The 112760-nt window shown below is 68.5% G+C and carries 108 protein-coding genes, 1 tRNA gene and 1 other RNA gene (2 of these 110 only partly in view); 49 read left to right on the top strand and 61 right to left on the bottom strand.

Annotated features, from left to right (window positions below; genetic code table 11):
• Positions 1 to 712, bottom strand: the 5' portion of a protein-coding gene (serS, locus tag ACW5DW_RS07045; RefSeq protein ID WP_457018046.1) for a serine--tRNA ligase. It extends 569 nt beyond the left edge of the window; only the first 712 of its 1281 coding nucleotides appear in the window; the start codon lies at positions 710 to 712; its stop codon lies off the left edge, out of view.
• A gap of 122 nt (positions 713 to 834) precedes the next feature.
• On the opposite strand from serS, the gene ACW5DW_RS07040 reads away from it, so the two are divergent.
• Positions 835 to 1476 (top strand): TonB family protein, encoded by a 642-nt coding sequence (locus tag ACW5DW_RS07040; RefSeq protein ID WP_457018045.1) that lies wholly within the window; start codon positions 835 to 837, stop codon positions 1474 to 1476.
• Between the two features lie 135 nt (positions 1477 to 1611).
• Complete coding sequence (locus ACW5DW_RS07035) at positions 1612 to 2163, top strand: energy transducer TonB (protein WP_457018044.1); 552 nt, start codon at positions 1612 to 1614, stop codon at positions 2161 to 2163.
• Between the two features lie 135 nt (positions 2164 to 2298).
• Here ACW5DW_RS07035 and aroA read toward each other — a convergent pair whose 3' ends face one another.
• From aroA to serC, 3 genes are all read right to left on the bottom strand, one after another.
• Positions 2299 to 3618 (bottom strand): 3-phosphoshikimate 1-carboxyvinyltransferase, encoded by a 1320-nt coding sequence (aroA, locus tag ACW5DW_RS07030; protein WP_457018043.1) that lies wholly within the window; start codon positions 3616 to 3618, stop codon positions 2299 to 2301.
• Between the two features lie 107 nt (positions 3619 to 3725).
• Positions 3726 to 4997, bottom strand: coding sequence for a prephenate dehydratase (gene pheA / locus ACW5DW_RS07025; protein WP_457018042.1), 1272 nt, complete (start codon positions 4995 to 4997; stop codon positions 3726 to 3728).
• Positions 4990 to 6087, bottom strand: a complete 1098-nt coding sequence (gene serC, locus ACW5DW_RS07020) for a phosphoserine transaminase (RefSeq protein ID WP_457018041.1) — start codon at positions 6085 to 6087, stop codon at positions 4990 to 4992. Before serC ends, pheA begins: the two co-directional genes overlap by 8 nt.
• Before the next feature lie 124 nt (positions 6088 to 6211).
• Here serC and msrP point away from each other — a divergent pair, with 124 nt between their 5' ends.
• A complete protein-coding gene (gene msrP, locus ACW5DW_RS07015; RefSeq protein ID WP_457018040.1) occupies positions 6212 to 7177 on the top strand; it encodes a protein-methionine-sulfoxide reductase catalytic subunit MsrP in 966 nt (321 codons plus the stop codon).
• Between the two features lie 194 nt (positions 7178 to 7371).
• Positions 7372 to 8019 carry a protein-methionine-sulfoxide reductase heme-binding subunit MsrQ gene (gene msrQ / locus ACW5DW_RS07010; protein ID WP_457018039.1) on the top strand — a complete coding sequence of 216 codons (648 nt, stop codon included), beginning with the start codon at positions 7372 to 7374 and terminating at the stop codon, positions 8017 to 8019.
• Between the two features lie 53 nt (positions 8020 to 8072).
• On the opposite strand, the gene ACW5DW_RS07005 is transcribed toward msrQ, so the two are convergent.
• Positions 8073 to 8870, bottom strand: coding sequence for an FHA domain-containing protein (locus ACW5DW_RS07005; protein ID WP_457018038.1), 798 nt, complete (start codon positions 8868 to 8870; stop codon positions 8073 to 8075).
• Positions 8871 to 8963: 93 nt separating this feature from the next.
• Here ACW5DW_RS07005 and ACW5DW_RS07000 point away from each other — a divergent pair, with 93 nt between their 5' ends.
• The 6 genes from ACW5DW_RS07000 (at position 8964) to ACW5DW_RS06975 (ending at position 12106) form a co-directional block, all read left to right on the top strand.
• Positions 8964 to 9254, top strand: coding sequence for a polyhydroxyalkanoic acid system family protein (locus ACW5DW_RS07000; protein WP_457018427.1), 291 nt, complete (start codon positions 8964 to 8966; stop codon positions 9252 to 9254).
• Positions 9255 to 9395: 141 nt separating this feature from the next.
• Positions 9396 to 10388 carry a restriction endonuclease gene (locus ACW5DW_RS06995; protein ID WP_457018037.1) on the top strand — a complete coding sequence of 331 codons (993 nt, stop codon included), beginning with the start codon at positions 9396 to 9398 and terminating at the stop codon, positions 10386 to 10388.
• A 91-nt stretch (positions 10389 to 10479) separates the two neighbouring features.
• A complete protein-coding gene (locus tag ACW5DW_RS06990; RefSeq protein ID WP_457018036.1) occupies positions 10480 to 10737 on the top strand; it encodes an acyl-CoA-binding protein in 258 nt (85 codons plus the stop codon).
• A gap of 8 nt (positions 10738 to 10745) precedes the next feature.
• Positions 10746 to 11372 (top strand): TetR/AcrR family transcriptional regulator, encoded by a 627-nt coding sequence (locus ACW5DW_RS06985; RefSeq protein ID WP_457018035.1) that lies wholly within the window; start codon positions 10746 to 10748, stop codon positions 11370 to 11372.
• A gap of 309 nt (positions 11373 to 11681) precedes the next feature.
• Positions 11682 to 11756, top strand: a tRNA-Val gene (locus tag ACW5DW_RS06980).
• A 122-nt stretch (positions 11757 to 11878) separates the two neighbouring features.
• Positions 11879 to 12106 carry a hypothetical protein gene (locus tag ACW5DW_RS06975; RefSeq protein WP_457018034.1) on the top strand — a complete coding sequence of 76 codons (228 nt, stop codon included), beginning with the start codon at positions 11879 to 11881 and terminating at the stop codon, positions 12104 to 12106.
• 16 nt (positions 12107 to 12122) lie between these two features.
• Here ACW5DW_RS06975 and ACW5DW_RS06970 read toward each other — a convergent pair whose 3' ends face one another.
• From ACW5DW_RS06970 to ACW5DW_RS06880, 19 genes are all read right to left on the bottom strand, one after another.
• Positions 12123 to 12341, bottom strand: coding sequence for a hypothetical protein (locus tag ACW5DW_RS06970; protein WP_457018033.1), 219 nt, complete (start codon positions 12339 to 12341; stop codon positions 12123 to 12125).
• Positions 12342 to 12484: 143 nt separating this feature from the next.
• A complete protein-coding gene (locus ACW5DW_RS06965; RefSeq protein ID WP_457018032.1) occupies positions 12485 to 14800 on the bottom strand; it encodes a phage tail tape measure protein in 2316 nt (771 codons plus the stop codon).
• Between the two features lie 6 nt (positions 14801 to 14806).
• Complete coding sequence (locus tag ACW5DW_RS06960; RefSeq protein ID WP_457018031.1) at positions 14807 to 15118, bottom strand: hypothetical protein; 312 nt, start codon at positions 15116 to 15118, stop codon at positions 14807 to 14809.
• 169 nt (positions 15119 to 15287) lie between these two features.
• Complete coding sequence (locus ACW5DW_RS06955) at positions 15288 to 15563, bottom strand: hypothetical protein (RefSeq protein WP_457018030.1); 276 nt, start codon at positions 15561 to 15563, stop codon at positions 15288 to 15290.
• A 2-nt stretch (positions 15564 to 15565) separates the two neighbouring features.
• The gene (locus ACW5DW_RS06950; RefSeq protein WP_457018029.1) at positions 15566 to 15847 is read right to left on the bottom strand and encodes a hypothetical protein; all 282 of its coding nucleotides are present in this window, start codon (positions 15845 to 15847) and stop codon (positions 15566 to 15568) included.
• The gene (locus ACW5DW_RS06945; RefSeq protein ID WP_457018028.1) at positions 15844 to 16272 is read right to left on the bottom strand and encodes a hypothetical protein; all 429 of its coding nucleotides are present in this window, start codon (positions 16270 to 16272) and stop codon (positions 15844 to 15846) included. Before ACW5DW_RS06945 ends, ACW5DW_RS06950 begins: the two co-directional genes overlap by 4 nt.
• Positions 16269 to 17258 (bottom strand): hypothetical protein, encoded by a 990-nt coding sequence (locus tag ACW5DW_RS06940; RefSeq protein ID WP_457018027.1) that lies wholly within the window; start codon positions 17256 to 17258, stop codon positions 16269 to 16271. The genes ACW5DW_RS06945 and ACW5DW_RS06940 overlap by 4 nt, the downstream gene beginning before the upstream one ends.
• A gap of 44 nt (positions 17259 to 17302) precedes the next feature.
• A complete protein-coding gene (locus ACW5DW_RS06935) occupies positions 17303 to 17830 on the bottom strand; it encodes a terminase small subunit (protein WP_457018026.1) in 528 nt (175 codons plus the stop codon).
• Positions 17831 to 18144: 314 nt separating this feature from the next.
• Positions 18145 to 19530, bottom strand: a complete 1386-nt coding sequence (locus ACW5DW_RS06930; protein ID WP_457018025.1) for a VapE domain-containing protein — start codon at positions 19528 to 19530, stop codon at positions 18145 to 18147.
• The gene (locus ACW5DW_RS06925; RefSeq protein WP_457018024.1) at positions 19527 to 19817 is read right to left on the bottom strand and encodes a hypothetical protein; all 291 of its coding nucleotides are present in this window, start codon (positions 19815 to 19817) and stop codon (positions 19527 to 19529) included. The genes ACW5DW_RS06930 and ACW5DW_RS06925 overlap by 4 nt, the downstream gene beginning before the upstream one ends.
• Positions 19818 to 20156: 339 nt before the next feature.
• On the bottom strand, positions 20157 to 21383 hold the full coding sequence (locus ACW5DW_RS06920) for a tyrosine-type recombinase/integrase (RefSeq protein ID WP_457018023.1): 1227 nt from the start codon (positions 21381 to 21383) through the stop codon (positions 20157 to 20159).
• Between the two features lie 254 nt (positions 21384 to 21637).
• Positions 21638 to 22390 (bottom strand): ABC transporter ATP-binding protein, encoded by a 753-nt coding sequence (locus ACW5DW_RS06915; protein WP_457018022.1) that lies wholly within the window; start codon positions 22388 to 22390, stop codon positions 21638 to 21640.
• Entirely contained in the window at positions 22383 to 23582 is a 1200-nt protein-coding gene (locus ACW5DW_RS06910; protein ID WP_457018021.1) for an ABC transporter permease, read from the bottom strand. The genes ACW5DW_RS06915 and ACW5DW_RS06910 overlap by 8 nt, the downstream gene beginning before the upstream one ends.
• A gap of 4 nt (positions 23583 to 23586) precedes the next feature.
• Positions 23587 to 24831, bottom strand: a complete 1245-nt coding sequence (locus ACW5DW_RS06905; RefSeq protein ID WP_457018020.1) for an efflux RND transporter periplasmic adaptor subunit — start codon at positions 24829 to 24831, stop codon at positions 23587 to 23589.
• A gap of 117 nt (positions 24832 to 24948) precedes the next feature.
• Positions 24949 to 26319 (bottom strand): replication-associated recombination protein A, encoded by a 1371-nt coding sequence (locus ACW5DW_RS06900; protein ID WP_457018019.1) that lies wholly within the window; start codon positions 26317 to 26319, stop codon positions 24949 to 24951.
• Positions 26320 to 26392: 73 nt separating this feature from the next.
• Entirely contained in the window at positions 26393 to 27073 is a 681-nt protein-coding gene (locus ACW5DW_RS06895) for a hypothetical protein (protein WP_457018018.1), read from the bottom strand.
• A gap of 59 nt (positions 27074 to 27132) precedes the next feature.
• The gene (lolA, locus tag ACW5DW_RS06890; protein WP_457018017.1) at positions 27133 to 27759 is read right to left on the bottom strand and encodes an outer membrane lipoprotein chaperone LolA; all 627 of its coding nucleotides are present in this window, start codon (positions 27757 to 27759) and stop codon (positions 27133 to 27135) included.
• A gap of 340 nt (positions 27760 to 28099) precedes the next feature.
• Positions 28100 to 30457 carry a DNA translocase FtsK gene (locus ACW5DW_RS06885; RefSeq protein WP_457018426.1) on the bottom strand — a complete coding sequence of 786 codons (2358 nt, stop codon included), beginning with the start codon at positions 30455 to 30457 and terminating at the stop codon, positions 28100 to 28102.
• 46 nt (positions 30458 to 30503) lie between these two features.
• Positions 30504 to 31571, bottom strand: coding sequence for an alanine dehydrogenase (locus tag ACW5DW_RS06880; RefSeq protein ID WP_457018016.1), 1068 nt, complete (start codon positions 31569 to 31571; stop codon positions 30504 to 30506).
• Positions 31572 to 31781: 210 nt separating this feature from the next.
• Here ACW5DW_RS06880 and trxB point away from each other — a divergent pair, with 210 nt between their 5' ends.
• The 5 genes from trxB to ACW5DW_RS06855 all read left to right on the top strand — a co-directional run bounded on the left by trxB (position 31782) and on the right by ACW5DW_RS06855 (position 37240).
• Positions 31782 to 32741, top strand: coding sequence for a thioredoxin-disulfide reductase (trxB, locus tag ACW5DW_RS06875; protein ID WP_457018015.1), 960 nt, complete (start codon positions 31782 to 31784; stop codon positions 32739 to 32741).
• A 166-nt stretch (positions 32742 to 32907) separates the two neighbouring features.
• Entirely contained in the window at positions 32908 to 34041 is a 1134-nt protein-coding gene (locus ACW5DW_RS06870) for a GNAT family N-acetyltransferase (RefSeq protein ID WP_457018014.1), read from the top strand.
• A gap of 117 nt (positions 34042 to 34158) precedes the next feature.
• Complete coding sequence (aat, locus tag ACW5DW_RS06865; protein ID WP_457018013.1) at positions 34159 to 34905, top strand: leucyl/phenylalanyl-tRNA--protein transferase; 747 nt, start codon at positions 34159 to 34161, stop codon at positions 34903 to 34905.
• Between the two features lie 105 nt (positions 34906 to 35010).
• On the top strand, positions 35011 to 35229 hold the full coding sequence (infA, locus tag ACW5DW_RS06860; RefSeq protein ID WP_112926214.1) for a translation initiation factor IF-1: 219 nt from the start codon (positions 35011 to 35013) through the stop codon (positions 35227 to 35229).
• A 157-nt stretch (positions 35230 to 35386) separates the two neighbouring features.
• Complete coding sequence (locus ACW5DW_RS06855; RefSeq protein WP_457018012.1) at positions 35387 to 37240, top strand: DUF885 domain-containing protein; 1854 nt, start codon at positions 35387 to 35389, stop codon at positions 37238 to 37240.
• Positions 37241 to 37828: 588 nt separating this feature from the next.
• Here ACW5DW_RS06855 and clpA read toward each other — a convergent pair.
• Together clpA and clpS are read right to left on the bottom strand one after the other, a co-directional pair.
• A complete protein-coding gene (gene clpA / locus ACW5DW_RS06850) occupies positions 37829 to 40108 on the bottom strand; it encodes an ATP-dependent Clp protease ATP-binding subunit ClpA (protein WP_457018011.1) in 2280 nt (759 codons plus the stop codon).
• 77 nt (positions 40109 to 40185) lie between these two features.
• A complete protein-coding gene (gene clpS, locus ACW5DW_RS06845; protein ID WP_457018010.1) occupies positions 40186 to 40503 on the bottom strand; it encodes an ATP-dependent Clp protease adapter ClpS in 318 nt (105 codons plus the stop codon).
• 106 nt (positions 40504 to 40609) lie between these two features.
• Here clpS and ACW5DW_RS06840 point away from each other — a divergent pair, with 106 nt between their 5' ends.
• From ACW5DW_RS06840 to hflD, 4 genes are read left to right on the top strand one after another with little or no spacing between them, the layout of a single operon-like run.
• Positions 40610 to 41086 carry a hypothetical protein gene (locus ACW5DW_RS06840; RefSeq protein ID WP_457018009.1) on the top strand — a complete coding sequence of 159 codons (477 nt, stop codon included), beginning with the start codon at positions 40610 to 40612 and terminating at the stop codon, positions 41084 to 41086.
• Between the two features lie 3 nt (positions 41087 to 41089).
• Entirely contained in the window at positions 41090 to 41554 is a 465-nt protein-coding gene (locus ACW5DW_RS06835) for an NUDIX hydrolase (protein ID WP_457018008.1), read from the top strand.
• A complete protein-coding gene (mnmA, locus tag ACW5DW_RS06830; protein ID WP_457018007.1) occupies positions 41551 to 42672 on the top strand; it encodes a tRNA 2-thiouridine(34) synthase MnmA in 1122 nt (373 codons plus the stop codon). Before ACW5DW_RS06835 ends, mnmA begins: the two co-directional genes overlap by 4 nt.
• Positions 42669 to 43271 carry a high frequency lysogenization protein HflD gene (gene hflD / locus ACW5DW_RS06825; RefSeq protein ID WP_457018006.1) on the top strand — a complete coding sequence of 201 codons (603 nt, stop codon included), beginning with the start codon at positions 42669 to 42671 and terminating at the stop codon, positions 43269 to 43271. Before mnmA ends, hflD begins: the two co-directional genes overlap by 4 nt.
• A gap of 263 nt (positions 43272 to 43534) precedes the next feature.
• On the opposite strand, the gene ACW5DW_RS06820 is transcribed toward hflD, so the two are convergent.
• The 4 genes from ACW5DW_RS06820 to ACW5DW_RS06805 all read right to left on the bottom strand — a co-directional run bounded on the left by ACW5DW_RS06820 (position 43535) and on the right by ACW5DW_RS06805 (position 47235).
• Positions 43535 to 43870 (bottom strand): DUF3817 domain-containing protein, encoded by a 336-nt coding sequence (locus ACW5DW_RS06820; RefSeq protein ID WP_457018005.1) that lies wholly within the window; start codon positions 43868 to 43870, stop codon positions 43535 to 43537.
• 147 nt (positions 43871 to 44017) lie between these two features.
• Entirely contained in the window at positions 44018 to 46609 is a 2592-nt protein-coding gene (gene acnB, locus ACW5DW_RS06815; RefSeq protein WP_457018004.1) for a bifunctional aconitate hydratase 2/2-methylisocitrate dehydratase, read from the bottom strand.
• Positions 46610 to 46642: 33 nt separating this feature from the next.
• Complete coding sequence (locus ACW5DW_RS06810; RefSeq protein ID WP_457018003.1) at positions 46643 to 47041, bottom strand: type II toxin-antitoxin system VapC family toxin; 399 nt, start codon at positions 47039 to 47041, stop codon at positions 46643 to 46645.
• Entirely contained in the window at positions 47038 to 47235 is a 198-nt protein-coding gene (locus tag ACW5DW_RS06805; RefSeq protein ID WP_280940938.1) for an AbrB/MazE/SpoVT family DNA-binding domain-containing protein, read from the bottom strand. The genes ACW5DW_RS06810 and ACW5DW_RS06805 overlap by 4 nt, the downstream gene beginning before the upstream one ends.
• Before the next feature lie 179 nt (positions 47236 to 47414).
• Between ACW5DW_RS06805 and acnA the strand changes: the two genes are divergently transcribed.
• Positions 47415 to 50180 carry an aconitate hydratase AcnA gene (gene acnA, locus ACW5DW_RS06800; protein ID WP_457018002.1) on the top strand — a complete coding sequence of 922 codons (2766 nt, stop codon included), beginning with the start codon at positions 47415 to 47417 and terminating at the stop codon, positions 50178 to 50180.
• A 68-nt stretch (positions 50181 to 50248) separates the two neighbouring features.
• Here acnA and ACW5DW_RS06795 read toward each other — a convergent pair whose 3' ends face one another.
• Complete coding sequence (locus ACW5DW_RS06795; RefSeq protein WP_457018001.1) at positions 50249 to 50881, bottom strand: hypothetical protein; 633 nt, start codon at positions 50879 to 50881, stop codon at positions 50249 to 50251.
• On the opposite strand from ACW5DW_RS06795, the gene ACW5DW_RS06790 reads away from it, so the two are divergent.
• Entirely contained in the window at positions 50880 to 52553 is a 1674-nt protein-coding gene (locus ACW5DW_RS06790; protein WP_457018000.1) for a long-chain fatty acid--CoA ligase, read from the top strand. The genes ACW5DW_RS06795 and ACW5DW_RS06790 overlap by 2 nt on opposite strands.
• Before the next feature lie 132 nt (positions 52554 to 52685).
• On the opposite strand, the gene ACW5DW_RS06785 is transcribed toward ACW5DW_RS06790, so the two are convergent.
• From ACW5DW_RS06785 to ACW5DW_RS06770, 4 genes are all read right to left on the bottom strand, one after another.
• Positions 52686 to 53789: an HD domain-containing phosphohydrolase gene (locus ACW5DW_RS06785; protein WP_457017999.1), complete on the bottom strand. Its 1104-nt coding sequence runs from the start codon at positions 53787 to 53789 to the stop codon at positions 52686 to 52688.
• A gap of 155 nt (positions 53790 to 53944) precedes the next feature.
• Positions 53945 to 55468: a lysine--tRNA ligase gene (gene lysS, locus ACW5DW_RS06780; RefSeq protein WP_457017998.1), complete on the bottom strand. Its 1524-nt coding sequence runs from the start codon at positions 55466 to 55468 to the stop codon at positions 53945 to 53947.
• Positions 55469 to 55632: 164 nt separating this feature from the next.
• Positions 55633 to 56761 (bottom strand): peptide chain release factor 2 gene (gene prfB, locus ACW5DW_RS06775; protein ID WP_457017997.1). Its coding sequence is split into 2 segments (ribosomal slippage): positions 55633 to 56685 and positions 56687 to 56761, totalling 1128 coding nucleotides; the frame shifts between segments, so codons are not numbered across the junction.
• A gap of 126 nt (positions 56762 to 56887) precedes the next feature.
• Positions 56888 to 57763 carry a LytTR family DNA-binding domain-containing protein gene (locus ACW5DW_RS06770; protein WP_457017996.1) on the bottom strand — a complete coding sequence of 292 codons (876 nt, stop codon included), beginning with the start codon at positions 57761 to 57763 and terminating at the stop codon, positions 56888 to 56890.
• Positions 57764 to 57908: 145 nt separating this feature from the next.
• Between ACW5DW_RS06770 and ACW5DW_RS06765 the strand changes: the two genes are divergently transcribed.
• Both ACW5DW_RS06765 and ACW5DW_RS06760 read left to right on the top strand, forming a co-directional pair.
• The gene (locus ACW5DW_RS06765) at positions 57909 to 59135 is read left to right on the top strand and encodes an acyltransferase family protein (protein WP_457017995.1); all 1227 of its coding nucleotides are present in this window, start codon (positions 57909 to 57911) and stop codon (positions 59133 to 59135) included.
• Between the two features lie 236 nt (positions 59136 to 59371).
• Complete coding sequence (locus tag ACW5DW_RS06760) at positions 59372 to 59833, top strand: hypothetical protein (protein ID WP_457017994.1); 462 nt, start codon at positions 59372 to 59374, stop codon at positions 59831 to 59833.
• 70 nt (positions 59834 to 59903) lie between these two features.
• Here ACW5DW_RS06760 and recJ read toward each other — a convergent pair whose 3' ends face one another.
• The 10 genes from recJ to hrcA form a co-directional block, all read right to left on the bottom strand.
• A complete protein-coding gene (gene recJ / locus ACW5DW_RS06755; protein ID WP_457017993.1) occupies positions 59904 to 61622 on the bottom strand; it encodes a single-stranded-DNA-specific exonuclease RecJ in 1719 nt (572 codons plus the stop codon).
• The gene (locus tag ACW5DW_RS06750) at positions 61622 to 62554 is read right to left on the bottom strand and encodes a phosphoglycerate mutase (protein WP_457017992.1); all 933 of its coding nucleotides are present in this window, start codon (positions 62552 to 62554) and stop codon (positions 61622 to 61624) included. Before ACW5DW_RS06750 ends, recJ begins: the two co-directional genes overlap by 1 nt.
• Positions 62555 to 62559: 5 nt before the next feature.
• Positions 62560 to 63036 (bottom strand): transcription elongation factor GreA, encoded by a 477-nt coding sequence (gene greA / locus ACW5DW_RS06745; RefSeq protein ID WP_457017991.1) that lies wholly within the window; start codon positions 63034 to 63036, stop codon positions 62560 to 62562.
• 13 nt (positions 63037 to 63049) lie between these two features.
• Positions 63050 to 66301, bottom strand: a complete 3252-nt coding sequence (carB, locus tag ACW5DW_RS06740; RefSeq protein WP_457017990.1) for a carbamoyl-phosphate synthase large subunit — start codon at positions 66299 to 66301, stop codon at positions 63050 to 63052.
• Positions 66301 to 67437: a glutamine-hydrolyzing carbamoyl-phosphate synthase small subunit gene (gene carA / locus ACW5DW_RS06735; RefSeq protein ID WP_457017989.1), complete on the bottom strand. Its 1137-nt coding sequence runs from the start codon at positions 67435 to 67437 to the stop codon at positions 66301 to 66303. The genes carB and carA overlap by 1 nt, the downstream gene beginning before the upstream one ends.
• Before the next feature lie 243 nt (positions 67438 to 67680).
• Positions 67681 to 68388 (bottom strand): 4-hydroxy-tetrahydrodipicolinate reductase, encoded by a 708-nt coding sequence (gene dapB, locus ACW5DW_RS06730; RefSeq protein ID WP_457017988.1) that lies wholly within the window; start codon positions 68386 to 68388, stop codon positions 67681 to 67683.
• Between the two features lie 46 nt (positions 68389 to 68434).
• A complete protein-coding gene (dnaJ, locus tag ACW5DW_RS06725; protein ID WP_457017987.1) occupies positions 68435 to 69568 on the bottom strand; it encodes a molecular chaperone DnaJ in 1134 nt (377 codons plus the stop codon).
• Between the two features lie 114 nt (positions 69569 to 69682).
• Entirely contained in the window at positions 69683 to 71596 is a 1914-nt protein-coding gene (dnaK, locus tag ACW5DW_RS06720; protein ID WP_457017986.1) for a molecular chaperone DnaK, read from the bottom strand.
• 132 nt (positions 71597 to 71728) lie between these two features.
• Positions 71729 to 72235: a nucleotide exchange factor GrpE gene (gene grpE, locus ACW5DW_RS06715; RefSeq protein ID WP_457017985.1), complete on the bottom strand. Its 507-nt coding sequence runs from the start codon at positions 72233 to 72235 to the stop codon at positions 71729 to 71731.
• Between the two features lie 45 nt (positions 72236 to 72280).
• Entirely contained in the window at positions 72281 to 73339 is a 1059-nt protein-coding gene (gene hrcA, locus ACW5DW_RS06710) for a heat-inducible transcriptional repressor HrcA (RefSeq protein WP_457017983.1), read from the bottom strand.
• Positions 73340 to 73512: 173 nt separating this feature from the next.
• On the opposite strand from hrcA, the gene recN reads away from it, so the two are divergent.
• The 3 genes from recN (at position 73513) to ACW5DW_RS06695 (ending at position 76609) form a co-directional block, all read left to right on the top strand.
• Complete coding sequence (recN, locus tag ACW5DW_RS06705; RefSeq protein ID WP_457017982.1) at positions 73513 to 75183, top strand: DNA repair protein RecN; 1671 nt, start codon at positions 73513 to 73515, stop codon at positions 75181 to 75183.
• Positions 75184 to 75404: 221 nt separating this feature from the next.
• On the top strand, positions 75405 to 75923 hold the full coding sequence (locus ACW5DW_RS06700) for a response regulator (RefSeq protein ID WP_457017981.1): 519 nt from the start codon (positions 75405 to 75407) through the stop codon (positions 75921 to 75923).
• Positions 75920 to 76609: a sensor histidine kinase gene (locus ACW5DW_RS06695; RefSeq protein WP_457017980.1), complete on the top strand. Its 690-nt coding sequence runs from the start codon at positions 75920 to 75922 to the stop codon at positions 76607 to 76609. The genes ACW5DW_RS06700 and ACW5DW_RS06695 overlap by 4 nt, the downstream gene beginning before the upstream one ends.
• Positions 76610 to 76667: 58 nt before the next feature.
• Here ACW5DW_RS06695 and ACW5DW_RS06690 read toward each other — a convergent pair whose 3' ends face one another.
• Complete coding sequence (locus ACW5DW_RS06690; protein ID WP_457017979.1) at positions 76668 to 77072, bottom strand: Fur family transcriptional regulator; 405 nt, start codon at positions 77070 to 77072, stop codon at positions 76668 to 76670.
• 119 nt (positions 77073 to 77191) lie between these two features.
• Here ACW5DW_RS06690 and ACW5DW_RS06685 point away from each other — a divergent pair, with 119 nt between their 5' ends.
• Entirely contained in the window at positions 77192 to 77581 is a 390-nt protein-coding gene (locus ACW5DW_RS06685; RefSeq protein ID WP_457017978.1) for an outer membrane protein assembly factor BamE, read from the top strand.
• Between the two features lie 19 nt (positions 77582 to 77600).
• Here the strand turns inward: ACW5DW_RS06685 and ACW5DW_RS06680 are convergent, their stop codons facing one another.
• Together ACW5DW_RS06680 and ACW5DW_RS06675 are read right to left on the bottom strand one after the other, a co-directional pair.
• Positions 77601 to 77867, bottom strand: coding sequence for an RnfH family protein (locus ACW5DW_RS06680; protein WP_457017977.1), 267 nt, complete (start codon positions 77865 to 77867; stop codon positions 77601 to 77603).
• Positions 77868 to 77877: 10 nt separating this feature from the next.
• Positions 77878 to 78306 (bottom strand): type II toxin-antitoxin system RatA family toxin, encoded by a 429-nt coding sequence (locus ACW5DW_RS06675; protein WP_457017976.1) that lies wholly within the window; start codon positions 78304 to 78306, stop codon positions 77878 to 77880.
• Positions 78307 to 78344: 38 nt separating this feature from the next.
• Here ACW5DW_RS06675 and smpB point away from each other — a divergent pair, with 38 nt between their 5' ends.
• Complete coding sequence (gene smpB / locus ACW5DW_RS06670; RefSeq protein ID WP_457017975.1) at positions 78345 to 78833, top strand: SsrA-binding protein SmpB; 489 nt, start codon at positions 78345 to 78347, stop codon at positions 78831 to 78833.
• A 45-nt stretch (positions 78834 to 78878) separates the two neighbouring features.
• Here smpB and ACW5DW_RS06665 read toward each other — a convergent pair whose 3' ends face one another.
• Positions 78879 to 81098, bottom strand: a complete 2220-nt coding sequence (locus ACW5DW_RS06665) for a CHASE domain-containing protein (RefSeq protein WP_457017974.1) — start codon at positions 81096 to 81098, stop codon at positions 78879 to 78881.
• Positions 81099 to 81207: 109 nt separating this feature from the next.
• Between ACW5DW_RS06665 and ssrA the strand changes: the two genes are divergently transcribed.
• Positions 81208 to 81560, top strand: a transfer-messenger RNA (tmRNA) gene (gene ssrA, locus ACW5DW_RS06660).
• A 178-nt stretch (positions 81561 to 81738) separates the two neighbouring features.
• Here ssrA and ACW5DW_RS06655 read toward each other — a convergent pair.
• From ACW5DW_RS06655 to ACW5DW_RS06620, 8 genes are all read right to left on the bottom strand, one after another.
• Entirely contained in the window at positions 81739 to 82365 is a 627-nt protein-coding gene (locus ACW5DW_RS06655) for an OmpA family protein (RefSeq protein WP_457018425.1), read from the bottom strand.
• A gap of 237 nt (positions 82366 to 82602) precedes the next feature.
• Positions 82603 to 84033: a cryptochrome/photolyase family protein gene (locus ACW5DW_RS06650; RefSeq protein ID WP_457017973.1), complete on the bottom strand. Its 1431-nt coding sequence runs from the start codon at positions 84031 to 84033 to the stop codon at positions 82603 to 82605.
• A 34-nt stretch (positions 84034 to 84067) separates the two neighbouring features.
• Positions 84068 to 85207 (bottom strand): alanine racemase, encoded by a 1140-nt coding sequence (alr, locus tag ACW5DW_RS06645; protein WP_457017972.1) that lies wholly within the window; start codon positions 85205 to 85207, stop codon positions 84068 to 84070.
• 78 nt (positions 85208 to 85285) lie between these two features.
• Positions 85286 to 86686 (bottom strand): replicative DNA helicase, encoded by a 1401-nt coding sequence (locus ACW5DW_RS06640; protein ID WP_457017970.1) that lies wholly within the window; start codon positions 86684 to 86686, stop codon positions 85286 to 85288.
• A 329-nt stretch (positions 86687 to 87015) separates the two neighbouring features.
• Positions 87016 to 87468, bottom strand: coding sequence for a 50S ribosomal protein L9 (rplI, locus tag ACW5DW_RS06635; protein ID WP_457017969.1), 453 nt, complete (start codon positions 87466 to 87468; stop codon positions 87016 to 87018).
• Positions 87469 to 87652: 184 nt separating this feature from the next.
• Positions 87653 to 87883 carry a 30S ribosomal protein S18 gene (gene rpsR / locus ACW5DW_RS06630; RefSeq protein WP_146385085.1) on the bottom strand — a complete coding sequence of 77 codons (231 nt, stop codon included), beginning with the start codon at positions 87881 to 87883 and terminating at the stop codon, positions 87653 to 87655.
• Positions 87884 to 87894: 11 nt separating this feature from the next.
• Positions 87895 to 88359 (bottom strand): 30S ribosomal protein S6, encoded by a 465-nt coding sequence (gene rpsF, locus ACW5DW_RS06625; RefSeq protein WP_457017968.1) that lies wholly within the window; start codon positions 88357 to 88359, stop codon positions 87895 to 87897.
• A 195-nt stretch (positions 88360 to 88554) separates the two neighbouring features.
• Positions 88555 to 88896, bottom strand: coding sequence for a HesB/IscA family protein (locus tag ACW5DW_RS06620; protein ID WP_457017967.1), 342 nt, complete (start codon positions 88894 to 88896; stop codon positions 88555 to 88557).
• A 102-nt stretch (positions 88897 to 88998) separates the two neighbouring features.
• Between ACW5DW_RS06620 and asnS the strand changes: the two genes are divergently transcribed.
• From asnS to ACW5DW_RS06540, 16 genes are all read left to right on the top strand, one after another.
• Positions 88999 to 90399 (top strand): asparagine--tRNA ligase, encoded by a 1401-nt coding sequence (asnS, locus tag ACW5DW_RS06615; RefSeq protein ID WP_457017966.1) that lies wholly within the window; start codon positions 88999 to 89001, stop codon positions 90397 to 90399.
• 11 nt (positions 90400 to 90410) lie between these two features.
• On the top strand, positions 90411 to 90716 hold the full coding sequence (locus ACW5DW_RS06610) for a hypothetical protein (protein ID WP_457017965.1): 306 nt from the start codon (positions 90411 to 90413) through the stop codon (positions 90714 to 90716).
• Entirely contained in the window at positions 90713 to 91030 is a 318-nt protein-coding gene (locus tag ACW5DW_RS06605) for a hypothetical protein (RefSeq protein ID WP_457017964.1), read from the top strand. Before ACW5DW_RS06610 ends, ACW5DW_RS06605 begins: the two co-directional genes overlap by 4 nt.
• Positions 91031 to 91156: 126 nt before the next feature.
• Positions 91157 to 91777, top strand: a complete 621-nt coding sequence (locus ACW5DW_RS06600) for an FMN-binding negative transcriptional regulator (RefSeq protein WP_457017963.1) — start codon at positions 91157 to 91159, stop codon at positions 91775 to 91777.
• A gap of 13 nt (positions 91778 to 91790) precedes the next feature.
• Positions 91791 to 92576, top strand: a complete 786-nt coding sequence (locus tag ACW5DW_RS06595; RefSeq protein WP_457017962.1) for an SDR family oxidoreductase — start codon at positions 91791 to 91793, stop codon at positions 92574 to 92576.
• Positions 92577 to 92617: 41 nt separating this feature from the next.
• Positions 92618 to 93430: an endonuclease VIII gene (gene nei, locus ACW5DW_RS06590; RefSeq protein ID WP_457017961.1), complete on the top strand. Its 813-nt coding sequence runs from the start codon at positions 92618 to 92620 to the stop codon at positions 93428 to 93430.
• A 45-nt stretch (positions 93431 to 93475) separates the two neighbouring features.
• The gene (locus tag ACW5DW_RS06585; protein ID WP_457017960.1) at positions 93476 to 94903 is read left to right on the top strand and encodes an aldehyde dehydrogenase; all 1428 of its coding nucleotides are present in this window, start codon (positions 93476 to 93478) and stop codon (positions 94901 to 94903) included.
• Positions 94904 to 94931: 28 nt separating this feature from the next.
• The gene (gene can, locus ACW5DW_RS06580; RefSeq protein ID WP_457017959.1) at positions 94932 to 95594 is read left to right on the top strand and encodes a carbonate dehydratase; all 663 of its coding nucleotides are present in this window, start codon (positions 94932 to 94934) and stop codon (positions 95592 to 95594) included.
• Positions 95594 to 96046 (top strand): RidA family protein, encoded by a 453-nt coding sequence (locus ACW5DW_RS06575; RefSeq protein ID WP_457017958.1) that lies wholly within the window; start codon positions 95594 to 95596, stop codon positions 96044 to 96046. Before can ends, ACW5DW_RS06575 begins: the two co-directional genes overlap by 1 nt.
• Positions 96043 to 96591 carry a 3-hydroxyanthranilate 3,4-dioxygenase gene (locus tag ACW5DW_RS06570; RefSeq protein ID WP_457017957.1) on the top strand — a complete coding sequence of 183 codons (549 nt, stop codon included), beginning with the start codon at positions 96043 to 96045 and terminating at the stop codon, positions 96589 to 96591. The genes ACW5DW_RS06575 and ACW5DW_RS06570 overlap by 4 nt, the downstream gene beginning before the upstream one ends.
• 90 nt (positions 96592 to 96681) lie before the next feature.
• A complete protein-coding gene (locus ACW5DW_RS06565) occupies positions 96682 to 97707 on the top strand; it encodes an amidohydrolase family protein (RefSeq protein ID WP_457017956.1) in 1026 nt (341 codons plus the stop codon).
• A 105-nt stretch (positions 97708 to 97812) separates the two neighbouring features.
• Positions 97813 to 99084, top strand: coding sequence for a kynureninase (gene kynU, locus ACW5DW_RS06560; RefSeq protein ID WP_457017955.1), 1272 nt, complete (start codon positions 97813 to 97815; stop codon positions 99082 to 99084).
• A gap of 137 nt (positions 99085 to 99221) precedes the next feature.
• Positions 99222 to 100586: an FAD-dependent oxidoreductase gene (locus ACW5DW_RS06555; protein ID WP_457017954.1), complete on the top strand. Its 1365-nt coding sequence runs from the start codon at positions 99222 to 99224 to the stop codon at positions 100584 to 100586.
• A 179-nt stretch (positions 100587 to 100765) separates the two neighbouring features.
• Positions 100766 to 102211, top strand: coding sequence for an exodeoxyribonuclease I (gene sbcB / locus ACW5DW_RS06550; protein WP_457017953.1), 1446 nt, complete (start codon positions 100766 to 100768; stop codon positions 102209 to 102211).
• On the top strand, positions 102208 to 102894 hold the full coding sequence (locus ACW5DW_RS06545; RefSeq protein WP_457017952.1) for a DUF2461 domain-containing protein: 687 nt from the start codon (positions 102208 to 102210) through the stop codon (positions 102892 to 102894). Before sbcB ends, ACW5DW_RS06545 begins: the two co-directional genes overlap by 4 nt.
• Positions 102894 to 103442, top strand: coding sequence for a DUF2939 domain-containing protein (locus ACW5DW_RS06540; RefSeq protein ID WP_457017951.1), 549 nt, complete (start codon positions 102894 to 102896; stop codon positions 103440 to 103442). Before ACW5DW_RS06545 ends, ACW5DW_RS06540 begins: the two co-directional genes overlap by 1 nt.
• A gap of 190 nt (positions 103443 to 103632) precedes the next feature.
• On the opposite strand, the gene ACW5DW_RS06535 is transcribed toward ACW5DW_RS06540, so the two are convergent.
• Both ACW5DW_RS06535 and ACW5DW_RS06530 read right to left on the bottom strand, forming a co-directional pair.
• Positions 103633 to 105105: an aldehyde dehydrogenase family protein gene (locus tag ACW5DW_RS06535; RefSeq protein ID WP_457017950.1), complete on the bottom strand. Its 1473-nt coding sequence runs from the start codon at positions 105103 to 105105 to the stop codon at positions 103633 to 103635.
• Positions 105102 to 106223, bottom strand: coding sequence for an NAD(P)-dependent alcohol dehydrogenase (locus ACW5DW_RS06530; RefSeq protein WP_457017949.1), 1122 nt, complete (start codon positions 106221 to 106223; stop codon positions 105102 to 105104). The genes ACW5DW_RS06535 and ACW5DW_RS06530 overlap by 4 nt, the downstream gene beginning before the upstream one ends.
• Positions 106224 to 106498: 275 nt before the next feature.
• On the opposite strand from ACW5DW_RS06530, the gene ACW5DW_RS06525 reads away from it, so the two are divergent.
• The gene (locus ACW5DW_RS06525; RefSeq protein WP_457017948.1) at positions 106499 to 107512 is read left to right on the top strand and encodes a zinc-dependent alcohol dehydrogenase family protein; all 1014 of its coding nucleotides are present in this window, start codon (positions 106499 to 106501) and stop codon (positions 107510 to 107512) included.
• A 157-nt stretch (positions 107513 to 107669) separates the two neighbouring features.
• Here the strand turns inward: ACW5DW_RS06525 and ACW5DW_RS06520 are convergent, their stop codons facing one another.
• Together ACW5DW_RS06520 and ACW5DW_RS06515 are read right to left on the bottom strand one after the other, a co-directional pair.
• On the bottom strand, positions 107670 to 108545 hold the full coding sequence (locus ACW5DW_RS06520; RefSeq protein WP_457017947.1) for a hypothetical protein: 876 nt from the start codon (positions 108543 to 108545) through the stop codon (positions 107670 to 107672).
• A gap of 21 nt (positions 108546 to 108566) precedes the next feature.
• Positions 108567 to 110630, bottom strand: coding sequence for a hypothetical protein (locus ACW5DW_RS06515; protein WP_457017946.1), 2064 nt, complete (start codon positions 110628 to 110630; stop codon positions 108567 to 108569).
• A gap of 446 nt (positions 110631 to 111076) precedes the next feature.
• Here ACW5DW_RS06515 and ACW5DW_RS06510 point away from each other — a divergent pair, with 446 nt between their 5' ends.
• From ACW5DW_RS06510 to ACW5DW_RS06500, 3 genes are all read left to right on the top strand, one after another.
• Positions 111077 to 112108 carry a sigma 54-interacting transcriptional regulator gene (locus ACW5DW_RS06510; RefSeq protein WP_457017945.1) on the top strand — a complete coding sequence of 344 codons (1032 nt, stop codon included), beginning with the start codon at positions 111077 to 111079 and terminating at the stop codon, positions 112106 to 112108.
• 274 nt (positions 112109 to 112382) lie between these two features.
• On the top strand, positions 112383 to 112673 hold the full coding sequence (locus tag ACW5DW_RS06505) for a hypothetical protein (protein ID WP_457017944.1): 291 nt from the start codon (positions 112383 to 112385) through the stop codon (positions 112671 to 112673).
• Positions 112674 to 112715: 42 nt separating this feature from the next.
• Positions 112716 to 112760 carry the beginning of a phage tail sheath family protein gene (locus tag ACW5DW_RS06500; RefSeq protein WP_457017943.1) on the top strand. Its footprint extends 1482 nt past the window's final position, so the window shows 45 of its 1527 coding nt (coding positions 1–45); the start codon lies at positions 112716 to 112718; the stop codon falls past the right edge of the window.

The raw sequence follows: 112760 nt of genomic DNA, 5'->3' as shown, positions 1-112760 counted from the left end.
GCGGGATCTCCGCCGTCGACACCAGGTAGCGGCGGTGCTCGCCCAGCTCGGTGGCGAACATGTCCTCCTCGAACTTGGGCAGCTGCCCGGTGCCCAGCAGGCTTTCGGCGTTGACGATGACCGGGACGTTGGTCTCCTCGTAGCCGTGTTCGCCGGTGTGCACGTCGAGCATGAACTGCGCGAGCGCGCGGTGCAGCCGCGCCAGTTGGCCGCGCAGCACCGTGAAGCGTGCGCCGGAGAGTTTCGCCGCCGTGTCGCCATCCAGCCAGCCGTTGCGTGCGCCGAGTTCGACATGGTCCTTGACCTCGAAGTCGAACGCGCGCGGCGTGCCCCAGCGGTGCTGCTCGGCGTTCTGCGTTTCGTCGGCGCCGACCGGCACCGACGGATCGGGCAGGTTCGGAACGCCCAGCGCGACCGACTCGAGTTCCGCGCGGATCACATCCAGGCGCGCTTCGCTCGTCTTCAACTCGTCGCCCATCCCGGCTACCTCGGCCAGCAGCGGCGCCACGTCTTCGCCCTTGGCCTTCGCCTGGCCGATGGCCTTGCTGCGCGTATTGCGCAGGTTCTGCAGCTCCTGCGTGCGTACCTGGATCTGCTTGCGCTCGTCTTCCAGCGCCTGCAGCCGCTCGACCGGAATTTCAAAGCCGCGCGTGTGCAGCAGTCGGGCGGCGGTATCGGCTAGATGCTGGCGGAGCAGGGTCGGATCGAGCATGGCGGGAGAGGCAGTGCGGGAAAGCGCGATTATCGCCGAGATGCCCGCGCGCTGCCCCGCCGCGTTCGGCGCGATCGGCAGGCTGTGCCAGAATCGGGCCAAACACAGGCCTTTCCCCACGCATGTCGACGCCTCCAGCCCCTGCTCCCGCATCCCGTGGCATCGCCCGATTCCTGCCCTCGGGCCGCGCATGGTGGCTGGTCGGCGGCGCGGTCCTGGCCGGGCTGCTGCTGTTCGCGCTGGTGCTGTCGAACAAGCGCGACGAGTTCGAGTTCTACCGCGCGACGGGTGAGACCATGCCCGGCGCGCCGACCCAGGTCTTCGATCCCCTGCCGGCGCCGCTGCCGGCCGGTGAAAGCACGGCAAGTGGCATGGACACCAATGCGCCAGCACCTGCTGACGCGCCGCGGATCGACCAGCACGGTGCTCCCGCCACCGTCGCCCCGGACTCTGCCGCGCAAACGACCCAGGCGCCGGCAGCTGCCATGGGATCGCGCGAGCCCCGGGCGGTCTCCGCGCCTCCGCCGGACTACCCCTCGGCCGCACTGCGGGCCGGCGCTTCGGGCGACGTGGTGCTGCGCATCGAGGTTCGCGCCGACGGGCGCGCCGGCGAGGTCAGCGTGGTGAGCGGCAGCCGCAACCGTGCGCTCGACCGCGCAGCGGTGCAAGCCGTCCGGCGCTGGCGCTTCGAGCCGGCACTGCGCGATGGTGTGGCGGTGCCGGGCACGGTCCAGCAGACCATCCGCTTCGACGCACCGCGCTGAGCCTCACCCGACGCACCGCGCTGAGCCTCACCCGACGCACCGCGCTGAGCCTCACCCGCCGTTGACGCCGCTGCGACGCTGCCTGCACGCGCCGCGTGGAACTTTGCCAGGGCCACCCGACAGGAATCCCCGGCCATGTCCGACCCGACGCGCGAACCCCCTGCCCCGCCACCGCCACCGCAACCGGACGACGCCGCACAGGCGCGGCGCCGCAGCCCGCTACCCTGGATCCTGCTGCTGCTCGCGATCATCCTGGCAGCGTGGTACTTCATCAGCCGCGGCGACGCGCCACTGGACAGCACCCCGACGATCGGCGAGACCACACCGTTGCCCTCGGAGTCACCGGTTTCAGCCCCGCCTGCCACGCGCGAGCGGCCCGCACCCGAACGTGTCAGACCGGCCACCTCTGCCGACCGTGTCGCCGCGCCGATCGACCAGCCGCAGCCGGAGTACCCGGCTGCCGCACTGCGCGCCGGCGAACAGGGCACCGTCGTGCTGCGCGTGGACGTGGGGGCGGACGGAAAGCCCACCGACGTGCAGGTGGCCGAGCGCAGCCGTTCGCGCGAGCTGGATCGGGCCGCGCAGCGTGCCGTGCGCGACTGGACCTTCCAGCCGGCCATGCGCAATGGCAAACCGGTCGCCTCGGTGGTCCAGGTGCCGGTCGATTTCACCATCGACACGCCGTAGCGCGCGCCAGGCGGCGGGTCTTCCGAAGCGTCCGTAGGAGCGGCTTCAGCCGCGATCGATGCATCAGCCCCATGCCAGCGTGGCGGGGCATCGCGCCACTCCAGCATCGATCGCGGCTGAAGCCGCTCCTACAGCTCAGGCCGCCCGCAGGCCGAATCCCGCACCAGTGGCCAGCGCTTCGAACCCTGGGAACGAGGTCGCCACGTTGGCCACGTCCCCGATGCGCACCTCGCCCTGCGCCAGCTGCGCGGCGACGGCGAAGGACATGGCGATGCGATGGTCGCCATGGGCCTGCACGCTGCCGCCGCCAAGGCGGCTGCCGCCGCGGATGATCGCGCCATCGGGCGATTCTTCGACCTGCACGCCGAGCGAGCGCAGCCCCGTCGCCATCGTGGCGATGCGATCGGACTCCTTGACCCGCAGTTCGGCCGCGCCGCGCACCACGGTATCGCCCTGCGCGCAGGCGGCAGCCACGAACAGCACCGGGAACTCGTCGATCATGTCGGCGACATGCGCTTCGGGCACTTCGATCCCGCGCAGCGGCGCGTGGCGCACCACCAGGTCGCTCACCGGTTCGCCGCCCTGTTCGCCCGCGGGATGCTCGACGATGTCCGCGCCCATCAGGCGCAGCACGTGCAGCAGGCCGGTGCGGCGTGGATTGACGCCGACGCGCTGCAGCCGCAGTTCCGAACCCGGCACCAGACTGGCGGCAACGATGAAGAATGCGGCGGAAGAGAAATCAGCGGGCACCACGATGTCGCGCGCCTGCAGGCGATGGCCGCCCTGCACGCTGGCGAAGCCCGGCGAGAACTCGATCGGCCAGCCCAGCGCCTGCAGCATGCGCTCGGTGTAGTCGCGGGTCGGGTGCGGCTCGCGCACGGTGGTCGTGCCTTGCGCGTACAGCCCGGCCAGCAGCAGCGCGGACTTGACCTGCGCGCTTGCCACCTCGGTCTCGATGTCGATGCCCTGCAGCGCGCTGCCGCCGTGGATGCGCAGTGGCGGCACGCCGCCCTCGCCGGTATCGATGCGCGCGCCCATGCGCGCCAGCGGCACGGTGACGCGGCGCATCGGCCGCTTCGACAGCGAGGCATCGCCCACCAGTGTGGTGTCGAAGGACTGCCCGGCCAGCAGGCCCGCCAGCAGGCGCATGCCGGTGCCGGCGTTGCCGCAGTCGAGCGGCCCGTCGGGCGCGCGCAGACCGTCGATGCCCACGCCGTGCACGATGCGGCTGCCGGCCTGCGGCGTCTCGATGCGCACGCCCATGCGGCGGAAGATCGTCTCGGTGGCGCGTGCGTCCTCGCCTTCGAGGAAGCCGTCGATGCGCGAGGTGCCGTCGGCCAGCGAGGCCAGCATGATCGCGCGGTGCGAGACCGACTTGTCGCCCGGCACCGCCAGCTCGCCGTGCAGCGGCGCGCCCTTCGATGCGATCCAGTCCATATCCGTGCCGCTGCTCATTGCATCTCCCCGTGCAGGTCAATCATTGGTGTGTGCGTGCGCGCCTCGCGCCGACGCGCGCGCATGGCGGCCCGTCGCCGGCGAGCCGGCGCAAGGGCCGCGCGTGGTCACGGCACCGCGACCGGATAAGAGCCGAGCACGCGCACGTCGCCGGCGAAATCGTCGATCTCGGCGAGTGCGTCCTTCAACGGCGACTCGTCCACGTGTCCCTGCACGTCGATGAAGAAGGCGTACTGCCAGACCGCGCCGTGTGCCGGCCGCGACTCGATCCGGTTCATGCTGATGTTGGCGCGGGCCAGCGGCTCCAGGATCCGGTACAGCGCGCCGGGCTGGTCGCGGATCGAGACCATCAGCGAGGTGCGGTCGTTGCCCGACGGCGGGAACAGCGCGCGCCCGATCACCAGGAAGCGCGTGGTGTTGTCGCTGCGGTCCTCGATCGGGCCGGCCACCACCTTCATGCCGTACACGTGCGCGGCGTTCTCGCCGGCGATCGCCGCCGCGTCGTCGGACAGCTTGGCGCGCCGCACCGCCTCGGCGTTGCTCGACACCGCTTCCTTGTGCGTGTCCGGCAGGTTCTGGCGCAGCCAGTTCTTGCACTGCGCCAGCGACATGCCGTGCGAGTACACGCGCTCGATGTCCTCGATGTGGCCGGTGCGCGAGAGCAGGTACTGGTGCACGCGCAGCTCGACTTCGCCGCAGATCTTCAGCGGCGAGGTCAGGAACATGTCGAGCGTGGACTGGATCGTGCCCTGGCCCGAGTTCTCCACCGGCACCACGCCGAAATCGGCGTTGCCCGCGGCGACCTCGTCGAACACCTCCTCGATGCTCACCAGCGGCAGGCCCTTGGCCGAATGGCCGAAGTGCTTGTGCACCGCCTGCTGCGAGAACGTGCCCTCGGGGCCGAGGTAGCCGATCTTCAGCGGCTCCTGCTGGGCCAGGCAGGCCGACATGATCTCGCGGAACACCCGCACCAGCACCTCGTCGCTGAGCGGTCCGTCGTTGCGGTCGACCACGCGCCGCAGCACCTGCGCCTCGCGCTCGGGACGGTAGTAGTCGATCGCCGCGGCCAGTTTGCCCTTGGCCTTGCCGACCTGGTGCGCCCACAGCGCGCGCTCGGCGATCAGCGCCTGGATTTCCCGGTCGATGCTGTCGATCTGTACGCGCACCGCCGACAGGTCCGGCGTGGCCTGCCCGGCAAGCTCGCCGCGGCTGCGCGCCGATGCGCGCGCCGAAGCCGGGGCCGGCGTACGCGACGGCGCTGCGCTGATCGCCGCAGGCTTGCGGCTTGCAGCCTTCGGCGTCGCCTCCTTGGCAGCACCCTTCGGCTTGTTCTTGGTTGCCGCGGATTTCGCCCGGGCGCGCGTGCTGCGCTCAGCCATGACGGTTCTGGAATTCGCGCATGTAGTCGACCAGTGCCTGCACGCCTTCGACCGGCATCGCGTTGTAGAGCGAGGCACGCATGCCGCCGAGCACGCGGTGGCCCTTGAGACCGATCAACCCGGCCTCGCGCGCGCCGTCGAGGAACATGCCATCGAGCGCGGCATCGGGCAGGAAGAACGGCACGTTCATGCGCGAGCGCACGCTGGCGTCGACCTCGTTGCGATAGAAGCCGCCGGAACCATCGATCGCCCCGTAGAGCGATCCTGCCTTGGCATCGCTGCGGCGGTTGAACTCCGCGGTGCCGCCTTCGTCCAGCATCCAGCGCACGGTCAGGCCCAGCAGGTACCAGTTCCATGTCGGCGGGGTGTTGAGCATCGACTCGCTCTTCAGCTGCGAACTGTAGTCGAAGATCTGCGCGCGCGGCTGGCCGGCGCGCTCGAGCAGGTCGCGGCGCACGATCACCACGCTGATCCCGACCGGGCCGAGATTCTTCTGCGCGCCAGCGTAGATCAGGCCGTACTTCGACACGTCTATCGGCTCCGAGGCGATGCTCGAGCTGAAGTCGGCGAACAGCGGCACCTTGCCGGTGTCGGGCGGCACCTGTCCCCAGGCCGGGCGGAACTCGACGCCGTGGATGGTTTCGTTGGCGGTGAGGTGCACGTAGGCGGCATCGTCCGACAGCTTCCAGCTTTCGCGCGCGGGAATCGTGCGGAAGCCGTCGTCCTCGCCGCTCGCGGCGATGTTGACGTCGACTGCCGCCAGTTGCTTGAGCGCGGTGCGGCCCCAGTGCCCGCTCACCACGTAATCGACGCGCTGGCCGGCATCGGCGAAGTTGAGCGCGATCAGTGCCTGCTGCGTGGTCGCACCACCGGCCGGGAACAGCACCGCGTAGTCGTCCGGAATGGCAATCAGCTCGCGCAGGTCGGCCTCGGCCTGCCGCGCGACCGCCAGGAACTCCGGGCCGCGATGGCTGATCTCGACGACCGATGCCCCGGTGTCGCCCCACTCGAGCATGTCCGCCTGCGCCTGGCGCAGGACCGTCTCGGGCAGTGCGGCAGGGCCGGGACTGAAGTTGTATGCGCGTGCCATCGTGCTTCACGTGTCGGTAGTGTGGAGGGTCCTAGTATGCCGCAGCGCAACAGCGATTCCTTCCGCCCGCGCGCAACTTTTCACGCCTCGCGGCGTCCAAGCCACGCTTCCAGAGGAAACCACTATGTCGCTGCGCAGCGTGCTGGCAATTCCCGCATCTGACGTTACCGATGAAACCGTGTATCGCGCACGCCGACGGCTGCTTGGAGCCTTCGCCGGCGCTTCGCTGTTGCCGCTGGCCGGATGCGCCGAAGCGGAAGCGCCGCCATCGACTGCAGTGGTCACGCCTGCGCAGGCGCGCTCGGGTTTCCGTACCGATGAAGCGCAGACGCGTTACGAGGACATCACCGGCTACAACAACTTCTACGAGTTCGGCACCGACAAGGCCGATCCTTCGCGCGCGAAGAAGACGCTGCGCACCTCGCCCTGGAACGTCGCCGTGTCGGGCGAATGCGCGAAGCCCGGCAACCTGTCGTTCGAAGACCTGCTCAAGGGCATCACGCCGGAGGAACGGATCTACCGGCTGCGCTGCGTCGAGGGCTGGTCGATGGTGATCCCCTGGTTGGGCGTGCCGCTGGCCGATGTGCTGAAGAAGTTCCAACCCACATCGAAGGCGAAGTACGTCGCCTTCACCACGCTCGCCGATCCCGCGCAGATGCCCGGCGTGCGTTTCCGCGCGATCGACTGGCCGTATCGCGAAGGCCTGCGCATCGACGAGGCCCTGCACCCGCTCGCGTTCCTGGCCACCGGCCTGTACGGCAAGCCGCTGCCGCAGCAGAACGGCGCGCCGCTGCGCCTGGTGGTGCCGTGGAAGTACGGCTTCAAGAGCATCAAGTCGATCGTGGAGATTCGATTCACCGAGCGCATGCCGCCGACCGCATGGAACCGGCTGCAGCCCAGCGAGTATGGCTTCTACAGCAACGTCAATCCCGGCGTCGACCATCCGCGCTGGAGCCAGAAAACCGAGCGCCGCATCGCAGGCACCGGCAACCGGCTGTTCGCCGACCGCATCGCGACGCGGATGTTCAACGGCTATGGCGACCAGGTGGCGGCGCTGTATTCGGGGATGGATCTGAAGCAGTGGTATTGAAGCCGGCGCCGCCGAACCGAGCGGCCGGTTTGCGCGCGAGACCGGCATCCGGCGTCGAGCGTCACGCCTGGACGCTCCGCGACCCGGCTGTCATCTCGAGCGCAGCGAGAGATCCGGTGTCCGCTCGAGATTCCTCGCTTCGCTCGGAATGACAATCAGAGCGCTTCAAGAACTCACCAGGGACATCGACACACATGGCGCAGGCTTCCCGTCCGCTCGTGCTGGCCAAGGCCGGCGTCCACGCCCTGGCGCTGACGCCGCTGACGCTGCTGGCGTGGCGCGTGTGGCAGGTGTGGAGCGAGGCTGACATCGACGCGCTCGGCCCCGATCCGGTGGCCGCGATCGAGCACGAGCTGGGGCTGTGGGCGCTGCGCCTGCTGCTGCTCACGCTCGCTGTCACGCCTTTGCGCCAGCTCAGCGGACAGGTCGTGCTGATGCGCTTCCGGCGCATGCTCGGCCTGTACGCGTTCGCCTACGCCAGTCTGCACCTGTCCGCCTACCTCGCGCTCGACCTGCGCGGCTGGTGGGCGCTGGTGTTCGAGGAGATCGTCAAGCGCCCCTACATCACCGTGGGCTTTGCGGCCTGGCTGCTGCTGGTGCCGCTGGCGGTGACCTCGACCCGAGGCTGGATGCGGCGGCTGGGCCGCAACTGGGGCCGGTTGCACCGCGTGGTCTATGCGGTGGCAGCGCTGGCGGTGCTGCATTTCTGGTGGATCGTGAAATCGGACTACCGCGAGCCGCTGCTGTACGCGGCGATCCTCGCCAGCCTGCTTGGCTGGCGCCTGTGGAAACGGCTGTCGCGCCGGACCGCCCCGCTGGCTTCACAAGCCGCGCGCGGATAGCCCGATGGCTGCGTCCGGGATCGCGGGCCGGCACGTGCCGGCGGTGGAGTGCTTCAGCCCGGGCCGAACAGCAGCAGCGCCGCCAGCAGTGCCGCCATGCCCAGGGCGGCGAGCAGCAGCCACGGCAGGCGCATGGCCCGCCCGGTGGCGGGTGGCGTTGCGAGCGGCGTGTCCACCCCAGCCGCCGCGTCTTCCGCGGCCGTCCGCGGCCGCCGCCTCGGCGCTTCGACCACGAAGCGGTGGTGGCCGTCGAACACGATCTGGTCGCCGGATTCGAGCAGCGCATCGCGCACCGGCTCACCGTTGACCAGACTGCCCTCGGCCGAACCCAGGTCGCGCAGCACCACCTGCTCGCCCACCAGCTCCAGCCTCGCGTGGCGATCGGCGAAGGCGGGATCGTCGATGCGGATGTCGGCATCGGAATGACGGCCGACCAGGCGTGGCCGCTCCAGGGTGAAGCAGCGGCCGTGGAAGCGGCCACCGACACCGCGCAGGACAACGCGCAGGTTCGGCATCTCGTCGGGCGGCCCGGCCTCGTCGGTGGCGCGCGGCAGTTGCGCCGGCTGCGCCGACAGCAGGCGCAGCTCGACCCCATCGACGTAGATCGCATCGCCGGCGCGCAGCATCGCCATGCGCTGGACCTGGCGGCCGTTCACGTGGACGCCGGGGGCGCCCTCCTCCACGTTCAGCCACACCCCGCGGCGGTCCACGCACAGCCGCAGCGGGAACTCGCCGCCGCCCTCGACCACTTCGATACGGCCGGCTCCGGTGCGGCCGATGCCGTGCATGCCAACGGACAGCGGACGGTCGTCGCGCGGCTGGCCGGCGATTCGCAATCTGACGGGTTCCATGGCGCGGCAATCTAGCACGCAGCCATCTCGCCGAGCTTGGCCGGACGCACCAGTCCGTCGCAGAATGTCGACCCTCCCCGCCAAGGCGCCGCCATGTCAGGCATCGATATCCACCACGCCCATTCCCTGCCGATGGACCAGGCCCGCGCAGCCGTCGAACAGGTGGCACGCAGCCTGTCCGAGCGCTTCGGCGTCGACTACAGCTGGCAGGACGACGTCATGCGCTTCGCCCGCTCCGGCGTGGACGGCCGCATTGCGCTGCAGCCGAACACGCTGCACGTGACCGCCTCCCTGGGGTTCCTGCTGTCCGCGATGAAGGGCCCGATCGAGGCGGAAATTCGGCGGGTGCTGTCGGAACGATTCCAGGGCGGCATCGACAGCTGAAGGCTGCCTGCGCGGCGCACCCGGTCAGCCTTCGAAACTGAACGCATCCGGCTCGGCGTCCAGCGGCCCGCAGCTGCGCCGGAATCTGCCTGCGCGGTCGATTCCGCTATCCTTTGCTGTCCCCCTGACTCCTGGTAACCGATGTCCAACTGGCTGATCGCGATCGGCGTCGTGCTGCTGATCGGTGGCGTGGCCACGCTGTATTTCCGCACGGTGCAGCTGCGACGCGACGAGACCCGGGCGGGCATCAAGGCACTGTCGGGGGTGTCCTGGCGGGCCTTCATCCACATGGTGCTCGACGCGCTGTCGCGGCGCGGGTTCAGCCGCCTGGTGGACGAGGACAATCCTGCCGGCGATACCGAGTACATGCTCGAGCGCAAGGGCGAGCACTGGCTGCTCTCGTGCAAGCACGGCAGCGCCTTCGTGCTGGGCCGGCTGACCGTCAACGAGCTTGCGCGCGCAATGGACATGAAGGGCGCGGCGGGCGGCTTCCTGCTCACCCAGGGACGCATCACCGACGACGCGCGCCCGGTCGCGGCACTGCAGCGCATCGAACTGCTGGACGGCCCCGCGCTGTGGCCGCAGCTGCGCGAATTCCTGCCGGTGGAACAGCTGGCCGGCATCCGCGCGCAGGCCGCGCAGGCGGCGCGCCAGCGCGTGCTGCTGTCGTGGCTGGCGGCGCTGCTCGCGGGCGTGGCGATCTGGCTGGCCCTGCCCGCGTCCATCGCTGCGCCCTCGCAAACACTATCCCCGCCGCCGGTCTCCGCGGCCGAGCCGGTCTCCACGCCTTCGCCTGCACCATTGCCCGCACCGGCAACCGCACCGACGACCGCGCTGCAACCGTCCGCAGCGCCACAGGCCGCCGTCCCCGCGCCACCGGCAGCACCGCTCGACATCGAACAGCAGCGCGCCGAAGTTGCCGCCGAGGTGTCCACGCTGACCGACGTGGACCGCGCGGCCTGGTCCACAGAATCGACTCTGGAAGTCTTCCTCTCGACCATCCAGGACGACCCCTTCGGCCGCATCTGCCCGCTGGTCGAACGCTACGACGATCTCGCGGCGTCGCGTATCCAGCTCACCCCGCCGCCGGGCAGCACCGCGACGGTGCGGTTCCGGCAGTGTCGGTCGTACTGATGAAGGCGACGCTGCAGCGCGCGCGGAGGGCGTGTTGACCACCCCGGGGCTGCATGGTGTCATGGCGGCCGGTTGAGTTCGGAAGGGCGGGATGGCCAGCGGCAGGTTGACGTTCCAACAGGCGGCCAAGGACGTCCAGTCGCTGCCGGAGCGGCCCGACAACGAGACCCTGCTGCGCCTGTACGCGCTCTACAAGCAGGGTTCGGCAGGCGACATCACCGGCGAGAAACCCGGCTTCTTCGACTTCGTCGGTACGGCCAAGTTCGAGGCCTGGAGCAGACTCAAGGGCACCCCCCGCGAACTCGCGCAGCAGCAATACGTCGACCTCATCGCCAGCCTGAAGGGCTGAGCGCGCCGATGGCCCGCGACACGCGACAGCGCATCCTCGATTGCGCGCTGGTGATGTTCAACACGCAGGGCGAGCCGACCGTCACCACCAACCACGTTGCCGACGAGCTGGAGATCAGCCCCGGCAACCTGTACTACCACTTCCGCAACAAGGACGACATCATCGAGCAGCTGTTCACGCGCTACGAGGCGCGCATGGACGAGGTGCTCACCCCGCCCGACGGTCGCCTGCCCGGGCTCGAGGACATCTGGCTGCAGCTGCACCAGGTGTTCGAATGCATCTGGGAGTACCGCTTCCTCTACCGCGACCTGCTGGAGATCCTCAGCCGCAGCCGGCGCCTGCGGACACGTTTCGCGCGCATCCTCAAGCGCGCCGACGACCGCGCACGCACGGTGATGCAGGGCCTGTTGCAGGCCGGCGTCATCCGCGCGTCGCCTGCGGAAATCGACGCCGCCGCGACCAACCTGCTGGTGCTGGCCACGTTCTGGCTCAACTACGCCGCCATCCGCGGCGATGGCGACGAACGCGCTGCGATCCGCGACGGGATCGTGCAGGTGATGATGCTGCTCTCCCCCTTCCTGCGCGACGCCGAGCGCGTGCAGCTGGACCAGCTGATCCGCGCCTACACGGATTGACGGGCGCAACACCGCAGTCGGGCGGCTTCGCCGGGGTGGCGCCACATGCGCCAGCCTCTCGACGCATGCCGAGCCATGCCGACAAGGCGCTCGGGCCGGCCCCTGCACGCACGCTCAGGCAGCCTGCCTCCCACGCGTTTCCGCGACCCACGGCCACGCTTTCCCGCGTGGCCCGCAGGCCCGCCCCTTTTGCAAGGCTTGCCCCACCCCCTCCGCTCCCCGTAGACTTCGCGTCCCGTTTCACCGTCACCAATTCCCGCTCGCGGGAACCGTGACGGCGCGATCGCCACACGCTGGCGATACAGGACCGGGCGGTTAGCTCAGCGGTAGAGCATCGCCTTCACACGGCGAGGGTCGCAGGTTCGAACCCTGCACCGCCCACCATATAAATCAGGAAGTTACGATAAGCCGGCCTGGTGCCGGCTTTTTCGTGCCAGCAGCGTGCCAGCATTGCGCATGGCGCCGGCGTCTCCGCGCTAAGCTGGCAGGGGCACCAGGGGACGCCAGTGCTGAAGCGCATCCGCGATTGGTACGACGGCAAGCCGTACTTCAACAGCTCGACGACGAAGGTCGGCGACCGGCGCGTAGTTGTGGCTGCTGTCATGGGCACTGACTACAGCCGGTCGGCAAGGTTGGCGCATGCGCTAGTGGGTTTCTACCTAGCGCACTGGAAATGGCTGTGGACGTTCGCGATAGGGGTCGCCGGCATTGGCGTTGCTCTATTGCGAGGCTAGTCGGCGTGTCCCAGGCTCATGCATCGAACCTGGCGGATGGCACCCCGTCAAAACCCGCGGCCCGCCAGGCTGCCAACCGCGCCAGCTCGCCCGCCATGTCACGGGGAAGCATCCCCACTAGCGCCGCCAGGTCTTCCCGGCAATCGGGGATGACCGCAACCGCGTCCAGGGGCTGGTTCGTCTGGCGGTCGAACATCACCAGGGTATCGCTGTCGATCGTCGCTTCGTATCTCATGCTTGCGTCTCCGGATGGAAGGAAACGCCGCCGGCCGGGGCGTGCAAGGAGAATGCGCGCGGCCGGCCGGAAAGTCAACAAATATTGTTGTATATCAATCACTTGCAGGATTACGGGGACAAGCTGCCGTCCCTGTCGTCCTGCTAGGCGACCGCGTCCACCAGGGAGCCGCGGCGATTTGCTTCCGCCTTGCGCCGACGCTCGCGCTCAAGCCGTTCTGCCAGCGCTTCGGACGACTCGCCCGGCTGCTGCGTGATGTGATACGTATGCGTCGACGCATCGGTGACGGTCGTGCCGGCGGCCTTCACCCACGGCGGCGGCGCCTTCGGCATACCATCCGCGGGACGGCCGCGCGCAAGCCCTGGCAGCGCGCCGCCTTCGGACTCCCCACCCCATGCGCTGGCAACCCGGCGCACGCCTTCCACCAGGCCGCCCGGCGTCAGCATGCGGCCGACGGCCGACACCTTGTCCCAGTTACTCGCAACCCATCCAATCAAGCGGACGACATCGGTCAAGCGGCGCACCAGGAAAGACAGCACGCTGCCGACGACGCGCCCGAAGGTCTCCCCCGCCGAAGCGGCGTTCGCGAATTCTTCCGACGTCATCTGCACCGGCGCAAGGAACTTCATAACCCAATCCCACGCCTTGCCGATCGCGCCCGACAGCTGATTCCAGGCCGGCCGCAACGCGGCCAGCGATTCGCCGAGTGCAGACATTGCCGGCCCGGCCGCTTCGGCAATGCCGGTGAACACGCCGCCGATCCATGCGTGGATCGGCTGCCAGTATTTGCGCACCAGCAAGGCGCCAGCCGTGAGCGCGGCGACAGCAAGGGCGATCGGTCCCCCACCGATCGCCGCGATCGCCGTGCCCACGGCGCGCACAACGCTGCCGACGCGCATCAGCACGCCCCCAAGTCGACCCACCTGTCCGCTTGCCTGCGCGATCGCGCGCGCGGCTTGGAACCTGGCGAACAGCGCCTGCACCTTCAGCACCGGCGACATCAGCGACAGCCACGCGAACTTCGCGCCGAGTGCCACGACGCGCAGGCCCGTCAGCGCAAACGCCATGCCGACAATACCCTTGATCACACCAGGGTTGTTCCGCGAAAACTCCGTGAATCGCTCGATCATCGGATCGACCGATTGCATCAGGCGTGTGATGGACGGCACCAGGGCACTGCCGATCACGGTCGCCGCCTCTCCGATGCGGTTCTTCGTCATCTGCCACTGCGCGGACATCGTCTTCACGCGCGCTTCGAACTCGCGCGACATGCTGCCTTTCGCCGCAGCGCCGTTCGCAAGCTCCAGCTGTCGGCGGTACGTGTCGACGCCGTTCGCGAGCTTGGCGATAGCGCCGCCCCAATCCTTGCCGAACAGGCGCGTAACAGCTTCCATCTGCTGCTCTACCGGAAGCGACTTGATCCGGCCCAGGACGTCCAGGATCATCGCTTGCGGGTCGTCGATCATGCCTTTTTGCAGGCGATCGGCGCTCAATCCCAGCATCTGCACGCCGACTTGAAAGCGCTTCGGATTCATCTTCGCGACCTGCAGCTGCCGCATCATGCCGGCCGCCGCGGTGTCGGCGCGCTCTGCCGATTCGCCGAGCGTCAGGAACGTCGACGCCAGGGCAGCAGCGTTCTTTGCAGACAGCCCCATCGTCGCAGCGGCGCCGGCCAGGTCGCCTTGCATGACGCTGATAATGTCCGAACCCTTCGCGATCGCGTTGTCGTCCAGATAGTTGATCGCGTCGCCAAGCTCGCCGATGGCGGAAATCGGAATCTTGAAGATGCCGGAGATCCTGCCCATGCTTTCCGCTAGCGGCCCCTCCTCCATTTCGAAGGCGGTCGCCATCTTCGCGGTGTCGCGCGTGAACCCCAGGACGTCGTCGCTGGAAATGCCCATGCGCAGGCCGGCCGCGACCATGTCCGCGAGCTTGTTCGTCGCGATCGGGATTTCCCGGCCGAGCTTCTGGATGTCCCGGCCCATGTTGAAAAATACGGGCGTCAGGTTGCCCGACGAATCGCGCGCACCGTCGAGCTGTTTCTGCACGCCGAGCATCGCGTCTTCGAACTTGATCGCCTCGCGCACCGGGAAGAATGCCGCCGCAGCGACGGCGCCGAGCGCGCCGACGGCGCCGCGAAGCTGGCCGCCGACTTCCTTGCGCCGCGCGGTGTTGCGTTCGATGCGGCCCTGCACGTCGGCGAGACGTTGCTGCGCGGCGCGCAGTCGTTCCGCGTCGCGCGTCAGCGCGGCGTACTGCTGACGCAGGCCGTCGACGTTCTTTCCCATGCGGCCGAACGTGTCGATACCGCGCGCCATCAAGCGCTGTTTGCGCTCGACCTTCGCGATTTCGTCGCCGATCGCCTTTAGTCCGCCCTTCGTCGACGACAGCGCAGAACGAAACGCGCTGCTGACGCCGCCGCCGATGATGATGGATGCTTTGATTTGCTTTCCGGCCATGTGCTGCTAATCCAGGCCGACTGGCCGTTTGTTGAGTAGAAAGCTGATTGCCCAAAGCTCGCGTTTCTGACGGGATAAGTCAGTCATCTCGACAGGTCCAGAAGGCTCGCCACGAACAAGCTTGCGGATATGCTCCTGGTGCAATCCAGACAGCGCCGAGAGATGCTTCATGCTTGTGCCGCGCTGAAAGAGCCAGCGGATGCAATGATGTTGGAGCTGCTTGATAGCGAGGCGGCAGCCGCTGAACAAAAGCTGTTCGCCATGAAAGTGCTCGCAAAGCGCTGCCGCGACCTGGCCGTCGCCAGATAGATCAATCAACCTAGCCGTTGGAACCCTAGGGACGTACAACACGCCACGAATGGACTCGCGGCCGTGTCGGAATGCGTTTCTGTGGAACACCCTATGGGAAAGGGCAATTGCGGCGCCGCGCCCGATGACATCCGCAACCATTGACTCATGCGCAGGAAGGGACGCCGTCGACCGGAATTCAGATAGCAAGCGCGCGAACCTGCGCCAGGATGGATGCACCAGGATTCAGGCGTTTCATTCCCTTCTTCGCCCTGCGCTTGCGGGCAGCGTGAGACGGCGGAAGCTTCGGAGTCCGCGAGACCGGCAGCGTCGCCAGCATCGCGCGGCAGTCCGCTTCGACCTGTCTCGCTATTGCTTCGTCGCGCGGATCGCGGGTAGACGCGTGGATCGCCCATGCATCACGGATGATCGACTTCAGCTCGATCCGGACTGCTTTGACTTCAGCAGGCGTCACGGTTACGCCTGCCCTTCAGCGAAGGAAGACGTAACAGCGGCGCGCCAGGACTGCGGATCGGGACCAGGATCGACCGTCCCGGATCGCACGACCGTTTGCGCGGCCGTGACTTCGGCTTCGGTCGCCACAACCGCGCGGCGACGCCGGATCAGGTCAGCGGCCTCGATCAGGCTGATCTCGGCAATCTCACCCGAACCGACGATCGCGCCCTTGATACAGAACGGCGCGACAGCCTTCACGAAACGGGTCGAGACTGTGACGCTAACGGAGTGTTCTTTGTTCATGCCTGGTAGTCCTGCCGGGTTGCCCAGCCTTGCGCCCAATGCGTCAAGCCGGATTTGGGTTTGTGAGCGGGTCGAGTGACCTCGCGGAGATGCGCGCGCAGGTGGTTCTCCAGGTAGCGCGCAGCCACCGCAGTCGCGTCGTCAGATAGCTCGGGGAACCGCTTCTGGATACGCCGCACGGCCTCGGCACGGTCGTATATCCATGCGCCGCCGAGTTCGTTGCAGAACACGGCGATGCGTTCGCCGTCGTCATCTGGCTCGCGAGCTACGAAACGTGCGCCATCGATCGCAAGCTGCAGAATGCGAGGAAGCTCCGTGACGGGAGTAGATGCCGGCAGTCGACGCTCCGACGCACTTCGCCCGCCCAAGGAGAGAAAGCGGGGAAGCAAGCGTCGACCGCCGGCAGTTTCGTCGGGCTGGCTCACGCGACAGCCCAAAGGGTGTTGACGGAAGGCACAAGCGGCAGGAAGTGCGACCACACCGTGATGCGCATGCTGCCGTCGACGCTCGTGCGCTGCATGATGACCTCGAAGTCGTCGCGTACCGCGACCGCAACGCGGTTCCAGGCACCAGCCAGGCTGCCTGCCATGTCGCCGGTCAGCTCGCCGGGCAGGCCGGCGACGCGAAGCGTCCCGTCGGCGGCGATGGTGGCACCGGTGCCAGCCGTGCCGGCCACGCCGCGCAGCTCGTCGAACTTCAGCCCTGCGGACGCAGCGCGCGCCAGGGTGAAGCCTTCCGGCGCTGCTGCATTGATCGCCGCCAGCAGGACCGAGTCGGCGCAACGCGCCAGACCGAGTGTCAGCGCCACCTCCAGCTGGTCGAAGAAATGGGCCTCTCCGATCTCGCGAAGGCGTCGACGGGATACCTCGACACAGTAGCTCTTGGCGACGGCTTCATCCCATTCGAACCTGGCGACACTGGTCGGCAGGTCGGAGACGGTGACGGCCGCTTCGGTGTCGATGTCGACAGTTTCGAACGGGGCGGCTTCCGTGCTGCGGAACTCCGCAGGATTCTTCTCCGCGACGACATTGCCCGTCGGCCCGACAGCGCGCGCCTTGCGCGTGTCGCGCAGCACCAGGACGTTCGCGCCGACGGATGCGACGCGCGATTGCGCGATGACCGCCCTGTCGAGCGTCGTCGACTTGCCGGCCGGCTTCGCTCCCGGTGCGCGGACGAGGTTACCGCCTTCGCCGAACGAACGGCCAAGCGTGACGTCCGCCATAGAGGCGAAAATTCCGCGCTGCAGATTGGCCGGGATCATCTGCGGATCGGGTCCAAGATGGCGGTACTCGGCGGGGATGCCACTGTTGTGGCGCTCGCGGTAAGGCTGCGCGCGCTCCGCTTCGGCCCACGTGGAGCGAAGCGATTCGGCGAAGCCGTTAGAACTGGTGGTGCGTGTGCGGTCGGTCATGCTGCGGCGTTCTCTTTTCGGCTCATGGGGGGATTGTCAATTCTTCAGAGCGCTTGAACCATTGCAGGAATGCTTGCGTCTTCCTCCTCGCCAAGGTCCATGTCGGCGAGCGTTTCAAGCGACGAGTACACTTCCGACAACAGAACGCGTTTAAACGCCCTGCTATCCGTCTCGCCTATCAGTTGCTTCTCGCAGCGCGTGACGAACGAGCCGCGCAGGTTGCTTTGCAGCTCGGCGAACATTCGGGACCATGCGCGCTCGACGGCCCCCAGGTCGGCGACCTGGCCCATGCGCTGCAGCAATTCCAGCTCGGCCATCTTCACTTCAGCCGCCATCTTCCGGCGCTTCAGCGCTTCGGAATCCTGCACGTCCTGGCCGCCGGCGTCGTCGCGTGCCAGCTGTTCGCGCCAGCGCATGACGTCGGCGGTATCGAATGCCCACTCCCGCCCGCGCTCGCCCTTTTGATCGAACGGGCAGCCCGACCGGACCCATGCGTCCACGGTCGGAAGTGAAATTCCGAACACGTCCGCAAGTTGCTTCCGGTTTACTTTCTGGCCGCTGCCTTTCGACATGAATTCCCGGCGTCTCCGCCCTTCAGGCTGAACAACAAATGCGATTCCGAACCCCACGCACACCGCGATTCCCGCGGTGTCAGCGACCCCGCATGGCACCCCCGTCGGGAAGTACCTTGGGGCTTATCCACAGGCAGGGTGGCGGGTGGTGGTGGTGGCGAGTTTCAAGAGTTTCAAAGCGCAATACACAGCCGTAATCTGTCTTGAATCAAATTCTTTAAAGTGGTCACCACTCGTCACCTAGCGCCAGTTCCCCAATGCGTATCAATGGGTTGCGGTGGTGGTGACGAGTTGGTGACGGGTGACGAGTCGAGTCACAGCGGGCTGTCTGCGTACCGATCCGGCACCCTCGACAAGTGATTTGCACGCTTCCGCGCATAGGGCAGGTGGTAGACGGTGTAACCCTTCGCCACCTTGTGGCCGAACAGCTTTCGAAGCAGGGCAGATGCCCTTCTGGTGTCGGTCTGCTTTGGGTGCTGCACGCCGACTTCTTCCAGGACGTCAGTCGCGGACAGGTATCGACTTGGCAGCGCGTCCTTGTCATAGCTCGCGAGGATCAGTTCTTCGACCCGGTCCATGCTCCGGAACCCTTCGTTGTACTCGCCAACCGCGCGGTTCTCGTCCGGGTTCAGATGCCATCGCTCGCCAGCTTCAACCTGGTGCAACGCTTCCGCCCATACTTGCTGCATGTCGATGCCGTGCTGGTAGTCGACCGCGCTCACTTCGATTGGCCAGAATCGGCGGTTGTTCGTGTCGTCCATGAGGAATCGGACGTTGTTGACGCTTCCGAAGAATGCGGTGCGGCGCGGATACTGATTTGCAGCGCGCGCGTACGGCGGCCGGACTTCGTCAAAGCTGCGGCTTAGAAATGCCTTCAGTGCTTCGGTGTCCGACTTGCTGAACGTAGCTCCGATCTCGCCAAGTTCAACGAGCCACTTGCTCACGACGTGAAGGATCGAGTCTTTGTCGTTGACGTTGAGCGCGACGCCGTCCGCCTGGAAAGCGGGCGGGCAAAGCGTATTGAAGAACCTGGTCTTTCCGATCCCGCCAGTCGGATCGACTAGCACTAGAACGTGCTCAAACTTCGATGCACGGCCGCAAAGGATCGCCGCCGCGCCGCGAAGCCACTTGCAGAACAGTGTCCACGAAATCTGCGCCTTCGAAGGATCGGTCAGCGTCAGGCATTCGAAGAGTGTTTCGAACCTTGTCTTCCCGTCCCACGGCGTCGACCGAATCCAGTCGATCGCAGGGTTGTACGCGCTTCGCTCCGCGACAGCTTGGATGTTGCCGGCGGCCTGCGTGTGCGGATAGTTGTTGATCCGACACAGGTCCTCGACAAGCGCCAGATTCGTGTTGCGCGCTAGTTCGCCATCGCGAAGCCGACCCGCGACGCTGACTTCGATATCTCGCGACAGCTCGTTGTATCGAATCTGCACGCCGTACGCGTCGACCAGGCGCGCCAGGTTCTCTGTCGTGCCTAGCGCTCGCGCGAACACGGGTTCGCCGGACTCCTTGTCACGACGGCATTCGATCTGCTTGGAGTGGTAGACCTTTGCAGGGTCTTCCAGGGGAACATCGAGCTGCGCCAGGGCAATGGCTGCGTCATGGCGGTCGCGCAGCGCGGAAGCGGTTGCGTCGTCGGCCTTGTCGGCTGCCAGCGCGGCAACGCCTGCCAGCAGTGCGTCGATCTGCCTACTCAACGTGCGAACTCCCGTGCAGCTTTATCGACTCGCATCACCAGCGTGTCGATGAAGCGTTTCGGCATCGTGTTCTTCACCTTGGAGACGCGCGAGTAAGACCTGATTTCGGCTGCTACAGCGGTGCGCGTGATCTCGCATGCGCGCCCCGTTGCGTGTGCGACGAACAGCGTCGCGAATGCGAACCGCGCCGCAGCATTCACTAGCTCTGCCGGCGTTGTGGCTGCGCGAATGGCCGCGACATGCTCTGGAAACCGCTCTGCCGGAAGCGGATACGCGGCTTGCGTCATGCTGGCCTCGCAGCCGCACGGCCCGTCGGCCTGGCCCGGTAACAGACCGGACTACCCGCCTTGCTGCGCGATTCCAGGAAGTCGACCCAAGCGCTGACGGCCGCGGGTCTTGCGAATCGACGGCGTCCCACCAGGAACGTGTCCAGGTGTCCCGCGTTGATTGCGTCGTGAATTAGGTGGAGAGACTCGCCCGTCATCTCCGCGATGTCGCGGAGAGACAGCTTCAACTTTTCGATGCGGTGCATGCTGCGTGGCCCTTGCGATACGTCGCGATGCTTGCGACGTGTGCAAGATGCCTACTACGTGGCCACAAGTTGATTGCAGGAATGCTTGCAGCGTTTAAACGCGCTCGATCCTAGCGACCGCATCCGCCAGCTTGTCCGGCGCCAGGTGTGCATAGCGAAGCGTCATCTTGATATCGCCGTGGCCAAGTAGCTCGCGAACCGAATTCAAGTCGACGCCGGCCATGACCAGCTTCGACGCGAAGTCGTGCCGAAGGTCATGGAATCGAAATTTGACCAGCTTCGCATCAGCCGTCAGCCCTTCCCAGGACGATTGAATGTTATCGAAGCGCCCGCCGCCAGGACTCGGGAACACCAGACCGTCGTCGCTGCCCTGATTCTTCCAGCGTTTCAACACGTCCAGCGCTTCGCCATTTAGGGGTACGTGCCTGGTCTTCTGCGACTTCGCGTTGCCCGCTGTTACCTCCAGCGACTTCCCGGCTAGGTTCACGTCCTCCCATCGCAGGCCGAACAACTCGCCGCGGCGCAGGCCGGTATTCATGGCGACCAGGACCATCGGCATCAGGTGGTCCGTGAAGCCGTCGACGGGCCACAGGGCGCGCCCGTCCCCGCCGCGTTCCTTGCACCACTTGTTCCCTGATTCACGGTGCGCGCGCCGGGATGCCTCGCGCCTCGCCAAGGCGTCGCGCAAGCGCCTTTCCTCGACCTGTGACAGGTAGCGCACGACGTTCCCGGTCGTGACCTTGGACGGCTTCACGCCGGCCAGGGGATGGGTGTCCAGCAGGTGCCATTCGACGGCCTTGGACAGTACGGCCTTGATCCCGGTCAGGTCGCGATTCGTTGTCGCCTTGGACACACCGGCGGTGCGTCGCTGGGTGATGATGCCTTCCACGGCCTTGCGATTGATTTCCGGCAGCGGGGTGCCGGCTAGCGGTTCGAACACCGACAGGACGCGGTTCACGGCTTCCTGTCCACGCTTCAGCTCATGCCGCGCCCAAGTCCGATAGTCGCCATCGACGAACTGGCGCAACGTCAACACGCGCCCACCATTCGGCTTGGCGGCCTCGATGATCGCCAGCGGCGCCCCGTGCTTATCCGCCTCGGCGAGCTTGGCGCGCGCTTTCGCACGGGCGGCCTCCAAGGTGACGGCGGGGTATTTCCCGAGCGCCATATCCCGATTGCGTGCCCAAGTCACGCACCATGACTTCACGCCGGATGGCAACACGCGCAGCGACAGGCCAGGAACTTTGCCGTCGTGCAATCTGTACGCGCTAACCTTCGGGCGCGCGGCTTCAACGTCTTTCATGGACAGCGTGGATGCCATCACTTCCTCCCCATGCCAGCACCATGCCAGCAAACGGGATTGTATCGCGAAGTATCGCGGCGCCGTGCTGCATTACAAATCAATCGTTTACTGCGTAAGCCTTTGAAGACATGGCCCGCCAAATCGCCTTCACACGGCGAGGGTCGCATGTTCGAACCCTGCACCGCCCACCACACAAGGCCAGACCCTTGCACGAAACCCGGCCCTGCGCCGGGTTTTCTGTTTCTGGGTGCAGGCAATGCCACCGGGCGGCCTCAGCCGGACTGTCCTGAAGGCCCCAACTGTCCTCGCGCGGTCCCGGCTTTTTCACGCCGCTCGTCCGACACGATGCAGCCGTCCACCAGGTTGACCGTGCGGTCGCAGGTTTCCGACAGGCGCGGGTCGTGCGTCACCACCAGCACCGCGCATCCGAACTGTTGGTTGAAGCGGCGCAGCAGTTCGAACACCTCCGCCGCCGTCTTCGTGTCGAGGTTTCCGGTCGGTTCGTCCGCCAGCAGCAGGGCCGGCCTGGTGACCAGCGCACGCGCAATCGCCACGCGCTGCTGTTGGCCGCCGGAGAGCTGGTCGGGCCTGCGGTCGACGAACTTTTCCAGCCCCACCGCGGCCAACAGGCCGCGGGCGGTGTCGGTGATCCCGCGGTCCGGCCGGCCATTGGCGACCATCCACGGCATCAGCACGTTCTCCAGCGCGGTGAACGCGTTGATCAGGTGGTGGAACTGGAACACGAAGCCGATGCGGCGCCCGCGCAGCTCGGTGCGGGCTTCATCGTCCATCTCGCGGGTGGGCTCGCCGAGCAGGTGGAGTTCGCCTCCGGTCGGCGAGTCGAGCAGGCCGATCAGGTTGAGCAAGGTGCTCTTGCCGGATCCGGACGGCCCGACCAGCGCGGCGAAGTCCGCGCTGTCCACGCGCAGGTCGACGCCGTGCAGCACCTCCACCTCGTTGGGCTGGCCGATGTTGTAGGACTTGCGCAGGCCTTCCAGGCGCAGCACTTCGCGCGGCTCAACCACGGATCGCCTCCACCGGGTCCATGCGCGAGGCGCGGGAGGCCGGCACGTAGGCGGCCGCCATGCCGGCAACGGTGGCCAGACCCATAGCCGCCGGCACCAGCGCGGGCGGCAGCGGGATGAAGAACAGCTTGGGGCCGAAGTTGTTGAATACCGCCACCAGTCCCAGCCCGGACAGCGCGCCGATCGCCGAACCCGCCAGCCCCAGCACCGCGCCCTGCACCAGGAACACGCGCAGCATCTGCGCGCGACGCGTGCCCATGGCGCGCAGGATGCCGATCTCGCGCGTGCGCTGGGCCACGCTGACCGCCAGCACGCTGGCGATGCCCAGCGCGACCGAGATCGCCACGAACAAGCTGATCATGCGGGTGGACAGGCTCTGCGAGCTCAGCGCGTTCATCAGCTGGGCATTGCTTTCCATCCAGCTCTCGGCCTGCAGCCCGGTGAGTCCGCGCACGCGCGCGGCCACCCGGTCGGCGGCGAACAGGTCCTGCACGGTCACGTCGATCACCGTCACCCCGCCGGGCAGCGCCAGCAGCGACTGCGCCTGCTTGAGGTCGACATAGACGTAGCGCGCGTCGAGCTCGCGCACGCCCAGCTCGAAGATGCCGGCCACGTTGACCACGGCGTCGCGACCGTCACCGGCCTCGAGCCGCAGCTTGCCGCCCAGGCGCAGGCCAAGGTCCTCGGCGAGCTGGCGGCCGACCACGGCATTGCCCGACCCCACTTCGAGACGCCCCTCGACCATGTTCTCGTCGAGCGGGATCACCTGCAGGTAGCGCGGCAGGTCGACGCCCACCACCGCCACCGACTCCACCGCCGCGCCGCGGCGGCCGAAGGCCGGGCCCGACACCAGCGGCGACACCGCGGTGACGCCGGGCAGCCGGTCCAGCACATCGCGCACCTGCAGCCAGTTGTCGATCGGTCGCAGCGATTGCGGGCGCGGATCCTCCAGCACCAGTTGCAGGCTCCCGTCCGGCGCGGGCGCGACCAGGCTGGCCTCACGCGGCGCCTCCACGCGCAGGTGCGCCTGGGTCCCGAGCGTGCGGTCGATGATGTTGTCCTGCAGGCCGGCGATCAGCGCGGTGACGAACACGATCACCGCCACGCCGACGGCGATCCCGAACAGGATCAGCATCGTCTGCGCACGGCCATGGCGCAGGAAGCGCATGGCGATGGTGGACTCGATCCACATGGCGTCAGTCGAACTGGGCCGGCAGCTCGCCGCGGCGGCTGTCGTCACCGGCCTCGGGGGCGGGCTGGCCCTCGATGCGGACGCGGTCGCCGTCTTCGGGCAGCTCTTCCGGCCCGAGGGCGCCCGCGGCGACCACCTGGTCGCCCGCTTCCAGGCCTTCGAGCACCTCGCTCATCGCAAGCCCACGCAGGCCCAGCTGCACCGGACTGCGCTGCACGCGGCCATCGCGCACGCGCAGGACGCTGGCCTGCCCGGATCCGGCCCGGGCATCGAGCAGCGCGTCGTTGGGCACGGCCAGCGCGCGATCGCTGCGGCCGGTGAGGATGGTCGCGGTCACGGTCATGTCCTGGCGCACGTAGTCAGCCGCCGGGTCGATGCGCAGGCGTACGTCGATGGTGCCGCGCGTAGGATCCACGCCCGGCGCGATGTGGTGCACGATGGCGGCGAAGGGCCGGCCGGGGAAGGCATCGGCGATGCAGGTGGCCGACTGGCCGACCGCAATCCGGTCGAGGTTCTTCTCGTCCAGTGCCAGCAGCACCTCGCCGGGCGCATCGCGCGCGATCTCGAGCAGCACGTCGCCGGGATTGACCGTATCGCCCGGCTCCACGTTGCGGATCAGCACGGTGCCGGCGACGGTGGCGCGGATCTCGGCGCGCGCCAGGTCGGCCTCGGTTGCGGCCAGGCGTTCTCGTGCCTGCGCCTCGCGCGCGCCGCCAGCCAGCGCCGACAGCGCCACCTGCGCCTGGTCGGCCGCTGCGCGCGCGGCCACCACGCCCTGCGCGGCCTGTTCGACGTCTTCGCGCGAGACCAACTGCCGCCTGCCCAGCTCACGCCGGCGGGCGAGGTCGCGCTCGGCCTGGGCCAGGTCGGCGCGCGCCTGGCGCAGTCGCGCCTCCGCGTCGGGACGCTCTGCTTCGCGCAGGGTGGCCAGCGCCGCGCGCGCCTCGTCGCGACGCGCTTCCAGGTCGCGCGCGCGCAGGAGCACCAAGACATCGCCGGGCGCAACACGATCGCCTTCCATCACCCGCCGCTCCAGCACCAGCCCGGCGATTTCCGCGCCCACCTGGACGCGCGACAGCGCCGCAATGCGCCCGGTCGCCACCACGTTCTGCACCAGCGGGCCGCTGGCCACCTCGTAGCCGGGCAGCGCAGGCCCACGCATCCGCGCCACGGCCCAGGCGAGCAGCAGCAGGGCCACCACCGCCGCGCCAGCGAGCATCCACGTCCTGCGCCTGGTCCCGTCCGCCATGTACGCACCTTTCGGGAAAGGCGCATCTTCGCCGGAACCCGGTGAAGAGTGGGACTTCGGTTGGATCGCGCGCTACGAAAACAGCCGCTGGCGCGCCTGCCACGCCACGTCCAACTGCTATCCGCCGCGCTCCGGAGGCGCGGGTTTCGCGCCCGAGCGCGCCTCGCGCAAACGGTCGAGCTTGTCCTTGAGCTTGAGCTCCAGCCCGCGTTCGACCGGCTGGTAATACACCCGCTCGCCCATCGCATCGGGGAATCCGGTCTGGTCCAGCGCGACGCCGCCATCGCGGTCGTGATCGTACTGGTAGCCCTTGGCGTAGCCGAGTTCCTTCATCAGCTTGGTCGGCGCGTTGCGCAGGTGCATCGGCACGTCCTGGGTCCCGTACTCGGCCACGTCGCGACGTGCGGCCTTGAACGCCACGTAGGCGGCGTTGGACTTGGCGGTGCTGGCGAGGTAGATCGCCAACTGTCCCAGCGCGAGTTCGCCCTCTGGGCTGCCGAGGCGGTCGTAGGTGTCCCAGGCATCGACGGCCATCTGCAGCGCGCGCGGATCGGCCAGGCCGATGTCCTCGACCGCCATGCGGGTCATGCGCCGCGCCAGGTAGACCGGGTCGCAGCCGCCGTCGAGCATCCGCGCCAGCCAGTACAGCGCCGCGTCGGGATTGGAGCTGCGCACCGACTTGTGCAGCGCCGATATCTGGTCGTAGAACTGCTCACCACCCTTGTCGAAGCGGCGGGTGCGGTCGGCCAGCACCTGCTCCAGCACCGCATCGGTGATCGCGCCGCCCTCGCCCACCAGCTCGGCGGCGATCTCGAGCAGGGTCAGGCCGCGACGCACGTCGCCGTCGGCGGCGACCGCGACCAGGTGCAGCTGCGTATCCTCGATCTGCAGCCCGCGTCCGCCAAGGCCGCGCTCGGTGTCCGCCAGCGCATGCGCAAGCGCGAGGTGGATGTCTTCGGCCGAGACTGCCTCCATCACGTGCACGCGGCAGCGCGAAAGCAGCGCGGAGTTCAGTTCGAATGACGGGTTCTCGGTGGTGGCGCCGACGAACACGATCGTGCCGCGTTCGATATGCGGCAGGAACGCATCCTGCTGCGCCTTGTTGAAGCGGTGCACCTCGTCCACGAACAGCACGGTGCGGCGGCCTTCGGCAAACCGATGCGCGGCTTCGGCCAGCACCTGGCGCACCTCGGGCAGGCCCGAGAGCACGGCCGAGACCGATCGGAACTCGGCGTCGGCATAGCGCGCCAGCAGCAGCGCCAGCGTGGTCTTGCCGCAGCCAGGCGGCCCCCACAGCACCATCGAATGCACGGCGCCGGCCTCGATCGACTGGCGCAGTGCCGAGTCGGGCGAAACCAGCCGGCGCTGGCCCACCATTTCGTCGAGCGTGCGCGGACGTATGCGTTCGGCCAGCGGGCGCAGGGCGTCGCGATCGACCGTGAGCAGGTCGCCGCGTTGATCGGGCGGGGAGGTCCTGGCGCGTGGCACGGCGTGGGGATCAGGCAGGGAACAGGCCGACCACGATAGCAAGACCGACTCGCAGGGCGCGCGAACGCCCGCGTCAGCGCGCCGCGACCCCGAGTTCGTAGTTGACCCGCTGCCAGGCGTTGGCGATGCGGTCGTACAGCGCCTCGATGCGCACCGGCGTATTGCCGTTGCGGCCGAAATCGGCGATGCCCTGGGCGTTGATCCGCAGCAGCCTGCGCCCGCCCTCGACCGTGCTGATGTCGTCGAGCTGAAGTCGCGCCTCGGTGTTGCCGAATTGCCGGTCGAGTTCGACCGCCACGCGCTCCTCGAGCTGGCGTACGAGCGCCGAATCGTTGGGTACTTCGCGCTCGCCGGTCGCGACCCCGCCGATCAGGATCCGCGGATAGCCGGCGCTGGCGAACGTGGTGTCGTAGAGCGTGCTGAACCGGAACCCGATCCAGTCGGCATCATCCCCCAGCCGCACGCGCCCCTGACCGCTGACGGTGCGGTCGCTCACGCTGGCGATGGCGACATCGAACGACTCGATGGCCACTGCGATCGAAGCCGTATTCATCTGTTCCGCCAGCGCGGCGACGACCACCGCGGCCACCGCATTGTCCAGCGCCTCGTCGCCGCTGGTCGCAAGACGCTGCGGTACGGACGCCGACACATGGACCGGCGACGTCGCCACCGGGGTCGACTGCGCCAGCGCGGGCAGCGTCGCCAGGCAGGCGGTGATTAACAGCAGCCGGGCGTCGTAGCGGCGTCGGATCATCGGTTGCGGTTGCCCGTGCATGCGTCTCCCTGTGTCCGGCGCCGCCAGCGCCGAGCCGGTCAGCCCTCGCCGACCACGTCCACGCCCGCCGGCGGCGTGTAGGTGAACGTGTCGGCGGAAAATGCGGGATTGCGCTTCCAGCCGCTGAACCGGATCTGCGTGCGCTGGCCGAGCGCGTCGACAATCTCCATCCGCGCCAGGCCGGTATCGCCCATGCCCAGTCGCGCGCTCTGGAATGCGGCCTCCTCGGCGTTCTGCTTCGGCTTCAGGACCAGCCACTGCAGTCCGTCCGATTCACCGTCTTCCTCGACCAGGAAATCCCGGTCAAGGCGGGCCGGGTCGAGCAGTGCGGCGAGCGGGCTGTCCTGTTCGGCGCTGCCCTGTGGGCGCCGGCTGACCTGCTCGAGGTCCGGATCGTAGACCCAGACGGTCTTGCCGTCGGCCACGATCAGCTGCGGATAGGGCTTCTCGTATTCCCAGCGGAACAGGCGCGGCGCCGACAGCGCGACGCGACCGCTGGACGACTCGCGGACGCGGCCGTTGTCGTCGAAGACCTGCTGGGTGAACTGCCCGTCCAGGCCCTTGAGCCCACGGGTGAAGCTGTCGAGCTGCTCGCGCGCGCCGGCGTGCGCGGCACCGGCCAGCAGGGCGATTGCGACAAGCAGCCAGCGGCAATTGCGGATCATGGAAGGCGGTCCTCGGGGATGGGTAGCGCAAGTCTGCAAACAGCAAGCTGAACAAGCACTTCGCCCATCCAGTTCAAGACAACGGGAACCGGGGTGGAAGACGGACGAGTACCGGATAAGGGAGTCCGCGCTGCGCGCGCCCCCATCCCGGCCTTCCACCGCAGGCGGGGGAAGGAGAAGAGCGTGCTCACGTGCGTCGCCCCTCTCCGCGGCTTGCTCCCTCCCCCGCCTGCGGGGGAGGAGAGCAGCGTGATCGCGCCCTTCCTGCTCCCTCCCCCGCCTGCGGGGGAGGGCCGGGGTGGGGGCAACAGCCGACACGATCTCCGGCGTCGCGACGCTCCTACTTGGGCGGCGGGGGTGCGAGGACGGAGCGGTCGCCGTTGTGCTCGGGCGCGGACACCACGCCGGCCGCCTCCATCGCCTCGACCAGGCGCGCGGCGCGGTTGTAGCCAATCTTCAAGCGCCGCTGCACGCCGGAGATCGACGCACGCCGCGTCTCGGTGACGATCTTCACCGCCTCGTCGTACAGCGGATCGGACTCGTCGCCCGCTGCGCTGCCGGCCTCGGGTAGTCCGGTCGCGCCGATCGTGCTGCCGTCGTACATGGTCTGCGCCTCGTCGAGCACGCCTTCGACGTAATCCGGGCCGCCGCCGCTCTGCTTGAGGTGCTCGACCACGCGGTGCACCTCCTCGTCGGAGACAAAGGCGCCGTGCACGCGTTCGGGCAGCGCCGTGCCTGGCGGCAGGTAGAGCATGTCGCCATGGCCAAGCAGGGTCTCGGCGCCGGACTGGTCGAGGATGGTGCGCGAATCGATCTTGCTCGAGACCTGGAACGCGATGCGCGTGGGAATGTTGGCCTTGATCAGGCCGGTGATCACGTCCACCGACGGACGCTGCGTGGCCAGGATCAGGTGGATGCCGGCGGCGCGCGCCTTCTGCGCCAGGCGCGCGATCAGTTCCTCGACCTTCTTGCCGACGATCATCATCATGTCGGCGAATTCGTCGATGAAGATGACGATGAACGGCAGCGTCTCCAGCGGCTCGGCGACCTCGCTGGACTCGGGGTTCGGGCGGAACAGCGGGTCGAGCAGCGGCTGGCCGGCTTCCTGCGCCTCGCGCACCTTCTTGTTGAAGCCGGCGAGGTTGCGCACGCCCACCGCGCTCATCAGCTTGTAGCGCCGCTCCATCTCGGCCACGCACCAGCGCAGGCCGTTGCCGGCCTCCTTCATGTCGGTGACCACCGGCGCCAGCAGGTGCGGGATGCCCTGGTAGACGCTGAGCTCCAGCATCTTCGGGTCGATCATCAGCATCCGCAGGTCCTTTGCGGAGGCCTTGTACAGCAGGCTCAGCACCATCGCGTTGACCGCAACCGACTTGCCCGAACCGGTGGTGCCGGCGACGAGCAGGTGCGGCATGCGCGCAAGATCGGCCACGGTCGGGCGGCCGGCGATGTCCTTGCCCAGCGCCAGGGTCAGCGGGCTGGTGGCCTTGTCGTATTCCTTCGAGCGCAGCAGCTCGCTGAGATAGATCATCTCGCGATGGGTGTTGGGCGTTTCCAGGCCGATCACCGCCTTGCCCGGGATCACGTCGACCACGCGCACCGACTTCACCGAAAGCCCGCGTGCGATGTCCTTGTCCAGCGAACTGATCTGGCTGACCTTGATGCCCGGCGCGGGCTCGATCTCGAAGCGGGTGATGACCGGGCCGGGATAGGCGCCGACCACCTGCGCGTCGATGCGGAAATCCTTGAGCTTGAACTCGATCTGCCGGGACAGCGTCTCCAGCGTGCCCTCGTCGTAGCCCTTGACCTGCGGCTTTGGATCATCCAGCAGGGCCAGCGGCGGGATGCCGCTGCCGTCGCCGACGTGGAACAGCGGGATCTGCTGCTCGCGCCGTGCCCGGTCGCTCTTTTCCACCACCGGTGCCGGCGGTGGTTCGATCCTGACCTTCTCGCGCTTGGCGCGCAGCTCGGTGTCGACCTTGCGCGTTTCCACGCGCTCGGCGCGACGCTCGTGCGCCTCCATGCGGTCGGCCGCCTGCTTGCGGCCGCGGCGCAGCAGCTCCGGCAGCCTCAACACCCAGCCACCGACACGGTCGGCCACGGCCAGCCACGACAGCCCGGTGGCCAGGGTCACCGACACCAGCAGCAGCGCGAGCAGGAACAGGTTGCCGCCCAGTGCGCCGAAGCCGCGGTCGAGCGAGTTGCCGACCAGCCGCCCGAGGATGCCGCCACCGCCCTGCGGCATGCCTTCGACATTGCCCAGCCGCAGGTACAGCATCCCGGTGCCCGCCACCACGAAGCCGACGATGCCGACCAGGCGCAGCGCCGGACCGAAATCGACCCGGCCGTCGCCGTCCGAATCCATGCCGAACAGGGCGATCCAGGCGATCGCGCCCAGGATCAGCGGCAGCAGGTAGGCGACGTAGCCGGTCAGGCCCAGCAGGATGTCGGCGATGCGCGCGCCGACCGGGCCACCGGCGTTGTGCAGCTCGCTGGCCACGCCGCCGCCGGAGGCGACAAACCAGCCCGGGTCGTCGGGCGAATGCGTGGCCAGGCACACCAGCAGGTACAGCAGCAGCGGCGCGATCAGGATCATCGCGATGTCGCGCAGCAGACGCTGCCGGCGCGGGTCCGGCGGCGCGGCTTCTTTCGCCGTCGCGCGCGGGCGCTTGCCGCGTTCAGGAATCGCGCGTGCCACCGTCATCCACTGCCTTAGGAAACCGACCCAATGCCTTGATCTTAATTCAAAGGTCCAGCGATTGCAGGGCCGGATGCACAAGCCGCCCGGCCTCGACGTTGACGCCGCGCAGCAGCGCCGGGTGTCCGCGCCAGTCGCCCGAGGCCAGACGGTCGACCCAGGGCAGGATCGCCGCGCAGATCGCCTCGGAGCTGGTCCGCGGTACCGCACCGGGCATGTTGGTCACGCAGAAGTGGGTGACCCCCTCCTCCACGTAGGTCGGCGCCTGCCAGGTGGTCGGGCGCGAGGTCTCGAAGCAGCCGCCCTGGTCGATGGCGATGTCGACCAGCACGCTGCCGTCCTCCATCGCCCGGACCATCTCGCGCGTGAGCACGTGCGGGGCGACCGCGCCGGTCACCAGCACTGCACCGATCACCAGGTCGGCCGACGCCACCTCACGCGCGACGAGGTCGTCATAGGGATGCAGGGTGGTGACGTTCTGGCCAACGCGCATCATCGCGTCGCGACGATCCTGGCGCGTCTCGAACACCACCACGTTGGCGCCGCCCGCCGCGGCGGCAGCGACCGCCGCGCCACCCGCCTGGCCGGCGCCGAACACCACCACCTTGCCGCGCGGGGTCGACGGCAGCCCGCCAAGCAGGGTGCCCTTGCCGCCCAGTGGCTGGTGCAGGTAGGCGGTGCCAAGCTGCACCGCGATCCTGCCGGCAATCGTCGACATCGGCGCCAGCAAAGGCAGCTCGCCGCTGTCGAGCTCGACGGTCTCGAACGCGATGCCGGTCAGGCCGATGTCGAGCAGGCGCCGCGCCAGCACCGGGTCGGGCGCCAGATGCAGGTAGCAGAACAGGAGGTGGTGTTCGCGCAGCAGGGCCAGGTCGCCATCGACCGGCTCCTTGACCTTGACGATCAGTTCGCCCTGCCCGTAGAGGGTCGCGGCATCGGGCGCGATGCGCGCACCGAGGCGCTCGTACTCCGCGTCCGCGAAGCCGGACAGCAGCCCGGCACCTTGTTCGATCCACACCGCATGGCCGCGTCGCACCAGGTCGCCAACCGCCGCCGGGACCAGCGCGACGCGACCTTCGAGCGCCTTGGTTTCCTTCGGTACCCCGATGCGCATGCGTCCGCTCCGATGCCGTTGTCCGCGTGGTCAGGGCCTGCGAAAAACCGCGCAGCACGTGCAAGGTTCCGGAGGAAGCCGTGCGCCCGGCGCGACGCGCGATGGACGCTGCGTTTCGCCGGCAGGGCCTGTTCGCGCCTTGTGTTGCCGCCGTCACGACGCCAAGCTATGAGCTTCGATACGCCGCGACTTCACGACCTGCGAGTATACATGTCACTTTCCGCACCCCGGCACATCCGCCTTGTCATCCTCGGTTCCGGCCCTGCCGGCTGGACCGCCGCCGTCTACGCCGCGCGCGCCAACCTCAAGCCCGTGGTCATCACCGGCCTGCAGATGGGCGGGCAGCTGATGACCACGACCGAGGTCGACAACTGGCCGGGCGACGCCCACGGCCTGCTCGGCCCGGACCTGATGGCGCGCATGCAGGCGCATGCCGAACGCTTCGAGACCGAGGTGGTGTTCGACCACATCCACACCGCCGACCTGTCGCAGCGTCCGTTCCGCCTGGTCGGCGACAGCGGCAGCTACACCTGCGACGCGCTGGTGATCGCGACCGGCGCCACCGCGAAGTACCTGGGGCTGGAGTCGGAGGAGGCGTTCATGGGCCGCGGCGTGTCCGCCTGCGCCACCTGCGACGGCTTCTTCTACAAGGACCAGGACGTGGCCGTGGTCGGCGGCGGCAACACCGCGGTCGAGGAAGCGCTGTACCTGTCCAACATCGCCCGCAAGGTCTACCTGGTGCACCGCCGCGACACTCTGCGCGCGGAAAAGATCATGCAGGACAAGCTGATGACGAAGGTCGCGGCCGGCAAGATCGAGACGGTCTGGCACCACGTGGTCGACGAAGTCCTGGGCAACGACGCCGGGGTGACCGGCATGCGCCTGAAGTCGGTGCAGGACGGGAGCACGCGCGAGATCGACGTGCACGGCTTCTTCGTCGCCATCGGCCATACGCCCAACACCGCCCTGTTCGAAGGCCAGCTGGCGATGAACAGCGGCTACCTCGACATCCGATCGGGCCTGGCCGGCGGCGCCACCGAAACCTCGGTCAAGGGCGTGTTCGCCGCGGGCGATGTCGCCGACCAGGTCTATCGCCAGGCCGTCACCTCCGCCGGCTTCGGCTGCATGGCGGCGCTGGATGCGGAGCGGTTCCTCGACAAGGGCGCTTAGCCGCGGTCGCGGACTGCCCGCGGCGGTTCGTGCCACTCGCACGGACGCGCTGCCGGCCCTCGCGAGCACCCTGGACGGGCTTGCAAGCGTCTGGCGGCAATCCGGGTCCCCCACTGACCGGTCCTCGCGGCTGCAAAGCACCTCGTCGGAATCACAGCGGGACAACATGCCGGACCTGCGGATACATCGACGACTTTCGGACATCCCAGCGCTGGCCTGGGACGCCCTGCACGATGGCAATCCCTTCGTCGCCCATGCTTTCCTCTCGGGGCTCGAAGACACCGGCTGCCTGCGCGCGGACTGGGGCTGGACGCCGCACCATGTCGCACTCTGGGACGGCGAGCGTCTGCTCGCGGCCGCACCCGCGTACCTGAAGCACAACTCGCACGGCGAGTTCGTGTTCGACCATGCCTGGGCGCATGCGTACGCGCAGCACGGGCAGGACTACTTCCCCAAGCTGCTGTGCGGCGTGCCCTACTCGCCCGTCACCGGCCCACGGCTGCTGGCACCAACGGCGCAGCTGCGGGCCGCGCTCGCCGACGTGCTGGTTGCGGAAGCGGGGCGGCTGTCGCTGTCATCCGCCCACGTCAACTTCCACACCGGCGTGGAGAACACGGACTTCGGCGCGGACTGGCTCGCGCGCACCGACATCCAGTACCACTGGCGCAACGACGCTGGCTGGTCGGACTTCGACGACTACCTCGCGGCGATGGACCACAAGCACCGCAAGAACATCCGCCAGGAGCGGGCGAAGGTGGCGCGCGCCGGCATCGGCTTCCGCACCGTGCACGGCGACGACGCCAGCGCAGCCGATCTGGCCACGATGCACGGCTTCTACCTGCAGACCTTTGCCGAATACGGCAACTCGCCGGCGCTGACGCAAGGCTTCCTGCAGCACCTCGCCGCGACCATGCCCGATCGGCTGGTGATGTTCTTCGCCGTGCACGAGGGCAAGGACGTCGCCGGGGCGCTTTGCCTGCGCGGTGGCGACACGCTGTACGGGCGCTACTGGGGCGCCATCGCCACCCTGCCCGGCCTGCACTTCGAGACCTGCTATTACCAGGGGATCGACTACTGTCTGCGCGAGGGCCTGCGCGTGTTCGAACCCGGCGCGCAGGGCGAGCACAAGATCGCGCGAGGCTTCCTGCCGACCTTCGTGCACAGCCGGCACTGGATCGCGGACCCGCGCTTCCGCGAGGCGCTTTCGGCCTGGTGTGGGGAAGAGCGCACGGTGGTCGAACGCAACAAGCGCTGGCTCGACCAGCGATCGCCCTTCCGGAACACCCCCGCCAACCCGTAGGAGCGGCTTCAGCCGCGACCACCGCGCCAGGACCACCGACAGCTCTCCACGCCCACGATCGCTCGACCGGGTGGCTGTGCTGCCGCTCGCGGCTGAAGCCGCTCCTACAATGGGGGCGTGAGCCTGCATCTGCCGCGACTGGGTGACGATCCGAACGCGCCGTTCCCCGACGCGTCGACCGCGTTGCGCCAGCCCGATGGCCTGCTCGCCTATGGCGGCGACCTGTCCGCGCCGCGGTTGCTCAACGCCTACCGGCACGGCATCTTCCCGTGGTATTCGGACGGGCAGCCGATCCTGTGGTGGTCACCGGACCCGCGCATGGTGTTCGGCACCGACGCGGTGCGGCTGTCCTCGCGCTTCCGGCGCAGCCTGCGCCGGTCGCCTTGGGTGGCAAGGGCCGATACCGCCTTTGAACGGGTCATCGGCCGCTGCGCCAGCGCACCCCGCGCGGGACAGGCGGGCACATGGATCACGCCACCGATGTGCGAGGCCTACCTGCACCTGCACCGGCTCGGCCATGCGCACAGCGTCGAGGTGTTCGCCGATGCCGCGCCGGACGCCGCGCTCGTCGGCGGAATCTACGGAGTCGCGGTGGGGCGGATGTTCTTCGGCGAGAGCATGTTCAGCGATGCCTCCGGCGGCTCCACCGCTGCGCTGGCGGCACTGGCGCACTGGCTGCACGGACGCGGCTGGCCGCTGATCGACGCACAGGTGGAAAACGCACACCTGCTCAAGCTGGGCGCGATGCACATGCCGCGCGCCGCGTTCCTGGACGTGGTCGCGGGGCTGGTCGAGACGCCCGAAGCCGCCGGCCCCTGGACTTCCGGTTTCGGCGAGTTGCCGCTGCACAATCTCGGGAAATGAACGTCGCGCGCCAGCTGCGGCTTTGCATCAACAGTGCGCCCGTGTCAGAATGCCACGCTTATTTTCGAGGCAGTGGCGCGCCCGCAACCACTGGCAACAGGACGCATGGCGAAAGACGACGTCATTGAATTCGAAGGCACGATCTCCGAAACCCTCCCGAACACCATGTTCCGGGTGAAGCTGGAGAACGGGCACGAGATCATCGCGCATATTTCTGGACGTATGCGCAAGAACTACATCCGCATCCTGACCGGTGACAAGGTCAAGGTCGAGATGACCCCCTACGACCTCACCAAGGGTCGCATCACCTACCGCATGAAGTAATCCGGCCCACCGGCCGGTCGCGCCGCGCCGCGGCGCATGCCTCCTGCACCACGCCCGACGGCGTGCCACCACACCCGGATGCCCCCTGCCATCAGTCGCATGGCGGGACGGGCATGCCGCGCCTATGCTTCCGGCATCCACCTGATGGAGTTGCCCGATGCAAAGGCCCGCCCTGGTCCGTACCCTCGCCCTGTCCCTGGCGCTTGCGCTCGCGGCTCCGGCCGTCTTTGCACAACAGGCGCAAACAGCCGCCGAGACCGTGCGGAGCGAGAGCCAGCGGCTCAACGCGTGGTTCGCGCAGAAGTACGAGGAAGAGCTGCGTTTCAGCCCGATCAGCCTCACCTTCCTCGGCCGCAAGGAGCTCTACGACAAGCTAGACGACATGTCCGAGCAGGCGATGGACCAGCAGCTGGCGTGGCGCAAGGCCACGGTGGTCGAGATGGAGGCGAACTTCGACCGCGACGCGCTCGACGACGAGGCCAAGCTATCCTGGGACCTGTGGAAGCTGCAGTACGAGAACGCTGCCGCGGCCAACCAGTACCGGCGCAATGTCTACGTGTTCAACCAGATGCAGGGCGCGCAGTCGTTCCTGCCGACGTTCCTGATCAACTTCCACAAGGTTGAAACCGAGGCCGACTACCTGGCCTACCTCGCCCGCCTGCAGGAAGCGCGACGCGCGATGACGCAGATGCTCGAGCTGGCCCGGCGCAACGCCGGCGACGGCTACCGCATGCCCCGGTTCGCCTACGACGGCGTGCTCAGGGAGGCGCGCGCGGTGATCACCGGCGCGCCATTCGACGAGGGCAAGGACTCGGCGCTGTGGGCAGACCTGCAGGCCAAGGCCGCAAGCCTGGTGAAGGCCGGCGCCATTGATGCCGCCCGCGCCACCGCACTCCAGGCGCAGGCGCGCCAGGCGCTGCTGGACAACATCCAGCCCGGCTATCGCGAACTGATCGCGTGGGCGGAGGCCGACCGTGCCAACGCCATCGACAATCCCGCAGGCGTCGGCAGCACCCAGGCCAACGGTGCGGATTACTACCGCCACCAGCTGCGGATGCACACCACCACCGACCTCGACGCCGATGCGGTGCACCAGATCGGCCTGGACGAGGTCAAGCGCATCCATGGCGAAATGGAGGCGCTGATGAAGCGGGTCGGCTTCGAGGGCGACCTGCAGGCGTTCTTCCGGCACATCTCGACCGACCCCAAGTTCAAGTACCCCGACACCGACGCCGGCCGCCAGGCCTACATCGACGACGCCACGCGCGCGATCGACAACATCAAGAAGGTGCTGCCGCAGTACTTCGGCCTGCTGCCGAAGGCCGACCTGGTGGTCAAGCGCGTCGAGCCCTTCCGCGAACAGCCCGGCGCCGCGCAGCACTATTTCCCCGGCACCGCCGACGGCTCGCGCCCGGGCGTGTACTACGCGCACCTGTCCGACATGAACTCGATGCCCAAGCCTGAGCTCGAGGTCATTGCCTACCACGAGGGCCTGCCGGGCCACCACATGCAGATCTCGATCGCTCAGGAACTCACCGGCGTTCCCGAGTTCCGCACCCAGGCGCGTTCGACTGCCTATTCGGAAGGCTGGGGCCTGTATGCGGAGTGGCTGGCCCGGGAAATGCCGGGGACCTACGTCGACCCCTATTCCGAGTACGGCCGGCTGGCTTCCGAGCTGTGGCGGGCAGTGCGTCTGGTCGTGGACACCGGCCTGCACGCCAAGGGCTGGACCGAGCAGCAGGCGGTGGAGTACTTCAGCACCAATTCCGCGACGCCCGAGGCCGCGATCCGCTCGGAGATCCAGCGCTACATCACCTGGCCGGGCCAGGCCACGGCCTACAAGATCGGCATGATCCGCATCCAGGAACTGCGCCGGAAGGCCGAGGCCGAACTTGGCGACCGCTTCGACATCCGCGGCTTCCACGACGCCGTGCTCGGCGGCGGCGCCCTGCCCCTGAACCTGTTGGAGCGACGCGTGGACCAGTGGGTCGTGGCACGCAAGGCAGGCTAATCCACCCGGCCCGCGACCGTAGGCGCGGGACCCTGGAAGGCCAAAAGACAGAAGGTTCTTCGCGCAGTCGGGGAGCAGACAAAAAAAGGTTCCTCTCCCAATCAAAGGGAGAAGGTGAACACAATTGCTGGAAGTCCGGCGCAGGCTTCGAATGGACGCCGCGCCCTGTCGAGCGGGAATCGCTTTTCGCTCGGTCAGGGCATCCTGCCCCGACTCGCGCGCAAAACATCCATGTTTTGCTTGCCGCGATCCCCGCTCGCCAGGGCACGGCTCACTGCGACTGGTGCTGCGATGCTTCGGTGGGAGCTTTTTTCGAAGCCGCGACAGCGACTCGCCGATGGTCGTCCCTGGCCGGGGGTTGCGGAAAGCAGCGCATGGATGCGCTGCGGCGGCGAGTCAGCCATGGATGGCTGACCGAGCCGGGGAGCAACCCCCGGCCCGGAACGACTCCCGGACGCAGGCCTGATCGCGCCTACCCGGCGGACTCCCCTCGAATGGGAGAAGAAACAAAAAAAAGGCGGCCCCTGCGGGCCGCCTTTTTTACACGCGCGCCGGCAACGGGCCGGGCGCCAGATGCCGCGTGTGCAGCTACACCGTCGCCGGCAACAGCTTCTCCGGCTCGGGGAAGCTCTCGACCACCAGTGCGTTGTCCTTGACGTCGATGCTGACGCGGCCGCCGTTGGCGAGCTTGCCGAACAGCAGTTCGTCGGCCAGCGGGCGCTTGACCTTGTCCTGGATCACGCGCGACATCGGCCGGGCGCCCATCTGCGGGTCGAAGCCGTGCGAGGCCAGCCACTCACGCGCCGCCGGTGTGGCCGACATCGCCACGTTCTTCTCGTGCAGCTGGGTTTCCAGTTCGATCAGGAACTTGTCCACCACGCGCAGGATATGGTCCATGCCCAGCGACTGGAACTGCACGATCGCATCGAGGCGGTTGCGGAATTCCGGGCTGAAACCCTTGCGGATCACTTCCATCGCGTCGGTGCTGTGGTCCTGGTGGGTGAAGCCGATCGAGCGCCGCGCCGCCTGGGCGGCCCCGGCATTGGTGGTCATCACCACGATCACGTTGCGGAAGTTCGCCTCACGGCCGTTGGTGTCGGTCAGCACGCCCCGGTCCATCACCTGCAGCAGGATGTTGAAGATGTCCGGGTGCGCCTTCTCCACCTCGTCCAGCAGCAGCACGCAGTGCGGCGTCTTGACGATCTTCTCGGTCAGCAGGCCGCCCTGGTCGAAGCCGACGTAGCCCGGAGGCGCGCCGATCAGACGACTGACCGAATGTGGCTCCATGTACTCGGACATGTCGAAGCGCACCAGCTCGATCCCGAGCTGCAGCGCGAGCTGGCGGGTGACCTCGGTCTTGCCCACGCCGGTCGGGCCGGCGAACAGGAAGTTGCCGATCGGCTTGTCCGGGTTGGCCAGGCCGCTGCGCGAGAGCTTGATCGCCGAGGTCAGCATTTCGATCGCCGGATCCTGGCCGAAGATCACCATCTTCAGGTTGCGCTCCAGGTGTTCGAGCACGTCCTTGTCCGAGGCGCTGACCTGCTTGGTCGGAATGCGCGCCATCTTGGCCACGATGGCCTCGACCTCCTCGACGTCAATCAGGGTCTTGCGCATGTCCGGCGGCAGCAGCCGCTGGCGCGCGCCGGCCTCGTCGATCACGTCGATCGCCTTGTCCGGCAGCAGCCGGTCGCCGATGTGCTTGACCGACAGGTCGACCGCCGCCTGCAGCGCCTCGTCCAGATACCGGACGTCATGGTGCTCTTCGTACCTCGACTTCAGGCCGCGCAGGATCTCGTAGGTTTCGCCCACGGTCGGCTCGACGATGTCGATCTTCTGGAAGCGGCGCGCCAGCGCGCGGTCCTTCTCGAAGATGCCGCGGTATTCCTGGAACGTGGTCGAGCCGATGCAGCGCAGCTCGCCGGAGGCCAACGCCGGCTTGATCAGGTTCGAGGCGTCCATGGTGCCGCCCGACGCCGAGCCGGCGCCGATGATGGTGTGGATCTCGTCGATGAACAGGACCGCGCCCGGGTGCTTCCTGATCGCCGACAGCACCGCCTTGAGCCGCTTCTCGAAATCGCCGCGGTACTTGGTACCGGCCACCAGCGCGCCCAGGTCGAGCGAATAGATGGTCGCGTCGGCCAGCACCTCCGGCACCTCGCCATGCACGATGCGGCGCGCCAGGCCCTCGGCGATCGCGGTCTTGCCCACGCCGGCCTCGCCCACGTACAGCGGGTTGTTCTTGCGCCGGCGGCACAGCACCTGGATGGTGCGTTCGATCTCATCGGCGCGACCCACCAGCGGGTCGATGCGGCCTTCGCGGGCCATGGCGTTGAGGTCGGTGGCGAACTCGGCCAACGCATCGCCCTTGGCCTCGCCTTCGGCGCCTTCGACGCGCGCGGCTGCATCCTCGCCGCCCTGCTCGGGCGCCTCGCCGCCGGTCTTGGCGATGCCATGGGACATGTAGTTGACGACGTCCAGGCGGCTGACGTCCTGCTGGTGCAGGAAGTAGACCGCGTGCGAGTCCTTCTCGCCGAAGATCGCCACCAGCACGTTGGCGCCGGTGACCTCCTTCTTGCCGGAGGACTGGACGTGGTAGACCGCCCGCTGCAGCACGCGCTGGAAGCCCAGCGTGGGCTGGGTGTCGCGGCCGTCGTCGTCGGGGAGTTTGGAGACCGAAGTCAGGATGGCCTGCTCCAGGTCGCCGCGCAGGCGGGTGAAGTCCGCGCCGGTGGCCTTGAGCACGGCCTCGGCGGACGGGTTGTCGAGCAGTGCAAGCAGCAGATGCTCGACCGTCATGTACTCGTCACGCGCCTCGCGGGCGCGCTTGTAGCACTGGCCGATGCTGTACTCGAGATCCTTGCTGAACATGGGAGGTAACCTCCAGGGAACTGCAGCCTGTATGGGGCCGCGTCTCTGGCTTTTCCATGCCCGGCCTTCGGCCCCTTTTAGGCCTTTTCCATGGTGCAGAGCAAGGGGTGCTGGTTGAGCCGGGCATATTCGTTCACTTGCGCGACCTTGGACTCGGCAACCTCCCGGCTGAACACGCCGCAGACACCGCGTCCGCGCGTGTGGACGTGCAGCATGACCTGGGTGGCGCGCTCCAGGTCCAGGCTGAAAAAGCGCACCAGGACCTCGACCACGAAGTCCATCGGGGTGTAGTCGTCGTTCAGCAGCAGCACCGAATACAGCGGTGGCCGCGCCAACTCCGGCTTGCTGGTCTCGACGACGGTGCCGTGTTCGTGTTCGGGATGCTTGCGGGTCATCGGGCAATTATACGGACGCGGCGTGGCCTGCCGGTCGATACGCGGCGGCATGGACGCCGTGCCGGCCGGCGCGAGACAATCCACGTCCAATCCACAGGGGGCTGTCATGAAACACCGTATTCCGCTGATGCTGACCATCGGGGTGCTGGCCGCCCTGCTTTCCCTGCCCGCATGGGCCGATATGTCCGTGGCCAAGCGCCTGGACGCGCGCGGCGTGACCTATACGGTGGACGAGGACGGCGACTACAAGGTGGTCTACAACTATGCCGACGAGGGCCGCACCCAGCTCGCCTTCGTGTCGGGCACAACCGAGGACATCGCCGGCTTCCGCATCCGCGAGGTATTCGCCCCGGCCGCTCGGGTAGGCCAGGACGGCATCAACGGCGCCCGCGCCCTGGCCCTGCTCGAAGACAGCCGCACGCAGAAGCTGGGGGCCTGGGAAATCGTCGGCGACGCGCTGTACTTCGTCATCAAGCTGCCCGACAGCGTCGACGCGGCCGCGCTGGAGGCGGCGATGGACATCGCCGCGCAGGTGGCCGACGACAAGGAAATCGAGTTCAGCGGCGACCGCGACGAACTCTGACGCATGAGCTACCGCGAAGGCCGCTTCTGGCAACCTGACGTGACCGTGGCCACGGTCGTGGTCGACGGTGGCCGGCTGCTGTGCGTGGAGGAGCGGGTGCAGGGTCGGCTGGTGCTCAACCAGCCGGCCGGCCATCTGGAACCGGACGAGAGCCTGATGGACGCGGCGCTGCGCGAGACCCGCGAGGAAACCGGCTGGGACGTGCGGCTGACGGCCTTCATCGGAGCCTATCAGTGGAAGGCCCCGGAAAGCGGGCGCCATTACCTGCGCTTCGCCTTCGCGGCGGAGCCGGTCGGGCATGACCCGGGCCGCACGCTGGACGAGGGCATCGAGCGCGCGCTGTGGCTGGCGCCGTCGGAGCTGCGGGGTGAATCGGCGCGCCATCGCAGCCCGCTGGTCTGGCAGGTGGTGGCCGACCACCTGGCTGGCAGCCGGCATCCGCTGTCGCTGCTGCAGAACATGGGATGAGCGGTCCGCAGGTCATCGTCGGCATGTCCGGCGGGGTCGATTCCTCGGTCGCCGCGCTGCTGCTGCGCGACGCCGGTACTCCGATCGCCGGGCTGTTCATGCAGAACTGGGCAGAGGATGGCAGCGGGGAATGCCGCGCCGAGGACGACCGCCGCGATGCGGTCGCGGTCTGCGGCAGGCTGGGCATCCCGATCCACTTCCGCGATTTCTCGGCCGAGTACTGGAGCGGCGTGTTCGAGCATTTCATCGCCGAATACGCGGCCGGCCGCACGCCCAACCCCGACGTGCTGTGCAACCGCGAGATCAAGTTCCGGCATTTCCTGGATGCGGCCCGCATGTTGGGCGCAGAGAAGATCGCGACCGGGCACTACGCCGCGGTGGCGCACGATCGTGGCCAGTGGCGGCTGCTGCGCGCCGCCGACCGCGGCAAGGACCAGACCTACTTCCTGCACCAGCTCGGGCAGGAGCAACTGGCGGCCACGGTGTTCCCGCTGGGCGGACTGCCCAAGAGCGACGTGCGCACGATTGCCCGCGACGCGGGCCTGCCCACCGCGGACAAGAAGGATTCCACCGGCATCTGCTTCATCGGCGAGCGCGATTTCCGCAGCTTCCTGTCGCAGTACCTTCCCGCCCGGCAAGGCGAGATGCAGACGCCTGACGGACGCGTGGTCGGTTTCCACCAGGGCGTGTTCTATTTCACCCTCGGCCAGCGTGAAGGCCTGCAGCTGGGGGGCCTGCGCGGTTTCGACGCCGCGCCCTGGTACGTGGTCGGCAAGGATGTCGCGCGCAACGTGCTGGTGGTTGACCAGGGCAGCGACAGCCCATATCTCAGATCGACACGGCTGTGGAGCGAGCCGGCGCACTGGATCGGCGGAACCCCGCCGGCGCGCCGCTTCGAATGCACGGCCCAGACCCGTTACCGGCAACAGGAGGAACCCTGCCAGGTGAGCATCGACGAATCCAGCGGCAGCCTCGAAGTGCAATTCCGCAATCCGCAGCGCGCGGTCACGCCCGGCCAGTCCGTGGTGCTCTACAACGGCGACGCCTGCCTGGGCGGCGCCGTCATCGCCGCCACCGACGCCGCGCTCGAGCGCCGCCTGCGCGGGGCCGCGGCATGATCGACGACCGCGTCCTCGCCCTGGCCGGCCTGGTGCAGGCGCTCAAGCAGGTGCGCCGCATCGCCGACACCGGCCAGGCCGACGCCAGCGTGCTGGCCACTTCGCTCGAGAGCGTGTTCCGCATCGATGCCGCCTCGCCCGAAGAGGTCTACGGCGGCGCGCGCAACCTGCGTCCGGGCCTGCTGTTGCTGCGCGATTACCTCACCAACGAGGGCGACGACCCGCAGTTGCCAAAGCTCGCCCTTGCGGTGACCCAGCTCGAACGCCGCTTCGTTGCCGACGACGAGGTCGCCGAACGCGTGCATGAAGGCATCCTCGCCATCCGCACCGAGGCCGAGCGCCTGGGCAGCAGCCATCCGGAGGTGCTGTCCGCCCTGGGCGGCCTCTATGCCGAGACCGTCAGCCAGCTGCGGCCCAAGGTCATGGTCCAGGGCAACCCGCACTACCTGGGCCAAGCCGGGGTGGTGGCCGAGATCCGCGCCATCCTGCTCTCGTCGCTGCGCTCGGCGGTGCTGTGGCGCCAGCTTGGCGGCAGCGTGTGGGACGTATTCCTGCGCAAACGCGCGCTGCTGCAGTCGATCGAGGGCTGGCTGGACTGAGGGTGGCTGTTCCTGCGTGACCCGGCTGGCCGGGTGTGCTGGGGCTGCTCGCGGCTGAAGCCGCTCCTACAGGGAGTGCGCGTGGTGCGCGGCTGGTGCAGGCGCTGCGCAATTCTTGTAGGAGCGCCTTCAGGCGCGAACGCGGTATCCGGGGCCCGGGGCGGTGATCGCGGCTGAAGCCGCTCCTACAGGGAAGTGCGCGTGGATGTGCGGCTGGTGCGCAGCTCTTGTAGGAGCGCCTTCAGGCGCGAACGCCAGCCAGGTCAGGCCTGCGACACGGCGCGGGCCGAGAGTAGTCCGCGCCGGCGATACCAGAGTTCCAGCGGCAGCGTCGCCAACGGCGGAATCGCGGCGAGCAGGGCCAGCAGCAGCGCCCAAATCGGCCAGCGCAGCTTCGCGCCCGCCACCATGACCACGGCGACATAGAGCAGGAACGCGGCGCCGTGCAGGCGCCCGAACAGCCAGACGCCCAGCTCGGTGGTACCGGTGCCGTACTTGAGCAGCATGCCGACCAGCAGGCCGGCCCAGGTTCCCGCTTCGACCAGGGCGACAATGGAGAACAGCCTGCCCGCGGGGGCAAGCGCGCGAAAACGCGTCATCGGATCACTTCCGTAGATCAGGCAGGGTCGCCGCAGGGAGTGGGCGACGCTGCAAGGGAATGAGCGCCCGGCGGGTCTTGCCTGCCGAGCCCAGTCGTCGAAGCATGGAAGCGCCCGTCGTTGCGGGCGCCTCCAGCTGCAGCCAGATCAGGCCGCGACGGTCGCCGCCGTGTCGCGGTATTCCTCGATCTGGTCGAAGTTCATGTAGCGGTAGATCTCGGCGCCGTGCTCGTCGAGCACGCCGACGTCCGCCATGTACTCGGCCTTCGATGGAATCCTGCCCAGGCGCGAACAGATCGCCGCCAGCTCAGCTGAGCCGAGGAACACGTTGGCGTCGCGGCCGAGCCGGTTGGGGAAGTTGCGTGTCGAGGTCGAGAACACGGTCGCGCCCTCGCGCACCTGCGCCTGGTTGCCCATGCACAGCGAGCAGCCCGGCATCTCCATGCGCGCACCGGCGCTGCCAAAGGTGCCGTAGTGACCTTCCTTGGTCAGCTCGGAGGCATCCATCTTGGTCGGCGGTGCGACCCAGAGGCGGGTCGGGATGTCGCGCTTGCCTTCCAGCAGCTTGGCCGCAGCGCGGAAGTGCCCGATGTTGGTCATGCACGAACCGATGAACACCTCATCGATCTTCGTGCCGGCGACATCGGACAGCGACTTGACGTCGTCCGGATCGTTGGGGCACGCCAGCAGCGGCTCGTGCACCTCGGCCAGGTCGATGTCGATCACGGCGGCGTACTCGGCGTCGGCATCGGGCTGGAGCAGCTGCGGGTTGGCCAGCCACTCTTCCATCTTCGCGATGCGGCGCGCGAGCGAGCGCGCGTCGGCGTAGCCCTCGGCGATCATCCACTTCAGCAGGGTGATGTTGCTGGTGAGGTATTCGATGATCGGCGCCTTGTCGAGCCGCACCGTGCAGCCGGCCGCGGAACGCTCGGCCGAGGCATCGGAGAGTTCGAACGCCTGCTCCACCTTCAGCTCCGGCAGGCCCTCGATCTCGAGGATGCGGCCGGAGAAGATGTTCTTCTTGCCGGCCTTGGCCACGGTCAGCAGGCCTGCCTTGATCGCGTAGTACGGAATCGCGTTGACCAGGTCGCGCAGGGTCACGCCGGGCTGCATCTTGCCCTTGAAACGGACCAGCACCGACTCGGGCATGTCCAGCGGCATCACGCCGGTGGCCGCGGCGAACGCGACCAGGCCCGAGCCCGCCGGGAACGAAATGCCCACCGGGAAGCGCGTGTGCGAGTCGCCGCCGGTGCCGACGGTGTCGGGCAGCAGCATGCGGTTGAGCCAGCTGTGGATCACGCCGTCGCCCGGGCGCAGCGAGATGCCACCACGGGTGGAGATGAACTCCGGAAGCGTGTGATGGGTCTTGACGTCGACCGGCTTCGGGTAGGCCGCAGTGTGGCAGAACGACTGCATCACCAGGTCGGCGGAAAAGCCCAGGCAGGCCAGGTCCTTCAGCTCGTCGCGGGTCATCGGGCCGGTGGTGTCCTGCGAACCCACCGAAGTCATCTTCGGTTCGCAGTAGGTGCCGGGACGCACGCCCTGCCCCTCCGGCAGGCCGCAGGCGCGCCCGACCATCTTCTGCGCCAGTGAATAGCCCTTGCCCGAATCGGCCGGCAGCTGCGGCAGGCGGAACAGCGTGGTCGCCGGCAGCCCCAGCGATTCGCGCGCCCGCGCGGTCAGCCCGCGGCCGATGATCAGCGGGATGCGGCCACCGGCGCGCACCTCGTCGAACAGCACCTCGGACTTGACCTCGAACTCCGCGATCACCTCACCGTTCTTCAGCGCCCTGCCCTCGTAGGGGCGCAGCTCCACCACGTCGCCGTGGTGCATTTGCGAGACGTCGAGTTCGATCGGCAGCGCACCGGCATCTTCCATCGTGTTGTAGAAGATCGGCGCGATCTTGCTGCCCAGGCACACGCCGCCAGCGCGCTTGTTGGGAATGAACGGAATGTCGTCGCCGGTCCACCACAGCACCGAATTGGTGGCCGACTTGCGGCTTGAGCCGGTGCCGACCACGTCGCCCACGTAGGCGACCAGGTGGCCCTTGTCCTTGAGCGAGAGGATTTCCTGGATCGGGCCGCGCTTGCCGTCTTCCTCGGGCACGAACGGCGCGTCGGGACGCCTGTTCTTGAGCATTGCCAGCGCGTGCATCGGAATGTCCGGGCGCGTGGTCGCGTCGGGTGCGGGCGACAGGTCGTCGGTATTGGTCTCTCCGGGGACCTTGAACACGGTGATGGTCAGCGACTGCGGCACTTCATTGCGACTGGTGAACCACTCCGCATCGGCCCAGCTCTGCAACACGGCCCGGGCATTGGCGTTGCCGGTCTTCGCCTTCTCTTCCACGTCGTGGAAGGCGTCGAATACCAGCAGCGTCTTCTTCAGGCTCTCGGCGGCGATGGTCCCGAGCACCGCGTCATCGAGCAGCTCAACCAGCGGCGCGACATTGTAGCCGCCGAGCATGGTGCCCAGCAGTTCGGCAGCACGCTCGCGCGGGATCAGCGCGCTGCTCTCGCTGCCGAACGCCAGTGCGGCCAGGTACGAAGCCTTGACCTTGGCCGCGTCGTCCACGCCGGCCGGCACGCGATGGCTGAGCAGGTCGACCAGGAACGCTTCCTCGCCCGCCGGCGGGTTCTTCAGCAGTTCGATCACCGCGGCGGTTTGCTGCGCGCTCAGCGGCAGCGGCGGAATGCCGAGCGCGGCGCGTTCGGCGGCGTGGTGGCGGTAGGCTTCCAACATGGTTCGATGCTCCAGAAAACAGATCAAAAAGTGTCAGGCCTTGGGGACGATCAGCTTCAGGCCCTTGAAATAGTCGCGATGGAATGTGGCGTCGAAGGTGACCAGGCCGTCGCACTGCAGCAGCGCGTGCGCGCCGACGATGAAATCGGCGATGGGCCTGGGCTCCGCACCACGCTGGCGCTGGCGCCGCTCCATCTCACCGGCGCGCAGGGCCGACTTGGCCTCGACCGCACCGAAATGCACGCCCATCTCCTCCACGGCGGCCAGCGCGTCGGCGCCGTTGCGCAGGCAGGCGCACAGCTGCGCCAGCGCCACGTCGCACAGCACCACGCGGCCGCCGGCCAGGCACTGGCGCAGGCTGGCCTCGACCGCGTCCGCGTGCGGGCCGTCGGTCAGCAGTTCGATCAGGACGGGCGCGTCGACCGCGATCATCCGTCCTTCCTGCCGCCGGGATCGAGCGCGAACTTGCCGCGCACGCGCGAGATCGCGTCATCCACGCTCTTGCGCAGGATGATGCGGCTGCCATCGAGCTCGACCTTGAGCACGCTGCCCTTGGTCAGCCCCAGCGCATCGCGCACCGCCTTGGGCAGGGTGATCTGGCCGCGTTCGGCAACGGTGGCTTCCATCCAGCTCTCCCATGCACGGAACGGTATGGATGGATTATACATACTTCCTTCTCCATACCCAACTGAGCATACTGTCCGGGCGCGGTCCGGACGCGGTCCGCAGCTGTCGCAAGCCGGCGACAATGACCGGCGTAGACTCGCGCGCAGACGCCGCAGCCATCCGCCAAAGGAGTCCCACCATGGCCGACACTTTTTCCACCCACGCCACCCTCGAGGTCGGCGGCCAATCCCTGACCTACGCCAGCCTGCCCAAGCTCGGTGAGCGTTTCGATATCGCGCGCCTGCCCTACTCGATGAAGATCCTGCTGGAGAACCTGCTCCGGCACGAGGACGGCGTGACCGTGCTGCCCAAGCACATCGAAGCAGTCGCCAAGTGGGATCCCAAGGCCGAGCCGGACATCGAGATCGCCTTCATGCCCGCGCGCGTCGTGCTGCAGGATTTCACCGGCGTGCCCTGCGTGGTCGATCTGGCGGCGATGCGCGACGCGGTGGTCCGGCTGGGCGGCAGGCCCGAGCAGATCAACCCGCTGATTCCCTCCGAGCTGGTGATCGACCATTCCGTGCAGGTGGACGTGTTCGGCCGGCCCGATGCGCTGGACCTCAACGGCCAGATCGAGTTCTCGCGCAACAAGGAACGCTACGGCTTCCTGCGCTGGGGGCAGAAGGCCTTCGACAACTTCAAGGTCGTTCCGCCCAACACCGGCATCGTCCACCAGGTGAACCTGGAGCACCTCGCCCGCGTGGTGATGACTGCCGAGCGTGACGGCAAGACGTGGGCCTATCCGGACACGGTGTTCGGCACCGACAGCCACACCACGATGATCAACGGCATCGGCGTGCTGGGCTGGGGCGTGGGCGGCATCGAGGCCGAGGCGGCGATGCTCGGCCAGCCTTCGTCGATGCTGATCCCGCAGGTCATCGGCCTCCGCCTCATCGGCAAGCTGCCCGAAGGCGCCACCGCGACCGACCTGGTACTGACGGTGACCCAGATGCTGCGCAAGCACGGCGTCGTCGGCAAGTTCGTGGAGTTTTTTGGCGACGGCCTGCAGCACCTGCCGCTGGCCGACCGCGCCACGATCGGCAACATGGCGCCGGAATACGGCGCCACCTGCGGCATTTTCCCGATCGACGCCGAGGCCCTGCGCTACCTGCGCCTGTCCGGGCGCAGCGAGCAGCAGATCGCGCTGGTCGAGGCCTATGCCAAGGCGCAGGGCATGTGGCACGAAGCCGGCCATGTCGCAGCCGAATACTCCTCGGTGCTCGAGCTCGACATGGCCGATGTGCGGCCTTCGCTGGCCGGCCCGAAGCGTCCGCAGGACCGCGTGTTGCTGGAGGACGTGAAGCAGAACTTCCGCGACAACGTCGGTCCGCTGGTGGCCACCCGCGACGCCGCCCGAGACCCGCAGATCAGCCGATTCGAAAAGGACGGCGGCGACCAGCCGCAGGCCGAGCGTCTTGCCGCCAAGCCGATCTCCACCATCAGCCTTGAAGACGCAGACCACGAGCTGACCGACGGCTCGGTCGTGATCGCCGCGATCACCTCATGCACCAACACCTCCAATCCGGCGGTCATGCTGGGTGCGGGCCTGCTGGCGCGCAACGCAGTGGCCAAGGGACTCAAGTCCGCACCGTGGGTGAAGACCTCGCTCGGCCCGGGCTCACTGGTGGTCACCGACTACCTGCGCAAGGCGGGTGTGCTCGATGACCTCGAGAAGCTGGGCTTCCACGTGGTCGGCTACGGTTGCACCACCTGCATCGGCAACTCCGGCCCGCTGCCGCAGGAGGTGTCGCGCGGCATTGCCGAGAACGACCTGGCCGTGGCCGCGGTGCTCTCGGGCAACCGCAACTTCGAGGGGCGCATCCACGCCGAGGTGAAGATGAACTACCTCGCCTCGCCGCCGCTGGTGGTGGCCTACGCCATCGCCGGGACCGTGGAGATCGATATGACCCGCGAGCCGTTGGGACAGGACCGCGACGGCAATGACGTCTACCTGCGCGACATCTGGCCCAGCAACAGGGAGATCGGCGATTTCATCGCAAGGACGGTCGGCCCGGAGATGTTCCGCCAGAACTACGCGGACGTGTTCAAGGGCGACAAGCGTTGGAACTCGATCGATTCGCCCGATGGCGACCTGTACGAGTGGGACGGCGATTCGACCTACATCAAGAACCCGCCCTACTTCGACGGCATGACCATGGACGTGGGCACGATCGAAGACATCCGCGGCGCACGCGTGATGGGGATGTTCGGCGATTCGATCACCACCGACCATATCTCGCCTGCCGGTTCGATCAAGCAGGACTCGCCGGCGGGTCTGTTCCTGCAGTCGCGCGGCGTGCAGCCGGCCGACTTCAACAGCTATGGCTCGCGTCGCGGCAACGACGACGTGATGGTGCGCGGCACGTTCGCCAACATCCGCATCAAGAACCTGTTCTTCGGCGGAGAGGAAGGCGGCAACACGCTGTACTTCGGCGCGCCGGGCAGCAGCACCGAGGCACCCGAGAAGATGTCGATCTACGATGCGGCCATGCGCTACCGGTCGGCCGGCGTGCCGACGGTGGTCTTCGCCGGCAAGGAGTACGGCACCGGTTCGTCGCGCGACTGGGCGGCCAAGGGCACCATCCTGCTGGGCATCAAGGCGGTGGTCACCGAAAGCTTCGAGCGCATCCATCGCGCCAACCTGGTCGGCATGGGTGTGCTGCCGCTGCGGTTTCGCGAGGGCGAGAACGCGCAGACGCACGGGCTGGACGGCACCGAGGTCATCGACATCGTCGACCTCGACGATGGGCGCTCCAGGAGCGCAACCCTGGTGGCGACGCATGCCAACGGAACGGAGAAGCGCATCGAGGTGGACGTGCTGCTGCTGACGCCGAAGGAAGTGGAGTACTTCCGCCACGGCGGCCTGCTGCACTACGTGCTGCGGCAGCTCGCGGCCCAGGAATAGGCCTCGCCGGCGGACAGGGCGGAAGCCCCGCCCTCGCGCACTGCGCGAGGGCGTTCGGACGCGGCCAACTACATCACCGGCGTCCAGCGCGCGCTGGCGAGCTTCCATTCGCCATCTTCCATCCGCCAACCGGATTCGACGTCGTAGATCCGCGCGCTGTCCGGCAGCGCACGGCCGCTGCCGCCGCGCAGGATCGCCTTGCAGCGGACCGTGGCATGAGCGGCCGCCATCTCGACTTCCATCGGGCCGACGGTGACGCCGAGATCGCGGTGGCGCAGCACATAACCCATGGCCAGCCTGCGCGCGCCGTCGCGATCGAGACCATCGTTGCCGATGAAGTCGGCAGCCAGATGCTGTTGCATTGCAGCAGGATCGCGCGCTTCGATGGCAGCGGACAATGCGTCCACGCTTCCGCGCAGCGCCGCTTCCGGATCGCTGCGGCTACACGATACGGATAGCGCGAGCATCAGCGCGATCCACATCGACGTGCACATCGTCCGTGCGGCGCGGCGCGAGCGCGGCCCACAACGATGGGGTTCAAGGATGTTTTCCATGCGCGCCACTGTACGACCATCGGCGTCTGTGCAGCGCTTGCGTCCGTCGCCGCGGCGCCTTGCCAGCCCCTGGACCCTATGCTCCAATCCATACTCAACGGTATCGCCCAGAATGCCGGCCAGAACGTCCCGTGGAGGGGAACACATGACGATCGAACGCCCGTGGCTTGCACAGTATCCAGCCGGCGTGCCCGCTGAAATCGACGTCGACGAGTTCCAGTCGATTCCCGCGGTGCTGGAACAGTCGATCCGCCAGTTCGGCGGCCGCCCGGCGTTCACCAACATGGGCAAGGCGCTGACCTACGCCCAGATCGATGAACTCAGCCGCCAGTTCGCGGGCTACCTGCTGGGCGAACTGAAGCTCAAGAAGGGCGATCGCGTCGCGATCATGATGCCCAACTGCCTGCAGTACCCGATCGCGACTTTCGGCGTGCTGCGCGCCGGCCTGACCGTGGTCAACGTCAACCCGATGTACACCCCGCGCGAACTCAAGCACCAGCTGGTGGATTCGGGCGCGACCGTGGTCCTTGTGCTCGACAATTTTGCCAAGACCGTGCAGGAGGTGCTGCCGCACACCGAGGTGCAGCAGGTCATCACCACCGGCCTGGGCGACCTGCTCGGCTTCCCGAAGGGCCCCATCGTCAACTTCGTGCTGCGCAACGTGAAGAAGATGGTGCCGGACTTCGACATTCCGCAGGCGGTGCGCTTCCGCGATGTGCTCAAGCTCGGCAGCCAGCACGAGCTGCCCGCGATCACCATTACCCACGACGACATCGCCTTCCTGCAGTACACCGGCGGCACCACCGGCGTGGCCAAGGGCGCGATGCTCACGCACCGCAACCTCGTGGCCAACATGCAGCAGGCCTCGGCCTGGATCGGTACCAACGTCAAGCTCGGCGAGGAAGTCATCGTCACCGCGCTGCCGCTGTACCACATCTTCGCGCTCACGGCGAACGGCCTGGTGTTCATGAAGTACGGCGCCAGGAACATCCTGATCACCAATCCGCGCGACATGCCGGGCTTCGTCAAGGAGCTCAAGGGCGAGAAGTTCACCGCCATCACCGGCGTCAACACGCTGTTCAACGGCCTGCTCAATACGCCCGGCTTCGACCAGATCGATTTCTCCTCGCTGCACCTCACCCTGGGTGGTGGCATGGCCGTGCAGCGCTCGGTGGCCGAGCGCTGGAAGAAGGCCACCGGCGTGACCCTGATCGAGGCCTACGGCCTGACCGAGACCTCGCCCGCCGCCTGCATCAACCCGATGAACCTGGCCGAGTACAACGGCGCGATCGGCCTGCCGGTGCCGTCCACTGACTGCTGCCTCAAGGACGAGGACGGCAACATGCTGGCGGTCGGCGAGGTGGGCGAGCTGTGCGTTCGCGGCCCGCAGGTGATGAAGGGCTACTGGAACCGCCCCGAGGACACCGCCGCCGCGATCGATGCCGACGGCTGGCTGCACACCGGCGACATGGCGAGGATGGACGAACAGGGCTTCTTCTACATCGTCGACCGCAAGAAGGACATGATCCTGGTCTCGGGCTTCAACGTGTACCCCAACGAGATCGAGGACGTGATCGCGATGATGCCGGGCGTGCTCGAGGTCGCCGCGGTAGGCGTGCCCGACGAGAGGTCGGGCGAGGCGGTCAAGGTGGTGATCGTGAAAAAGGATCCGTCACTGACCGCCGACCAGATCAAGGCGCACGCCCGCGAGAACCTCACCGGCTACAAGCAGCCCCGCTTCGTCGAGTTCCGCACCGAGTTGCCCAAGACCAACGTCGGCAAGATCCTGCGCCGCGCCCTGCGCGACGACCCCAGCTGACCCGATCGACGGCGCCCAAGGGCAGAACCTGCCCTTGGGCGGCAGATTCTGCCGGGCTGCTACCCGGGATGGTCTTGCAAGCCCGTCTGCGCGTATGCGCCGGGCCGCGCCTTCAGGCGCGGGCGGCCAGCGTCAGGGCGCGGCGGGAGGCGCGCCCTGCGTATCGGGGGCGGGCGCCGTGACGACGAAGCGCCGGCAGATTTCCTCGAGCCGGTCGCGATTCTTGAGCAGCGCCGACACGCAGGCCGGGTCGAACAGCCTGCCCGACTGCTCGCCGATGTACTGCAGCGCCTCGTCGTTGCTCCAGGCACGCTTGTACGGCCGCTTGGAGATCAGCGCGTCGAACACGTCGGCCACGGCCACGATGCGCGCCTCGAGCGGGATCCCGTCGCCGGCCAGGCCATCGGGATAGCCACTGCCGTCGAAGCGCTCCTGGTGGCGCAGCGCAATGATGGCGCTGAGCTGGATGAAGCGGTTCTGGCTGCCCGACAGCAGGTCGTGGCCGATGCGCGGATGCTCGCGCATCAGCGCAGCCTCCGCCTCGTCCAGCGGACCGGGCTTGAGCAGCACCGAGTCGGGGATGGCGATCTTGCCGATGTCGTGCAGCGGCGCGGCCAGCTCGATCATCCGCACCTCTTCCTCGAACAGCCCGAGCTGCTCGGCGATCATGCCGGCCACCGCCGCCAGCCGCGCCAGGTTGGCACTCGACCCGGCGTCCCGGTACTCGATCGCGCGCGCAAGCCTGTTCAAGGTCTCGCGCTCGCGCTCCTCGACCTCGTGCATGCTCGACAGCAGCCGCTGCTCGAGCGACAGCGCACGCTGCTTGACCGACTCGGACTGCTGGCGCAACTGCAGCAGGTTGCGGCATCGCGCGCGCAGCTCGCGCGGACGCACCGGCTTGACCAGGAAGTCGATGACGCCGGCATCCAGCGCCGCCTGCCGGATCGGCTCGTCGCCGACCACGGTCACCAGCACGATCGGCACGTCGCGGTGCAGCAGCGGCTTGCGGAACCGACGCGCGAACTCCAGGCCGTCGATCACCGGCATGCGGTAGTCGAGCAGCAGCAGGTCCGGGCGGTTCTCCTCGCACCAGCGCAGCGCCGCCTGCGGGTCGCCGAAGTCGAGCACCTCGAGTTCCGGACTGATGTCCTCGAGGATGTGCCGCAACATGGTGCGGGCGGAGGTCTGGTCATCGACGATGACGATGTTCATGGGGACGTCTGGCTCCGTGCGCATGCGCTCGCGCCCTGCTGGACCGGACCGATGCCCGATGGATGGATTGATAGCAAGTCCCGTGCCCACGCCGGATCCTTCCGTGTCTCTGATCAGCATCGAGTATGGACGCAAATGCCCCGCCCCGCAGGCCGCTCGCAGCCCCTCGACACGGTGGCCTACCCGCCCGCTTCCGGCCGCATATACGGAAACAGCAGCACGTCGCGGATCGAGGCCGAGTCGGTGAGAAGCATCACCAGCCGGTCGATGCCCACGCCCAGGCCACCGGTGGGCGGCAGGCCCACCTCCAGCGCGCGGATGTAGTCGGCGTCGTAGTGCATCGCCTCATCGTCGCCGCCGGCCTTGGCCTCGACCTGGGCGCGGAAGCGCGCGGCCTGGTCCTCCGGATCGTTCAGCTCCGAGAAACCGTTGGCGATCTCCTTGCCGCCGATGAACAGCTCGAAGCGGTCGGTGATGCCCGGTTCGGCGTCGGATTCGCGCGCCAGCGGCGAGACCTCGACCGGGTAGTGGGTGATGAAGGTGGGCTGGACCAATCCGTCCTCTACCGTCTTCTCGAAGATTTCCAGCAGCAGCTTGCCCCAGCCGTAGCCGGGCTTGACCGGGACCTTCAGCGCCGCGCAGTGGCGCGCCAGCGCCTCGCGGTCGCGGCAGTCGGCGACGCTGATGTGGGGGTTGAGCTCGCGCACGGCCTCTTCCAGCTTCCAGCGCCGGAACGGGGCGCCGAGGTCGATGGTGTTGCCTTCCCACTGCATGGATGTGGTGCCGAACGTCTCTTGGGCGACGTCGCGGATCAGCCCTTCGGTGAGGTCCATGACCTCCTCGTAGGCGACGTAGGCCTCGTAGAGTTCAAGCATGGTGAACTCGGGGTTGTGACGAGTGCTGACGCCCTCGTTGCGGAAGTTGCGGTTGATCTCGTACACGCGCTCGAAGCCGCCGACCACCAGGCGCTTGAGGTAGAGCTCTGGCGCCACGCGCAGGTACAGCTCCAGGTCCAGCGCGTTGTGGTGGGTCACGAACGGACGCGCCGTCGCGCCGCCGGCGATGTAATGCATCATCGGCGTCTCGACCTCGAGGAAGCGGCGCGCGTCCAGCCAGCGCCGGATCGCCGCGATGATCCGCGAGCGCTTGACGAAAACCTCGCGCGCCTCGGGCGTCACCACCAGGTCGACATAGCGCTGGCGGTAGCGCTGCTCGACATCGGTCAGGCCGTGCCACTTGTCCGGCAGCGGCCGCAGCGACTTGGTCAGCAGGCGCAGCGTATCGGCCTTGACCGACAGTTCGCCGGTTTTCGTGCGCATCAGCGCGCCTTCGACGGCGACGATGTCGCCCACGTCCCAGGTCTTGAACGCGTCGTAGCGCTCACCCAGCGTGCCGGACTGCAGGAACAGCTGGATGCGGCCGCTGTCGTCCTGGATCTGCGCGAACGCGGCCTTGCCCATGACGCGCTTGGCGAGCATGCGCCCGGCCAGCGCGACGCGACGGCCGGTCGCCTCGAGCGCTTCGCCGGTCCACCGCTCCGCGTCGGCGTATTCGTGCTGGAGGTCCTGCGCGTAGTCGTGGCGGCGGAAGTCGTTCGGAAACGCGACGCCCTGCCCGCGCAGCGTCGCCAGTTTCGCGCGGCGCTCGGCGATCAGGACGTTCTCGTCGGCGGGCTGCTGCGTGTCTGGCTTCTGGTCGGTCACTTGTCTTGCCTCGGGTAAAAGAGCTTCTATTGCCGCGAATTGACGCGGATCACGCGAATCGGTACCGAGGTGCGGATCCAGTGGTCGGCCTCGGCACTGCTGGACGCGCACTCGGGCGTTCCTCGATCCTCATCCGCGTTCATCCGCGTAATCCGTGGCCACACTCACATTGCATCCGTACGCTTCGACCCAACCTCGAGCCCGGACTTGAGGCTGGCCTCGATGAACTCGTCGAGGTCGCCGTCCAGCACGTTCTGCGTGTCGGAGCGCTCGATGCCGGTGCGCAGGTCCTTGATCCGGCTCTGGTCCAGAACGTAGTTGCGGATCTGGCTGCCCCAGCCGATGTCGGACTTGGTGGCCTCCACCGCGTCGCGCTCGACGTTGCGCTTCTGGACCTCGAACTCGTAGAGCTTGGCCGCGAGCATCTTCATCGCATTGTCGCGGTTCTGGTGCTGGCTGCGCCCGGTCTGGCAGGCGACCACGATCCCGGTGGGGATGTGGGTGATGCGCACCGCCGATTCGGTCTTGTTGACGTGCTGTCCGCCTGCGCCGGACGAGCGGTAGACGTCGGTCCTGAGGTCGGCCGGATTGATCTGGATGTCGATGTTGTCGTCGACTTCGGGCGAAACGAACACCGAGGTGAAGCTGGTATGGCGCCGGTTGTCCGAGTCGAACGGCGACTTGCGCACCAGCCGGTGCACGCCGGTTTCGGTCTTCAGCCAGCCATAGGCGAAATCGCCCTCCACCCGCAGCGTGGCCGACTTGATCCCCGCCACGTCGCCGCCGCTGGCCTCCATCAGTTCGGTCTTCCAGCCGCGCGACTCGCACCAGCGCAGGTACATGCGCAGCAGCATCTCGGCCCAGTCCTGGGCCTCGGTGCCGCCCGCGCCCGCCTGGATGTCGACGAAGGCGTTGGTGTTGTCCATCTTGCCGGAGAACATGCGCTGGAATTCCAGCTGCTCCACGCCCCTCTGGAAGCCGTCAACGTCGGCAACCACGGCCAGCGCGGTGTCCTCGTCGTCCTCCATCTCGGCCAGTTCCAGCAGCTCGCCCGCGCCGACGAGGCCTTCGGTCAGGTTGCGGATGCCGTTGACGGTCTTGTCGAGCATGGAACGTTCCCTGCCCAGCGCCTGGGCGCGTGCTGGATCGTTCCAGATATCGGGATTCTCGAGCTCGCGCTCTACTTCTTCGAGCCGCTCGCGTCGGACATCGTAGTCAAAGAAACCCCCTCAGCGCATGCAGCCGACCGGTCAGGTCGGCGATGCGCTGGCGCACGGGATTGAGTTCGATCATGGGGGATACCGCAGGCTGGACAGCCCGCGATTCTAGCAATCCACCCGCCGCGGTGCAGTCCCGGGCCGACGGTGCGGTCGCACGGGCCGGCTGCGACCGCATCGTGGCGGTCGCGACCCGCCTGGCTCAGGCGTCGGCGAAGCGCCCGCGCAGTTCACCGCGATGGCTGCGGCTGGCCGGCAGCGTGCGGCCGTCCCGCAGGTGCACGCGCGCGTCGCCGGTGTCCAGCGGCTCGATCGAACTCACATGGTCGAGGTTGACGATGTAGCTGCGGTGGATGCGGACGAAACGTTCCGGATCGAGCCTCGCGCCGATTCCGCCGATCGTGCTGCGCAGCGGGTAGTCGTGCCCGCGCACGCGCAGGTTGACGTAGTTGCCCGACGCCTGCAGCCACTCGATGTCGATGGCCGCGACCAGGAAGTCGCGCCCCAGCTTGCGCACCAGGAATCGCTCCGGGCGGTCCACCGAGCCCACCGGAGGGCCTTCGTCGGGCGGACCAAGCATGCTGGCTTCGCCCTGCATGCGGCGCAGCAGTAACGCATAGCACTCCACCAGGAACACGATGCCCACGTAGTCGCGCACGTCCTTGAGGTATTCGTACAGCAGCTCGCGCGGCCACGGACCGAAATCATAGGCGGCTCCCTGCCACCGGTAGGCGAGGATCCGCAGGCCGACCATCCCCAGCACGTGCACCAGAGACACCACCACGCTTGCCGCCAGGTGCACCGGCAGGCGCCGCGGCAAGTTCCGCCAGTGGGTCGGGTAGCGGCCGGCCACGTGCGCAATCAGTGGGATCAGCAGACACCACATCAGCGCGCTGCTGGCCTCCCACACCGCCGGCTCCCAGCGATGGAACGGGTTGTCCGCATCGCGATCCAGCTCCATCCACGTGGTGACGCTGTTGCCGACGGCGTTGGACACCAGGATCGCGGCCACGAAGCCGACCTCCACCCAGCGTCGCCATGGCGCGTAGCGTTCGTAGGCGGTCGGCGACGTCGTCATGCCCGGATTCTACGTGTCCCGGCGCGCCGACCCGCACCACCAGGGACGCGATTCGTCCCTGCAGCGCGTCCATCGGTCACTTCACCCTTGCCGCGTAGCGCGCCCGGGTCGAGGCTCGGATCCGACTTTCACTCCGGGCCATGCCATGACACGCCGCCACGACCTTGACTGGGTCCGCGTCTTTGCCTTCGCCCTGCTGGTGCTCTACCACGTGGGCATGTACTACGTGAGCTGGGAATGGCACGTGGACAGCCCGCACGCGGGTCCGGCGCTCGAGCCTTTCATGATGATGAGTTCGCCGTGGCGGCTGTCCCTGCTGTTTCTGGTCTCCGGCGCCGCCACCGCCTTCCTGCTGGGCAAGGTGCAACGCGAGGCGGCAGCATCCGGCACCCCGCCGCGCTTCCTCGGCCCGCGTTCCTGGCGGCTGCTGCTGCCGCTGGCATTCGGCATGCTGGTGATCGTGCCGCCGCAGTCGTACTACGAGGTGGTCGAGAAGCTGCCCGGCGGCTATCACGATGGCTATCTCGCGTTCTGGGCACGCTACCTCGCCGCAGACGACAGCTTCTGCCGCGGCGACGATTGCCTGGACCTGCCGACCTGGAATCATCTGTGGTTCGTGGCCTACCTGTGGGTGTACACGGTGGTCGCCGCGCTGCTGGCGCGCTTCGCGCCGCGGGTGCTCGATTGCATTGCGACACGCCTCGGCGCACTGCTCGCGTCCGGGCCCGCCCTGTTGCTGTGGCCGGCGCTGTTCCTGGCCCTGGTCCGCGTGCTGCTGATCGGCCGCTTCGAGTCGACCCATGCGCTGGTGGACGACTGGTACAACCATGCGCAGTACTTCGGCGTGTTCCTGCTCGGCTTCCTGGTCGCGCGCGACGACCGGGTGTGGGCCGCCTTCGTGCTGATGCGCTGGCCGGCGCTCGCGCTCTGGCTGGGTAGTTGGCTGGCGATCGCGGCGTACTTCGAACTGTTCCGCGACCTGCAGCCATCCGACGCGCTGCGACTGTCGATGCGCATGGTCTGGGGACTGAACCAGTGGGTCGCGATCGTGGCAATCCTGGGCTTCGCGGGCCGGCTCGCGCCCGGCGACAGCCCGACGCTGCGCTACCTCTCGCAGGCGATCTTCCCGGTCTACATCCTGCACCAGACGATCATCGTGACGCTGGCGCACAACGCCAAGCCGCTGGCAATGGCGCCGCTGGTCGAAGGGCCGCTGCTGGCCGTGCTGACGTTCGCGCTGAGTTTCGCGGGCTATGAGTTCATCCGGCGGATCCCGCCGCTGCGGCCGCTGTTCGGCCTGAAGCACCGGCCGCCGCCGCGCCCGACACTGCCGGCTGCGCCACTGGTCCATGGCGCGAGGCAGGACCTCTGAATCCCCAGACCGCGCGTCGAACGGCGCGGGAATGCCCGGGCACGCGGAAGGCTGGGCCCATCACCCTCCTACTCGGGCTCCGTTCTTCACATGGCGTTGACGCAGCCGGCGCGACGCTCGAGCCGTTGGGGCGCGAGCAGCTGTCCGACCAACGCGCCCGGCAGCTTGCACGCGGCTGACAACCAGGTGGATGCAGAAGCGTTTCCCGACGTGCACACCACCAAGGAGGAACCAGCATGAAGTCCAGCAAGCTTGTCACCGCATTGGCAGCGGCCCTGATCGCGACGGGCATGTCCGCCTGCGCTACCAGCACTTCGCCCGACACCTTCAACCGCTCCGAGGCGGGCCGCGCGCAGACGGTCGAATGGGGCACCGTGGAGGCCGTGCGCGAGGTGATGATCCAGAGCGATTCGCGCGGAGTCGCCACCGCGACCGGCGCGGTGCTGGGCGGCATCGCCGGCAGCACCCTCGGCGGCGGCAGGCGCGCCAATACCGCAGGCGCCGTGGCCGGCGCGGCCGCGGGTGGGGCGGCCGGCAGCGGCCTGTCGCGCGGTGCGCGCGCCGGCGTCGAGCTGACCGTAGCGCTGGATTCCGGCCGTTCGGTCGCGATCGCCCAGGACGGCAACATCAACGATTTCCGCACCGGTGACCGCGTCCGCGTAGCCAGCGACGGCGTCACCACGCGCGTGACACGCTGACGACGTCGCCTGCGGCGCACGGGCATCCGGCTACCGTCATGAACCAGCCTCCGGACGCCCAGGCGTCCGGTCAGGCCGGCTCGCGGTGCTCGACGATGAGCTGGATCGCCTGGCCGCCGCGGTAGTCGTCGGGCGTGAGGCGATAGGCGAGGCGGTTGCGCGTGGCCGGGGCCTCGCCCGACCAGCCGCCGAAGTGTATCGCGGCCAGGGGCGCGCGCACGCCTTCGGCGCGCAGCCGCAGCTTGAGGTGGCGCTCGCCGACTGTCTTCCAGTCGATCACCTCGAACACGCCATCGAACAGTGGCTCGGCGAAGCCCTGTCCCCACGGCCCGCCGTCGCGGATCGCCTCGGCGTGGAAGCGGTCGAACTCGCCCGGCAGCAGTTCGCCGTCGCTGAACAGCTCGGCCTGCAGCAGGGCCGGATCGAGCATGCCGCGCACGGCGTGATGGAAGGCCTGTTCGAAGGCGGCCAAGGCGTCGCGCCGCAGGCTCATCCCGGCCGCCATGGCATGCCCGCCGAAGCGTTCGACCAAGCCGGGATGCGCGCTGTCGACCGCGGCCAGCACGTCGCGGATATGCAGCCCGGGGATTGAACGCGCCGAGCCGCGCAGTTGTTCGCTGCCCGGCTCGGCCGGCGCGAAGGCGATGACCGGGCGGTGCAGGCGCTCCTTCATCTTCGACGCAACCAGGCCCACCACCCCGGCGTGCCAGTCCGGATCGAACAGGCACAGCGCCACTGGCGCTTCGCCCGCGATCGCCGGCACCCTTGCCAGCGCGGCCTCGGCGTCGTCGACCATGACCTGCTGCACGCCGCGTCGCTCGGCGTTGATCTGGTGCAGCCGCTCGGCCAACTCGCGCGCTTGGCGCGGGTCGTCGCTGAGCAGGCATTCGATGCCCAGCGACATGTCCTCGAGCCGGCCGGCGGCGTTGAGGCGCGGCGCGACCGCGAATCCGATATCCGCGGCCGTCAATGCCTCCGCCCTGCGCCCGGACACCTCGATCAGCGCCTGCAGCCCGGCGCAGCCGCGCCCGGCACGCAGCCGCCGCAGGCCGGCCGCGACCATCGCGCGGTTGCTTGCATCGAGCGGCACCAGGTCGGCCACGGTGCCGACCGCGACCAGGTCGAGCAGCACGGTCAGATCGGGTATGTCACGGCCTGCGAACGCGCCGTCGTCTCGCAGCCGGCCGCGCAGCGCCAGCAGCACATAGAAGATCACGCCCACGCCGGCCAGCGCCTTGCAGGCGAAGGCGTCGCCACGCAGGTTGGGATTGACGATGGCGTCCGCCGCAGGGAGCGCGTCGCCGGGCAGGTGGTGGTCGGTGACCAGCACCTGCCAGCCACGCGCCTTGGCCGCGGCCACGCCCGCATGACAGGCCACGCCGTGGTCGACGGTCACCAGCAGCCCCGGCTGCAGCGCGGCCAGCTCATCGACCAGCGCAACCGACAGGCCATAGCCGTGCAGCATGCGGTTGGGCACGGCGTGGACCACGTCGCGGGCGCCGAGCATGCGCAGGCCGCGCACGCCGACCGCGCAGGCGGTGGCGCCATCGGCATCGAAATCACCGACGACGAGGATGCGCGTGTCGCGCGCGATCGCGTCTGCGAGCAGGCGTACCGCCTCCACCAGCCCACCCAGGCCATCGGGCGGCGGCAGTTGCGCCAGCCGGGGCTGGGCGAGCGCGGGGTCGTGGATTCCGCGCGCGGCATAGATCCGCTGCAGCAGCGGCGGCATGCCTGCGGGCCAGCCGTGGCCGGGCTGGAACTCGCGCCGACGGATTCGCGGTGACATCAAGCCAGCAGGCCCGGGCGCGGGCGGCGCCAGAAACGCCAGCGCTGGGCGCGCTCGAGGGTGAAGGCGGTGCCATCGGCGGTGTCGAGTACCACCGAATCCAGCCGGCCAGCGCGCAACGCCTCCAGCGCAGGCTGCAGCCAGTCGCGTTCGATCCGCGGCAGGTCGCGCATGGCGGTCAGGTCGAACAGGGCATCGCCCTCGCCGGCCTCGAAGCGGGCCGGCAGCGGCGCCGCGACCCCGGCAGCGGCGGCGATGGCGATCGCGACTTCATCGCCGCCGTGGAACCGCGCGTATGCGGACTGGACATGATCGGGCAGCGCGCCGCCGCCCCAGAACCACAGCGAATTCACCGGCCGTTTGCCGGCCGCCATGCGGTGGTCATTCCACGGATGGTTGTGCAGCACGACCTGCGCCTCCGTGAGCAGACTGCGCCAGCGCCGGCCTTCGCTGCCCTGGGCCAGGTGTTCGAACACGTCATCGCCCAGCGCGTCGTCAGGGGCGGTGAACGCGGGAAGCTTCGATGACGCCGGCAGGCGCAGGTACCAGCGCGACGGCGACGGCGCGTCGATCGGCATGCCGGCATCGCCAAACAGCGGTTTGAGCGCCGGCAGCAGCTGCGCGACATCCTCGGCGTCGAGTCCGAGCGTGTCGCCATGATCGAGCAGCCGCGCGCCGTTGATGTCGGGCTGGATGCGGCATGGATCGGCGCGCAGCCACATCGCACCGGCGGCATCGCCGGCGTCGAGCTGGCGGGTGAGCGCGGCCACCGGCCAGTGATCGGGCAGCAGCTGCACATGGCGGCGCAGCTGCGCGCGCCTGCCTTCACCCTGCCCCGCCGCCACGTCCGCGCGTCCCAGCACCGCCGCGATCGCGGCAGACGGCGCATCCAGCCGGCGCGCCGCAGGCAGCAGCAGGGTCGCCTTCGCCACCGGCCTCAACCGCTGTAGCTGACGTCGACGATCTCGTACTCGCGCGAGCCGGCGGGCGCTTCGATGGTGACGCTGTCGCCGGCGTGCTTGCCGATCAGCGCCCGCGCCACCGGCGAGGAAATCGCGATCAGGCCCAGCTTGATGTCGGCTTCCAGGTCACCGACGATCTGGTAGCGCCTCTCCTCGTCCGTCTCGACGTCGGCGATCGTCACCTTCGCGCCGAACACGACCCTGTCGCCGGCATCGAGCCGGGCCACGTCGATGACGTCGGCGTGCGAGAGTTCGCTCTCGAGCTGCTGGATGCGGCCTTCGATGAAGCCCTGCTGCTCGCGCGCGGCGTGGTACTCGGCGTTCTCCTTGAGGTCGCCGTGCGAACGCGCATCCGCGATCGCGGCGATCACTTCCGGGCGCTTGACCGAACGGAGTTGCTCGAGTTCGGCGCGCAACCGCTGCGCGCCTGCCAGGGTCATGGGTGGTCTCATGTGTATTGGCTCCTCAAACGCCGGTGGGCAAGGTTGCGTGCAGTTCCTGCAGCGCCCACACCGGGCCGCTGCCGCGATAGTCCAGGGAATGCAGCAGCGCCTTGGCGCCGGCGACGGTGGTGGAATAGGTCACGCGCTGCTGCAGCGCCTCGCGACGGATCGAGAACGAGTCCGCGATCGCCTGGCGGCCCTCGGTGGTGTTGACGATGTAGGCGATCTCGCCGTTCTTGATCAGGTCGACGATGTGTGGGCGGCCTTCCAGGACCTTGTTGACCTGCTCGCACTGGATGCCGTTCTCGCGCAGCCACTGCGCCGTGCCGCTGGTGGCGACGATCACGTAACCACGTTCGACCAGGTCGCGGGCCACCGGCAGTACGCGCTTCTTGTCGGGGTCGCGCACCGACACGAAGGCCTTGCCGCTCGGGGGCGGCGCCTTGATCCCCGCCGCTTCCTGCGCGCGAGCGAACGCGGCGCCGAAGCTGCGGCCCACGCCCATCACCTCACCGGTCGAACGCATCTCCGGGCCGAGGATCGGGTCGACGCCCTGGAACTTGGCGAACGGGAAGATCGCCTCCTTGACCGAGTAGTAGTCCGGCACGATTTCCCTGGTGGCACCCTGCTCTTCCAGCGTCATGCCGGCCATGCAGCGGGCAGCGATCTTGGCCAGCGGCAGCCCGGTGGCCTTGGACACGAACGGCACCGTGCGCGAGGCGCGCGGATTGACTTCGAGCACGAAGATCCTGTGCTCGCCTTCCTCGTCCAGCTGCACCGCGAACTGGGTGTTCATCAGGCCGACGACGTTCAGCGCCTTGGCCATCGCCACCACCTGTTCGCGCAGCTGCGCCTGCACCCCGGCCGGCAGCGAATACGGCGGCAGCGAACAGGACGAATCGCCCGAGTGCACGCCAGCCTCCTCGATGTGCTCCATCAGCCCGCCGATCAGCACGTTGCCGTCCTTGTCGGCGATCACGTCGATGTCCACTTCCACCGCATTGTCGAGGAAGCGGTCGAGCAACACCGGTGAATCGTTCGAGACCTTGACCGCGTCGCGCATGTAGCGCGCCAGGTCGGAATCGGCATGCACCACTTCCATCGCGCGGCCGCCGAGCACGTAGCTCGGGCGCACCACCAGCGGGTAGCCGATCTCGCGGGCCAGCACCTGCGCCTCTTCGGCGCTGCGCGCGGTGCGGTTGGGCGGCTGCCTGAGGCCGAGCTGGTCGACCAGCTTCTGGAAGCGCTCGCGGTCCTCGGCCAGGTCGATCGAATCGGGCGAGGTGCCGATGATCGGCACGCCGTTGGCCTCCAGCGCGCGCGCCAGCTTGAGCGGGGTCTGGCCGCCGTACTGCACGATCACGCCCTTGGGCTTCTCCAGCTCGACGATCTCCAGCACGTCCTCGAGCGTGAGCGGCTCGAAGTACAGGCGGTCGGAGGTGTCGTAGTCGGTGGACACGGTCTCCGGGTTGCAGTTGACCATGATGGTCTCGTACCCGTCCTCGCGCAGGGCGAGCGCGGCGTGCACGCAGCAGTAGTCGAACTCGATGCCCTGGCCGATGCGGTTGGGGCCGCCGCCGAGCACGATGATCTTCTCGCGATCGGTCGGATTCGCCTCGCACTCGTCCTCGTAGGTCGAATACATATAGGCCGTGGTGGTGGCGAACTCGGCCGCGCAGGAGTCCACGCGCTTGTAGACGGGCCTCACGCCGTGGGCGCGACGCAGCGCGCGCACCGCCGACTCGTCGGTGGCCACCAGCTGCGCCAGGCGCGCATCGGAAAAGCCCATGCGCTTGAGCGCGCGCAGACGGGCACCGTCGAGCGCATCGATGCCCGCGGCCGCCACTTCGTTCTCGGCAAGCACGATGTCCTCGATCTGGTCGAGGAACCACGGATCGACGAAGGAGAGCGCGAACACCTCCTCCACCGACATCCCGGCGCGGAACGCGTCGGCCAGGTGGAACAGCCGCTCCGGCCCTGGCTCCTTGACCTCGCGACGCAGCGTGGCCAGGTCGGCTTCGTCGGTCAGGTCCAGGCCGGTCGGGTCGAAGCCCACCTTGCCGGTTTCGAGGCCGCGCAGCGCCTTCTGCACCGATTCGGAGAAGGTGCGGCCCATCGCCATCACCTCGCCCACCGACTTCATCTGCGTGGTCAGGCGGGAATCGGCCTGCGGGAACTTCTCGAACGCGAAACGCGGGATCTTGGTCACCACGTAGTCGATCGATGGTTCGAACGAAGCCGGGGTCTTGCCGCCGGTGATTTCGTTGCGCAACTCGTCGAGCGTGTAACCGACGGCGAGCTTGGCGGCGACCTTGGCGATCGGGAAGCCGGTGGCCTTGGAGGCGAGCGCCGAGGAGCGCGAGACGCGCGGATTCATCTCGATCACCACCACGCGCCCGGTCTGGGCGTTGATGCCGAACTGCACGTTGGAGCCGCCGGTGTCCACGCCGATCTTGCGCAGCACCGCGATCGAGGCATCGCGCAGGCGCTGGTATTCCTTGTCGGTGAGGGTCTGCGCAGGCGCCACCGTGATCGAGTCGCCGGTGTGCACGCCCATCGGATCGAGGTTCTCGATCGAGCAGACGATGATGCAGTTGTCCGCGGTGTCGCGGACCACTTCCATCTCGAACTCCTTCCAGCCCAGCACCGATTCCTCGACCAGCACCTCGTTGGTGGGCGAGAGCTCGAGCCCACGCTTGACGATGTCCTCGAACTCCTCGCGGTTGTAGGCGATGCCGCCGCCGCTGCCGCCGAGGGTGAAGCTGGGCCGGATGATGGTCGGATAGCCGACGGTCGCCTGGATCTCGACCGCTTCCTCGAAGGTCCTGGCCACCGCGGCCTTCGGGCACTCAAGTCCGATCTCGCCCATCGCCACGCGGAACAGCTCGCGGTCCTCGGCCATCATGATGGCTTCGCGCTTGGCGCCGATCAGCTCGACGCCGTACTTGTCCAGCACACCATGATCGGCCAGGTCCAGCGCGCAGTTGAGCGCGGTCTGGCCGCCCATGGTCGGCAGCAGCGCGTCGGGTTTTTCCTTGGCGATGATCTTCTCGACCGTCTGCCAGTTGATCGGCTCGATGTAGACCGCGTCGGCCATGTCCGGGTCGGTCATGATCGTCGCCGGATTGCTGTTGACCAGCACCACGCGGTAACCCTCCTCGCGCAGCGCCTTGCACGCTTGCGCGCCGGAGTAGTCGAACTCGCAGGCCTGGCCGATGACGATCGGGCCGGCGCCGATGATGAGGATGGTCTTGAGGTCGGTGCGCTTTGGCATCAGTGGTTCTCTGCGTGCTGCTTCGCCATCGACGCGATGAAGCGATCGAACAGCGGGGATACGTCCTGCGGACCGGGACTCGCTTCCGGATGGCCCTGGAACGAGAACGCCGGCGCGTCGGTCAGTTCGATGCCCTGGTTGGTGCCGTCGAACAGCGAGCGGTGGATCACGCGCACGTTCGCCGGAAGGCTCGACTCGTCGACCGCGAAACCGTGGTTCTGCGAGGTGATCATCACCCGGCCGTCGTCGAGCGACTGCACCGGGTGGTTGGCGCCGTGGTGGCCGCTCGGCATCTTCATGGTCTTCGCACCGGCGGCCAGCGCCAGCAGCTGGTGGCCCAGGCAGATGCCGAACACCGGCACCTTGGCCGCGAGCAACTCGCCGATGGCGGCGACCGCGTAGTCGCAGGGCTCCGGATCGCCGGGGCCGTTGGACAGGAACACACCATCGGGCTGCATCGCCAGCACTTCGGCCGCAGGCGTCTGCGCCGGCACCACCGTCAGCTCGCAGCCACGCTCGGCCAGCATGCGCAGGATGTTGCGCTTCACGCCGAAATCGTAGGCCACCACGCGATAGCGCGAGGGCACGCGTGCGACCTCACCGGTGTCCAGATCCAGCGAACCCTCGGTCCAGGCGTACGCGGCGTCCGTGGTGACCACCTTGGCCAGGTCCATGCCCTTGAGGCCGGGGAACTTGCGCGCCGCTTCGAGCGCCTTCTCCACGTCGATCGCGCCGGCCATCAGCGCGCCGTTCTGCGAGCCGCGCTCGCGCAGCAGGCGGGTCAGCTTGCGCGTGTCGATGCCGGCGATGGCGACGATGCCGCGATCGTGCAGCCACTGCGGCAGCGCAACCTGGCTGCGCCAGCTGCTCGGGCGACGCGGCACCTCGCGCACGATCAGGCCGGCGGCCCAGACCGTGCTGGCCTCGTCGTCCTCGTCGGTGCAGCCGGTGTTGCCGATGTGCGGATAGGTCAGCGTCACCAGCTGGCGCGCGTACGAAGGATCGGTGAGCACTTCCTGGTAGCCGGTCATGGCGGTGTTGAACACCACCTCGCCGACGGACAGGCCGTTCGCGCCCACGGAAACGCCCTCGAATACAGTGCCGTCTTCGAGGACGAGGATTGCGGTTTGGGTCACTGGCTTCGCCTACGTGAGGTTGCAGAAAACCGCCGGTGCGGTTCTGGACCGGTCCGGGGGCGTGAGGAATCAGGCGAGCGGGAATGATACCGGGCCGGGTCCGCTCGCGCCAGACAGAACGCGGCGGGAACTGAACGATTCGCGGGCTGCCACGCTGCGATCCCGGCGTAATCGGGGGATCCCGGGCCGATGTCCGGGCAGGATTTCGCGGCGCCGGGAAGACGCCTAGGGCAGTGACGCGGCCTACAGCAGGTCGCGCACCCGATACAGGCCCGGATCACGGCCGGCGAGACGGCTGGCGGCATGCAGCGCACCGCGCGCGAAGATGTCGCGACTGGTTGCACGGTGAACCAGTTCGATGCGCTCGCCCATCGCTGCGAACTGCACCAGGTGCTCGCCGACGATGTCGCCTGCGCGCAGCGAGGCATAGCGCGGCTGCGCGCCGCCGCGTCCTGCCGCCTCGCCCAGCGAGAGCGCGGTGCCGGAGGGCGCGTCCTTCTTCTGCGTGTGGTGGGATTCGACGATGTCGCAGTCCCAGCCCGGCAGCGCCGCGGCGCTGCGTTCGACCAGTTCCTCGATCACGGCCACGCCAAGACTGAAATTGGATGCCCACAGCACCGGGATCGCCTGCGATGCATCGCGCAGCGCATCACGCTGGGCGTCGGAAATCCCGGTCGTGCCGGACACGAAGGCCGCGCCGCGTGCCACGCACAGCGCCAGCACCGGGTCGAAGCCGTCGGGCAGGCTGAAATCGATGGCGGCATCGAATGCAGGCGCGCCGCCGAGCTCGCTGCTGGCGAAATACGGCACGCCCTCGACCACGCGCTGGCCAATCCGGCGCTGCACCGCCGCCACCACCTGCAGGTTCGGCAGGTCCGCCGCCAGTCGCAGCAGGGCCTGGCCCATGCGCCCGGAGGCGCCGTGGATGAGGAGTCGGACGGGCGTGGTCATGCGCGCAGGCTAGCCGCGCGCAGGGTGCCCGACAAGCCCGCGCGGGTCAGGAGACCATCCGGTCCCAGAAGCCCTTCACGCCGTCGAGGAAGGTGCTCGCCTTGGGCGAGTGCCGGCGCGCGCCGTCGCCGGCGAAGGTCGACTCGAACTGCTCAAGCAGTTCGCGCTGCTCGGGGGTGAGGTTCACCGGGGTCTCAACCACGACCTTGCAGTACAGGTCGCCGGGTGCGCGGCTGCGCACCGACTTGACGCCCTTGTCGCGCAGGCGGAACACCTTTCCGGTCTGGGTTTCGGCCGGGATCCGGATCTCCGCCTCGCCGCCCAGGGTCGGCACGCGCACGCTGTCGCCGAGCGCCGCCTGCGAGATGCGGATCGGCACCTCGCAGTGCAGGTCGTCGCCGTCGCGCTCGAAGAACTCGTGCGGACGCACGCGCACCTCGACATACAGGTCGCCCGGCGGCACGCCCGCGGGCCCGGCCTCGCCCTCTCCTGCCAGGCGGATGCGATCGCCGCTGTCCACGCCCGCCGGCACCTTCACCGACAGCACCTTCTCTTCCTCGATGCGACCGTTGCCGTGGCAGGTCTTGCAGGGGTTGGCGATGGTCTGGCCGCGGCCGTGGCAGTGCGGGCACGGCTGCTGCATCGAGAAGATGCCGCGCTGGAACCGTACCTGCCCGCGTCCGTGGCAGGTGTCGCAGGTTTCGAGCTTGCGATCCTCCGAGCCACTGCCGTCGCAGTCCCCGCATTCGGCAAGGGTCGGGATCTCGATGCGCTTCTCGACCCCGCTGACCGCTTCGTCCAGGTCCAGCTCCATCACATAGCCGACGTCGGCGCCACGACGTGGCCCGCCGCGTGCGCCGCCGCCGCCGAAGATGTTGCCGAAGATGTCGCCAAAGATGTCGCCCATGTCGGCGCCGGCGAAGCCCGGCCCGGCATTGCCGCCACCCATGCCGTGTTCGAACGCGGCGTGCCCATGCTGGTCGTACATGCGGCGCTTGCCGCCGTCCGACAACACTTCATAGGCCTCCTTGCACTCCTTGAACGCGGCCTCGGCGGCCTTGTCGCCGGGGTTGCGGTCCGGATGGTGCTTCATCGCGCAGCGACGATAGGCCTTCTTCAGGTCCTCCTCGCTGGCGTTGCGCGCAACGCCCAGGACTTCGTAGTAGTCGCGTTTGCTCATGGTGCGGTGATTGGTGATCCGTTACAGGGTGGTTCGAAAAAAGGTGGCGATCCGGGACGGAAAAAGCGGAGCTTGAAGCCCCGCTTCTTCCACGCAAGCATCACCCGTGGGCGGTCACGGCTTCTGCTCGTCCTTGACCTCGGTGAACTCGGCGTCGACCACGTCGTCGCTGGCCGACGCGGGGCCGGCACCGGCATCGCCTGGCTGCTGGGCCGCGGACACTGCGGCGAACAGGGCCTGCGCGGCCTCCTCCAGTGCCTTGGTGCGGGTCTCGATCTGCCCCTTGTCGTCACCCTTCATGGCGGTCTCGACATCGGCGATCGCCGACTCGACCCGGCCAATCACGTCGCCCGGCACCTTGTCGCCGTTGTCCTTGATCGCGCCGCGGGTGCTGTGCACCAGCGCGTCGGCCTGGTTGCGCGCGCCGACCAGCTCCTGGAACCTGAGGTCGTCCTCGCGGTGCGCCTCGGCGTCGGCGACCATCCGCTGGATCTCGTCGTCCGACAGGCCCGAGCCGGCCTTGATCTCGACCTTCTGTTCCTTGTTGGTCTTCTTGTCCTTGGCGGTGACGTGGACGATGCCGTTGGCGTCGATGTCGAACGACACCTCCACCTGCGGCATGCCGCGTGGCGCCGAGTCGATGCCGGTCAGGTCGAAGCGCGCCAGCGACTTGTTGAAGCGCGCCTGCTCGCGCTCGCCCTGCAGCACGTGCACGGTGACCGCGGACTGGTTGTCCTCGGCGGTGCTGAAGGTCTGCGAGGCCTTGGTCGGGATGGTGGTGTTCTTCTCGATGATCTTGGTGAACACGCCGCCCAGGGTCTCGATGCCCAGGCTCAACGGAGTCACGTCGAGCAGCAGCACGTCCTTGACCTCGCCAGCCAGCACGCCGCCCTGCACGCCCGCGCCGATGGCGACGGCCTCGTCCGGGTTGACGTCCTTCTTCGGCTCCTTGCCGAAGAACTCCGCCACCGCCTGCTGCACCTTGGGCATGCGGGTCTGGCCACCGACCAGGATCACCTCGCTGATGTCGGATGCGCGCAGGCCGGCGTCGTTGAGCGCGACCTTGCACGGCTCGATGGTCTTGCGCACCAGGTCCTCGACCAGCGCCTCGAGCTTGGCGCGGGTGAGCTTGATGTTGAGGTGCTTCGGACCCGAGGCGTCGGCGGTGACGTACGGCAGGTTGACCTCGGTCTGCTGCGCGGTCGACAGCTCGATCTTGGCGCGCTCGGCCGCGTCCTTCAGGCGCTGCAGGGCAAGTGGATCCTTGCGCAGGTCCAGACCGGAGTCCTTCTGGAACTCCTCGACCAGGTAGTCGATGACGCGCTTGTCGAAGTCCTCGCCACCGAGGAAGGTGTCGCCGTTGGTGGCCAGCACCTCGAACTGCTTCTCGCCGTCGACTTCAGCAATCTCGATGATCGACATGTCGAAGGTGCCGCCGCCGAGGTCGTACACGGCGATCTTGCGGTCGCCGCCGCCCTTGTCCAGGCCATAGGCCAGGGCGGCCGCGGTCGGCTCGTTGATGATGCGCTTGACGTCGAGGCCGGCGATGCGGCCGGCGTCCTTGGTCGCCTGGCGCTGCGAGTCGTTGAAGTAGGCCGGGACCGTGATCACCGCCTCGGTGACCTTCTCGCCCAGATAATCCTCGGCGGTTTTCTTCATCTTCTCCAGGATGCGCGCGGACACTTCCTGCGCCGAGAGTTTCCTGCCGTCGCTGGTCTGCACCCAGGCGTCGCCGTTGTCGTGCGCGACGATGTCATAGGGCACCAGGTCGAGGTCCTTCTTGACCTCGGCATCGGTGAACTTGCGGCCGATCAGGCGCTTGACCGCGTAGAACGTGTTCTTGGGGTTGGTGACGGCCTGGCGCTTGGCGGACGCGCCGACCAGCACCTCGCCGTCCTTGGTATAGGCCACGACGGACGGCGTGGTGCGATCACCCTCGCTGTTCTCGATGACCTTGGCCTTGCCGCCGTCCATGATCGCCACGCACGAGTTGGTCGTGCCCAGGTCGATGCCGATGATCTTTGCCATGGTGGGTTCCCTCTGGAATCTTCGTCAGGTGGCGGCGATGCCGCCGATGGTGCGTATCTGGGGTGTCGAGCCCTTCCCTTCAAGGGCCAAGGGCGCGCCTTCCCCTCGGCGGGGAAGGCGGAAAGCAGGACGTCAGTCCTGTTTCGCGACCGACACCAGGGCCGGGCGCAGCAACTGCTCGTTGAGCAGGTAGCCCTTCTGGAACAGCTGGAACACGCTGCCCGGGGCGACGTCGGTCGTCTCGACCGCGCTCATGGCGTTGTGCTTCTCCGGGTCGAAGCCATCGCCCGCTGCCGGGGCGACCTCGACCAGGCCGTTGTTGCCGCACACGCGGGTCAGTTCGCGCAGGGTCAGCACCACGCCGTCGCGCAGCGGATCCTCGGCCGGGGCGGTGTTGAGCGCGGCCTCCAGGCTGTCGAACACCGGCAGCAGGTCGCCCAGCAGTTGCTTGTTGGCGAAGCGGCAGGCGTTGCGCACGTCGCGCTCGAGGCGCTTGCGCTGGTTTTCCATGTCGGCGCGGTCGATCAGCGACTGTGCGCGCAGTTGTTCAAGCTCGCCTTCGAGCGCCTGGATGCGGTCGTCGGGGGTATTCAATTCTTCAGCCGCGGGCGCGGCATCCTGCATCGGTTCCGTGGTCATGTTCCTGGGGCTGGTAAGGCGGTCGCAGGGCCGCCGACCCCGCAGCTATGGGGTCGGCGGATCCGGATTCAAGGCGGCGCCCAGCAGCTCGGCGGTCGCCTGCACCACCGGAATCACCCGGTCGTAGGCCATCCGGGTCGGGCCGATCACGCCCAGCACGCCCAGCACCTTGCCACCCGCGCCGTAGGGTGCGGTCACCAGCGAAACGCCCTCCAGCGGCGCCAGCCCGGTTTCCTCGCCGATGAAGATGCGCACGCCCGGCGCCTTGATCGTGCGCTCCAGCAGCTGCAGGATCTCGCGCTTGCGGGCGAAGGCCTCGAACAGCTCGCGCAGGCGGTCGAGGTCGGACAGGTCCTGCACGCCGATCAGGCGGGTCTGGCCGGCGACCAACATGTCGTCGTCGTCGACCGGCGCCAGCGCCTGCTCGGCCAGCTCGACCGTGTGCGAGAGCAGCGCCTCCATCTCGCTGCGCGCGGCCTGCAGCTCCCGCACCAGGCTGGCGCGGATGTCGGCGACCTGGCGGCCGGCGAAATGGGCGTTGAGGTAATTGGCCACCCGCTCCAGCTCCGAGGCCTCGTAGGGCCGGCGGGTCTGGATGATGCGGTTCTGCACGTCGTTGTCGGAGAACACCAGGATCGCCATGACCCGCTGCGCGTCGAGCGGGACGAAGTCGATGTGGCGGAAGGCGAACTGCTCGCGGCGCGGCACCGAAACCACGCCGACAAAGTGGGTCATCGCCGACACCAGTTCCGAAGCGCTGCCCAGCAGCGACTGGGTGCCGCCGCCCGCGGCCAGTTCGCCGCGCAGGCGGGCCATTTCGGCATGGGCCAGCGGCTGCAGCTGCAGCAGCGAGTCGACGAACACGCGGTAGCCCTGCGCGGTGGGCACCCGCCCGGCAGATGTGTGCGGCGCGGCCAGCAGCCCCTGCTCCTCGAGGTCGGCGAGGATGTTGCGGATCGTCGCGGCGCTGACGTCCAACCCCGCGTGCCGGGCCAGCGTCTGCGAGCCCACCGGCTCGCCGTCGCGGATGTAGCGCCCGATCAGCGTACGCAGCAGCTGGCGCGCGCGCAGGTCGAGTTTTTTGCCGGGCAAGGATGCGGACATGGACCGATTAGATCGCCGATGCGCGCAAGGGCGCAAGCGGCCTGCGCACCGGGCCAGCCGTGGTCCTGCGCCGGCGCGGCAGTGGGCGGCCCGACGGGTGCGGACTTTCCCGACCCGCATCCGGCGCCTTTGCGTCTCGGCTGTTGCGACTGCGCGCACTACAATGCGCGGCCATGCTCAAACGCCTGACCCTCCGCGATTTCGCCGTCGTCCCCGAGTCCGAACTCGAGTTCGGCCCGGGCATGACCGTGATTTCCGGCGAGACCGGCGCGGGCAAGTCGCTGCTGGTCGATGCGCTGGGCTTCCTGTCGGGCCTGCGCGCCGATGCCGGCATGGTCCGCCACGGCGCCCAGCGCGCCGAGCTGCACGCCGAGTTCGATCCGGCCGCGGTGCCGTCCGCCCTGGCCTGGCTGCACGAACAGGAGTTCGACGACGGCACGGCCTGCACCCTGCGCCGCACCCTGCGCGCGGACGGCGGTTCGCGCGCCTGGATCAACGGCCGCCCGGCCACCCTGGCCCAGCTCTCGCAGCTGGCCGGCCTCCTGGTCGAGATCCACGGCCAGCACGAGCACCAGGCGCTGATGGAAAAGGCCAGCCAGCTCGCCCTGCTCGACGCCTTCGGCCGCCACGAGCCACAGCTGGCCGCGGTGCGCGGGGCGGCGGCCGCCTGGGCTGCGCTGCTGCGCGAGCGCGACGCCCTGTCCAAGACCGGCGACGTGTCCGAACGCATCGACTGGCTTGGCCACCAGCTCGCCGAACTCGAGCGAGAGGACCTGCGCCCGGAGTCGATCGAGTCGCTGGTCGCCGGCCATCGCCGCCAGGCACACGCGGCCGGGCTGATCGCGGCCTGCGACGACGCGCTCGACGGCCTGGCCGGCGACGATGGTCCCGCGCTGGTGCGCCGCCTGCAGCAGCTGCGCGGCGGGCTGTCGCGCGAGCGTGCGCACGAACCGCGGCTGGGCGAGGTCGATGCCATGCTCGACTCGGCCGCCATCCAGCTCGACGAGGCCACCCTGCTGCTGCAGCGGGTGCGCGACGAGCTCGACATCGATCCAGCCCAGTTCGAGGCGCTGGACGCAACACTGGCGCGGCTGCACGAGCTGTCGCGCAAGCATCGCGTGTCGCCCGGGGAACTGGCCGGTCAGCAGGCCGCGTTCACGGCCGAACTCGAGGCGCTGCGCGATGCGGGCGTCCGCCTGGCATCGCTCGAGGGCGAGATCGGCAAGGCCGCGGCGCTCTGGCGCAGCGCTGCCGACGCCCTCGGCAGCGTGCGCGCCGACGCGGCTGCGCGGCTGTCGCAGGCCACCACGACGCTGATTGCCGAGCTTGGCATGGGCGGCGGCGTGTTCGAGGTGGCGCTGGAACCCGTCGATGCCGGCCGCCCCGATCCGCAGGGCGGCGAGCGCGTGGAGTTCCTGGTCTCGGCCAACGCCGGGCAGCCGCCGCGCCCGCTGCGCCGCGTCGCCTCGGGCGGCGAACTGTCACGCGTGTCGCTGGCCATCGAGGTCGCGGCGCTCGGATCGGACACGGTGCCGACGATGGTCTTCGACGAGGTCGATTCGGGCATCGGCGGCGCGGTTGCCGAGATCGTCGGCCAGAAGCTGCGCGCCCTGGGTGCACGCTGCCAGGTGCTGTGCGTGACCCACCTGCCGCAGGTCGCCGCGCAGGGCCATGCCCACTACCTGGTCAGCAAGGCCGATCTCGACGGGCAGACCCGATCCGGCGTGCGCCGCCTCGATGCCAGGGAGCGCCAGGAAGAGCTGGCGCGCATGCTCGGTGGAGTGGAAGTGTCGAAGGAAGCGCGCGCGGCGGCGAGGCGGTTGCTGGCCAGCACCTCGGATTGAGGCGACGCCGGCCGGGCTGAGCCTTCTTCGCAACAGAACGCTCGGTACCAGGCGGGCCAGAGATGCTGCGCGCGAACCCTCCAACAGACCCGGCAGGCCGCCGGTCGATCGTGCCTTCCTGCCCCGGCCACCACCGTGATGAAAGCGTGAGCGCTGCCACGCCGCGCCGGCGTATCGTCGCCGGCTGAATGGCGATCCACGGCGGGATGGTGACTCACACGATGCAGGCACTCGATGGTGCGCCCGCCGACCTGCCCGGCAGGTCCGACGATGCGATGCGCATGATGCTGTCCGCGCTGCAGGCGGTCGCACAGGGCGACTTCGGCATGGAACTGCGCGGCCACTGGGAGGGCCTCGAAGGGCACCTGGCCGACGCCTTCAATACCGTGGTGCGCAGCAACCGCGAACTGGCGCGCGAACTCGCCCGCCACGAGGTCGCGCAGGTCTACGATCCGGAACAGGTCGAGGCCGAAGTCGAGCGCTTCGCACCGCACCTGGTCTTCCTCGATATCGGCATGCCCGGACGCAGCGGCTACGAGATCGCGCGCAGCCTGCGGCAGCGGCATGCCGCGTCGGCTCTCGGCATCGTCGCCGTCACCGGCTGGGGGCACGCGGAAGACCGCAGCCGCAGCCGCAGCCGCAGCCGCGAGGCCGGTTTCGACGAACACCTGGTCAAGCCGCCGCAGCTCGACGCGATTCGGCGCCTGTGCGCCGCGGGGGGACGGGACACGCAGCCGTGAGCGCACTGATTGCCAGGACCTGGATGGACCGCGTCGCGCACGACCTGCGCGGGCCGCTGGCGCCGATGCAGACCGCGGTCTACCTGCTGCGCGACCCGCGCATCGCCGACGGCCAGCGCGACGAGCTGCTCGCAGTGCTGGAGCGGCAGATCCAGCGGCTGGGCGGCATGATCGATGAGTTCAGCGACCTGGGGCGGGCCGGTACCGGCCAGTTGCTGGTCCGACGCGAAACGATCGACGTCGAGCTGCTCGTGTCGGACACCGCCAGCCGCCTGCAGGCCAGGGCGCCACGGGTCAGCTGGGGGCCGGAGGTGCAGGGCCTGGAGATCGAAGGCGACGTGCTGCGGATCGCCCAGTTGTTCCACACCCTGCTTGGAATGCAGCTGTCGCGCGTTCAGCCCGAGCCGGTGCAGGCCCGGCTCGAGCTCGCGCGCGGGCGTCTGCGCATGACCTGCGCGCTGCAGTGCAGTGGTGTTTCGGATGCGCTGATCGCAGCGCTGCTGAGCTCGCCGCATCCGGACCCACCGGACGACGCGCTCGGGCTGGGCCTGATGATCGCGGTCGCGATTGCAGAAGCGCACGGCGGCAGCCTTCAGGGGCGCGCCGGCGCCGGGGACACCGTGGAGCTGGTGCTCGAACTACCCTCGGGTCGCGCCGTGCCCGCCGACGTACCGGCGCAGGGCTAGGATCGGGGAGGCACGCCAGCCTGCCCGGTGCCGGGCGCTGCCGAGGGCGCTGCCGTGTTCAGCGTTGCTTGCGCACGTACAGAACCAGCGAGTGCTCGTCGAGGATATAGCCGTGCTCGCCCGCGATCCGGTTGATCAGGGCGACGATTTCCGGACTCTCGAATTCGGTGATCTGGCCGCTGCCCATGTCGACCATGTGGTAGTGGTGGTCGCCGCGGTCGAGCTCATACAGGGCGTGGCCGCCCTCGAAATTGTGCTTGCTCACCAGGCCCGCGGCCTCGAACTGGGTCAGCACCCGGTACACCGTGGCCAGGCCGATCTCGTCGCCCTGGTCGAGCAGTTGGCGATAGATGTCTTCCGCCGTCATGTGCTGGCGCGGGTTCTTCTGTTCGAGCAGTTGCAGGATGCGCATGCGCGGATGCGTCACCTTCAGCCCGGCCTTGCGCAGGTCCATCGATTCCATGGGTACTCCAATCACATCCGATCTGGCGCCCAGCTGACTGGAAGCCCGGTCGCGGTGGCCTTCGGAGTGTATCATCGGGACAATTGCAGCCCCGGTTCCGCAGGCCCCGTTCTATGCCCATGTCCCGCCTTCTGTTCGCCGCCCTGGTCGCCATCGCCACGGCCGGCTGCGGCATCCTCTACAAGCAGCCGATCTACCAGGGCAACCTGATCGAACAGTCCGCCGTCGAACAGCTCCAGGTCGGCATGGACAAGCAGCAGGTGGTGTCCCTGCTCGGCTCGCCGTCGATCACCGATCCGTTCCACCACCAGCGCTGGGATTACGCCGCCACGCAACGCATCAACCGCCGCGGCCATACCGAGGTGAAGACCCTCACGCTGTGGTTCGAGAACGATGCGCTGCAGAAGTGGGATGGCGAATACTTCGCCGAGCAGGACAAGGAATTGTCCGAGCGCATGCGCCGTTTCGGCAACCTGCCCAAGGAAAAGGGCAAGCAGGGACGCCGCTAGAAAGTCCGCTCGCCGCGGCTCAGCGCCGGCCAGCGCGGTCGGCCTGCACCCGGGCCCGGCGGCGACGACTGTCCTTGGGGTCGGCCAGCAGCGGGCCCAGCAGTTCGAGACGGTCGCCCTCGTGCAGCGGCGCGTCCTGCTCCACTCGTTCGCCGTGGACCGCGAAACCCGCCACGCCATCGCGCGGCAGCCGCGTGAGGGCCAGCGCATCGGCCACGGTCGCGCCCTCGCCCAGCTCCAGCTCCTCGCTCTCGAAGCGCTCGGGCCAGGCGCGGATCAGTTGCACCCGCACCGCCTCAGGCTTCCGCGTCCGCCACGCGCACGAAGTCGTCGACCATGCGGTCAGCCAGCCCGCGCAGTCCCAGCGACAGCACCGGCAGCATCAGGCTGCTCTTTGGCTCGAAATCGAGCGACAGCGACACCTTGCAGGCGCTCTCGTCCAGGGCATGGAACTGCCAGCGCCCGTGCAGCCGCTTGAAGGGGCCGTCGCGCAGCTCCATCTCGATATGGTGCGGCGGCGCAAGCGTGTTCTCGGTGGTGAACCAGGTCCCGAACCCGCCGATGCCCAGCTCCAGCCTGGCCAGCACCCGCGCCTCGCCCGCTTCGAGCACCTGGGCGTCCTCGCACCAGCCGAAGCGGCGGGGATAGGCGGCGATGTCGTTGACCAGCGCAAACATCCGGCTCGCGGAATGTTCCACCAGGGCGCTGCGTTGGATCGTGGGCATGGCTCGCGCGGCTGACCTGCTTCGGGGACAATGGCGGAATGGGCAAGAACAGCGGCAAGGATAAGGCAAACGGCGACCGGACCATCGCGCTGAACAGGCGCGCACGCCACGACTACCAGCTCGACGAGCGCTTCGAGGCGGGCATGGCGCTGCAGGGATGGGAGCTCAAGGCGATCCGCGCCGGCCGCGCCAACATCGGCGAAAGCTATGCGATGGTCCGCGATGGAGAGCTGTTCCTGTACGGCGCGCAGATCACGCCGCTGATCCAGGCGTCGACCCATGTCATCGCCGAAGCCAAGCGCAGCCGCAAGCTGCTGCTGCACCGGCGCGAGATCGACAACCTGATCGGCCGCGTGCAGCGCGACGGCTACACCCTCGTCCCCACCGCGATGTACTGGAAGGGCAACAAGGTCAAGCTCGAGATCGCGCTCGCCAAGGGCAAGCAGAGCCACGACAAGCGGCAGGCGTCGAAGGAGCGCGACTGGGACCGCGACCGCCAGCGCGTGATGCGCGCCCACAACAAGTAGTGACCGGCGCAGGCCACGCGACTGAGATCGCGTGCCTGCCAGTCCTCAGTCCGCAGCTTCCTCGCGTTCCGCCGCCTGGGCCGGCAGCACGAACCGGAACGTGGCGCCCTCACCCGCACGACCCTCGGCGCGGATGCTGCCGCCGTGCCGCTCGACGATGCGCTTGACCGTGGCCAGCCCGATGCCGTGGCCTTCGTACTCGTCGGCGCCGTGCAGGCGCTGGAATGGGCGGAACAACTTGGACGCATAGGCCGGCTCGAACCCCGCCCCGTTGTCGCGCACCAGGAAGGCGACCATGCTGGCCACCGGCTCCGCTTCCGTATCGCGGCCAAACTCGATGCGCCCCGGCGAGCGACCGCCGGTGAACTTCCAGGCGTTGCCCAGCAGGTTCTGCAGCAGGTTGCGCAACAGGGCCGGATCACCGCCCGCGGTCAGGCCTGGCTCGATCACCACCTCCACCTCCCGCGACGGCTCCCCCTGCCGCAACTCGGTCACCACCTCGGCCGCGACGCGGCTCAGGTCGAGCTCGGCATGACGCAGCGGGTCGCGGGTGATCCGCGACATCTTCAGCAGCGCATCGATCAGCGCATCCATGCGGTTGGCCGCGTTGCGCACCCGCACGAGGTGGTCGAGGCCGTCCGGCCCCAGCACGGCGGAAAAGCGCTCGCCGAGCAGGCGGCTGAAACCTTCGACCGTGCGCAGGGGCGCGCGCAGGTCGTGCGAGACGCTGTAGGCGAACGACTCCAGCTCCCGGTTGGCCAGGGTCAGCTCGTGCGTGCGCTGCTCGACGCGCGCTTCCAACGTGCGGTTGAGCAGCCGCACCGCGCGCTCGGCGCGCAGCCGGTCGGTGGCATCGTCGACCTGCGCCAGCGCCGCCACGTCGCTGCCGACATCGCCCGGCACCTGCGACAGCACCACCTGCACCAGGCGGATGTCGCCATCGCTGCGGCGCAGCTGCAGGGTCGCCGGCGTGAGCGCGCTTCCGGCCAGCGCCGCATCGACTTCCGTCTCGAGGAACTGTGCGGAAAACCGCGTCCCCGCCAAGCTGCCCGGGGAAGCGCCCAGGATCCTGGCCAGCGCCGGGTTGGCCTCGACGATGCGGCCCTCGCCATCGAGCAGCGCGATGCCGCTGCCCGAATACAGCATGGCGTTGCGGAAGCGCTGCTCGCTGCGCCGGTACGACTCGCTCATCACCTCGGCCAGGCGCTCGGCGCGCGACTGGGTATGTGCAAGCGCCAGCACCACGGCGAACAACAGCAACGACAGCACCAGCCCGCCCGCCAGCAGCGTCTGGCCGTCCGACAGGCCGTGGCCGGCGCCGGCGGCAGGCGGACGCGACTGGAAATCGATGCGCCAGCGCCGCCCATAGACCTCGAAGGCATCGCTGTGGTGCAAGGGCCCGGTTCGAGCCTGCTCGTCGTATCCGGCATCCTGGTGAAGCACGCGCGCGCCGCCGACATCCTCGCCCAGGTCGACGATGCGGAAGACCTGGCCGCCGCGGTACGGCTCCAGCACGCTGTCGATGAACGACCGTGCATTGAACGGCGCGTAGACCCAGCCCGAGATGGCGGTGCGCCGCGCCAGGGTGTTGGCCGGCTGGATGCCGTTGGCGTACACCGGCGCGAACATCAGCAAGCCGTCGCGACGCTCGTCGCCGTCCTGGACCAGCGGCAGCGGCGCGCTCAGCCGGACCTCGCCGGTGTCGCGGGCGGCGGCCATCACGTGATGCCGATTGGCCTCGGAAAACATGTCGAAGCCGACCGCAGCACGGTTGGGCACGGTCTGCGGTTCGAGCAGCAGGATCGGGCCATAGATCTCGCGCGCACCGTGAGGGCGAATTTGGAACAGCCCCCTGCCCTCGTCGCGCATCGCCAGCTGCAGTGCTTCCAGGTCGCTGCGGCGCAGATAGGGCACGTAGCCCAGGCCCATCATGCCCTTGAACTGGTGCGCGATATCGAGCCCGCCGACGTAGTCTCGCCACTGCCGCTCGGTGGGTCGCGCCACCGACCAGTACAGCGACACGCCGCCGCGCAGCGCCAGCTCGTAGTGCAGCAGGCGCTGGCGGAGCTGCATCGCGATCTCATTGCTGTCGGCCACGAAGCGGGTCTGCAGTGCCGCCTGCTCGCGCGCGCCGGCCTCGCGTGCGTAGTGCCAGACGAGCACCAGCGAACCGATCAGGGTGAGCACCGCAAGCACGTAGCCGCGCCGCAGCCGCGGGCGGCTGCGACCGGTCGACCCGGCGGAACCCGGCATGGCCTGCGACATGGGCACAGCATACCGGCAAGCCTGAACGCCCGGCGGCGGCGGCGCTCCCGCGCCTTGCACGGCCCCGCGCCGCGCCTATACTGGTCGGGTCAGCGTGATCGACGCTCCCGGGGGTGCACTGGCTTCGACGGGGGTCGCGAAATCACTTGGTGCATGCCGAGGGGGCAGCTTTCCTCGTTAATCCAGCGGCAAACTCTAGTTGCCAACGACGACAACTACGCTCTCGCCGCTTAAGGCGTAAGCCCCGAACCCACTTGTTCCCGTACTCGTGGATGTAGGGTCATTATTACGGGAATCCAGCCGAGGTGGCCGCCTGTCTGCCCCGGTTGAACTCACAGGCTGGTCCCGGGATGCGCTTCGCACACCGTGCTGTTCCGGGATGAGATCCAACGGTGGGCTAAGCATGTAGTACTGGGGATGGAGTGCCTTCGGACGCGGGTTCAATTCCCGCCACCTCCACCATATAAACCTGAGAAATCAGGGATTCAGACCGCCAAGGATGGCGGTCTTTTTCGTTGTACGGATGCCAGGACGGTCACCTCTCCGCGATCCGCCAGCCGATTGGGGCGATCTACCGGTCCCGGACAGCAAAACGGGGCCGCACCAGGCGGCCCCGTTCCGGTCTACGTTGGTCGCGTGATCAGCCCTGCAGCGGCACGATCCGGATCTCGACGCGGCGGTTGAGGCCACGGCCCTGCTCGGTGCTGTTGTCGGCCACCGGGAAGCGGTAGCCGAAGCCGGCAACCTCGAAGCGCTCGCGCTGCAGGCCCTGGCCGATCAGGTAGGTGGCCACGTTCTGGGCGCGCTGCTCGGAGATGCGCTGGTTCACCGCCTCGCCACCGATGTTGTCGGTATGGCCGCTGACCTCGACGATGGTCTGGTTGTACTCGCGCAGCGTGCTCGCCACGTTGTTGAGCGCCGGATAGAACTGCTGCTTGAGCTCGGTGCGGTTGAAGTCGAAGGTCACGCCATCGGGCAGGTTGAGCTTGATGGTGTCGCCCTCGCGGTCGACCTGGATGCCGGTGCCGGCGGTCTGGCGACGCAGCTCGGCTTCCTGGCGGTCCTGGTAGGCGCCAACGGCGCCACCGGCCAGGCCACCTACGCCGACGCCGACCATCGCGCGCTGGCGACGCTCGGTGGCGTCGCCACCGCTGAGCAGGCCGGCGACCGCCCCGATGCCGGCGCCGATCAATGCATTGTTTCGGGTGCGGTTGGGGTCGTCAGGGGCACTGGTCTGGCCGGTATAGGTAGCGCAGCCGACAAGCATCGAACTGGCAAGAACGGCTGAGACGGCGAACGCGGTCTTGTGACGCATGGGGGCGGTCTCCTGCGGGGTGTCCCGCGTAGATGAATGGGGCGCCAGCAAACCACGGCAACTGCCAACGGCGGGTGACGGGGATGCGCGACCTGGAGCCCCAGGGGGCAGCTCCGTTCAGGAAGCGGCCCGAACCGCATCAGGGGAATGCGACGGAGCCCTCGCCTGCATGCGGCTGGTTTCGCAACATCAGCTGGACACGGTGCCACGCATTGCCCGGTAAGCAGCCAGCGCCTGCTCGCGCCCGGCCGCAAGATCGACCACCGGGCGGGCGGGATAGTCCGGCGCCAGCCGCCTGGCCGCGGCCGGATCCAGCCAGGGTGCGTGCCGCAGCGGCAGCGGCAGCGCCGCGAGTTCGGGCAGCCAGCGGGCCACGTAACGACCGTCAGGGTCGAACCTGGTCGCCTGCGTGACCGGATTGAATACGCGGAAATACGGCGCCGCGTCCGCCCCTGTGCCGGCCACCCATTGCCATCCCATGCTGTTGTTGGCCAGGTCGGCATCGACCAGGGTCTGGTGGAACCAGCGCGCGCCCTCGCGCCAGTGCTGGCGCATGTGCTTGCACAACCAGCTGCCCACGATCATGCGCAGGCGGTTATGCATCCAGCCGGTGTGCCAGAGCTCGCGCATGCCGGCATCCACGATCGGCACGCCGGTGCGGCCGTTGCGCCAGGCATCCAGCAGGCACCGGTCCGGCCGGGCCCATGCGAAGGCATCGAAGCTGCTGTTGAAGTTGCGCTCGGGGCTTTCCGGGAAGTGGTGCAGCAGGTGGTGCGCGAATTCGCGCCAGCCCAGCTGGCGGACGAAGGCATCGATGTCGGCGCCGGTGGCAGCGGTCCGCTGCGCCTCCAGTGCGGCCACCACCCGCCACGGCGCGATCTCGCCGAAATGCAGGTGCGGCGACAGGCGCGACGTGCCCACCCGGTCCGGGCGCTCGCGCTGCTGGCCATAGCCGCGCAGCGCGCCGTCGGCGAACACTTCCAGCGCTTCGCGCGCACCCGCCTCGCCTGGCGTCCAGTGTTCCCAGAACTGCGCATCCCAGCCGCGCGGCGGCGCCAGCTTCAGGACCTCGAGCCGGATTCCGTCCGGATCACCGTCCAGGTCCGGCAGCGATTGCGGGGCCGACCAGGGCGCAGGCGCCCGCCAGGCGGCCAGCGCAGTGCGCCAGAAGGGCGTGAACACGCGGTACGGCCCGCCCTGCTTCGTGGCCAGCGTCCAGGGCTCCAACAGCAGCGAACCGTTGAAGCTCTCCGCGTGCAGGCCCTGCCCGCGCAGTGCGCGCTTGATGGCTGCGTCGCGGCGCTCGATCGCCGGCTCGTAGCGGCGTGTCCAGTACACCGCCTCGGCGTCGCAGGCCGCGGCGATCGTGCCCAGCAGCTCCAGGCTCGGGCCGCTGAAGATGCGCAGGCGCGAGCCGCGCGCGCGCAGGCTCGCATCGAGCGCGGCCAGCGAGCGCTGGCGCCAGGCGTCCGAGGCCGCGCCCGGCCGCCACGCGCCCTCCTCGTCCGGCGCATGGATATAGACGCACACCGGCACTTGGTCGGCATCGAGCGCGGCGCGCAGCGCCGGCTGGTCGTCCAGCCGCAGGTCATTGCGGAACCACACCAGCGCATTGGCCATCGATGTGTCTCCTGTATTGCGGCCCGGCCGCGCCTCAGCCCGCGTCGCCGGCGCCGCCGCGATACTCGCGCGGAATGCGATCGTTGAGCTGGACCAGGATCTCGTAGGGGATCGTAGCGGCGCTGCGTGCGACTTCCTCGACCGTGATCGCCGCCCCGCCCTGCGCCCCGACCAGCACCACCGGATCCTCGTTGAAGGCGCTGTGGCCGCCGATGTCGACCATGAACTGGTCCATGCACACGCGCCCCGCCACGGGATGGCGCCGGCCACCGATCAGCACCTGCCCGCAGGAGGACAGCGCACGCGGCCAGCCGTCGCCGTAGCCGATCGGCACCGTCACCACGCGCGTGTCGTGCGCAGCGGTCCAGGTCGCACCGTATCCGATCGGACTGCCGGCGCGGACCACCTTGAAATACACCACCTGCGAGACCAGCGACAGCGCGGGGCGCACCGGCACCGACCGCGTCGAGGCAGGATCGGGCAGCACGCCGTAGAGCAGGATCCCCGGCCGCACCATGTCCAGCCAGGTGTCGGGGAAATGCAGCACGCCGCCGGAGTTGGCCAGGTGCCGGATCGGCATCGGCACGCCGAGGCGGTCGAAATGGGCACAGGCCTCCAGCAGCCGCTCGAGCTGCAGCGCGGTCATCGCCGATGCCGGATCATCGGCGCAGGCCAGGTGCGAGTACACACCGGCCACCTCGCACCAGCGCGAACGCACCGCGGCCTCGATGAAAGGCCCGGCCGACCAGCTGTGCACGCCGATGCGTTCCATGCCCGTGTCGATCTTCAAGTGCACGCGCGCCCTGCGGCCGAATGCCTCGGCGGCCGCTTCGACCTGTCGCAGCTTGGACAGTGAAGACACGGTGAGCTGCAGGTCGTGGGCGAGGAACTGCGCGACCTGAGGGCCAAAGATGCCGCCCATCACCAGGATCGGCACATCGATCCCGGCCTCGCGCAAGGCGATGCCCTCCTCCAGAAAGGCGACGCCGAAGCTGCCGGCCCCCTGCGCCTGCAGGTGGCGCGCCACCGCCACCAGTCCGTGGCCATAGGCGTTGGCCTTGACGATCGGCATCACCGGTACGCGCACGTGGCCGGCGATCGCACGCAGGTTGCCCGCGATGGCGTCGAGATCGACCAGGATGCGGCTTGGCCGCTGGATGCAAGCTGCGCTCAAACGGATCGATCCCGGGCTGGCGTACCGGCGGCGGCCGACGATTTGCGATTCTAGTGCGCGCCGCCCGGGAGCGGGGCGCTACTCGAAGCTGCCGACCGAATCGTGCGCGAGGTTGTCGAAGCGCGTGTATTCGCCGAAGAACTTCAGCTTGAACGAGCCGGTCGGGCCGCTGCGCTGCTTGCCGATGATGATCTCGGCCAGGCCCTTGTCGGGCGAGTTTTCCTTGTTGTAGTACTCGTCGCGATAGATGAACACGATGATGTCGGCGTCCTGCTCGATGGCGCCCGATTCGCGCAGGTCGGCCATCACCGGGCGCTTGTCGGTGCGCGTCTCCAGCGAGCGGTTGAGCTGGGAGAGCGCCATCACCGGCACGTTGAGCTCCTTGGCCAGGCCCTTGAGCGAGCGCGAGATCTCGGAGATCTCGGTGGCGCGGTTCTCGCTGTTGCCCGGCACCGCCATCAGCTGCAGGTAGTCGATCACGATCAAGCCCAGGTCGTGCTCGCGCTTGAGCCGGCGCGCCTTGGCGCGGAGCACGTCCGGCGACAGGCTGGGCGTGTCGTCGATGAAGATCTTGGTTTCCTTGATCATCCGGATCGCGCTGGTCACGCGGCTCCAGTCCTCGTCCTCAAGCTGGCCGGTGCGCAGGCGCGTGGCGTTGATGCGGCCGTTGGACGAGATCAGCCGCAGCGCGAGCTGGCTGGCCGACATTTCCATCGAGAACACCGCCACCGCCTTCTTGGTCTTGATCGCGGCGTATTCGGCGATGTTGAGCGCAAAGGTGGTCTTGCCCATGGCCGGGCGCGCGGCGAGGATGATCAGGTCGGTCGGCTGCAGGCCGGCGGTCATCTGGTCGAATTCGGTATAGCCGGTCGGCAGGCCGGTGAGACCGCCGCCGTTGGCATGCCGCGTCTGCAGCACGTCGAAGGCCTCGGCCATGGCCCTGTTGATCGGCACGAAGTCCTGGCGCCCGCGCGAGCCCGCCTCGGCAATCGCGAACACCTGCTGCTCGGCCTTGGCCAGGATCTCGGCGCTGTCGCGGCCTTCGGGCTGGAAGCCGTCGTTGACGATGTCCGTGCCGATCTCGATCAGCTGGCGCAGCACCGCCTTGTCGCGCACGATCTCGGCGTAGGCCTTGATGTTGGCCGCCGACGGCGTGGTACTGGCCAGCTCGACGAGATACGCGCCACCGGCGACCTGTTCGGACAGGCCATTGGATTCGAACCACTCGCCCAGGGTCACCGCGTCGAAGGGCTTGTCCTTCTCGGCCAGCTCGCGGATGGCGCGGTAGATCAGCTGGTGGTCGCGACGATAGAAATCCTTGTCGTTGAGCAGGTCGGCGATGCGGTCGTAGGCGTCCGGCGCCAGCATCAGGCCGCCGAGCACGGCCTGTTCGGCGTCGACCGACTGCGGCGGTACGCGCAGTTGCTCGACGCGGGGTTCGGGGCGTTGGTCCTGGCGGAAGCCGGGTCTTGCGGACATCAGGGGAGTCACTCCAGGCGACGGACCGGGGATGCAGTCGTGGTGGATGGATCCCGGACCGTCATCGTAGCGGGCGCGGCTGTGGGTACGCGATGGAACAAGCTGTGGATAAGCCGGTTATGCGCCGGGGACGTCTCGGCGCCTGCGATCGGGGCGGTCCTGGTGCACCGCTGGTCCGGTTGCCGTTGTGGCTGCACCCGCCGGTCGGCGCAGGCGGGACCTGCAGCCGGATCAAGTGGATCCGGCCCGGCCCGCCACCTGGACCCTGCCCCGAAAACAGGACAGGCGCCTTGCGGCGCCTGTCCATATCCAGCCCGGGGATGCGGCGATCAGGCCGCTTCGGGCTCGATGATCACCTTGACGGTGGTCTCGGCATCGGCGTGCAGGTGGATCACCACGTCGAACTCGCCGGTGTTGCGCAGCGGGCCTTCGCCCAGCACCACTTCCGACTTGCCCACTTCGGTCACGGCCTTGGTCAGCGCCTCGGCGATGTCGCGCGGACCCACCGAGCCGTACAGCTTGCCCTCGGCCGAGGCGTTGGCGTAGATGGTCACGCTGGCGCCTTCGAGCTTGGCCAGGCGGACCTGGGCCTCGTCGGCGATGCCCTTGGCCTTGGCTTCGTAGTCGGCGCGCTTGGTCTCGAAATCGGCGAGGTTGGCGGCCGTTGCCGGCACGGCCTTGCCCTGCGGAACCAGGTAGTTGCGGCCGTAGCCCGGCTTGACGTCGACCTTGTCACCGAGGTCGCCGAGGTTGATCACGCGCTGCAGGAGGATCAGTTGCATTTCATTGCTCCGTATTCGTTAGCGGCTGGAGATTGCCGCAACGCTTGCTGTCCGAATCGGACGGATCGGTCTCGAACCGGGGGGACGAAGCGATCCGCCACGGCCGGCCGGAACACCCTCCCCGCCCTGCCCTCTCCCCCGAGGGGGAGGAAAGCAGACGCCTCCCGTGCGGGAGGCCGGGTTCTTACACGTTGTGGTTGTCGGTGTACGGGATCAGCGCGAGGAAGCGCGCACGCTTGACCGCAAGCGCCAACTGGCGCTGGTAGCGCGACTTGGTGCCGGTGATGCGGCTCGGCACGATCTTGCCGTTCTCGGTGAGGTTCTGGCGCAGGGTGTTGAGATCCTTGTAGTCGATCTCCTTGACACCCTCGGCGGTGAACTTGCAGAACTTGCGGCGGCGGAAGAACTTGGACATGGGTGTGCTCCTCAGGCGGCTTCGGTCGGTTCGGTCGGTTCGGTCGGCTCGGCCGTTTCGGCCTTGCTGCCTTCGCCGTCGGTGGACGGGGTCTCGTCGTCATCGCGGCGGCGACGATCCGAACGCTCGGGGCGGTCGGGACGTTCCGGCTTCTCGTCCTTGTTCTTCATGATCAGCGACTGCTCGGTGTCGGCTTCGTCGCGGCGCATCACCAGGTGGCGCAGGATGGCGTCGTTGAAGCGGAAGCCCTCGACGAGCTCGGTCAGCACTTCCTGGCCGACTTCGATGTTGAGCAGCACGTAGTGGGCCTTGACCAGGTTGTTGACCGAATAGGCCAGCTGGCGGCGGCCCCAGTCTTCCAGGCGGTGGATCTTGCCTTCGCCGTTCTCGATCAGCGTCTTGTAACGCTCGATCATCGCCGGCACCTGCTCACTCTGGTCCGGATGGACCAGGAACACGATTTCGTAATGACGCATGGGTTGTCCTTTCGGGTGTCGGGCGCCCCAGGGGCGGCCCGGAAAGCTCCCCGGCGACCGGATCCGGACGCGGTGGAGCAAGGGCTCCCCGCAGCGCAGGCCGCAGGGAGCCGGGCATTATGGAGGATCAATGGCTTGCGGGCAAGGCGGACGGCTGGATCGTGCCAGGCGGCGCCCGGCACCCCGGTCCGCGACTCAGGCGGCGCGATCGGCGTCGGTGGTGAAGCTTTCCCCGCAGCCGCATTCGGCCGCCGCACTGGGATTGGCGAACACGAACTCGTGGTTCAGGCCCTTGCGCACGAAGTCGATGGTGGTGCCATCGACCATCGGCTGGCTGGTGGCGTCGACGTAGATGCGCACGCCATCCTGCTCGCTGACGCTGTCGCCCTCGAGCGCGTCGAGCGCCAGCTCCACCTCGTAGCCCCAGCCCGAGCAGCCGGTCTTCTTCACTCCGAAGCGCAGCCCGAGTGCATCGGGATCGGCGGCGAGGAACTGGCGGACGCGGTCGAGCGCGGCGGAGGTGAGCTGGATGGCCATGACGTGATTCTAGCGCGGGGTGGCTGAAGAAGGCCTTTCGACGGCCGGTGCCGCGCTAAACTGTGCGTTCCGATATCGGCCCCTCTCCCCAGGATCGAAGGCATGACGGTTTCCAGCGTCGAACACGCGCTTGCGGGCAGGATTCCCGCGGGCGGCGAAGTCACGGTCCGCGGCTGGGTGCGCACCCGGCGCGATTCCAAGGCCGGGCTGAGCTTCGTCAACGTCAGCGACGGCTCCTGCTTCGCGCCGATCCAGGTGGTTGCGCCGGCCGCGCTGGCCAACTACGAATCCGAGGTCAAACGGCTGACCGCCGGCTGCGCGGTGATCGCCACCGGCACCCTGGTGCCGTCGCAGGGCCAGGGCCAGAGCTTCGAGATCCAGGCCGAATCGATCGAGGTCGTGGGCTGGGTCGAGGATCCGGAAACCTATCCGATCCAGCCCAAGGCGCACTCGCTGGAGTTCCTGCGCGAGGTCGCGCACCTGCGCCCGCGCACCAACCTGTTTGGCGCGGTCTCCCGCATCCGCCACTGCCTGGCGCAGGCCGCGCACCGCTATTTCCACCAGAACGGCTATTACTGGATCAACACGCCGATCGTCACCACCTCCGACGCCGAAGGCGCGGGACAGATGTTCCGGGTCTCCACGCTGGACATGGCCAACCTGCCGCGCGACGAGCGCGGCGCGGTGGATTTCTCGCGCGATTTCTTCGGCAAGGAAGTGTTCCTGTCGGTGTCCGGCCAGCTCAACGTCGAGGCCTTCGCGCTGGCCTTGAGCAAGGTCTACACCTTCGGGCCGACCTTCCGCGCCGAGAACTCCAACACCACCCGCCACCTGGCCGAGTTCTGGATGATCGAGCCGGAGATCGCCTTCGCCGACCTGGCCGAGGACGCGCGCGTGGCCGAGGAGTTCCTGAAGTACCTGTTCCGCGCGGTGCTCGACGAGCGCGGCGACGACATGGCCTTCATCGCCGAGCGCGTGCAGAAGGATGCGATCACGCGGCTGGAGTCGTTCATCAACGCGCCGTTCGAGCGCATCGAGTACAGCGATGCGGTGGCGCTGCTGCAGAAGTCCGGCCACAAGTTCGATTTCCCGGTGGAATGGGGCCTGGACCTGCAGACCGAGCACGAGCGCTGGCTGACCGAGCAGCACGTTGGCCGGCCGGTGGTGGTGACCAACTATCCCGAGCACATCAAGGCCTTCTACATGCGCCTGAACGACGACGGCAAGACCGTCGCGGCGATGGACGTGCTGGCGCCGGGCATCGGTGAAATCATCGGCGGCAGCCAGCGCGAAGAGCGCCTGGACGTGCTCGACGCGCGCATGGACCAGTTCGGCCTGGACCGCGAGCATTACGCCTGGTACCGCGATTTCCGCCGCTACGGCAGCGTGCCGCACGCCGGCTTCGGCCTGGGCTTCGAGCGCCTGATCGTGTACGTGTGCGGGCTGTCCAACATCCGCGACGCCATTCCGTATCCGCGCGCGCCCGGCCACGCGGAATACTGAGCGGTCGACCGATGATCCTCTTCCTCGCCCTGTGCTTCGTCGGCATCGCCATCGGCGGGATCACCGCGTTCGTGATCTTCTGGCCGCTGTCCCTGGTCCACCTGCGCGACCGCCATCCGGAGGTGCGCGCCTCGCTGGGCGAAAGCGCGTTCCTCTCACCCTCGGCGCTGGCCTGGCTGCTGGCCGGACGCTATCGCTCGGTGCCCGACACACAGTTCACCGGGCTCGCGACGCCGGCGCGGGTGGCCGCATTCGTGATCATGGGCGCGGTGGCCATGTCAGGGCTGCTGTGGCTGTGGTCGGCGGTGCTTCGATGAGCGCGCCGCTGCAGCACGTGAGCGAGGGCTGGTGGCTCGCCACGCTCGGACGCACCCTGATCTGGGCGCGGCTGCGGGTGCGCGAGGCCGGCACCGCCGAGGTGTTCGACAGCGACGGCAACACCCTGGTCTACGACAGCGAGGACACGGCGCGAGCGATGCTGATGGATGCTGCCTTCGTCTCCTTTGAGGGCCTGGATGAGGAAGACGCGCTCGAACGCGGTTTTTCGCTGTCCGAACTGGCGCCGCCCGCCGGCGGGGACGAGGCTTCGCTGCGTGCGCGCATGGTGCAGCTGCTCGGCGCGCGGGCCTGAGGCCCGCACTGCCGGGCTCCCCTTTGCGCGGACGACGGTGGATGCAACAACCGGGAGTCGCCAGCGCGGCGATCGCTGCTCCCGCTGCGCCACCGCGTGCAACGCCCGATGCCCTAACATCGCGCCATGTACACGCCGCGCGCCTTTGCCGAGACCGACCTGGCGCAGCTCGATGCGCTGCTGGCGGCTGATTCCTTCGTCACCCTGGTTACCGTCGACGTCGATGGCGCGCCATTCGCCAGCCACCTGCCGGTGCTGTACCGCCGCGACGGCGAACGCGTGCTGGTTGAAGGGCACTGGGCCAGGCCGAACCCGCAGGCGCGCCACGGTGGCGCCGCGCTGCTGATCGTGCACGGTCCGCACGCCTACGTGTCGCCGGGCTGGTACCCGGACAAGGAGCCGGCCGCGCGCGTGCCGACCTGGAACTACGCGGTTGCGCATCTCTCGGGCGCGCTACAGGTGTTCGAGGACGAGGACGGGCTTGCCGACCTCGTCGCGCGCCTGAGCGAGCGCTTCGAATCCTCGATCGGGCAGTCCTGGCGTTTCGAACACGATCGCGAAGACCACCGGCGCCAGCTGCGCGGCATCGTCGGCTTCCGCTTCGAGCCCACGCGCATCGAGCTGAAGTTCAAGCTCAACCAGAACCATCCCGTCGAAAACCGGGTGGCGGTGGCCGACGCGCTCGCCAGCGCGGATGCGCCCGGGAGCCGCGCCGTGGCCGCGCTGATGCGTCACCATATCGACTGAAGGAGCAGCACCAATGGACCTGGACCTCTCCGGCCGCCACGCCCTGGTCTGCGGCGCATCCGAAGGCATCGGTCGTGCCGCGGCGCATGAGCTGGCGTTGCTGGGCGCCGACGTCACCGTACTGGCACGCCGTGCCCACGCGCTGCAGGCTGTGGTCGACGCCCTGCCCCGCAGCGCAGCCCAGCGACATCGCGTGCTGGTTGGCGACGTGACGCAGCGCGATGCGCTGCGTGCCGCGGTCGCCGGACTGGCGGATGCCGCGCCGGTGAACATCCTAGTCAACAATACCGGCGGCCCGCCGGGCGGAGCGGCGCTGGACGCCGCCGAGTCCGCGTTCGTGGACGCCTTCAGCCGCCACCTGCTGGCCAACCAGGCGCTGGTGCAGACGCTGGTGCCCGGGATGCGCGCGACAGGCTGGGGTCGCATCGTCAACGTGGTGTCGACCTCGGTCTACGAGCCCATCGCCGGGCTTGGGGTGTCGAACACGGTCCGCGGCGCGGTCGCGGGCTGGGCCAAGACGCTGTCGCGCGAACTGGCGCCGCACGGCATCACCGTCAACAACGTGCTGCCCGGCTATACCGACACCGCGCGCATCGACCAGATCGTGCGCGACCGCAGTGAAGCGAGCGGCAAGTCGCGCGAGGACGTGCTGGCAGCCATGCTTGCCAGCGTGCCGGTCGGCCGCATGGCCCGGCCGGAGGAAACCGGCGGCGTGATCGCCTTCCTGTGCTCGCCGGCCGCGGCCTATGTCACCGGGGTCAGCCTGGCGGTGGACGGCGGGCGGATGCAGTCGATCTGAGTCGGAGTGGCGCTGGCCCTCGAATCACCACTCACGCCCCCATGCCCGAAGGTCCCGAAATCCGCCGTGCCGCAGACCGCCTCGCAGAAGCCGTGGTCGGCAGGGCGCTGGTGTCGGCCTGGTTCGCGTTCCCGGCGCTCAAGCGCCACGCGCAGTCCCTGGCCGGGCGACGCATCCTCGCCATCGAGCCGCACGGCAAGGCGCTGCTGACGCGCTTCGACCATGGCTGGACGCTCTACAGCCACAACCAGCTCTACGGCGTGTGGAAGGTCTGCGATGCAGGCCTGCGGCCGGACACGACACGCTCGCTGCGCGTTGCACTGGAGACGTCCGACAAGGCGATCCTGCTCTACTCCGCCTCCGACATCTCCATGTGGCGCGATGCCGAGCTGGCGCGGCACCCGTTCCTGTCGAAGCTCGGCCCCGACGTGCTCGATCCAGGCCTGGATGCGGACACCGTGGCGACGCGCCTGCAGGATCCCCGCTTTGCCCGACGGCGGCTGGAGGGGCTGCTGCTCGACCAGGATTTCCTGGCCGGGATGGGCAACTACCTGCGCGCCGAAGTGCTGTTCGAAGCCGGCATCGCGCCCGGGCGGAGACCCGCGGATCTGTCGACGGACGAGCGCAGCCGGCTTGCGGCTGCCCTGCTGGAGGTCCCGCGCCGCAGCTACCGCACCCGCGGCATCGCGCCGGCACGCGGCATGCGCGAGGACTACCTGACCGATACGGCGGACGGGTTCCGCTTCCACGTCTTCGACCGCGAGGGCGAGCCCTGTACGCGCTGTGGCGCGGCGATCGTGCGCAGCATGCTGGCGGGACGGCGGATGTATGCCTGTGCGGAGTGCCAGCGCTGAGGCGCGGCGGGCGCCGGATGTGAGGCCACGGAGTAAGCTGGCGCGATGAAACGCTGCCTGCACCTGATCGGCGGGGCGCTGCGCGAGCCGGCCTCCGGGCAATGGCTGGAGGTGGCCGATCCCGCGTCCGGCCGGCCGTTCGCCTCGGTTGCGGCCGGTGACACGCGCGACGTCGATGATGCCGTCGCTGCCGCGACCGCTGCTGCGCCGGGCTGGGCTGCCCTGCCCAACGACGTCCGCGCGCGCTGGCTGGAAAAGCTGGCCGACGCGCTGGAAGCGCGGGCCGAGCTGTTCGCCCAGGCCGAATCTCGCGACGCCGGCAAGCCGATCGGCCTGGCTCGCGGGATCGAGATCCCGCGCGCCGTCGCCAACCTGCGCTTTTTCGCGCATGCGGCCACCCAGTTCGCCAGCGAATCGCACCACGGCCAGGCCGGGCTCAACTACACCCTGCGCCTGCCGCTGGGCGTGGTCGGCACCATCTCCCCGTGGAACCTGCCGCTGTACCTGTTGACCTGGAAGATCGCGCCCGCGCTGGCCGCAGGCAACACGGTGGTGGCCAAGCCGTCCGAGCTCACGCCGGTCACCGCGACCATGCTGGGCGAGCTTGCGGCGGAGATTGGCCTGCCCGCCGGCGTGCTGAACATCGTCCATGGCCGCGGCCCCGAGGTCGGCGAAGCCATCGTCATGCACCGGGACGTGCGTGCAGTGTCGTTCACCGGCAGCACCGCAGTCGGCCGACGCATCGCCACGCTGGCCGCGCCACAGCTCAAGAAGCTCTCGCTGGAGCTGGGCGGCAAGAACGCCACCCTGGTCTTCGCCGACAGCGACTGGCAGCAGCACCTCGATACCCTGGTGCGCTCGGCTTTCCAGAACAGCGGACAGATCTGCCTGTGCGGCTCGCGCATCCTGGTCGAGCGCAGCATCGAGCGCCAGTTCACCGACGCCTTCGTTGAGCGCGTACGCACGCTGCGCATCGGTGATCCGGTCGACCCGGACACGCAGCTCGGCCCGCTGGTCTCGCAGGCGCATTTCGACAAGGTCACGGCCGCGATCGCGATGGCAAGGGAAGAAGGCGGCCGCGTGCTCTGCGGCGGCCACGCGCTCGACCGTCCGGGCTGGTTCATCGAGCCGACCGTGATGGACCGCCTGGGGCCGGACACCGCCAGCAACCGGGAGGAGATCTTCGGCCCGCTCGTCACCCTGCAGTCCTTCGACGACGAGGACGAGGCGCTGCGCCTGGCCAATGCGGTGGAGTACGGCCTGTCCGCCTCGCTGTGGACCCGCGACCTCGACCGCGCCCACCGCCTCGCCGCGGCCCTGCGCGTGGGCGTGGTCTGGATCAACAGCTGGATGCAGCGCGACCTGCGCACGCCCTTCGGCGGCAGCGGCCAATCCGGGCTGGGCCGCGAAGGCGGGCTCGAAGCCATGCGCTTTTTCACCGAACCGCGGAACATCGGCATCGCTTTGCGATAATGGGCCACACACCGCCACCGGACCCGCGATGAGCCGACTCGACGAACTGCTGACCAAGAACGAAGCCTGGGCCTCGCGCATCGAAGCGGAGGACCCCAGCTTCTTCGAGCGCCTGTCCAAGATCCAGACGCCCAAGTTCCTGTGGATCGGCTGCTCGGATTCACGCGTGCCGGCCAACCAGATCGTCGACATGGCCCCGGGCGAGGTGTTCGTCCATCGCAACATCGCCAACGTGGTGGTGCACACCGACCTCAACTGCCTGTCGGTGATCCAGTTCGCGGTCGACGTGCTCGAGGTCGAGCACATCCTGGTGGTGGGTCACTACGGCTGCGGCGGCGTGCTGGCCGCGCTCGACGGGATGCGCGTGGGACTGGCCGACAACTGGATCCGGCACGTCAAGGATGTGGCCAACCGGCACGACGAACTGCTTGCGGCGATCAGCGACCACGGCCTGCGCCTCGACCGCCTGTGCGAGCTGAACGTGCTGGAGCAGGTGGCGAACGTCTGCGAGACCACGATCGTGCGCGACGCCTGGGCGCGCGGGCAGAAGGTCCACGTGTATGGCTGGGTCTACACCCTGCGCGACGGCCGCGTGCACGACCTGGGGCTCGACGTGGACAGCGAGCAGGCGCTGCCCGAGCAGTACGCGCCGGCGCTGGCGCGGATCCGCGTCGACCGGGTGGATCGCTGATGGGCGGCGCCGGCATCCGCGCGGACGCGGCGCCGGCGCCGGTCGGCCGCTATCCGCATGCGCGCCGCGTCGGCGGGCTGCTGTTCCTGTCCGGCATCGGCCCGCGTGATCCCGCCACCGACTCGGTGCCGGGCAACGTGTACGACGCCGATGGCCGGCTGGTCGCCCACGACATCGTCGCGCAGGCAGGCGCGGTGTTCGCCAACGTGCGCACGGTGCTGCAAGCCAGCGGCGCGCGCTGGGAAGACCTGGTCGACGTGACCGTCTACCTCACCGACATGGCCGGCGATTTCGCGGCCTGCAACGCCGTCTGGGCCGAGCATTTCCCCGACCCGGCCAGCGCGCCCTGCCGCACCACGCTGGGCATCGACGCCCTGCCCACGCCGATCGCGATCGAGCTCAAGTGCATCGCGGCGGTGGCTGACGCCGCCTCGCCAAGGAGCACGCCATGATCCCCGCCCCCATCAACTTCCAGAAGTGGGTCGACGACAACCGCCACCTGCTCAAGCCACCGGTCGGCAACAAGTGCATCTACGACGGCGAGTTCATCGTGATGGTGGTCGGTGGCCCGAACGCGCGCACCGATTACCACTGGGAGGAAGGTCCAGAATGGTTCCATCAGCTCGAGGGCGAGATGGTGCTGCGCATCCAGGAGGACGGCCGCGTGCGCGATATCCCGATCCGCGCCGGCGAGACCTTCCTGCTGCCGCCACGCGTGCCGCATTCGCCGCAGCGCGCCGAAGGCTCGGTCGGCCTGGTGATCGAGCGCAGGCGTCTGCCGCACGAAGACGATGGTCTGATCTGGTTCTGCCAGCAGTGCAATGAAAAGGTTTACGAGGAGTTCTTCCACCTCGCCGACATCGAACAGGATTTCTTCCGCGTGTTCGAGACCTTCTACCGCAGCGATGAGCTGCGCACCTGCAGCGCCTGCGGCCACCTCAACCCGCGCCCCACCCGCTACGAGATGCAGGCCGACTCGCAGGCCGACATCACCTGAGGCCCACGCGCCCGCTTCGACTTCGGGCAGCCGCGCGGCCGTGCCGCAGTGCGGCGCGCCCATCGCGGCGGCTGTGCCTACAATCGGGCGATGCTCAGGATCGACATCCACGCCCACTGCCTGCCGCGCGACTGGCCCGACCTGGCGCGCAGGTATGGCGAAGCGCGCTTCCCGGTGATCCACCACACCGAGGACGGGCGCCACCGCATCTACAAGGACGGCCGCTTCTTCCGCGAGATCTGGTCGCGCACCTGGGACCCGCAGGAGCGCATCGACGACTTCGCGCGCTTCGGCGTGCAGGTGCAGGTGATCAGCACCGTGCCGGTGATGTTCAGCCACTGGGCGCGGCCGCAGCACGCGCTGGAGCTGCACCAGGCGCTCAACGACCACATGGCCGCGACTTGCCGCGACCATCCGCGCCACTACGCGGGCCTGGGCACCGTGCCGCTGCAGTCGCCGCGGCTGGCGGTGCAGGAGCTGGAGCGCTGCATGGACCAGCTGGGCCTGCAGGGCGTGCAGATCGGCTCGCACGTCACCGGTCCGGACGGCACGCACTGGAACCTGGATGCGCCGGAGCTGTTCCCGTTCTTCGAAGCGGCCGCGGACCTTGGTGCAGCGATCCTCGTGCATCCCTGGGACATGATGGGCACCGAGACCATGCCCAAATACTGGCTGCCCTGGCTGGTCGGCATGCCGGCCGAGCAATCGCGCGCAGCCTGCTGCCTGGTGTTCGGCGGCGTGCTGGAGCGGCTGCCGAAGCTGAAGATCTGCATGGCCCACGGCGGCGGCAGCTTCCCCTACACCATCGGCCGCATCGAGCACGGCTTCAACATGCGGCCCGACCTGGTCGCCACCGACAACCCGCACAATCCGCGCGACTACCTGCAGCGGCTGTACTTCGATTCCTGGGTGGCCGATCCGCGCGCGCTGCGCTACCTGCTCGACACCTGCGGGGTGGAGCGGGTGATGCTCGGCACCGACTACCCTTTCCCGCTGGGCGAGCAGGAGCCCGGCGCAGGCATCGAACAGCTCGGCCTTGGCGAGCCCGACCGCGCCCGCATCTACCACGGCACCGCCCTGGAATGGCTTGGCCTGCCCGCCTCCCGCTTCCTGTAGGAGCGGCTTCAGCCGCGACCGCGGTCGTAGTCATACCGGGGCCGCCCACGGTCGGGATGGACCATCCAAACCCATCGCGGCTGAAGCCGCTCCTACAATGACGGCATGAACGACCTGTACTCGGACGCGCACGCCCGCGCCCTCGACGCGGCCGATGTCCTGCCCAGCCTGCGCGGCGAATTCCTGCTGCTGCGCCATGGCGACGGCCAGCAGGCCTACTTCTGCGGCAACTCGCTGGGCCTGCAGCCGCGCGCCGCGCGCGCGCACGTCCAGGAGGTGCTCGACAAGTGGGCGACCGAAGCGGTCGAAGGGCACTTCACCGGGCAGACGCAGTGGATGACCTACCACGCCCTGGTGCGCGACCAGCTGGCCGCGGTGGTGGGCGCGCTGCCGACCGAAGTGGTGGCGATGAACTCGCTCACGGCCAACCTGCACCTGATGATGGCCAGCTTCTACCGGCCCGCCGGCGAGCGCACTGTCATCCTGGTCGAGGCCGGCAGCTTCCCGTCCGACCGCTATGCGGTGGAATCGCAGCTGCAGTTCCATGGTCTGTCGCCCGCGCAGTCGCTGGTCGAGGTCGAGGCCGACGAGTCCGATGGCACGGTCTCGATGGATGCGATCGAGCGCGCGATCGTGCAGCACGGCCCGCGCCTGGCGCTGGTGCTGTGGCCTGGCGTGCAGTACCGCACCGGGCAGGCATTCGACATCGGCGCGATCGCGCGTCTCGCGCATGCAGCGGGTGCCATCGCCGGTTTCGACCTCGCCCACGCCGCCGGCAACCTGCCGCTGGCCCTGCACGACGGCGGCGCGGACTTCGCCGTCTGGTGCCACTACAAGTACATGAACGCCGGTCCCGGCGCGGTGGCAGGCTGCTTCGTGCACGAGCGCCATGCGCGCACGGATCGCCCTCGCTTTGCCGGCTGGTGGGGGCATGAGCAGGCCACGCGCTTCCGCATGGGCCCGGAGTTCGTGCCCACCCCCGGCGCCGACGGCTGGCAGCTGAGCAATCCGCCGATCCTGGCCCTGGCGCCGTTGCGCGCGTCGCTGGAGCAGTTTGCGCGGACCGGCATGCACGCACTGCGCGCGAAGTCCGAACGCCTCACCGGCTACCTCGAAGCCCTGATCGACGCACGCCTGCGCGACACCCTGCAGGTGATCACCCCGCGCGACCCCGCTCGTCGCGGCTGCCAGCTCTCGCTGCGCGTCGTCGGCGGCCGCGACCGCGGCCGCGCCCTGTTCGACCATCTCGGTCAGCAGGGCATCGTCGGCGACTGGCGCGAACCCGACGTCATCCGCATCTCACCCACCCCGCTCTACAACACCCACGCGGACCTGCTGCGGTTTGCCAGCGCAGTGGAGGCCTGGCGGGCGGCATGACGACATCGCGCATTCCCGCGCCCGCGCGGGAACTCTTGTCATTTCGACCGCAGGGAGAAATCCTGCGCCCGCCCGCCGGACAGCAGATTTCTCCCTGCGATCGAAATGACAGTTTCAGCGAGTGACAGGACACGGCCTTGGACAGACGCACTGGACAATCGATCACCATCATCGGCGCCGGCCTCGCCGGCACCCTGCTGGCCACCCTGCTTGCACAGCGTGGCTGGCAGGTGGAGGTGTTCGAGAGCCGTGGCGATCCACGGCTGCACGGGTACGCGGGCGGGCGTTCGATCAACCTTGCGCTGGCCGAACGCGGCCTGCATGCGCTGCGCCAGGCCGGCGCCGACCTGGGCGTGATGCGCCAGGCGGTGATGATGCGCGGGCGCATGGTGCATCCGCTCGGCGGCGAGCCCGAGCTGCAGCGCTACGGCCGCGACGACAGCGAGGTGATCTGGTCGATCAGCCGCGCGGAGTTGAACATCGTGCTGATCGAAGCGGCCGAGGCCGCCGGCGCGACACTGCACTTCGACCGGCGCCTGGAGCAGGTCGATTTCGATGCGGGCACCCTGCAGGTCAAGGGCGATGGACACGACGAAACCCGGCCGTTCCGTACGCTTGTCGGCGCCGACGGTGCCGGCTCGACGCTGCGCGCGCAGATGCTGCGCGTACAGGACCTGGGCGAGCGCACCGAATGGCTCGACCACGGCTACAAGGAGCTGGAGATCCCGCCGGGCCCGCACGGCGATTTCCGCATCGAGGCCAACGCGCTGCACATCTGGCCGCGCGGCCACTACATGTGCATCGCCCTGCCCAATGACGAGCGCACCTTCACCGTCACCCTGTTCATGCCGCACGCAGGTCCGCATCCGAGCTTCGCGACGGTGCCCGACGGCGCGACGGCGCTGGCGCTGTTCCGTGACCAGTTCGCCGATGCGGTGCCCTTGATCCCGATGCTCGAAGAGGACTACGAGCGCAATCCCACCGGCTTGCTGGGCACGTTGTACCTAGATCAATGGCACCTGGACGGGCGTGCGGTGCTGCTGGGTGATGCCGCGCACGCGATGGTGCCCTTCCACGGGCAAGGCATGAACTGCGCCTTCGAGGACTGCGTGGCGCTGGCCGACCATCTCGATTCGGCGCCCGACATCGCCGCCGCCTATGCCGGCTTCGCCGAACAGCGAATGCCCGACGCGGCGGCGATCCAGCACATGGCGCTGGAAAACTACATCGAGATGCGCGACCGCGTGGATGACCGCGACTACCGCCTGCAGCGGGCACTGGAGCTGCAGCTGCAGGAGCGGCACCCGGGCCGTTTCATTCCGCACTACAGCATGGTCAGCTTCATGCGCATCCCCTACTCGCAGGCGCTGGCGCGCAGCGACGTACAGCGCGGCATCCTGGTGCGCGCGACCGCCGGGCTCGCAACACTGGGGAAGGTCGACTGGGCAAAGCTGGACGCCGAGGTGTTGGCGTTGCTCGAACCGCTGCCCGCCCACGGGTAGGAGCGGCTTCAGCCGCGACCAGGGCCGCACATCTCGGTAACTTCGGGAATCGCGGGTTCGCGGCTGAAGCCGCTCCTACAGGCGTGCGGGGTGGTGGCGCGGCGATGTGCGGCGGGAGGCTGCGCGCCACGGCAGGCCGCCCGTCCCGGAACCGTCGTTCCCGCGCCTACAATGCCCGCATGCCCGCATCCTTCCTGTTCTACGACCTGGAAACCTTTGGCGCAGATCCGCGGCGCACGCGCATCGCGCAGTTCGCGGCGATCCGCACCGACGAAGCGCTCAACGAGATCGAGGAGCCGATCGACTTCCTGGTCCGCCCTGCCGACGACCTGCTGCCCTCGCCCGACGCCACCATGGTCACCGGCCTGCCACCGCAGCGCGCATTGGCCGAAGGCGTGTCCGAAGCCGAAGCCTTCGCCCGCATCTTCGAGGAAATGTCGCGCCCGCAGACCTGCACGCTCGGCTACAACTCGCTGCGCTTCGACGACGAGTTCGTGCGCTATGGCCTGTATCGCAACTTCCACGATCCCTACGAACGCGAGTGGCGCGGCGGCAACTGCCGCTGGGACCTGCTTGACGTGCTGCGCCTGATGCATGCCCTGCGCCCGGATGGCATCAGCTGGCCGCAGCGCGAGGACGGCAAGGGCACCTCGTTCAAGCTCGAGCACCTGGCCATCGCCAACGGCGTGCGCAGCGGCGATGCGCACGAGGCGCTGTCGGACGTGCGCGCCCTGATCGGGCTGGCGCGGCGCTTCCGCGACGCGCAGCCGCGCCTGTGGGATTACGCCCTGCGCCTGCGCGACAAGCGCTACGCCGCCACCCTGCTCGACACCGTCGCGATGACGCCAGTGCTGCACGTCTCGCAGCGCTACCCGGCCACCCGCCTGTGCGCAGCGGCCGTGGTGCCGGTCACGCGCCATCCACGCATCGACAGCCGGGTGATCGTGTTCGACCTCGACGGCGATCCCGACACGCTGCTCCAGCTCGACGCCGACACCATCGCCGCCCGCCTCTACCTGCGCGCCGACCAGTTGCCCGAGGGCCAGGCGCGCATCCCGCTCAAGGAAGTCCACCTCAACCGCTGCCCGTCGATCGTGCGCTGGGACCATCTGCGCAGCGACGACTTCGTCCGCTTGTCGATCGATCCCGCGATTGCCCAATCGCGCGCCGCACGCCTGCGCGAAGCCGGCCCCGAACTGGCCGAGAAGCTGCGCCGCGTCTATGCGCAGGAGCGCGAACAGTCCGCCGCCGACGCCGATGCCGCGCTCTACGACGGTTTCCTGCAGGACGGCGACAAGCGCCTGTTCGCCGACGTGCGCGCCACCCCGCCCGCGCAGTTGGGCAGCCGCAGCTTTGGTTTCCGCGATCCGCGCATGCCCGAACTGCTGTTCCGCTACCGTGCCCGCAACTGGCCCGACACCCTGGACGCGGACGAACGCCAGCGCTGGAACGACTATCGCCGCCAGCGCCTGGCCGACGGCAGCACCCTGTCCGAACTCGGGTTCACGCCCTATTTCGATCGCATCGCCACACTGCGCGGCGAGCACGCCGGCAATGCCGAGCGACTTGCCCTGCTCGACCAGCTCGACGCCTGGGGCCAACACCTGCACGCATCACTGGCATGAGCACATATTTCACCGACAAGAGCCTGAAGTTCCTCCGCAGCCTGGCGCGCCACAACGAGCGCGTCTGGTTCCACGCACGCAAGGACGACTACGAGGCGCACGTGCGCGAGCCGTTCCAGCGCTTGCTCGACGACCTGCAGGGCCCGCTGGCGGAAGTCAGCCTGCACTTCCGCTCCGATTCGAAGAAGGTCGGCGGCTCGATGTTCCGCATCCAGCGCGATACGCGCTACGCGCACGACAAGGCCCCGTACAAGGAATGGCAGGGCGCGCGCCTGTTCCACGAACGCAGCCGCCAGGTGTCCGCGCCCTCGTTCTACCTGCACCTGGAGCCGGGCGGCAGCTTCTTCGGCGGCGGCATCTGGCATCCCGACACGCCGGTGCAACGCCAGATCCGACAGTTCATCTTCGACAATCCCGGCGGCTGGAAGGCGGCCGCGCATGCGCCCGCGTTCCGGCGTCGTTTTGATCTGGACAGCGACCAGATGCTGGTGCGCCCGCCGCGCGGCTTCCCGGCCGACTTCGAGTTCATCGACGACCTGCGCCACCGCAACTTCGTCGCCTGGCGCGGCATCGACGACGAGGTGATGCTCGGACCGCGCCTGCTCGCCACGCTGCAGAAGGATTTGCACGCGCTCACCCCCTTCATGGACTATCTGTGCGCCTCGCTGGACCTGGAGTTCTGATGCGCAAGTGGCTCATCCTGTCCGTCCTGCTGCTCGCTTCGCTGCTGGCCTACGTCGCGGCGGGACCGTGGCTCACCATGACCGCCATCGGCAAGGCGGTGCGCGAAGAGAACCATGCCGCGCTCGCCCGCCACGTCGACTTCCCGCCGCTGCGCGCCAGCCTCAAGGCCCAGTTCGGCGACCGCCTCGCGCGCAGCGTTGGCATCGAGCGGCAGACCGGCCTGCTCGGCGCGCTGGGCATGACCGTCGCCAACGAACTGGCTGGCGGCGCCGTCGACCTGATGGTCACGCCTTATGGCCTCGGCGCGCTGATGGAAGGCCGCAAGGTCTGGAACCGCGCCAGCGGACTGCCGCCGCCGCGCACCGAGGCAGGCGCGACCGCCCGGCCAGACCCATGGCGCAATGCGCAGCGGCGCTATGAGTCGACATCGCGCTTCACCGCCACCGTACACACCGAAGACGGCGCGCCGGTGGTGTTCGTGCTGACCCGCAAGGGCCTGCGCTGGAAGCTGTCGGATATCCGGCTGCCGCCTGCGGGCGTGGGTTGAGCAGCCCGCCGGCGGAGTACCCGCGCACCGCCTGGCAGCCCGCACCTGTAGAAGCGGCTTCAGCCGCGACCTGCGGCAGACAGGTCTGAACGACCGTCCTCATCCTTGGCGACGTGGGCGACAGGCGCGGGGTGTTGCTGGCGATCGCGGCTGAAGCCGCTCCTACAGGTGGGTGTGTGTCGCGGCGGGATCAGAATGGATAGGTGCGCGGCCCGGTCTGCACGGTGATCCACTGGTCGCGCGTGAACTCTTCGATGGCCCAGTCGCCGTTGAAGCGGCCGAGCCCGGAATTCTTCTCGCCGCCGAACGGTGCATTCGCCTCGTCGTTGACCGGCATGTCGTTCACGTGGGTCATGCCGGCGCGGATGCGTCGTGCGAATGCAAGGCCGCGCGCGACGTCGCCGGTGAACACCGCGCTCGACAGCCCGTAGTCGCTGTCGTTGGCCAGCTCCAGCGCGTGCCCGGCATCGCGCGCCGACAGGATGCCCACCAGCGGCCCGAAGATTTCCTCGCGCGCGATCTCCATCCCGGCGGTGACATCGCCGAACACGTGCGGCGGCATCACGTTGCCCTTCGGCTCGCCGCCGACAAGCATCGTCGCGCCCTCCTGCTTGGCGCGCGCCACCTTCGCGCGCAGCCCGTCGAGCTGGCTGGCATTGATGACCGGCCCCACCACCGTGTCCGGCTTGTCGGGATCGCCGACCGGCAGCGCCTTGACGCGTTCGACGAAGCGCGTGGTAAACGCCTCCAGCACCGGCGCCTCGACGATGATCCGGTTCACCGCCATGCAGATCTGCCCCTGGTGCAGGAACTTGCCGACCACAGCCGCGGCCACCGCAGCCTCGATGTCGGCATCGGCCAGCACCACGAAGGGACTGTTGCCGCCCAGCTCCAGCGCCACGCGCTTGAGGTGCTCGCCGCCGCTGGCGATGCGCCCGATGCCGCGTCCGACCGACGTGGAGCCGGTGAAGGAAATGAACGCCGGAACCGGATGCTCGACGAAGGCATCGCCGATCTCCGAGCCGGCGCCGACCAGCACGCTGAGCAGGCCCGGCGGCAGTCCGGCTTCCTCGAAGATATGCGCCAGCAGCAGGCCGCCGGTCACCGGCGTGTCGCTGGCCGGCTTGATCACCACCGCGTTGCCGAGCGCGAGTGCCGGCGCCACCGAGCGCGCGCTCAGGTGCAGCGGGAAATTCCACGGGCTGATCACCCCGACCACCCCCAGCGCCTGCCGATACACCAGGCTCTGCCTGCCGCGCACGTCGGAGGGAAGGATGTGGCCGTGGCTGCGGCCGGGCATGCCGGCCGCCTCCAGTGTGATGGCGCGCGCCGAACCCCATTCGATGCCCGCCTTGATCCGGGTGCTGCCGGATTCGCGGACCAGCCAGTCGATGATCTCGTCCTTGCGCGCGTCGAAGATCGTCACCGCCTTGTGCAGCACGGCGGCGCGCGCGCCCGGGCCCATGGCTTCCCACGCCGGCTGCGCGTCCTGCGCGGCGCGATAGGCCTCGTCGAGGTCTTCGTGGCTGGCCATCGCGATGTCCAGCAATGCCTCGCCGTTGAAGGGATCACTCACCTTGAGCCGACGTCCGGCGCCGCCCTCGCGCCAGCTGCCTGCGATCGGCAGCAGTCCGATCCGCTCGTAGCCTGCCGGGCCGCTCATCGCGGCTGCTCCACGGTGGCGGCGGATGCCGCGGGCATTCGCAGCACCGGCTTGACCGTCACACCGCTCGCGGAGTCGTCGAACGCCTGGGCAATCTGGTCAAAATCGTAGAAGCGCACCAGCCTGTCGAAGGGGAACCTGCCGGCCTTGTAGAACGCGACCAGCTGCGGGATGAACACCCGTGGCACCGAGTCTCCCTCGATCACGCCGATCATGCCCTTGCCCTCGGCCATCAGGTCGTTGTGCACGTCGATCTCCATCTTCGGCGTCACGCCGACGATGGCCACGCGACCCAGCGGGCGCAGCGCATTGAGTGCCTGGCGCACCACCGGCGGCGCGCCCGTGGTCTCCACCGCGTAATGGCTGCCGCCGCCGGACGCGGCCTTGATCTCCTTCACCACGTCGACGTCCTTGCCGTTGTAGGCGTGCGTGGCGCCGAGTTCGCGCGCGAGCTCGAGCCGGTTGTCGTGCACGTCCACCGCGAAGATCTGTGGGCAGCCGGCGATCTTCGCCGCCATGATTGCGCTCAGCCCGACCGCACCGCAGCCATAGACCGCGATGGAAGTGCCGAACTCGGGCCTGATCGAGTTGAGCACGGTGCCGGCGCCGGTCTGGATGCCGCAGCCCAGCGGTCCGAGCAGCGCCAGGTCCACGTCCTTGTCGACCTTGACCACGTTACGCTCGTGCGCCACGGCATGCGTGCCGAACGAGGACTGCCCGAAGAAGGTGGACAGGTCCGCATCGCCCTGGTGCAGGCGTGCGCTGCCGTCGTCCATGCGGCCGCCGAAATTCAGGTCGTTGAAGATGTCGCAGACGGTGGGATGGCCGGTCAGGCAATTGGCGCACTGGCCGCAATGTGCGAACGACATGACGACATGGTCGCCCGGCACCAGGCTGGTGACGTTCTGGCCGACCTTCTCGACCACGCCCGCGCCCTCATGGCCGAGCACGATCGGGTACGGCGATACCGCCAGGTCACGTCCCACCGCATCGGTATGGCAGACCCCGGTGGCCACCACCCTCACCAGCACCTCGCCGGGGGCTGGCCCGGACAGATTCACTGCCTCGATGGAAAAGGGTTCGCCCTGTGCGCGTGTCACCGCTGCCTGGATCTTCATGCAGGTCTCCAATCACGAATGTCGGTTCCAGCATGCACCCTGCGCGCGTAACCCCGCGTTGGAAATCTGCAATGGAACGGAGTGTCGCAAGCGGTGCGCTACGGAGGCCCCGAGCGGCATTCACGGGCGCGGCTCGAACCGCTGTCGTCCCCGTTGAGCCGAGCGCGCTTTGGCGCCGCGCAACGCGACGGCCTGTTCCATCACCGCCCGGTCTGGACTGACGACGCTGGCGCACAATGCATGCGGCCCGACGACGGGCAATACGGAGGCGCGGGATGAAGGCATACCGGATCACGCACGGCGGGCAGATCGATGGACTGCGGCTGGACGACATCGCCCAGCGGCCCCTGCAACCCCATGAAGTCCGCGTGCGGGTGCGCGCCGTGTCGCTGAACTACCGCGACCTGATGATCGCGCGCGGCGCGTACACGACGGGCGCGGATGGCACCGTCATCCCCTGCTCCGACGGCGCCGGCGACGTGGTCGCGATCGGCGACATGGTCAGCCGCGTCAAGCCCGGCGACCGGGTGGCGGCATCGTTCTTCCCGCACTGGCACGACGGCGCGCCCGACCGGCACAAGCTGCGCAGTTCGCTCGGTGGCGACGTCGACGGCATGCTCGCCGAGGAAGTCACCCTGCATGAGGACACCCTGGTCCTGCTCCCCGCACAGCTCGGCTACGTGGAGGCCGCCACCCTGCCCTGCGCAGGCGTGACCGCGTGGAACGCGATCTTCGAAACCGCCGACCTGCGGCCCGGCGACAGCGTGCTGTTGTTGGGTACGGGCGGCGTTTCGATCCTCGGCCTGCAGCTGGCGAAGGCGGCGGGCCTGCGCGTTGTCATCACCTCGTCCAGCGACGCCAAGCTTGATCGCGCACGCACCCTGGGCGCGGATGCGACGGTCAACTACCGCGACATGCCCGAGTGGCAGGACGAGGTGCTGCGCCTGACCGGCGGCGAAGGCGTCGACCTGGTGCTCGAAGTGGGCGGGCAGGACACGGCCGCCCGCTCCATCGCCGCCACTGCGATTGGCGGCACCATCGCGGTGATCGGTGGCGTCAGCGGCTTTGGCGGCGAGATCAGTCCGTTCGCACTGCTCAGCGCCAAGCGGTTGGCCGGCGTCTTCGTCGGCAGCCGGGCGATGCTGGAGCAGGTCATCCGTTCGATGGTCACCAGCGGCATCACGCCAGTGGTCGACCGCGTCTTCCCGTTCGGTGAGGCGCAGGCGGCATACCGCCATCTGGAATCAGGCGCGCACCTGGGCAAGGTCGTGATCGAAGTGGCCGGCTAGCGGCACGCATCCCGGCCAGCACGATCGCCTGCACGCCACCGGGCGTGCAGGACCGGGTCAACGCAAGCGCAGCACCGTGGTCGTGCCGCGCTGCTGTTCGGAATCGACACCAGCCTCCGGATCTCTCCCCGGCCGCTGTTCTCGCCGCTGCCACACCTCATCCAATCGCGTCGGCGATCTCCCTGGCGATGCGGGGATCGCCCAAGTAACCGACGATGGAATGCGGGTCGTCGTGGCCATTCTCGAAGTCCGGGTAGTTGGTGACGCCGAGACCGAACGTATGCCCGGTCAACTCGCCCTGCAGCGCCACGAAATCCTCCGGGTCGGCGCCGTTGACCCAGCGCTGCACGTTGTCGGGACGCGTGCGTGGTTTCGCGAAGCCCTTGCGCACGCTGTCGATGCCCAGCGGCGAGCCCAGCGTGACCAGCAGCGGCGACTGGCGCGGGCGCCCGTTGCGGGCGAACTCGCGCAGCATGGAATACGCCACGATGGTGCCCAGCGAGTGCGAGACGACGATCGCCGGCTCGTCGTCCTCGAACAGCGGCCGGACCAGCTTGTTGACCTCGTCATGGACATGCTGGTTGCGGATGTAGGCATGCGCCTGCCCCAACACGCGCAGCGCCAGCGTTCCGCGCAACGGAGACACCTTCTCCACGACGCGCGCGATCGCCTTGACCCACTTCTTGTGGATGCCCGCGCCCTGGGCCACGACCGTGGTCGCCGCCTCGTCCTGGATCATCTGCTCGGTCACGCCCATGCGCAGCGCCATCTGCTTGAGCGCGTCGAGCGCGAACTCGTCGAAGTCATCGCTGGCTTCTTCCGCGCCCAGCGCGATGGCCTGGCTGGTGACCTTGGCCGAGCTGAGCGTCTCGAGCGTGTCGCCGTAGAACGCGGCCTCGATGCGCGACAGCCTTGCCAGCGGATCGGGGCCTTGCCTGGCGTAGCTCGCATGCAGCGCATCCAGCCAGTCGTCGTGGATCTTGCGCGCGCTCTTGCCCTGCTGGTTGATACCGTGGACCAGGATCATGCGCATGGACGTGCTCCGTGGATGGATCTAGTTGACGACGACGTACTGGCTCGCCAGCGCGGACGTTTCGAGGCCCACCAGTTCCTCCAGCGCCTGCCGCCCCGCGGGCAGGAAGCCGGTGAACGCGCCCGGTGCGAGATGCGCCATCGCCGCCAGGGCCTGCTTGCGCCAGGGCTCCGCGCTCTTGTCGCAGCTCGCGGTGGTGACTGCGCCCCACGCATGGCGCATCCAGGGGACGCGTCCGGCGAGCGGATGCCTGTCGAATCCCGGCGTGGCGTCGAAGCAGAAGCCCTGACGCTGCTCCCCGCGCGTCCGCGGCGTGCGGGCAGGCACCGCCGGGATGTCGGCGTACAGGCGACCCCCGGATTCGAAGACGCGCCCGCCGCCATACAGCACGATATCCAGCGGCACCGGCTGCCCACACTGGGCATAGAAGCTCGCCATCGAGCGCAGGCTGTCGATATCGCGGATGGTGTCGTAGAACTGCGCGACGATGCAGCCCAGGGTGATGACCCGGTGCTTGCCATCGCGCAGGGACATGGCCGCATCGATGATCTCGTCCTGGCTCAGCAGCCCGGCATTGGCCCGCGCCATCAGGTCGATGGCGATCCGGCCTTGGGACTCGTCTGCACCGATGCGGCGGTGGAACAGGCTGATCGATGTCTCGTCCAGCACATGCATCGCGGCGACGAATTCCTGGACCACGCAGACCGAACACAGGCGCCCACTGGCGAGCGTGACCACGGTGTCGCTCCAGAGCAGCGAGTCGCTCGAGTCGCCGAGGTGGATACGGAACCAGTTGGGTTCTCCCTCCACGGGGGAGACCTCGCCATGCGAGGCCTGGACCTCGACGACATCTGCACCGCTGACGCAGATCCCGCATCCTGTCTCGAAATGATCGCGCACGGTGGCGCGTCCGACCTGTTCGGCGAATGCGTCGCGCCTGGCCTCGCGCGTCTGAAGGATGGCCTGCGCCTGCTCGGCCAGCGCAACCAGCCGCTCCGGCAGCCTGAGCCGCACCTTCTCCACCGCGCGCAGGCTTCGCGCGGGTTGCGGGGACTGGCCCGCGCGCGCGCTGCCATTGCCGGCTGACGAAGGCAGCGGGGGGCGCCCGGAAGCGGGCGCAGCGCCGGATGGGCCTGCTGGCGCAGGCGGCGTCGACGGTGCGGGTGCCATCGCCGGTGGCGGTGATGTTGCCGGTGCGGGAGGCGCGGCAGTGGTGGGGGGCTCAACTCCAGCGGATGGCGCTGCTGCGGTCTGTGGCGTTGCCCCCGCTTGCGTCGGCGCCGGCATGGGCAGCTGTCCCACGGCCTGCGGCGGCATCTTCAGGTAGATGCGATCGGTGTAGAAGCCCGGTTTGGGGCGCGGGACCATCCGCACGCCGTATTTCCCGGCTTCCTGCGCAACGTGGCCGTCCAGGTACACGGCGAGCGACTGGCTGGTGACCGCCAGATCCTGGCCGATCTGTTCGTACGAGGCCTGCGCCGCGTCACCTTCCAGCGCGTCGAGCAGCACCTCGGTGAACAGGCAGAAGTCGTCCTGCCCGTCAACGCCCTTGATCATGAAGGCCTGCTTGCCCGCGTCGACCGCAAAGAACTGGTCCAGCTCGTACGGCGCCTGGTCTTCGTCCGGCATGTCCAGCACCGGACTGCCGACGACGTCGATGAACTTCGCCGAGAACTCCTGGCAGGCGTCGCCGATGATCGCCACCTGGCGGGGGCCGTAGTACTCCAGCATCCGCTGCAGCGAGGACACCTTGATCGCCTCGGTGGGACGCTTTTTCCAATGGGTCAGGATCCAGTACTGGTCCCCGACCGCCATCGCGGCGCCATGCCCGGCAAAGAACACCACCAAGCGCTTGAGCTCGGTGCGGTCGGTGACCTCGGTGATGGCGGCGGCCATCTGGTCGCGCAGCAGGTCGACCGTGACCTCCCCGTGCTTGCGGTCATGGACGAGGACCGTCGCGTAGCCCTGGGCCGCGGCCCAGGCCGCCATCCGTTCGGCCGCCTTGATCGCCCCGGGCAGCTCGTCCAGATCGCCACCGGGCCTGGAGACGCCGATCGAAACGAAGACCCGGTCCGACTCTGTCACGTTTCAATCTCCGTCAGTCCCGAGCGGCGGGCCGGGCATCGGGCAGGGCGCCTGGTCCAATCCCGCCAGCAGAACCAACGCCGAACCCGGGAGGTGTCGGACAGGCCGGCAATCCAGCCAGACGTGGTCATGCACGTGCTGGTCCGCATCCGTCGCAAGACCTGCCGCCATGCGCTGGGCGGCCTGCGTCCCGCTGTCCGCTGGCGTGGCTCCTTGGCGTTGTCTGCACTGAGCACGGAGCGTGTTCGTCCAGGCCCATGGCCTCGACGACGCGGTCCGCGCCGGCATCCGGCCCGGCGTTCCGGCGAGGTTGCGGAGCGCGAAGCCGCAGGATGCACGATCGACAAACCACAGGGGACTCACCGCGCAGCAAGCGCAGGCCTGCTTGCGTGATCCGTTGACGGCATCGGCCGTCGCGGCACGCAACGGGACATGTGGAGGGACCCATGACGTCGGCGCCGCTTTCTCCTCTCGAGCCCACCGGCTTCCATCCCGAGCGCACGCCGGCTTCAGGGCGTCCGCCGCAGGGCCTGCTCGGCGCCTCTTTGGCATTCGAGCGCATGGTGACCGACATCCGGATGCTCGCGCGCACCGATGCGCCTGTGCTGCTCGACGGCGAGACCGGCTCGGGCAAGGAGCTCGCCGCGCGTGCCATCCACTACCTGGGCGAACGCGGCAGCCGACCCTTCGTGCCGGTGAACTGTGGCGCGATCCCGGAGGCGCTGTTCGAGTCGGAGCTGTTCGGCCACGTGCGCGGTGCGTTCACCGATGCGCGCACGCCGCGCGCCGGACTGGTGTGCCATGCCGAGGGCGGCACGCTGTTCCTGGACGAGATCGACACCCTGCCGCCAAAAGGCCAGGTGGTGCTGCTTCGCTTCCTGCAGGACCGCCGCTACCGGGTGCTTGGCCAGTCGCACGAAACCGTGTCGGACGCACGCATCCTCGCCGCCAGCAACCGTTGCCTCGAGGACGAGGTGACCGCGGGTCGCTTCCGCAGCGACCTGCTCTATCGGCTGAACATCCTGCGCCTGCGCGTCCCGCCGCTGCGCGAGCGCGGTGACGACGTCGCACTGTTGTGCCGCCACTTCGCACGGATCTACGCCGGCCGCTACGACCTGCCCTGCCCGGAGTTCGCACCGCAGGCGCTGGCGCGGCTGCAATCGCAGGCCTGGCCCGGCAACGTGCGCGAGCTGGAAAACACGGTGCACCGGATGGTGCTGCACGGCACGGTGGACGCACCGGGCGAGACCGACCCGAACCAGGCGCAATCGCCGCCTGCCGGCCACGTGCAGGCAAGTTTCCGCGATGCCAAGGCCGAGGCGATCGCGGCGTTCGAGCGCCGCTACCTGTGCAGCGTGATGGCGCATACCGGCGGCAACGTCAGCGCTGCCGCGCGCCTGGCACAGACCGACCGACGCGCGCTGGGGCGCCTGCTGAAGAAGCACGGCGTCGACTGCGACCGCTACCGGAACGGCTGAGACGCCGGGGCTGCGCATGGACGCCGCACATCGCCATGCGCCCGGTGGGATGCCGGCGCCCCACGGGTGGGCTGGCAACGTCCCATCCGCCGCGCCCACCCGCGAAGGCGCGCGGCGCCGCGCTTCGTCGCTCTCAGCCGGTGCGCACGGCTGCGATGCGGGACGCCCATGCCGCATCCAGCCGGATCTGCAAACCATTGATCTACTACGCCTCCGCCTGCTGGCACGCAGCTTGCGCTCAAACCATCCGGGCACGTCATCGATGGATGGGGCCATGTCGGTCGGCGAACGCGGACGCTCACGGGAGCTGCAGCGCGCACTGCGCGGCTACCTGGTGCGGCATCCGGGCGCGGCCGATGGCGTGGCCGGCATCCGCCTGTGGTGGTTGCCAGCGCACCTGCAAGGCATCGGAGACAGCGAACTGCGCGGCGCGCTCGATGACCTGGTCAGGCACGACGAAATACAGCGCATCGCACTGCTCGACGGCAGCGAGCTCTACGCCTCTCCCGCGACGGTCGCGTCCTCCGCCCACCGCGACACGCAATCCCGGCCGACCCGCCACTGAGGCACCGGCGTTTCCCGCACCACCGAGTCCAGGAGCAGTTCCATGCCACAAGCCCTCACCTACCCCGGCGTCTACATCGAGGAAGTC

The organism is Luteimonas sp. A482, from assembly GCF_054072655.1.
This window is presented reverse-complemented; position numbering and strand designations above follow the sequence as displayed.

Excerpts from the sequence above, each read along its gene's own strand:
- ACW5DW_RS06520 (WP_457017947.1), bottom strand. The coding sequence starts at position 108,545 with ATGCGCATGATCCTGGTCCACGGTATCAACCAGCAGGGCAAGAGCGCG.
- ACW5DW_RS06640 (WP_457017970.1), bottom strand. The coding sequence starts at position 86,686 with ATGTCCGCAAGACCCGGCTTCCGCCAGGACCAACGCCCCGAACCCCGC.
- nei (WP_457017961.1), top strand. The coding sequence starts at position 92,618 with ATGCCCGAAGGTCCCGAAATCCGCCGTGCCGCAGACCGCCTCGCAGAA.
- ACW5DW_RS06835 (WP_457018008.1), top strand. The coding sequence starts at position 41,090 with ATGAGCTACCGCGAAGGCCGCTTCTGGCAACCTGACGTGACCGTGGCC.
- msrP (WP_457018040.1), top strand. The coding sequence starts at position 6,212 with ATGTCGCTGCGCAGCGTGCTGGCAATTCCCGCATCTGACGTTACCGAT.
- ACW5DW_RS06795 (WP_457018001.1), bottom strand. The coding sequence starts at position 50,881 with ATGTGTTCCCCTCCACGGGACGTTCTGGCCGGCATTCTGGGCGATACC.
- pheA (WP_457018042.1), bottom strand. The coding sequence starts at position 4,997 with ATGGCTGAGCGCAGCACGCGCGCCCGGGCGAAATCCGCGGCAACCAAG.
- hflD (WP_457018006.1), top strand. The coding sequence starts at position 42,669 with ATGATCGACGACCGCGTCCTCGCCCTGGCCGGCCTGGTGCAGGCGCTC.
- ACW5DW_RS06785 (WP_457017999.1), bottom strand. The coding sequence starts at position 53,789 with ATGCGCACGGAGCCAGACGTCCCCATGAACATCGTCATCGTCGATGAC.
- ACW5DW_RS06805 (WP_280940938.1), bottom strand. The coding sequence starts at position 47,235 with ATGGAAGCCACCGTTGCCGAACGCGGCCAGATCACCCTGCCCAAGGCG.
- ACW5DW_RS06925 (WP_457018024.1), bottom strand. The coding sequence starts at position 19,817 with ATGACGCAAGCCGCGTATCCGCTTCCGGCAGAGCGGTTTCCAGAGCAT.
- ACW5DW_RS06905 (WP_457018020.1), bottom strand. The coding sequence starts at position 24,831 with ATGGCGGACGGGACCAGGCGCAGGACGTGGATGCTCGCTGGCGCGGCG.
- ACW5DW_RS06575 (WP_457017958.1), top strand. The coding sequence starts at position 95,594 with ATGGGCGGCGCCGGCATCCGCGCGGACGCGGCGCCGGCGCCGGTCGGC.
- ACW5DW_RS06525 (WP_457017948.1), top strand. The coding sequence starts at position 106,499 with ATGAAGGCATACCGGATCACGCACGGCGGGCAGATCGATGGACTGCGG.
- ACW5DW_RS06505 (WP_457017944.1), top strand. The coding sequence starts at position 112,383 with ATGTCGGTCGGCGAACGCGGACGCTCACGGGAGCTGCAGCGCGCACTG.
- msrQ (WP_457018039.1), top strand. The coding sequence starts at position 7,372 with ATGGCGCAGGCTTCCCGTCCGCTCGTGCTGGCCAAGGCCGGCGTCCAC.
- ACW5DW_RS06700 (WP_457017981.1), top strand. The coding sequence starts at position 75,405 with ATGCAGGCACTCGATGGTGCGCCCGCCGACCTGCCCGGCAGGTCCGAC.
- rpsR (WP_146385085.1), bottom strand. The coding sequence starts at position 87,883 with ATGTCCAAGTTCTTCCGCCGCCGCAAGTTCTGCAAGTTCACCGCCGAG.
- smpB (WP_457017975.1), top strand. The coding sequence starts at position 78,345 with ATGGGCAAGAACAGCGGCAAGGATAAGGCAAACGGCGACCGGACCATC.
- ACW5DW_RS06935 (WP_457018026.1), bottom strand. The coding sequence starts at position 17,830 with ATGTCGAAAGGCAGCGGCCAGAAAGTAAACCGGAAGCAACTTGCGGAC.
- ACW5DW_RS06765 (WP_457017995.1), top strand. The coding sequence starts at position 57,909 with ATGACACGCCGCCACGACCTTGACTGGGTCCGCGTCTTTGCCTTCGCC.
- ACW5DW_RS06995 (WP_457018037.1), top strand. The coding sequence starts at position 9,396 with ATGTCCAACTGGCTGATCGCGATCGGCGTCGTGCTGCTGATCGGTGGC.
- ACW5DW_RS06585 (WP_457017960.1), top strand. The coding sequence starts at position 93,476 with ATGAAACGCTGCCTGCACCTGATCGGCGGGGCGCTGCGCGAGCCGGCC.
- ACW5DW_RS06950 (WP_457018029.1), bottom strand. The coding sequence starts at position 15,847 with ATGAACAAAGAACACTCCGTTAGCGTCACAGTCTCGACCCGTTTCGTG.
- trxB (WP_457018015.1), top strand. The coding sequence starts at position 31,782 with ATGTCACTTTCCGCACCCCGGCACATCCGCCTTGTCATCCTCGGTTCC.
- ACW5DW_RS06940 (WP_457018027.1), bottom strand. The coding sequence starts at position 17,258 with ATGACCGACCGCACACGCACCACCAGTTCTAACGGCTTCGCCGAATCG.
- ACW5DW_RS06675 (WP_457017976.1), bottom strand. The coding sequence starts at position 78,306 with ATGCCCACGATCCAACGCAGCGCCCTGGTGGAACATTCCGCGAGCCGG.
- ACW5DW_RS06810 (WP_457018003.1), bottom strand. The coding sequence starts at position 47,041 with ATGATCGCGGTCGACGCGCCCGTCCTGATCGAACTGCTGACCGACGGC.
- ACW5DW_RS06530 (WP_457017949.1), bottom strand. The coding sequence starts at position 106,223 with ATGAAGATCCAGGCAGCGGTGACACGCGCACAGGGCGAACCCTTTTCC.
- ACW5DW_RS06610 (WP_457017965.1), top strand. The coding sequence starts at position 90,411 with ATGATCCTCTTCCTCGCCCTGTGCTTCGTCGGCATCGCCATCGGCGGG.
- ACW5DW_RS06565 (WP_457017956.1), top strand. The coding sequence starts at position 96,682 with ATGCTCAGGATCGACATCCACGCCCACTGCCTGCCGCGCGACTGGCCC.
- ACW5DW_RS06605 (WP_457017964.1), top strand. The coding sequence starts at position 90,713 with ATGAGCGCGCCGCTGCAGCACGTGAGCGAGGGCTGGTGGCTCGCCACG.
- ACW5DW_RS07035 (WP_457018044.1), top strand. The coding sequence starts at position 1,612 with ATGTCCGACCCGACGCGCGAACCCCCTGCCCCGCCACCGCCACCGCAA.
- grpE (WP_457017985.1), bottom strand. The coding sequence starts at position 72,235 with ATGACCACGGAACCGATGCAGGATGCCGCGCCCGCGGCTGAAGAATTG.
- ACW5DW_RS06600 (WP_457017963.1), top strand. The coding sequence starts at position 91,157 with ATGTACACGCCGCGCGCCTTTGCCGAGACCGACCTGGCGCAGCTCGAT.
- ACW5DW_RS06840 (WP_457018009.1), top strand. The coding sequence starts at position 40,610 with ATGAAACACCGTATTCCGCTGATGCTGACCATCGGGGTGCTGGCCGCC.
- ACW5DW_RS06855 (WP_457018012.1), top strand. The coding sequence starts at position 35,387 with ATGCAAAGGCCCGCCCTGGTCCGTACCCTCGCCCTGTCCCTGGCGCTT.
- ACW5DW_RS06760 (WP_457017994.1), top strand. The coding sequence starts at position 59,372 with ATGAAGTCCAGCAAGCTTGTCACCGCATTGGCAGCGGCCCTGATCGCG.
- dnaJ (WP_457017987.1), bottom strand. The coding sequence starts at position 69,568 with ATGAGCAAACGCGACTACTACGAAGTCCTGGGCGTTGCGCGCAACGCC.
- ACW5DW_RS06965 (WP_457018032.1), bottom strand. The coding sequence starts at position 14,800 with ATGGCCGGAAAGCAAATCAAAGCATCCATCATCATCGGCGGCGGCGTC.
- hrcA (WP_457017983.1), bottom strand. The coding sequence starts at position 73,339 with ATGTCCGCATCCTTGCCCGGCAAAAAACTCGACCTGCGCGCGCGCCAG.
- ACW5DW_RS06620 (WP_457017967.1), bottom strand. The coding sequence starts at position 88,896 with ATGGCCATCCAGCTCACCTCCGCCGCGCTCGACCGCGTCCGCCAGTTC.
- ACW5DW_RS06545 (WP_457017952.1), top strand. The coding sequence starts at position 102,208 with ATGAGCACATATTTCACCGACAAGAGCCTGAAGTTCCTCCGCAGCCTG.
- ACW5DW_RS07000 (WP_457018427.1), top strand. The coding sequence starts at position 8,964 with ATGTCAGGCATCGATATCCACCACGCCCATTCCCTGCCGATGGACCAG.
- asnS (WP_457017966.1), top strand. The coding sequence starts at position 88,999 with ATGACGGTTTCCAGCGTCGAACACGCGCTTGCGGGCAGGATTCCCGCG.
- infA (WP_112926214.1), top strand. The coding sequence starts at position 35,011 with ATGGCGAAAGACGACGTCATTGAATTCGAAGGCACGATCTCCGAAACC.
- ACW5DW_RS06650 (WP_457017973.1), bottom strand. The coding sequence starts at position 84,033 with ATGGCCAATGCGCTGGTGTGGTTCCGCAATGACCTGCGGCTGGACGAC.
- ACW5DW_RS06510 (WP_457017945.1), top strand. The coding sequence starts at position 111,077 with ATGACGTCGGCGCCGCTTTCTCCTCTCGAGCCCACCGGCTTCCATCCC.
- ACW5DW_RS06910 (WP_457018021.1), bottom strand. The coding sequence starts at position 23,582 with ATGTGGATCGAGTCCACCATCGCCATGCGCTTCCTGCGCCATGGCCGT.
- ACW5DW_RS06665 (WP_457017974.1), bottom strand. The coding sequence starts at position 81,098 with ATGTCGCAGGCCATGCCGGGTTCCGCCGGGTCGACCGGTCGCAGCCGC.
- aroA (WP_457018043.1), bottom strand. The coding sequence starts at position 3,618 with ATGAGCAGCGGCACGGATATGGACTGGATCGCATCGAAGGGCGCGCCG.
- dnaK (WP_457017986.1), bottom strand. The coding sequence starts at position 71,596 with ATGGCAAAGATCATCGGCATCGACCTGGGCACGACCAACTCGTGCGTG.
- ACW5DW_RS06570 (WP_457017957.1), top strand. The coding sequence starts at position 96,043 with ATGATCCCCGCCCCCATCAACTTCCAGAAGTGGGTCGACGACAACCGC.
- serC (WP_457018041.1), bottom strand. The coding sequence starts at position 6,087 with ATGGCACGCGCATACAACTTCAGTCCCGGCCCTGCCGCACTGCCCGAG.
- clpS (WP_457018010.1), bottom strand. The coding sequence starts at position 40,503 with ATGACCCGCAAGCATCCCGAACACGAACACGGCACCGTCGTCGAGACC.
- ACW5DW_RS06595 (WP_457017962.1), top strand. The coding sequence starts at position 91,791 with ATGGACCTGGACCTCTCCGGCCGCCACGCCCTGGTCTGCGGCGCATCC.
- ACW5DW_RS06770 (WP_457017996.1), bottom strand. The coding sequence starts at position 57,763 with ATGACGACGTCGCCGACCGCCTACGAACGCTACGCGCCATGGCGACGC.
- ACW5DW_RS06895 (WP_457018018.1), bottom strand. The coding sequence starts at position 27,073 with ATGATCCGACGCCGCTACGACGCCCGGCTGCTGTTAATCACCGCCTGC.
- ACW5DW_RS06790 (WP_457018000.1), top strand. The coding sequence starts at position 50,880 with ATGACGATCGAACGCCCGTGGCTTGCACAGTATCCAGCCGGCGTGCCC.
- ACW5DW_RS06655 (WP_457018425.1), bottom strand. The coding sequence starts at position 82,365 with ATGCTTGTCGGCTGCGCTACCTATACCGGCCAGACCAGTGCCCCTGAC.
- acnA (WP_457018002.1), top strand. The coding sequence starts at position 47,415 with ATGGCCGACACTTTTTCCACCCACGCCACCCTCGAGGTCGGCGGCCAA.
- ACW5DW_RS06870 (WP_457018014.1), top strand. The coding sequence starts at position 32,908 with ATGCCGGACCTGCGGATACATCGACGACTTTCGGACATCCCAGCGCTG.
- ACW5DW_RS07040 (WP_457018045.1), top strand. The coding sequence starts at position 835 with ATGTCGACGCCTCCAGCCCCTGCTCCCGCATCCCGTGGCATCGCCCGA.
- ACW5DW_RS07005 (WP_457018038.1), bottom strand. The coding sequence starts at position 8,870 with ATGGAACCCGTCAGATTGCGAATCGCCGGCCAGCCGCGCGACGACCGT.
- greA (WP_457017991.1), bottom strand. The coding sequence starts at position 63,036 with ATGAGACCACCCATGACCCTGGCAGGCGCGCAGCGGTTGCGCGCCGAA.
- clpA (WP_457018011.1), bottom strand. The coding sequence starts at position 40,108 with ATGTTCAGCAAGGATCTCGAGTACAGCATCGGCCAGTGCTACAAGCGC.
- ACW5DW_RS06920 (WP_457018023.1), bottom strand. The coding sequence starts at position 21,383 with ATGGCATCCACGCTGTCCATGAAAGACGTTGAAGCCGCGCGCCCGAAG.
- ACW5DW_RS06970 (WP_457018033.1), bottom strand. The coding sequence starts at position 12,341 with ATGAGATACGAAGCGACGATCGACAGCGATACCCTGGTGATGTTCGAC.
- sbcB (WP_457017953.1), top strand. The coding sequence starts at position 100,766 with ATGCCCGCATCCTTCCTGTTCTACGACCTGGAAACCTTTGGCGCAGAT.
- rpsF (WP_457017968.1), bottom strand. The coding sequence starts at position 88,359 with ATGCGTCATTACGAAATCGTGTTCCTGGTCCATCCGGACCAGAGTGAG.
- kynU (WP_457017955.1), top strand. The coding sequence starts at position 97,813 with ATGAACGACCTGTACTCGGACGCGCACGCCCGCGCCCTCGACGCGGCC.
- can (WP_457017959.1), top strand. The coding sequence starts at position 94,932 with ATGAGCCGACTCGACGAACTGCTGACCAAGAACGAAGCCTGGGCCTCG.
- acnB (WP_457018004.1), bottom strand. The coding sequence starts at position 46,609 with ATGTTGGAAGCCTACCGCCACCACGCCGCCGAACGCGCCGCGCTCGGC.
- ACW5DW_RS06690 (WP_457017979.1), bottom strand. The coding sequence starts at position 77,072 with ATGGAATCGATGGACCTGCGCAAGGCCGGGCTGAAGGTGACGCATCCG.
- ACW5DW_RS06880 (WP_457018016.1), bottom strand. The coding sequence starts at position 31,571 with ATGCGCATCGGGGTACCGAAGGAAACCAAGGCGCTCGAAGGTCGCGTC.
- carB (WP_457017990.1), bottom strand. The coding sequence starts at position 66,301 with ATGCCAAAGCGCACCGACCTCAAGACCATCCTCATCATCGGCGCCGGC.
- recN (WP_457017982.1), top strand. The coding sequence starts at position 73,513 with ATGCTCAAACGCCTGACCCTCCGCGATTTCGCCGTCGTCCCCGAGTCC.
- ACW5DW_RS06535 (WP_457017950.1), bottom strand. The coding sequence starts at position 105,105 with ATGAGCGGCCCGGCAGGCTACGAGCGGATCGGACTGCTGCCGATCGCA.
- mnmA (WP_457018007.1), top strand. The coding sequence starts at position 41,551 with ATGAGCGGTCCGCAGGTCATCGTCGGCATGTCCGGCGGGGTCGATTCC.
- ACW5DW_RS06685 (WP_457017978.1), top strand. The coding sequence starts at position 77,192 with ATGTCCCGCCTTCTGTTCGCCGCCCTGGTCGCCATCGCCACGGCCGGC.
- lolA (WP_457018017.1), bottom strand. The coding sequence starts at position 27,759 with ATGATCCGCAATTGCCGCTGGCTGCTTGTCGCAATCGCCCTGCTGGCC.
- ACW5DW_RS06820 (WP_457018005.1), bottom strand. The coding sequence starts at position 43,870 with ATGACGCGTTTTCGCGCGCTTGCCCCCGCGGGCAGGCTGTTCTCCATT.
- ACW5DW_RS06990 (WP_457018036.1), top strand. The coding sequence starts at position 10,480 with ATGGCCAGCGGCAGGTTGACGTTCCAACAGGCGGCCAAGGACGTCCAG.
- ACW5DW_RS06985 (WP_457018035.1), top strand. The coding sequence starts at position 10,746 with ATGGCCCGCGACACGCGACAGCGCATCCTCGATTGCGCGCTGGTGATG.
- recJ (WP_457017993.1), bottom strand. The coding sequence starts at position 61,622 with ATGTCACCGCGAATCCGTCGGCGCGAGTTCCAGCCCGGCCACGGCTGG.
- rplI (WP_457017969.1), bottom strand. The coding sequence starts at position 87,468 with ATGCAACTGATCCTCCTGCAGCGCGTGATCAACCTCGGCGACCTCGGT.
- ACW5DW_RS06540 (WP_457017951.1), top strand. The coding sequence starts at position 102,894 with ATGCGCAAGTGGCTCATCCTGTCCGTCCTGCTGCTCGCTTCGCTGCTG.
- dapB (WP_457017988.1), bottom strand. The coding sequence starts at position 68,388 with ATGACCACGCCCGTCCGACTCCTCATCCACGGCGCCTCCGGGCGCATG.